We start from the raw sequence: 115,343 nt of genomic DNA, 5'->3' as shown, positions 1-115,343 counted from the left end.
ACCGACGACATGGGCGTGCTGGAACTGCGCGTCTACGGCCGCGACGGCACCGATTGCAACGTCAGGGAACGGGAGCTGGAGACCGGCGCAAGCGACGGTGTCGCGCTCACCGTCAGCAGCACCTTCGAGGGGGCGGCCGCGACGCCGTCCGGCGGCAGCTCGGACAAGTGCAAGGGCGCAGGCCGGTACTACTACGAGCTCAACTGGGACATCGCACCGCAGGGCGCACCCGCACGATTGCCGGTGGAGATCCTCGTCGGCATCGAACCCGGTGTCACCGATCCGGGGACGACCACGCTCGGCGAGCCCACGACGTTCACCGCCCCGGCGGGGACCGCGCGGCCGGTCAGCGGTGGCGGGTCGTTCACCGTCGCATCGACGCTCGACGGCAGCGGCAAGTACACCGACACCGTGCGATCCGGCGAGTACGTCTTCTACAAGGTGCGGCTGGACTGGGGCCAGGGCCTGGCCTACCGGGTGCGCTTCGCCGAGACGGGCGGGGCGGGGTACACCTCGGCCGCGAATGTAGAGACCACGCTGTACTCGCCGCTCGGCCGCCGGGTCGACTCCGACACCAACGCCTACACCGGCCGGACGGCCGCCGAGCTGGAACTCGCGTCGGTGCCGATCCGCTACGCCAACCGGGACGCCAACGACTCGGAGGTCCAGCGTCAGTCGGTGGCCGGGTGGTACTACATCGCGGTCAAGGTTGGTCTGCCGTCCGGCGCGACGGCGATGCCGCCGACTCCGGTCGAGCTCGATCTGACTGTCGCCGGTACGCCGGAAGCGGGACCGACTTACGTGACCGGCAGCGCCGACGTCCTCGGTGAGGAGTCCGGGCCCCGCGCCGATCGGCCGGTGGCAGTGAGCGGTTCGAGCTCGGATACGCCGTGGGCTGTGGTCGGCATCGGTGTCGGCGTGGCCGCGTTGGTCGGCATCGGGGTGGCGATCTGGTTCGTCGCCCGGCGTCGCGCTTGATCCGTCCCGAACCCGCTGGCGCCCGAATTGCCCTGGGTGCCAGCGGGTTCGGTGTTTCGGGCGTCAGGCCGAGATCGTCCCACTCCAGGACGTGAACGACCGTCCCTTCGACTGGCAGGTGAAGCTCCCGTGGAACCCGCTCTCACAGCGGGCGCCCGCGTACTCGATGTAGGGGCCCCACTGGCCGTTCCCCGTCTTCACGTCGTTCAGCGACGGATTGCCGCCGGGCAGCGTGTACGTCGCCCCGGCATCGAACATCGGGTGCGCGGGCAGCCACGGCTGGTCGATCACGATCTCGTTCACCGTCAGCAGGAAGGGCAGGAAGCTGTACTGCAACCGCGTCGGCGACCCGAGATCGCAACCGACAGTGCCGTTGTCGTAGATCGCGCAGTTCGTACTGCCCGCGCTGAAGTACACCGGCCCCGGATCGGCTTGGGCGGTCGCCGCCATCACCACCGGCGCCACAGCGGCGGCCGCCGCGACCCCGGCGATCTTCCTCACGATGCGTTTCATAGGTAGATGCTCCTCGGACTGGATGTGGCCGAACAGGTCGTCGGGTCTGTCGAACCCGGAAAGGTATTCGTTTCAGTCGGCAGGATCGGACCGGCGTCGTCGGAAGCGGGCGGACTCCGGAACGTGCGACGGGCGTGTCTCGCCGACATGCCGACCTTGTCGGCCCTCGTGTCGCCAATCCCCTGTTCTTGCAGTGCCTTTCGATTCGCCGTCGGGCGCGGCGACGAATAACGTTGAACCGTCGATTGGTCTGGGACGCGATGGAGGTGGCCGCCGATGTTGGTCATCGACGAACGAACGGCGATACCGGGAGCCGAGCATCGGGTGCTCGAGTGGATCCGGACATGGACGGGTCAGTACGTCATTGTGGGACTGGCCATCTCGGGCTGCCCCCTCGGGCATCGAGACGAGGGAGCGCTGGAAGCGGACCTGGTGGTGATCACGCCCCGCGCGGTGGTGGTCCTGGAGACCGTGGACATGGTTCCCGAGGCGAGTTCCGGAACGCTCACCGTCGAGGCCGACGGCCGCTGGCGACTGCCGGGGTTCGACGGAGATCCGATCCGTGCTCGAGACGCGAGCCCGTTCGACCGCGTTACGAACAACGTCGCGAGCCTGAAGGCGGTGGTAGACCTTCGCCATCCCGAAGCGTTGGTCGACGGCTTGATCGTCGTCGTGCCGCCGCGGGAATCCACCGTGGTCTTGGACGTCGAATCGCGGCAGGGATGCGGTGTCGTGCTCGGCTCCACACCGAGCGAACTGCGCGCCTGGTTTCACCGCACCGCGGGTAGGCGGTTCGTGTGGACCGCCGAGGATGTTCACGCTCTGCTGACAGAGCTGAATGTCGGTGAGTGGGTGCTGGTGGAAGACCTTGTGGCCGAGGGCTTTCCTCGTGAGCGAAAGCGACTCGCCGATGCCGTACCGGATCGGCGGCCGAGGGAACAGCAAACGCCTTGGATCGAGCCCGATCCCGACGTCGAACCGCTCCGGCCGCCACGGAGGTCCGGCGGCGGCACCGGACACGCGCCCTTGATCGAACCGGAGGACGTGCCCCCGATCGAACCGGAGGATGTGGAGTCGGCGGGAGACGAATTCGGCGAAGACGCGCCCGATCTCCCGTACGCGACACACTCCGCGGTCGACCGGGATACCCAACGGACGTCGCGTTCCGACGGGGCCGAGATGCCATCCTCGTCGGCGACCGCGGTCCTGGTCGAGGACGCCCCCAACCCGGTGAGCGTCGACGTTCCCGCTCCCACGCCGCCGGAAAGCCCTGCGGAACCGCAGTTCACCGACCGTTGGTCGTCCTGGATACTGCCGGAAACCGAAAGCCCTGTCCTTCCGCGTGCCGCCGCCCCATCCCTCCCCAGTCGGATCTGGGACACGCCCGAGATCGAGCCGAAACCGTTGCGCCGCGTCTCGACAGTCACTCCGGAAACGCGGCGGAGCGCGATGGTCCTCGGACGGGCGATTTCTCCTTCGAGAACTTTCGAGTCCCTCAGGGGTTCGATAGCGCTCGACGGGCATCGTTTCCAGCAGTTGGCCGCCTGCGCGGTTATCGCCGCGACTCTCTGCGCGGTCTGGCTGATGGCCTCTACATGCTCCGCACGGACCGGAAACGCGGTCGAATCACCGCAGCCCGTTCCGCAGTCGGAAGTCGTCCCGCCGCCCGCGCAAGTCGCCGAGCAGACGGGCGCGATGCCTTTGCCGCCTTTGTGTTTGCCGTTCCCGCCGGACTGCTGACGGCGACGCGTAGGCGTTCGAGCACGGTCTGGCACTGCGCTGCCTGGTGGAGCGACTCTGAACCCTGCGCGAAGTCGACCGCGCCGGAAACAATCCGACATTCGCCGACGAGTGCCTCTCAACCTTCCGCGGCCAACAGCACCACGCGGTCGACGGCGGGATCGAACCCGAGAATCGGACACTCGCGAAACCCTTCCGCCGTCATGATCACCGGCTTGCCCAGCCGCCGCCCGACCGCACTCAGGAAGCCGCACAGGATATCCAGCCGATCCTGCCCCTGAAGTTCCCTCAGATCGACATCGAAGTCGATCTCCTCCGCCGAATACGCACGAAAAATCGCCAACATATCCGGCACAGGCCTGACATACACCTCTACGCACTCACCCTCGGCCGAACGCGAGAACACCTCGGCCGCCGAAGGAAACGGCAAGCGCGCGAACCCTTCCCGATATTCACACCCCCACCCACTCTCCCGAACCAGATCGAACAACGACTGCCAATCCTCGACAGACGTGCCCGGAACGTGAACATCCGGAAGAACACCACCGTCACGCGGGTCGAAATGGGTTGCCACCTCCTCCCACGACAAACTCGTCACACCCGCACAACCCCGCACCGACCTCATCGCCGTCCCCCTCGGAACCGAGGAAGCCCCCCGCCCCCTCCTCCTCTCTTGACCCGACACCCCACCTGCCTCCCCTTCCGCTGCCCCTCCCGCCGCTGCCCGCCACCAGCGGGAATATCCTCACCCGCGTTGTCCCTGTCATTCCTCATGCTCAGGTTGGACGCACCAACTCCGCGCTCGGTTCCATCACATCGACCGCACTGCCTGGGGACTCGGCGTCCCGCCTCGACCGCACCGGCTCCTTCCGCCCGTTGAAGGGATGCGTGTTTCAGGGTCGTTCGCGATATGTGTTCTGGCAGACTTGTGCGGTGCTCGTCACGAGGGGGACCACACCATGGTGTTGACCGCGCGATTTCAGCCGGGAGCTTCCAGCCGTCCGTTCGTCGACCGTGTACCGGTCCTGACCCGATTCGACGAGCTGCTGGCCGAAGCCGCCGAACATCCCCGGGTCATGCTGCTCAGCGGTGTCGGGGGAATCGGTAAGTCACGATTGATCACCGAGTTGCGCAGACGGGTCGACAAGAAACATCCCGCGGCGGTGCTCGATCTGCAGGTGCCGAGTCACCGTCAGGCCGCCGAAGGGCTCGCCGTCCTGCGCGTTCAGCTCGGCGCGCAGAAGATCAAGTTCCACCGGTTCGACATAGCGTGCGCGGTGTTGTGGCAGCGCATGCATCCGCATCTGCGCCTCACTGCCGATTCGCTCGCACTCACCGAACACAGCGAGATCCTGACCGAAATCCTCAACGACGCCACGGGAATTCCGGTCTTCGGCACCGCGACCCGGCTGCTCGACCTCGGCGCCCGGCGGGCTGTCCGTACACACCGGATTCGTCATGATCCGGTCCTCCAAGAGCTCGACCAACTGAGTCTCGCGAGCCTGGAGCAAGCCGTTTCGTACCTGTTCGCCGAGGACCTGAAGGCCGGCACCCAAGGCAAGGAACCCTACGTCATCTTCCTGGACGCCTACGAGGCGTTGATGGGTGGCACCGATCGTGAGGGCCGCGCCGCGGCGTCCGACGCCTGGTTGCGCGATGTCGTCGCGCAGCTGGACACCGGCCTGGTCGTGATCGCCAGCCGCGAGCCGTTGGGTTGGGAGCGTCACGACCCCGAGTGGACAGCCCGCGTGCGGACCGTGCGGGTCGACGATCTGCCCACCGACGCCCGATTCGAACTACTCGACTCCTCGGGAATCGAGGGCTCCGCCGAGCGCGCGGCCATCGCGAGATCGAGTGCGGGCGTGCCGTTCTACCTGCACCTGGCCATCGACGCCTGGAATCGAGCAGGATGGGTGGCGCCCGCCGAACTGGTCTCCCCGGAGGTGATTCTCGAACGCTTCCTCCAGCACGTGCGCCCAGAGGAGGTGCGGACGCTGGAATTGCTCGGTCTGCCAAGAACTTTCGATCAAGAGATATTCACCACCGTGACACGGCGATTCGAGTTGCCCGGTCACGTCGCGGCGTGGAAGTCGTTGATCGCGTACTCGTTCGTGTATGCCGCCGATGAGAGTGATGGCGGCGAGCGCTACCAACTACACCAGCTGATGGTGGCGGCGCTGCGGCGGCGCTTGGACGCCGAGGTTGCGCGAACTCTGCACGCGGTTCTGCACGAGCACTGGCTCGCGCGCGCGGAACGACCGACCGGACGAGTCTTGGCATTACGCGAGGCGGGATACCACGGTGTTCGGGCGGGAACTCTGTCCGCGGTGGCGCTGCTCGAGTACACCGATCGGATCGTCGCGGTAGGCGGAAGTCAGGGCATCGGCGGCGTTATCAGCGATCTACACCGCTATCTGAGCGACTCGCGTGAGAACCTGGCACGTATGGCGGAGCTCTCGGAACTCGAGCGGTGCTTGGAAGCGGAAGCGGCGCTGTTGATCGGTGACGCCAAGCAAGCCGAGCGGCTTACCCACGATGTCCCCTTGGACGGGAGCGGACCGATCGCGGAGCGGCTCGCCGTCGCCGCGGCGAACGCGCGCCGCATTCTCGGCGACACCGACGACGCCTTGGCGATCTACCAGGAAGTGTGGTCGCGGGGAACCGGGCGGGCCCGACTCGACGCCGGACTGTGGGCGGCGGACCTGCACATGTGCCAGGGGCGATTCGGCCAAGCTCTTGCCATGTGCGAGGAACTCGTGTCCATGGCCGACCCCGACGACCACGCGTTCCTGGGAGATGTGGCGCGGTTGCGTCATCTCACCTATCGGCTGTCGTTCGATACCGACAGGGCCGCACAGTATTTGGCCGAGGCCGACGCACACTATCGAGCCGCAGGCAGCGTCGTCGGCCAAGCCAACGTCGCGACCAACGTCGCCGAACTCCAAGCCCTCACCGACCCGTCACTGGCGATAGAAGCCGCCGCGACCGCCATAGCCCGGCAACGCGAGCTCGGCGCACTGCACGAGCTCGGAAAGGCATACACTGCAATGGGTTTGGCGCGGTTGGCACTCGGCGAACTGGACGCCGCCGAGCAGGCGCTCGCCGACGCGTGCGAGATCCTCGAGCGTGCCGGCTACCGATCGGGCCGTGCAAGGGCCGAACTGTTCCGCGCCGGGGTCTTCCCGCGTCGCGGTCAGCGCGAGGAAGCTCTGCGCAGCGCGCGCTGGGCGATATCCGAGTTCGAGGGCGCGAACGTCTACCCGGGACTGGTGCTCGTGGCACGAGCGGTACTGGCGCTGCTCGGCTGGACGGAACCCGACGTCTCACAAGCGGCCGCCGCCGCCCGATTGCTCATCCAGCCACCGACACCTGGGTTGAGGATGGATCAAGGTGCCGCACAGCTGATCTCGCGTGTCCTGGGCATCGATGCCGACGAGATGTACACCCGAGCGCTCGCGCAGACGCAGTCCGCTGCGGGGTACTACAACCACAACGTCCGACTCGACAGCCCGATCGGCGCGGTGAACGTGCGGATCGCCGTCGACGGCGCCGACATGATGGATCTGCGGCAGTGGCCCGAACCCGCCGTCCTGATGGCGATCGAGCCGTTCGTCGTGTCGGCGCCGCGATTGCGCTGGGAATCGGTCCAGCCCGCCTACCAGATCCACGACCACATCGACGGCGACCTGCTCGATCGAATCGCGCCGCGCGGCACGGCTGTTCCGACCCATGTGCCGGGCGACGTGGCGATGCTGTTCGCCGAGCTGCGGCGAATTCCGCGGGAAATGCTGCCGCCGGTCGAGGACGGGTGGGGCGATGATCCGGCGGCGTTCGGTCGGCGGTTGTCCGCCGTCACCGCGCGGGTTTATCGCGAGAGCAGTCCGGCCTTCGGCGAGCTGTACCGGCGACTGGGTGTGCCCGAACGGCCACTCGATGGCGTCATCGACGCATGGAACTCCCTCGAGCCCAGGCCTTTTCGAATGGTGCACGCCGACGTGCATCGGAAGAACATGATCCTGCGGGACGGGCGCGTCGTATTCCTCGACTGGGAGCTCGCGGTGTACGGCGACCCGCTGTACGACGTGGCGACCCACCTCCACAAGATGGGCTACCTTCCGGAGGAGCAGGAAGCGTTCCTCACCGCGTGGACCGCCGCCGAACCCGAGGCCGCCAGCGGCGAGTGGTCGCGTGATCTGCGGATCTATCTCGAACACGAGCGGGTGAAGTCCGTCATCGTCGACGCGGTTCGGTACAGCAAGGTGATCGCGCAGGGGAGCGCGGGTGTGGAGAGGGAAGCGGCGTTGGTGGCGAGCATGGTGGGGAAGTTGCGGCTGGCTCGGGAGGTATGGGGGCAGAGCGAGCCGGTCGACGCGGACATGGTGGAAGAGGCTTTGCGCGAACGGTATTGAGCGCCGCGAGGTGCCCGGCATCGAACCGCCTCCGTTCGGGATAGTGGCAAGCCCGCTGCTGTCGAGAAGCTGTACGCCCGCAGGTCCGTTCGGCGCCGATGGAACCCACCAGCGTCGACCAGCGCCTATCCTGACAGAACCACTGCGCGCGGAGAGGGCGGGGCATGAGCGCATTTCATGAGATTTTCGTGCGAGCTGGCAAGAGTGACGCGGAAGTCATTCGGGATATTGGACTCGTAGCTGGCGTCGAGCTGCATCTCGATCATACTTCGGGCGACGCACCGATTCACCGTGCTGTTGTCGAACACTGGGTCGTCGAAGTAGAAACCGCCCATGATTACGAGGATGACTTCGGTATTCCTTTCTCGAAATACCCGATTGTAGTAACGATTCGCGACCTCGAGGGAAACAAGCAGCGAGAAGAATCGGTGGCGCGCTCGATATTCGACAGTTTTGCGAGCGTCGGCGAATACAGCGAGTTACTGGTATTCGACCTGCATAAGCTCTTGGCTACGACGGACAAGCGTTAGAGTTTCCGGATTCATCTACCTCAAAGCCGCCGCATCGGTTCGGAAGGTGGCGCGGTGGTATGTCCCGTTGGCCGGGTACTGTGGCACGGTGGGGGAGGAATTCAGGGAACGTTCATACGAGGTGCACGGATGGCCGACCGACCGGTCGGCGTGTACTGCGTCGCAGGAATACATTCGGATCCGTACCGCTGCGGGTGACGGCCCCCGCGGTGCACTCGGCGGTGCTGGTTTGGACTTCCAGGCGCAGATCTCCGCGATCTCGACCTCTCGGATGCCTATCTCGCGGTGGCTGATCTCGACGGCGTCAACCTCGCTGGAGCCGACCTCGACCGGGCCACGCTGCTCGGTACGAAGCTGAAAAACGCGGACCTGTCCGGTGCCTACCTCCATAAGGCCGAAGCGGACGGGTCTGAAGCAGAAGGCGTCAACCTGTCCGGCGCGAACCTCTTCCGGTCCAGCTTCGTGAAATCCGATCTGCGCCAGGCGAATCTGCGCGGATCTGAACTGAGTTCCACCAACTTCCGGGGGGCCGATCTTCGCGGTGCGGATCTCCGAGGATGCCACTTCGGCCCAACGCCTACCCGCTTGAGTGAAGCGCAGCTGTCGGGTGCCAAGGTCGCCGATAGCCGCGGTGAGGTGCGCGGCCCGGTGCTGGTCGACGATCAACTCCTCGCGGGGCGGCAATTGGAGGAATGGTTTGCCGCCAGGGGCGCCCCCGAATTACGTGTGGTGGAGTGACACCCGGGCTGAACGCGCACCTGGGTCATATCCCAACTGTGCATGGCAGACCATGGATATTCAGCGGCGATCTCGCGGTGCGGGGAGGCGGCGTGCCCGCTGGGTTACGGCGGTCGTCAAGTCGGTGTAGCCGTCGACCAGTTCCGCGAGTCGATACCAGGCCGCGTGCACGATCGGATCGGCCGGATCGACTGTCATCAGCAGGTGGTAGGCGCGCACTTGGGCTTCGGCGAGCCGGTCGATCACCGCGCCGAGCGTTTCGGTGTGCAGGGTCGCGGTGGGATGCGGGTCCGGTGAGTGGTTGGCGACCCACAAGTCCACCGCGAAGATGAGTTCGACACTGCTGCTCCGACACTCATCGACTGGCCCGGTGAGTCGGACCTCATACAGCAGCCCGAGCTGGTGGGCGAGCTGCGTAAGCGGGTGGACGCCGACGTGATGACCACGGATCGCCGACAACATCGCCTCACCGGCGGGGAACAGCACCGCAACGGCCCGTTCGGTGCCAGACAGCTCTCCCGCGATTGCGACTGGATTTGATAGGGCGCGCATCGGTCATCACCACGCGATCGCGGGGTTGGGGCGGGCAATGAACTGGCAGGCCACGGCAATCACCGAAGTCCGCGACGGCAGCGACTGGGCGTCCACCGGTTGCGAGACCCAAAACTGCCCTGTGGGGTGATCGGTCATCGGAAGCCACACCCGCTGCCCGGATTCGAGAATCCGAACCCCGTGTTCCTTGAGCTGGGCCGGCGACCCCAACTCGCGATACACGTACGCCACCTCGTGAGCGGAGTAGCAACGCTCGACCATCACCGTTCCTTCCGGTGACGCCCACTCGGCGCCGGCACAGTCGGCACGCGCATCTTGTAACCGCGTCGTTCCGACTCTGGCAGTTGGGCGTCGGCCCGGCCGGCTTTCGCCGCTGCGCTGAACGCAATGATGGCCGTCAGCCATCCAGCTGCTTGCGGCTGAACTGTGAGATGGCCGTCCTCTCGGTAGCGGACAACGGTCGTGGTCATTCGTGCTCCTGGACTATTCGATATTGGAATACGGACGGCGCGAGTAGTGGCGTACGGTCGGCGCGCGCCAGTCGGCGCGCACTGGATCGGGAGGAGAACGCTGTGAGCGCGACAGTGACCAAGCGGCACAAGCTGATCGGGGACGTACACTTGGTGTTGGTCGACGATCAGGGGCGGTACCTGTTCGGGCGGCGAGCAAATACGGGATACGAGGACGGAGCCTGGCACTTGCCGTCCGGTCACCTCGAGTCCGACGAGTCGGTCGTCGACGCGCTCGTTCGCGAGGCCGCCGAGGAGATCGGGGTGGTGATCGCCCCCGAGGACGTGCACTTCGCGCACGTAATGCACAACTCCAGCTCCGGCGGCCGGGCCGCGTTCTTCTTCATGGTTCGCGCCTGGGCTGGAACTCCGATCAATCGGGAACCGGAGAAGTGCAACGCGCTGGGATGGTTTGCCCCCGGCGAGCTGCCCGATCGGATGATCGGGTATTGCCGGGCGGCGCTGGGTTCGATCGCTGTCGGCGAACCGTTCTCGGTCTATGGCTGGTAGGCATGTCGGTCGGGTGCCGACCGCGGCACCCGACACGAGCCTGGTCCTGGCCTAGAGGACCATCCAGTCGATGAGCTGGTCGATCACCTCTCTCATCCGTTCGCGCGACATTCGCTTCTTTCGCGAATCCTCCTCCGATTCCTGTGCGGCCCCGTACTGCCACCAGGCCGCGCCGGTGGCTGCGTCCATCACCAGGAACCGTTCGGCGACTGCGGGCCCGCGCACGACCAGCGACACCGTGCCGGGTTCGGCCACGACGGCGTGGATTGCCTTGTGGCTCAGGGTGTACGACGTGCCGACGACTTCCTCGCGGACTTGCACCGCGTCCAGTGTTCCGGGGTGAAGCGAGGAGTCGAGCTCGGCGTCTCCGTAGAGTCGGTGCAGGTACCGGCCTCGAAGGATGCGACTGGAATATGTCCAGCGGTGGTTGTGCGGCCGGTCGAAGTAGCCGGGCTGGAAGACATGCAGCCGCAACCGGATTCCGCTCGGATCGCTGAACAGCACGAGCTTGTCGAGGATGTCGTAGTGCTCGCACAGAGACAGCAACTTCTGGTCGTCGAGGGCAGCGAGAGCCGACGTTCGAAGCAGCTGGCGATCGGTGGCGAGTTCGTCGAGTACGGGCCGTACCGAGGTGTGGACGGCTTCGGTGTTGTTCCAGTCGATGTCGCGCAGTGGCTTGATGATCTGTTCGACAGTGTTCACTTCGGTTGTCTCCTAGACGGATTCGGGCTTCGCGCTGGACTTCCACAACCGGCAGACGGGCACGATGTCGGGGTAGGTGGCGCAAGAGGATGCGCCCATGACGAGCTCCTCTGCCGGGCAGCCGCCCAGGCAGGCGGATTCCTTGCAGCCGCCGCATGAGCTGCCGACCAGCGGCAGAGTGAACAGGTCGAACTCGTTGTTCGGGGTCTCACGGTTGAGCACTACTTGGTCGCCCTTCATCTGGGCGAAGTACATGTCGGTGTCGAACAGGTACGAGCAGACGTAGGCGCGGCCGTCGGGGAAGATGCTGATCCGGTCCAGGGTCCGGCCGATGCAACCCTGATAGCCCTCGCCCGCATACCGTTCCATCTGGTCGCGGCGCGCGTAGGTCGGTTGGAACCAGACCCTTGTCTCGTACTCAGGCGCGGCGTCTTCGAGGGTGTCGCAGAAAGCGACCCATTCCGGCGGTGTCATCGCCATGTCCGGGTTCCCGTGGCCGGTGCCGATCGTGCTGAACACGTGGTATTTCACGAGTGAGGCGCCGATGTCGTCGGCGATGTCGAGCAGGTTCAGCACGTCCTGCTCGTTGGCCTTGTTGACCGTGCAGATGATGCGTGTGTCGAAGCCGCGGTCGCAGAGTTCGGCGGTGGTTTCCATCGCGATGTCGAAGGTGCCCTGCCCGCGCACGGCGTCATGGGTTTCGGCGCTACCACCGTCCAGGCTGACCTGCACGTAGGCGAAGTCGGACGGCTCGAGTTTGGCGAACTTCTTGCGTGCGGGCTGTTGAGCGTTGGTGGTGGTGATGACGTGGCCGTAGCCGATCTTGCTTGCCGCGCGGATGGAGTCGACGTAGAACGGGTGCAGCGTCGGCTCGCCGCCGAGGATGGTCAGCTTGTCCCCGCCCATCTTTCGCCACACAGTGAGGGTGTCGACGATCTGTTGCGGCTGCATTTTCAGTGCCCGCTCCAGCCGCTCGCCCATGTAGCAGTGCTCGCACCGAAGTTGGCAGGCTTCGGTGATGTAGAGGTAGACGTTTCGGAATCTGCCGTAAGCGATTTTGTCGACGCGCTGGGGTTCGGGTCCGGTGAAGTTGCGCGGCATCCGGGCGTGACCGTAGCGGTCGGTACGGACAGTGGGTGTCGACAATGGAATCGAGGTCATGAGATTGCGCTCCCAGAGTTCAGCATCGGTTCGACCAGATGGATCGCGTTGTCGGTGGGCAGAGCGGCGTCGAGGATCGTGATGTCGATGCCGTTGGCGGTGAACGCTGCTCGGATCTCGTTGATGGAACTGTCGAATCGTTTGGTCCGGGCGGCGAGCAGCCGTGGTGCATCGCCGCGACGGAAGTGCAGAAGCGTGCCACATTTGCCGCAGAGCCAGTCATCTAGCACTGATGACCTGGCCGGTATGCGGGGGTCGGCGACTGGATCCTTCTCGCAGCGCTGGCACACGCGGCGACGGCGTGCGCGATTGCGGAGAACCTTGCTGTCCGCGCGCATCTCGATCGGCTCCACCCTGGCCGTCGGCGCGGAGTGCGTGAGGGCGTCCAACAGCAGCGATACCTGCTCGGCGGAGCCTGGAAAGTTGTCCATCAGCACGACATCGACGTCGCGATGAACGATGGAATCCAAGTAGGAACGCAGCGTCTGGTCGACGATGTGGGTGCCGATCCAGCCGAGACGTTCGGCTGTTCCGGCGGTTGCGGCGAGAACCTCCGCCGGGACCTGGTCGCGCAATCTGAAAGTGTGCCTGCGAGCGTCGCTGCTGAGAGCGAGCGTGAGCGTAGTCTTTCCAACTGCCGGTGGGCCTAGGATTGGCACCACGAGCGTGAGCGTCATGGCGACTCCTTCGTGAGAGGTCTTGTTGGACATCTCGACGATGGCGCTGGACAGTCAAAACTGGTAGCACGCAAGCGAATACGGCTATTCGGCATTGGAATACCGCCCTCGCGGCAGAATGGTAGCGTCGAAAAGACCTGTCTCGAGCCTCTACCTCACCAGCCGGAGCGGCAGATAATGGCGCGTTCGACCACGAGTTCACGGAACTGTTCGCGATGCGGAAGCCCGCTGAGCGGGTACAACACCGGAGCGCTGTGCCGATCCTGCGAAACGAGCCGCTCGGTCCTAGAAGCTCCTGATCTACCGCTGGAATTCTGGCAGTCGGCCCATATGCTCGACGCCCTGGAATCCTGGCATATGGGTCGAGTCATCTATGCCTATCGCACGCACCCCTTGCACGGGACACCGATTCCGCAGGATAGCGTCTCAGGTTGGCTGAACATCTCCCAGAGCGCGCTGTCGAAACTCGAGAAAGGCCCTGCCCCGGAACGACTCGGCCAATTGATCAGTTTTGCCACCGCGTTGAAGATTCCGCCCGAGTTGCTGTGGTTCAAACTTCCAGGCCGGTCTAGCCTCGACGACGTGGACCGACACAGCTTCCTTCGGGCCGCCGCAGCTGTCACCGCCACGGCCGCCATCTCACCCTCCGGCCTCCTGCGGATGCTCAACGATATTCGCGTATCCGAGGCTCCAACCAGGGTCGGTCTCGTCGAGATCCGCCAGCTGCGCGCAGCGGCCGACCTGTTCGCGGACTGGGACGCCACCTACGGCAGCGGCCTGGTTCGCGATGTCGTCGCCGCCCAGGTCCGCACCGCGGTCACCTATCTCAACGCCGAGTGCGCGCCGAAGTACCGCCCGGACCTGCTCCTAGCGGTCGGCGCGCTCAGCCATACCGCCGCGTTCATGGCCTTCGACGCTTGCGAACATGCCGATGCCACAACGATGTTCGATGTCGCGCTCGCCTGCGCCGAAGAGGCCGACGCGTGGCACCTACGAGCCAAAGTGCTCAGCTCGATGGGCCGCCACATGATCTGGACCGGCAACATCGAACAAGGCTTGAGCCATATCGACCGCGCGTTCCAGCACTCGGACCGGCTGACGCCCACCGAGCGAGCCATGCTGTTCACCGCACAAGCACGCGGATACGCCAAACTCGGGCGCATTCAGGAGACCCTCACCTCGGTCGGGCATGCCGACGAGAACTTCGCCAACTCTCAACCGCGCAACGACCCCAGCTGGATGGCGTACTACGACTCCGCGCAGCACGCCGGCGATACCGGCCACGCGTTGTTCGACCTGGCAGTTCGCGGCAGCTTCGCTGGTGAAGCCCGGTCGCGGCTCGCCACGGCGGTGGAAGGTCACGGTGATGAGGCAGTTCGGTCGCGAACAATATCGACAATCAAGTTGGCGTCGTTGGTGATGGCGACCGGCGACAGGGACGAGGCGATATCCATCGGTGCCACGGCGATCGAGCGGGCTGGAGCGGTGAAAAGTAAACGGGCCGCGCAAGATATACAGGAACTGCGAATGTTCGCGGGTCGTGCTGGTGTTCAGATCCCCGCGGTGGCCAAGCAGTGAGCGGTACGCCTCGGACGCTCGAAGCCACCGTCCGGGCCGCGTGCGCCTTGGTCGGGGTTTCGACGACCGGCCTGACGCCCATCAAGGTGGCCGAGAACGCAACCTACCGGCTACCCAGCGAACAGATCGTCATCAGAGTCGCCAAGCCCGGCCAGCAGGCTGCCGCACAACGAGAGCTGAAGGTGGCGATATGGCTCGAGGCTGCCGGAGTACCAGCAGTCCGGCCTGCGCATACGACAAGCGATCTCGTCATGATCGGCGACCGGCCAGTGACGTTCTGGAAGGAGCTACCCGAGCACAGGGGCGGGACTGAGCGGGAGATCGCTCTAGCGCTGCGCAAACTGCATTCACTGCAGCCACCTCCGTTCCTCACCGGGGTCGCGCCGTTCGTGCGGCTGGCTGAACGGATCGACGCCGCGAACACACTGCCGGACCGAGATCGGCAGTGGATGTGCGAACACCTCGAAAACCTGCGTTCAGGATGGGAGAACTTGCCGAAAGGGTTGACTTGGGGGCCAATTCACGGCGATGCGTGGGAGGGCAACGTAGTCACAACGGTCGAAGGATTGACGCTGTTCATCGACCTCGAGCGCGCTTCCGTGGGTCCGCCTGAATGGGATCTCACTTCCACAGCGATCAAGCACAGTTCATTCGGCTGGATCACCGGCGAGCGGTACGCCGCTTTCTGCGACGCGTACGGCCACGATGTCACCAGCTGGCCGGGATTCGCGCTGCTCCGCGACATTCGCGAGATGCGAATGACATGCATGGCCGCACAAGCCGCTGGGATGCGCGGTGATCACGCACCCCAAGCGCAGCACCGCGTTGATTGTCTCCGCGGACGGTTGGGCCCCCGGCCTTGGTCGGGATGGGAGCCAATCGCCTAGTACCGCAACTACACTCGCGTGGTTCCGTACTGGTAGACCCGCCGTGTTGGCCCGACGGATTGTCGCCAGATCGCGGGGTAAGCAACTGGCGACATCGCTTGCGCCTACCGTCCTTCCTCCGGCAACCAAAGATCGTCTCCAATAAACCGAAGCCGCTCCCGAAAGCCTCGGTGACCGGGCAGCGCTTGTTCAACGATGCGCCAGAACTCAGCACTGTGGTCTGGACGTTTGATGTGCGCCAGCTCATGCACGAGCACGTAGTCCACCAGGCTCGGAGGGAGCTGCATGGTTGCCCAGTGAATATTGACTTGGCCATCACTTGAGCACGAGCCCCAGCGATAGCCAAGCGGACGCACGCGTAGCTCGGTGACCTCCACTCCCATCCTGGCCGTCCAGGGCTGGATTCGGCGGGTGAGCCATGGGCAGCCAACCCGGCGGTACCAGTTCACTAACTCCCTGGCTCCCCTGCCTTCGGGCAGCTCTAACCGGCCGCGGATCAAGCGGACTTCACCCGCTGGCACGATTCGAAGCCGGTAGGAACGGCCCAGATAGTGGAAGCCTTCGCCGGTAACGAGCGCCCTCTCTGTCGGGGCCTGACCAAGCTCTCGCTTCTCGGCAAGCTTGCGGTACAGCCAGGATCGTTTGGCCTCGACGAGTTTGGCCAGCTCAGCGGTAGAGATCTGTGATGGAATGACCGCGCTGACCGAGGCGTCTCGTTCGACGGTGAGGCGAACGCTCTTTCGCTGGTCACTCACCGAGACGGTGACCTCCAGGTCGCCTACGCGCAAGAGTCCGGGAAAGTCGCTCACGGTCATCATGCCAGATCAGTCCTTCGGGATCGCCATATGATTGTTCTTGACCACGTCGCGCACTTTGTCCGCAACGAGTTCCAGGTTCTGGAGGTCACCGAGATCGCTCATCACCAAGATTTCAAAGATCTCGCTGCGGAAGTCGGCGACGTCTGGGCGCTTACTCCAGAAGTCGCGGCGATGGATGGTGCGTCTCGCCAACGCCACGATTTCACGGCTGGCATCCGCGAAACGCTCGTCTTGAATGTCGTCAGCCGAGGTGGCCAGTTCCTGGACGAGCAAACCGTAGATGGCGAACTCAGCCGGGCTAAAGTTGTGCGGATTGTCCCGCCGATCATCCATCACGTCGGCTATCAGGTTCTTGAAGGCCGAAAGCTGGGCGTTCCAGTCGTCTTTGAGCTCGGTCAGGATCTGCTCCAGGCGCTCACTGAGAAGCTTGTAGCGAGCCGGATCCTGGCTGGCATGGACGGTGATGTGGTGCCGGAGCGCATGCTCCATCTCTGAGGCTTTGGCTCGTGAGCCCCCAGTCATCGCCTCTACTTTGTCAGCGAAGTTGTCTGCGGTCAGCGCGATCGGTGGAAGCTGCTGCTCGATGCCGAGCGATGTGACGTGCTCATCGATGAGGAGTTTGATCTTTTGGCCGTAGACACCGGGATCGAACTCGCCGCCGTCCACCCGGTAGCGCCGGTTCGCGGTCAGCTTGATTACCGAGAACCGCTTGGCATCCTCTAGGTACGGCGTCGCCGCCGGATCCGGGAGGATGGTGTTCACGGTTCGGGCGAAGCGGGCGAGCTCCACGTTGAAGCGGTCTCGCAGCTGCGAGTCGGCCAGCTCCCGGACGCATTCTTCGATACTGGTGTGGTCCCGGAACATCATCCGCAATCGCTGCCGCTGCGGATCCAGTTTGGTGATCTCCGTCTCGAGGTTGCGGAGTGCGCTGGCTATGTCGTCGCTCTCTTCGAGCTCGAATTCTTCGTCGGCATAGATTTTGAGCGCGTCAACGAGACTCTGCGCCACGCCGCGATAGTCGACCACATAACCGTACGGCTTGCCGTCGGCGGTCCGGTTCACTCGCGCGACCGCCTGGAGGAGATCATGCATCTCCATCCTGCGGTCGAGGTACATCACCTGCTCGATCGGCGCATCGAAACCGGTGAGCAGCATCGACTTGACGATGACGAAGGCGATGTCGTTCTCGCCGAAGGGGCGGGTGAAGCCTTCGATCCGGAGCTTCTGCTTGGCCTCATCAGTCCATTCGGTGTAGCGGCCCTCCTGCTCGGAGTCGCCCTTGGAGATCACCGGAACGAAGTCCATTCGCTTGATGAGGTCGAGCTGCTTATGGGCTTTGACGAGCTGCGCATGCCGCGGCCTGAGCTCGTCCAGGCTCCGGGTAAGAAGGTGTGGCGGCAACTTGTCGATATCCCGCACCAGCTCGTCCCGAGCTTGCATGAGTGCTTCCCGGTATCGGACGGTTGTCTCGCGGTCGTGCGCGACAACCTGTGCCTTGAAACCCTCGGGCAGAACCATGTCCACGTAATGCCGGAACATGTGTTTGGCCTTGATGTCGAGCAGCTTCTGTGCCACCGAGACCTGCCCCTTGGTCGCCCACCGTGTCTGAAGCTGCTGCCGCTCCCCTTCGGTCAGGTCCTCGAACTCCTCCTCGAAGAGCTCGTCCATGTCTTGCCCGTTCTGGAGTGCGCCCTTGACCTTGAAACCTTGGTAGAGGATCGGCACGATTACGCCGTCCGTTTCTGCGTCGCGTAGGCGATAGGTGTCGATGAAGGGGCCGAACAGTTCAACACTTGTCTTCCGCTGGCCCCGCTTCGTCATGATCGGCGTACCGGTGAAGCCGATTCTGGCCGCGTTCGGCAATGCGCGTCGAAGGTTGGCGCCCAGCGCTGCGGTGTGCGAACGGTGCACCTCATCGATCAGCACCACTATGGAATCGTCGGTGTTGACCTCACCCATGTCGTACTTATCTATCGGCGCGCCGGTCTGATTCTTCTGGATCATCACGAAGACCAGGCCCGGACCTATGCGGCTTAGCAGAGTCTTGGCCCGGGCGCTGCTCTTAGCAATGTCCAGCTTCTCGTTGCTGAGCTGCATCGTCTCGCTGAGTTGGTCTTGAAGCTGAGTCCGATCGGTGACCACAACGACCTTGTAGTGCGCCAGCTCCGAGATCGAACGCAGCCGTCGGACCAGGAAGGTCATGGTCAAGCTCTTGCCGGAGCCTTGCGTGTGCCAAATGATCCCGCCCTTGGCGCCAGGCTCGCCGGTCAGCAGCCGGTGCACGGTCCGCTCCACTGCGCGGAATTGCTGGTAGCGCGGTGCCACCTTGACCGTGACCCCCTCGTCGGTGGTCATGAAGGTGACGAAGTTGTGGAGGATGTTGAGCAGGCGGGCTGGCGCCAGCGCGCCCGCGGCTAGGATCTCCTGCCTGCTCACCTGCTTTGCGTCCTTGCCGAGTCTCTCGGCAAGCTGTGCCTTCGTCAACGGGTAGGGATCACGCCAGGGCACGTAGTGCTCCATCTTGGCGGTAAGGGTGCCGAGCTTGGCGTCCTCGCCGCTGGTGACCGCGGTGAGCTGTACAAACTGGAACAGCTTCGGGTTTCCGGTACTGCTGTCGCAGTATCTGCGGATTTGATTGACCGCGACGTTCAGGCTGCTCTCGGTGGTCTTTTTGCATTCAATGACTACCAGCGGAATACCATTAACGAAGAGCACAATATCGGGAACGATCTGCTGGCGACCGCTGGTACCGGGGATGTCGACACGGAACTGGTTTATTGCCGTGTACTCGTTGTTGCCGGGGTTCTGCCAGTCGATGTAGTGGACGATCCGCGTCTTGCCGCTCATGGGATCCTCGATCGGGATGCCATTAAACAGAAGTTCGGTGATCTGCTGGTTGGCTTCCAGCAAACTGGTCGCTGGCACGCGCGTCAGAGCGTTGAACGCCTGGCCGACTTTCAGATCGTCCAGCCAAGACCCGTTGATCCGCTCGATCGCGCCTCGGAGCTTGCCTTCAAGGATCACCTCATCGAAAGTCCGCCGCGCCGACATCCCGGGGAACCTTGGGACCACGTCCCCGTTTTGAGCGCCCGCGAGGTGCTCCCATCCCATGCCCTTGAGCTGCTCGATCAACGGCCGCTCGACCAGCGTGTACTCATAGTCGGTCACCAGCCGACCCCCTCAGATGAAATTGTGAACGGTATCATTTGTGCAGGTCGTTCTCGTCGCGGAATAGCGGGGCGCGATTCCGCTGAGGATTATAACTGCTTCGGAGCGCGATGCGCTTCCGAAACTCGGAATCTTCCTGAAAGCAAATCCTCAGTTAGTCCCTGTCGTAGTAGGAATAGCTTCTCCCGCTCGTTCTTTTCGTATTCAATTTCGGCTCGGGATGCCGCAAGAATGTTGAGTATGCGATCTTGCTCGGCAAGTGTTGGAATGGTCACCTTAAGCTGCTGGACGAAAGGCCCGCTGATTTTTACCATGCTTTCAGAAGTGCCCTGTGCAACTGCTTGGATTTGCCGCCTGACCTGGCCGCTTCGGAGCAGAAGTTCCAAATACTCGGGACGGCAATTCGTCGTAGGAATCAGTCGCATCATGAGGTCCGGATAGATGCAAGGGCTTCCGATATCTCGGTAGATACCGGCTAGTCCAACCAAGTCTCGAGTGTTCGCGCGACTCATAAGAAGATCGCCGTCATTCAGGAGTGCTGCTTTGTTTCGCGCTTCGCCCGCTGATACGTACTTTAGCTGCCGAGGCATGAATCCGCTAGATGTCAAGCAGCCCAGGCCTAGCGAGTAGACGCCGGTCCATTCATCTGCTTCCTTCGGAGAGAAGCCGTTCTTGGGTGTACTGGCCAAGTAGGATCCCAGCGGCGCATCGTTTGGCGCGATACTGCCTAGAAGATTCTCGGTCAAACCGTATTGAATGTCGTTGATCTTGTCGATTATTCGGTCTCGGGCAGAGATTGAAGTATCGACGGTGTCGAGGATTTCCGCAATCCTCCGCTGCTCATCTTCCGGTGGAAGTTTGATCTCGATCTTACCGAAGTCGCGATATCTCACAGCCCCGCGCCGATCGACCGACGCTTGCTCGTGCACGCGATATGCCGCTAGTAGGCCTGGTGACTTCAGTACCCGAAAGAGATATCGAGCGTCAACACCTCTTCTGCAAGAAAAGACTGTGTAAATGGGGCTCACGCATGAGAAGTCGAAAGCTTCTTGTAGACCGATTGACCCCTCGGCGAGATGATTTGTTGCATAGGCGAACCAGTCTCGTTCTACCACCTTGTAATTGGCCAGATCGTCACTGTAGATTGTCCGGCCTTTGAAGTATTCGTCTGACGGGACTAGGCCGTGGTGCTTGGTAGACGAGAGTACGGTGATTTGCTGGTGGGCGCCGACCTTCTTCGCGTGCTCTTGTGTGATGGCTTGGAGAGTCACCTGGCTCCAGCCGCTCGGCAGGTCACGCATAGCCCAGCTCCTTGAAATAGGTGTCCAGCCGCGAGGTAGCAGCTTCTCGCTGGGCTTCGAGGTCGCGTAAGGTTACCGCGTACTTGTCGGCCCATGTGCGAAAGGCTGACTCAGCCATGCGGCGGGTGGCAGCGGTACGAGAGTTTAGACGCGACTGAAGCTGCCAGAAAAGTACGCTTAGCACCAAGTCCCGGCGCGATGAGTTGTCGAGTGCGGCTGTCGCCCTGCGAAGACGAGGGAGGAACTCGCCCTGCAATTCGCCGACTCTACGTTTGGCGGCAGTCATGCGAGTCTTGAGCGCCTTGAGTTCTGCCTCCGGCAACTGAGGCTCGGCGGGGCTTTCCTCCTCGTCGTCCTCTTCTGAAGGTTTGCTGGTTACGACTTTGTACTGGGCAGTCAGCTCGGCATAGGCAGCTTCAGCCTCCGCCAGGTTAGCGAGGTAGTCGGGGATCAGCGCGGGAACGAGTCGATGGTCGCGTGCTTTTCGTTGTTCGGCGGCCACCCTTTGCTTGTCCCAGTACTCAAGCTCTTCTTCGTCCAGCTCGAATGCCGATTCGATTGTGGTCAGCCAGCCTTCGACCACTCCGTCGAATCCATTGAGCCCAAGGGTTTTAATGTCGTATTGCGCCTCGTCCCACCAAGCGGCAACTATGCCAGCCAGCTCGAATCGGTCGAGCAAACCGATCGGCTGCAACTCAGTGACAAAGGAGTCGAGAAGATCGGCGCGGACTTCCATGACCTTATGAGTGTCAGGCAACTCGATCAGTCGCTTGCTGTGTCGTGTCCACCATTCCAAGAAAGCCTCGTGCAAGCGTTCGACCGTATTGGCGGCAAGCGATGGAATACGATTGGCGGTGGCATTCCAGCCTTCGGGGAGAAAATCGTAATAATCAGTATCCCGATCGACGAAGAGGGTCGAAGGGTCGATACCCAATGCGCGAAAGAGTCGGCGCTTCCCCTCTACCTCGGATTTGGGGATGCCACCGTGTATGTGGGCGCGGACGTCCTGTGGCTCCGGAGGGGGTGTATTGTCGACATACCGCCGAATGGTGAGGTTGAAATCGTTCTGGCGGAGCTCCTCGAAATCCACGACGCGAGAGAAACCGGGAATGCCAGGGTGCGCGCCACCGGTCTCGCGGTATTTCTCGTAGGCGGCGATGATTTTCTCGGCGTGCTCCGGATGGAGCTGGTTCTGCGCGCGACCGGCCGTGAATTCACGATCTGCATTAATGAATAGAACCTCGCCTCGTCGAGCCAATGGGCGCCGAGTGGCGCCCCGAAGGACAAGGATGCAAGCGGGGATGGGGGTGCCGTAGAAGAGATTGGGTGCCAGGCCAATCACCGCTTCCAGACGGTCATCCTCGATGAGATTTTTCCGGATCTCCTTTTCTTTGCCTCCGCGGAAGAGCACGCCGTGCGGCATGACTGTGGCTCCGATTCCGTCAGGAGTGAGTACGGCAAGTACATGCTGGGCGAACATGAGGTCCGCCTTCTTGCCGGTCGCGGGCGCGAAGCCGTACTTGAAGCGCTCCTTGTGCTTCATCTCGGCGAAGGAGTAGTTCTGCGAGAATGGTGGATTGGTGAGGACCCTGTCGAACCGTTCAAGCTCGCCGTCTTCGATGTGCTTCGGCTCCGCTAGAGTGTCGTCGTTCTCCAGCTTGGCGTTTAGTACGCCGTGGAGGATCATGTTCATCTTCGACACTGCCCAGGTACCGCCGTTGTTCTCCTGTCCCGCCAAGGTCAGGTCACTGGAGTCCAGGCCATGCTCGTCGATGTACTCCTTCGCGTGGATGAGCATGCCGCCTGACCCCGAGCATGGGTCGTAGACGGCGTGGCCGGGCTGCGGTTTCACGAGCCGGACCATCATCCGTACCACACCTCGCGGGGTATAGAACTCGCCCCCCTTCTTGCCAGCCGAGTCTGCGAACTGAGCGATCAGGTACTCGTAGGCAGCGCCGAGCAGGTCGGGGAATTCGAAGTCCTCATTGCGCAACCGCACCCGGGAGAAGTGGTCAATTAGCTGCTGCAACCGCTTGTCCGGGATGATCGACTGACCTACCTTCCGGGTGAAGTCGATGTGCTCAAGGACACCTTCCAGCGCGTCGACGTTCTCCTGCTCCAGCGCAGCCAGCGCCTTATTGAGCATGCTGCCGACGTTCTTTTCGCGAGAGTGGTCCTTGATGTACCGCCAGCGGGCTTCCGGTGGCATGTAGAACTTGTCGCCGCGGTAGAAGCCGCGCGCTTCCGCCATCTGCTCAGCTTCCTTGCGACTTTTGCCCTGTGCCACCCACTTCTTGATGAACTCCTCGCGAACCGCGTCGAACTGATCGGAGGCCCGCTTCAGGAAGAGCATCCCGAAGATGTACTCCTTGAACTCCGAGGCATCCATCTTGCCGCGGAGGATGTCGGCGGCCCCGAACAGGTGCCGTTCGAGTTGCGGCAAGGTCAGTTTCGCCACGCGGTAGCCTTTCTCTTTCGATCAATCAGTGTCGGCCCTGGTTGGCCTCTAAAGTCCTTTATACGGCTGAGTTCTGGCTTCGGTGGGTGATGCTACGCGGTGGCACGGACAGCATTCGGCGGGGTCGGCGGCCTACCCGGGGGTGAGGCTGCTGGTTGTCGTCGGATGGTTCGAACAGGCTGTGGCGCCGGACTTGCGGCTGGCGTCGCTCTGCGCGGGGTGGTAGCGAGTCTGCGTCAGCGGACAGACGCGGTCGAGCGCTGCTCAGACGAGACTGATGAAGCAAATCTCGCCGGGAAGCGCCCGATAGCCTTGCGCTGCGGTGGATTACACCGAACGTCCGTTCGCTGGAGATGGAATACAGACTTCGGTGATGGTGGACGGTGGATCCGCAGATGGGTCGTCAGATGGTCCCGGGGCAGCCGGATTTCATTGCCGCTGGGGCGGGGTAGCCAGTGGCGAAACAGTCACTTTGCGGTAGACGTGGCCGACCCGACCCATCCAGCTGACAGAGAACGAAGCCTACACCTGAATCACCGAGGATCAGGATCCCGGTGAGCGCGGTCGTAAAGGAGGTCCTCGCTCACTGCCATCAGCAGCACGTGCACCAGTACTGGAACGTTGTCCTGTGATCTCCTCCCTGGACGTGCGTCACGCCGATGTAGCCGCCGGCGTGGCGGTTACGCCGACTGCCATGCAAGCTACAGCTGGCGGCGGTCAGTCGGATTCCTCGAGGTCATCGAGAACTCGCCATGCCAGGTCCGCTAGCGTGTCGCCGGAGCTGGTCACCCACCGCTTGGTCCCCTGGTTGGCAACCGGCCGCTTCTCCCACTCCGCCAGCTCCCACATGTGGGAGATCAATCCGGAAGGGGAGTACTGCTTGCCGTCGACGGTCCACAGGAGCGGCTTGAGCCGATGCGGAACCCACGTCGCTCGAGCGCGCTGTGGATCTTCCGCGAGCCAGTCCTTCATGGCCTCCATCTCGGCCGGGTAGCGCGTGGAGAGCGTGAGCGCGTCGCCCTCAGCGAGCACGTTCCTGTCGATCAAAATGGAAACCGCATTCGGTCGTCGGCGTTTTTGCCCCGCGACAGTTCGTCGGTATTTGTCCTCCATAGGGGGCGTGACCTCAGGGGATCCCTCACTGAGGACATGCGCTGCGACTTCACGGCAGCGTTCGATATCGGCGCACACAGCGCGGACCTGGGACCGGTCGCCGTAGAGGTCATCGATCGCAGCCGCTGCCGCGGGGAGGAGTTTTTCGATCAAAGCCGGAATCTCGCTGCTGGCGTTCTTCAACCATTCCAAGTCTTGGTCCGGCTCGTCGAGTGCTTCGGTATCGAGGCTCCGGAAGGTGAGATGGGCGAGCAGATACACACCGTGGTCGGCCAAAGCAACCGCGCGGCCTTCGTAACGCGAGCGCAAGTCATGGAGATTCCGCCTTACCTCTCGCAGGACGTTCACCGCGTTCCACAGGAGATAGGCGCTCGGTTGCGGACGGAACAGCACGTCGTGAATCCCCTGCGCGCCGCGCTCCCACAGCACATCGAGAGTCGTAGCGATGCGCGCCGCGTACTGGCTGTCCGGATGCGCGCAAGCGAGTGCGCACGCGGCTTCAACCACCGAGCAACCGGTGTCCGGATGCGGTTCGAGTTCGCCGCGACGAACGCTGTACTCCAAGCCGAGTTCGGCTCGCAGGTCCTCCATGATCGCTGCTTGAACAGATTCCAGTGCGATAAAGTCGCGGGGTTCGACCTTGTTCTGGCGATTGGTCGCCTGGGTAGTCTTCTTGGCGAACTCCTTCTCCTTGCCCGTCACGATGATGCGGATGCCGACCTGGGCCGAGGCGGCGTTGCCATTGGCGACGATCGCCTCGGCTATCGAGCGTACTGTTTGGGCACCGTTGACCACGCTCGCATTGTGGAGAGTGACACCGAGCGGGCGTGAGTGCGGATTCAACATCGATTGAGGCGTTTTGTCGACTGAATCGCAGAGCACGGTAACGCCGTTGTTGAAATACCAGAAATAGCCGGGCTCGGTGGTCAAGGTTTCGATCAGGTCATTGTTGATTGCTGTGCGGCCGAGGGGATTGCGGATGTTCAGGTTGAACAGGTTGGCCCCTTCCTGGACCCAGGCGGCGACCTGTGCGGCTTCCACAACGCCTTGATACGACTCATACGGCGTGGTGATGGCGAACCATGGGAACAGATCGGCAGATAGGACGACAGGATTGGGCGCGAGATCCCTTCGCACCGATGCCCACACCTCGTCGGCGAGGATGATGCGGTGGCGCAGCATCTCCCCGTGCTGGTTGAACTCCTTCTCGCCGTTGACGATCGCGTCGCGGAAACCGGGCGTCACATTGTCGGCCCGCATCAATACAATCACCTGGGTGACGGGCACTGGGCCTGCGTCCATTAGGTTTTTGGCGAGCTCGGCGAGTTGCCGGCCACGGGGATTGAACGGTGTGAAGTCTTCTCTGTCTATGAGGCGCAATCCGGCCAGCAATTCCATCACCGCCCCACGATCACTCTGAGCCCGTCCGTTTTTACTCCACTTGGCCTGGACGAGGTAGATGTGTGGGTCGGAGCCGTCGACGACCGCAAGGGCATCGATTCCTTGGTCCGCCACGCCATCGATCACCGTGCGCGCGGCCTCCGCATGGCTGAAGCCTGTCACGATACGGACGGCCTGAGCGGCCAGCGCCCGAGACAACGCACGGGGAGTGCGTTCTTCTTCTGCTTTGCCCTCGAGATCGCTGATATCCAGGAGTCCGGAATCCACGTAGGTCTTCTGAAGGGAGCTGGCCACTTGGCGCACTTGGCGAGGGACGGCGTCCTTGTCGCCATGGGTGCTGGTGCTCACGCACATCCTTCCTGCTCGGTCCGGGACGACGTATCTGCTGCCCGAGGTGCCTGGCCGACACAAACTCTGTCAGACTACCTGCGCCGCAGCCTATTTGGCCTAAAAGTCCGGTTCGGGTGAGGACGATTATTCGCAGGGCTCGAGTCGGTCGAGGCCTTGCCGTGGTCGGGCCCCTTGTAAATGACGCGTCAGCCGCTGGCGTTGAGGATCAAGGTGAAATCTCGATCGGTTTGCCTGCCACGAGCGAAGGTTGAGTCTCCACTTGCAGATCACGAGTTGCGGCTCGGCTCGTCCGAATAGCTGATGACGATGTAGTGCAGAGTGATGAGGATCGAGCCCAGGATGGGATGCCTGGATGGATTGCCCAGTCGACGATCATCGGCCGAGATGGATGGTATGCGGCGGTAGTCTGGGGGCGAGCAGGAGTGATTCGACTTCCGTAACGAGTCAGCTCCCGAAGCGGGCGAGGACTGAGGAGGCTTCCTGAGAAGCGGTGCCTTCCTCGGCGAGATGGGCCATGGCCGAAGGGATTTCGCGGCCGTGGTGGGTCATTGCCTGGGCGTAGAGGCGGCCTGCTCGGTAGGAGGAGCGGACGAGGGGGCCTGCCATGACGCCTGCGAAGCCGATTTCTTCGGCGACCTTGGAGTGTTCGACGAATTCCTCGGGCTTGACCCAGCGGTCCACGGGGTGGTGGCGGGGGGAGGGGCGGAGGTATTGGGTGATGGTGAGGATGTCGCAGCCCGCCTCGTGCAGGTCGCGCATAGCCTGGGTGACTTCCTCAGGCGTTTCGCCCATGCCGAGGATGAGGTTGGACTTGGTGACGAGCCCGGCTTCGCGAGCCGCGGTGAGCACCGTGAGGGAGCGCTCGTAGCGGAAGGCCGGGCGGATGCGCTTGAAGATGCGCGGAACCGTTTCGAGGTTGTGCGCCAAGACCTCCGGGCGGGAGGAGAACACCTCGGCGAGTTGGTCGGGGTCGGCGTTGAAGTCGGGGATGAGGAGTTCGACGCCGGTGTTGGGGTTCAAAGACTTGATGGCGCGGACGGTTTCGGCGTAGAGCCAGGCGCCGCCGTCGTCGAGGTCGTCGCGGGCGACGCCGGTGATGGTGGAGTAGCGCAGGCCCATGGCCTGGACGCTTTCGGCGACGCGGCGGGGTTCGTCGCGGTCGAGGGCTGCGGGTTTGCCGGTGTCGATTTGGCAGAAGTCGCAGCGGCGGGTGCATTGTTCGCCGCCGATGAGGAAGGTGGCCTCGCGGTCTTCCCAGCATTCGAAGATGTTGGGGCAGCCCGCTTCTTCGCACACGGTGTGCAGGCCCTCGCGCTTCACCAGGCCCTTGAGTTCGGTGTACTCGGGGCCCATGGTGGCGCGGGTGCGGATCCACTTGGGTTTGCGCTCGATGGGGGTTTCCGCGTTGCGGGCTTCGATGCGCAGGAGTTTGCGGCCGTTGGGTGCGGACGCGTTGTGCGGTGTCGGGGTGTCGACTGAGGTCACTTCATCGACCTTACGCCTCGGGTGTCGGCCGCTGCCGGGGTGGAGGGGGCCGTGCGGTGGGGTGCGTTGGTGGCGCTGTCCGCCGCGCGTGCCGGGTCGGTGCGCGCGGCACCGTCGGGGATCGTGGACATGCCTGCGGGTTCGGTGCCGTTGTCGGCGACCTTCACGTCGGCGGTCGAACCTTTGGGTGTCGCGGAGTCAGCCTCGGGCACACCTGCGCCGTCGGCGGCTTTGGCGTCGGCCGTGGTGCGGTGGGCCGGGACGGCCGCGGTCCGGTTGATGTCGTGGTCGCTGACGGGGAGATCGCCGTTCAGCGCGCGCACGATCGCGTCGGCGACCATCGGCTTGATCTCGGCGACCGTGACTTCGCGGCCGAGTTCGCGGGTCAATGTGGTGACGCCCGCGTCGCGGATGCCGCAGGGGACGATGGCGCCGAAGCCGTCCATGGAGTTGCAGTTGAACGAAAGGCCGTGCAGGGCAACGCCGCGCTGGACGCGCACGCCGATGGCGGCGATCTTGCGTTCGGGGGACCAATCGTTGGCGGGCAGCCAGACGCCGGAGCGGCCCTCGACGCGGCCGACGGTGAGGCCGAGTTCGGTGCACACCGAGATCAGCGCCTCCTCGAGGCGGCGCACGTACTGGACGACGTCGACGGGCTCGGCCAGCCGGATGATCGGGTAGCCGACCAGTTGACCGGGGCCGTGCCAGGTGATCTTTCCGCCGCGGTCGACCTGCACCACGGGGCTTCCGTCGATCGGCAGGTCCGCTTCCTCGGTGCGGCGGCCTGCCGTGTACACGGAGGGGTGTTCGAGCAGCAGCAGGCGGTCGGAGCCGAGGCCTTCGGCGCGTTCGGCGGCGATGGATCGCTGCAGGTCCCAGGCGGAGTGGTAGTCGATGAGCCCGAGGTCCTCGACGACGATCGGGGTGCGATCGAAGCGGGCGGACCAGGTGGTGCGCGTGTCGTTCACGCCGTTGACGGTACGCCCTGCGGTTGCGCGCTCGTCAGGGACTCGGTGTGCGGTATGCCACAGGCTTGCGGGCCGCCGCCGTGCGTCCGGTCGGCCGCAGAGGGTCGGGCTCACCCGCCGGAGAGAATATGGTGGGGCGGTACGGCATCTCCGGCGCAACGGGGACGTGCGCAACGTTGCGGGGCCGCGGGGGTGATCCGCGGAACTGAGGCTCGGCCGAACTCGGGAATTCTCGATCACAGCGGGCTTTCGGGAACAGCCCATTCCAGCTGGTGAACCGAGCCGGGCAGACGAGCGGCGGTGTGGTCTGTGTGCGAGATAGCCGGTGCTACGCCACCCTGCGAGGGGCCGTCGAACGTATCCGCTGGGAACGATGCGGTCAGTCCGCCACCTTCGGCGAGCCGCGGCGCTTGGTCTGCGGTCCGTCACCGGAACCCGCGGACCGGCATGCACCCTGTGACGGGAGTTTGCCGCGATCCGGGGACGCGATGGATTCAATCCACCTCGACCGGCAGCGTCAGCTGCATCAACGTCAGATCCATCCAGCGGCCGAATTTGTGGCCCACCTCGGGCAATTGGCCGACCACCACGAAACCGAATCGCTCGTGCAGTGCGATCGACCCGGTGTTGCTCGACTCGATCGCGGCGATCATCGCGTGCACTCGCCCGGATGTCGCGGCGCGGTCGATCAATTCGGTGAGCAGGGCGCTGGCGAGGCCACGGCGTTGGAAGCGGTCGGCGATGTAGACCGAGTTCTCCACGGAGTAGCGGTATCCCACTTTCGGCCGCCACTGGCCGTAGCTGGCGTATCCGGCGACCTCGCCGTCGACCTCGGCGACGAGGACGGGCATGCCCGCCTCGACCCGGGAGCGGAACCAGGACTGGCGCTCGTCGATGCCGACTTCGTCGATGTCCCAGATGGCGGTGGAGGTGGCGATGTTGGCGTTGTGGATGTCGAGGATCGCGGACAGGTCACCTTCGCGCGCGTCGCGGATGATGGTGGCGTTGCGGGTGTCCATGGCGGTCAACGGCGTTCTCCGTAGTTCGGCGAAGGAGGTAGGCGGCGCCCGGCATGCGCGGTGTGTGCTGGCCTACGGTGTTCGAATCCGATCATCGCGCGTCAGGGAACCTGCGGCAATGCGGGCTGGATCACCTGTCGTCGGCGTCGGGTGCGGTCGCGACTTCGCACTTGCGCGATGCCGTGGACGCGCGGGGAGCGGCTGCCGGTCACTGAGCGAGTCCGAGTGAGGGCGACATCCCGCCACGTGTGGCAACGCGGCCGCAGATCGTCTTGACCGCGTAATGCTGATGGCCGTGGTTCGTGGGATGCCCGATAGCCGGACTACAACGGCCGCGTCTTGGTCATGGCTGCGGCAACACGACGCGCGGTAGAAGGACTCACCGGTCGTCGGCGTCGCGGCCGATGGTCGCCGCCAACGCCGCGCCGATCGTGGGATGACGGAAGGGGTAGCCCGCCTCTTCGAGCGCCGTGGGGATCGCCCGCGGTCCACGCAGGATGGCTTCGTCCGCGAATTCCCCGATCAGCCCGCGCAGCGCGAACGCGGGCAGCACCAGCGGGGTCGGCCGGTGTAGTGCGCGCCCGAGCGCGCGGTTGAATTCGGCATTGGTGACCGGGGCCGGGCCGACCGTGTTGATCGGTCCGGACAGGCTGTCGTTGGTGAGCGCGAAGACGATCGCGCCGATCTCGTCGTCCAGCGAGATCCACGGCGTGTACTGGCGCCCGTTGCCGAGCCGTCCGCCGAGACCGAGCCAGTACAACGGATGCAGCATGCCGAGCATCCCGCCGTGCTTGGACAGCACGACGGCGCTGCGCAACAGCACCGTGCGCACGCCCGCGGCGCTGGCGGGACCGGTCGCGGCTTCCCAGTCACGGCACAGCGTGGCGAGGAAACCCGAACCGGCGGGGGAGGATTCGTCCACGACGCGGTCGCCGGTGGCGCCGCCGTAGTAGTGCACGCCGCTGGCGTTGACCAGCACCGGCACGCCCGCGGCGGCCACCTTGTTGGCGAGGACGTCGGTCGGGGTGATGCGGCTGTCGCGCAGCTCCTGTTTGTAGCTGCCGTTCCAGCGGCGCCGCCCGAGGCTCGCCCCGCACAGGTTGACCACCGCGTCCGCTCCGCGCAACGCCCGCTCGTCGAGCTCGGCGCGGGCGGGATTCCAGACGAACTCGTCCGGGGCGGCAGCGGGACGGCGCACCAGACGGGCCACCTCGTGCCCGTCGCGGCGCAGTGCCGCGACGAGCGCCGTCCCGATCAGCCCGGACGAACCGGCGATCACGACCTTCATGCGGGTCGAACCTTCCCGGGTTACAGGCCCAGATCGGCCTCGAACGCGGCCTCTTCGAGGCGGTGGCGGATCGTGGTCAGGAAGCGACCGGCGTCCGCGCCGTCGATGAGGCGGTGATCGTAGGTGAGCGGCAGGTAGCACATGGAGCGCACGCCGATCGACTCGTTGCCGGTCTCGTCGGTCACCACCACCGGGCGCTTGACGATCGCGCCGGTGCCGAGCATGGCCGCCTGCGGCGGAACCAGGATCGGGGTGTCGAACAGCGCGCCCTGGCTGCCGATGTTGGTGATGGTGAAGGTGCCGCCCGCCAGCTCGTCCGGCTTCAGGCCGCCGTTGCGCGCCCGGTCGGCGATGTCGGCGATGGCGCGGGCCAGACCGGCGAGCGACAGGTCGCTGGCGTTGTGGATGACCGGGGAGAGCAGGCCCTGCTCGGTGTCGACGGCGATGCCGAGGTGCACCGAGGCGTGGTAGGTGATCTCCTTGGTGCCCTCGTCGTAGGAGGCGTTGACGTTCGGGTGCACGCCGAGCGCCTCGACGACCGCCTTCGCGAAGAACGGCAGGAACGTCAGGTTGACGCCCTCGCGGTCCTTGAACGCGGCCTTGGCCTGCGCCCGCAGCGCCGCGATCTTGGTGACGTCGGCCTCGTGGACCTGGGTCAGCTGCGCGGTGGTCTGCAGCGATTCGCGGGTCTTGGTGGCGGTGATCTGCCGGATCCGGTTGGCCTTCTGGACGGTTCCGCGCAAGTGCGCCAGCTGGGCGGCGGCCGGAGCCGACGGAGTCTTGGCGGCGGGCGCGGCGGCGGCCGGAGCGGGCGCTGCGGCGGGAGCCGGGGCCTTCTTGGCCTCGGCCGCGGCGAGCACGTCCTGCTTGCGGATGCGGCCGCCGACGCCGGAGCCCTGCACGGAGGCCAGGTCGACGCCGTTCTCCTCGGCGAGCTTGCGCACCAGCGGGGTGACGTACGGGGTCGCGCCGTTGCCGTCGGCGGCCGGGGCCTTGGCCGCGGCGGGTGCCGGGGCGGGCTTCGGAGCCGGAGCAGGAGCCGGAGCGGGCTTGGGAGCCGCGGCGGCGGGGGCCGGTTCGGGCTTGGGCTCGGGCTTCGGAGCGGGAGCCGGTTCCGGCTTGGCTTCGGGCGCGGGGGCCGGAGCGGGAGCCGGGGCGGAGGCGGCGGGGGCACCGCTGCCGATCACGCCGAGCTGTCCGCCGACGGAGACCACGTCGTCTTCCTGCGCCGTGATCTCCAGCAGGGTGCCCGCGACGGGCGAGGGGATCTCGGTGTCGACCTTGTCGGTGGAGACCTCGAGCAGCGGCTCGTCGACCTCGATCTTGTCGCCGACCGACTTCAGCCAGCGGGTGACGGTGCCCTCGGTGACCGACTCGCCCAGCTCGGGCATCTTCACCGGGGTGCCCTCGGCGGCGCCTGCCGACGCGGCGGGCTGCTCTGCGGGGGCCTGCTCGGCGGGAGCCGGTGCGGCGGGCTCGGGTTCGGCTTCGACCGACTCTTCGGCGGCGGCCGGTGCGGCGGCTTCTGGCGCGGGCGCGGTCTCGGCGGCGGGCGCCTCACCTGCGTCGCTGATCACGCCGAGCTCGCCGCCGACCTCGACCACGTCGTCTTCCTGGGCGACGATCTTCGACAGCACACCCGCCGCCGGGGACGGGATCTCGGTGTCGACCTTGTCGGTGGAGACCTCGAGCAGCGGCTCGTCGACCTCGACCGTGTCTCCTTCCTGCTTCAGCCACCTGGTCACCGTTCCCTCGGTGACGCTCTCACCAAGAGCCGGCATCTGGACGGAGAAGGCCATGTCCGTTGACTCCTCTGACTGCTCGACGGGTTCTACAACAGTTGATCTCTGGCGGGTCGCCCACCGCTGGTCGCGGTGAAAACCCGGAAGCCACCATCATTCTGAGTGGCACCGGAGATCTGTGCGGTTCTTGTACCGCGGTCCATCCTTGCACTCGTCCGCGTGGCGTGTAGCACAGGGCATGTCTCTACCGGGAAGCTGGCAGTATGGGAGGACCGGGTGTGAGGATTTGTCCGGTGTACGAAGGAGGTCGGCGTCGATGGGTTTGCTGGATCGTTTCCGTGGCGCTCTGAACCGGGGCGGTCCCGCCGGACGTGCATCGACCTCGGGCAACGAGGACGCCCGCTACCTCGCCGACTGGGTGCGCACACACATCGGCGTGGAGGGGTACCTGGAGCCGAAGACGACTATGACGGATGTCACGGTGGTGTTGGTCGCCGCCGACGGGGAATGGACGCGCCGGATCGTCGGGGAGCGCGGGGCTCAGCGGTTGGCGAGTGATCTGAGCATTCCGGTGTACGAGGTTCGCAAGACCGGGTATCCGCAGCGGATGCGGGATTACGACGCGCGGAAGAGGATCGAGCGGCAGCGGGCGTTCGAGGAGGAGTTGCGGGATCTGTAGGGGGCGGGTTCGGTTGCGAGCCCGAGTGTTCGGTGGGGGTGTGCGGTCCGGTGCTTGTCGCTGGGGCGGAGGCAGGGTGCGAGCTCGGTCAGGTCGACGCGGTTGTCCAGTTTCGCGCGGCGGTGCTGGGGGCGGGGGATCGGTGAGTTCGGTTCGGGCCGGGTGGGCGACGTGCCCCGGGGGTCCTTGTCCGTTTCTGGTTCCTACCCAGGTTTGCCTCGGAGCGGTGCTGGGCACGTCATGTGTCGTACCCGGCTTACCTTCCGCAGTCAGTGAGCGTGGGTGCGGCTTCCGGCCGGGTCGACCGGCTCTGGTTGCGTTCAGCGAGTGCACACCCGAAGAGCGGGCGCGGTCTGTCAAGCCCGCAACCGCCATTTGACTACGGTCGATAGAGAAATGGCTTCGACGGTAGTCATATGGTGGCAATCGAAGATCGAATAGCAACCATTTGACTACCGTCGATTCAGCACAAACCCGACGCCCGACCCACCCCGAAGAAACGCGACCACAGCCGGTCGACCACGCCGGAAGCCGCACCCGCGCAGACCAACCGCGGGAGGTAAGCCGGGTACGGCTCCCAACGCGCCCAGCACTGTTCGAGGAAAACCCTGGGGCGTAGTCGATCTGAAAGGCATACACCGGGCGACGTGGCGAACAGCACCGCGCCGGAACTACCCGTTCCGCCCGCACCGCGCCAAGACTTTTCGCTGCGCCCCGCACGGCGCTGGGCTTTTCGTTCTGCCTCGCACGGCGCTGGGCTTTTCGTTCTGCCTCGCACGGCGCTGGGCTTTTCGTTCTGCCTCGCACGGCGCTGGGCTTTTCGTTCCGCCCCGGCCCGCGCCGAAACCACTCGTTCCGCCGCACCGCGCCGGGACTTCTTGTTCCCTGCGGCATTGCGCCGGATACGACGCGTTCAGCCGTGAAGTCACCCACTCCCAGCCGCTAGCGAGCCACCAGTCCACCTGCGCTCTGCCGACCACGCATGGCGATCGAGTCCGGCGGCGCTTTCACACAGCACCCGGCTGAGAGAAGTCGACGTCGGACTCGAGACGAAGCGCAACCGCGACAGCAGCGTCACGATGCGCCGCCCGCCACCGTCGACAGCGAGTGCCGCGCCGTCAGCCGGAACAGAACGCGAAAGGCGAAAAGTGTGCCGCCCACCGTCGATCGCGAAACAAGACCGAAGAGTGCGCCGCTCGATCCAAATCGCACGGCGCACTCCCGAACTCACTCCCCGGCGATGTCCTCGATCACCGCGATCAACGTCCGCACCGGCACACCGGTGCCACCCTTGCCGATGTACCCGAACGGCCCACCCGTGTTGTACGCGGGCCCCGCGACATCCAGGTGCGCCCATTCCACGCCCTCCGGCACGAACTCCTTGAGGAACAGCGCCGCGGAGAGCATGCCGCCCCAGCGGTGCTGGGCGACGTTGGCGAGGTCGGCGATCTTGGAGTTCAGGTCGGCGCGGAGTTCGGCGGGAAGGGGCATGGCCCAACCGTTTTCGCCGACCTCGCGGGAGAGGCGGGCGACGCGGTCGCGGAAGTCGTCGGTGCCCATCACGCCCGGGGTGCGGGTGCCGAGGGCGACCATCTGGGCGCCGGTGAGGGTGGCGACGTCGATGAGGTAGTCGGGGGAGTCCTCACCGGCGCGGACGATGGCGTCGGCGAGGATCAGGCGGCCCTCGGCGTCGGTGTTGAGCACCTCGACGGTGGTGCCGCCGTACTGGGTGAGCACGTCACCGGGGCGCTGCGCGGTGGCCGACGGCATGTTCTCGGCCATCGGGACCGTGGCGGTCACGGTCACCGGCAAGCTCAGTCGCGCGGCGAGCAGGGTGGTGGCGATGACCGCGGCGGCGCCCGCCATGTCCGAGGTCATGTTCTCCATGTTCTGCGCGGGCTTGATGGAGATGCCGCCGGTGTCGAAGGTGATGCCCTTGCCGACCAGCGCGATCTTCCTGGGTCCGCCGGAGTAGCTGAGCCGCACCAGCCGCGGCGGGCGCGCGGAGCCCTTGCCCACGCCGAGCACGCCGCCGTAACCGCCCGCTTCCAAAGCCTTTTCGTCGAGAACCTCGACCTCGAGACCGGCGGCCTCGGCCAATACCTGGGCGCGCGAGGCGAATTCGGCCGGGTACAGGTGGCTGGGCGGGGTGTTCACGAAATCGCGTGCGGTGGCGACGGCTTCGGCGATCAGCTGGGCGCGGAACAACGCCTCCTCGCCGAAATCCGCCTCGGGGACCAGGAATTCGATGCGGGCGACGGGCTGTTCGTCCGGCTTCGGCGCGGACTTCTCGGACCGGAACGGGTTGAACGAGTAGGCGCCGAGGTAGAAGCCCTCCGCGGCGGCGCCGAGATCCAGGCCCGACAGCGTGGTCGCCACCAGTTCGGTGCCGTTGAGCGAGCGGCCCGCGACACCGGCGGATCGGCGGATCTGCTCCGCGTCCACCTTGTCGGCGGCGCCGAGTCCGACGGCGAGCACGCTGGTGACGTTGTCCAGCGCGGCCGGTGCGGGCACCCTGGTCAGCTCTTCGGCCTTGCCCTTGGCGCCGACCGCGCCCAGCTGGTCGAGCAGCTCCGCGCGGATGTCGTCGGTGAGCACATCGCCGAACAGGTCGTCGGGCGCGATCGACGGACCGTTCTCCGAGGACGTCAATCCGATCACCAGCACGTCGGTGTCCGGCCCGATGGTCAGGGTGCGCGCCAATTCCGGTCCGAGTGAGCGATCTGCAACAGCGGTCATTTGCACAGGCTATTCGGTCTGCTTCGACAGCCGCATGGCGACGCCGTCCAGTAGCAGCTCGACGCCGGTGGCGACCAGCTCGTCGAGGTCCAGCTCGGGGCCGGGCGGTCCGGCGGCAAACAGTTTGCGCATGGTCGGCCTGGTGTCGACCAGTTCGGCGAATTCGGCGCGCACCGACTCCGGCAGCGTCTCGAACTGCTCCCCGCGGTCGGAACGCAGCAGCGCCAAGCCCTGGACCAGGCCGGAGTAGGCGAGATAGACCGTGATCACCTCGTCGCGGGTGAGGCCGCTGGCGTCCAGCGCGGTGAACGCGCGCTCGAGGACGTCGAACAGGGCGGGACCGATCGGCGGCTTGGTCCGCGCCAGCACCGGCAACACCCACGGATGGCGCTGGTAGAGCAGCCACTCCTGTTCGGCCTCGTGGGTGAGCGCGGCGCGCCAGTCGGCCGGGGGGACCGGGGGCGGCGGGCTTTCGGCGAGGACGAGTTCGGTCATCGCGGTCAGCAGCGCCTCCCGGTCGGGGAAGTAGCGGTAGAGAGCGGCCGTCGCGACGCCGAGTTCGCTGGCGAGGCGGCGCATGGTGAGACCGTCGATGCCCTCGCGGTCGGTCAGCTCGACCGCGGTCCTGGCGATTCCGACCGCGGTGAGCCGGGCGGGGCGCGGACGGGCGGCGGGCACGCGCCGATCGCGGCGGGCGCGGTAGGCGCGGGCCTGGCAGGAGCGCGAGCAGTAGCGGCGTGATCGGCCGCGGCTCGGTTGGGTCAGCGCCTTCCGACAGGTGGCGCAGGCCGGTGATTTCGACACACCAACAAGTGTGACGAAATGGTGGCTGTACCGCACTATGCTTCATAAATTGGCGAACGTTGACATCGTTCACCACGGAGGTTCACCATGCAGCCCACAGTTCGCCGCGCGGGGATTCAGGAGATGGACGCCGTCGCGGCCGCCTTCGCGCGGGGGTCCGCCGACGAGGCGGTGACGGCCTGGGTGGTCGCCGACCATCCCGAGGTCGCGGAGGCCTTTCGCACCGAACACGCGCCGCGCCTCGTCGAACGCGCGCTCCGCGAGGACGAGATCTGGCTGGCCGGAACCGACGACGAGATCTGGGCGGTCTCGCTCTGGCAGAAGGTGACCTCGGCCGATCGGGTCCGCGCCGAGGCGGCCGAAGCGCGCGCCATGGCCGCGGCGGTCCCGAACGTGCGCCCGCTGGAGCGGCTGGTGGCGGTGACCGCGCTGCTCGCCGAACACCATCCGCGCGAGTTCCCGCACCGCTACCTCCAGGCGATTGTCACGGTGCCCGAACACCGCGGCAAAGGGGCGGGCGGAGCGATCCTCGCCGACCGGATCAAGGCGTACTCCGACGCGTCCGAGACCGCGTTCCTAGAGGCGAGCACCGAACGCTCGTCGCGGCTCTATGCGCGCAACGGGTTCGTCCGCACCGGCGTCACGCATACGTTGCCCGACGACGGGCCGACGCTGATTCCGATGTGGTTCCGGGGCTGACCAGCAGTGGAGGCGGCTCCGGTGTGGGCGGGTCGCCTCCGGTTCGTCCTGATCACGCTGTGGTTCCGGGGCTGACGTGTGGAGGAGCGGTGCCGGTCGCACGGCACGCTCATCGTGGTGCGCCGCGTAGTCCCCATTCGTCGAGACCGCCATCACGGATGACTGACGAAACCACCGTTGTAGACGCGGGCGACCCGCAACCTTGGTTGGTCGAAGCCTACGGCCTCTCCGGTATGGATCGCGATCAGCGAATCCGGCCCTCGCCACCATGTATCGGCAAGGCCTCGAACCTCGGGCACGGGTTCGAAATCGCGGGGCGGCAGCTCATCGATCGCGTCACCGCGAATTGTGGTGATCTGTCGAGCCCGAGTGGACGCGTGGTGAGCCAGCGCGACCGATTCGATCCAGCCTTCGATGCTCGCGTGCAGGGGCACCCACTGATCTGCGTCGATGCCGAATTCACCTGCGGGACCGATCATGAACGCGTAGCCCATCGACACACGCTGCGCACCCGCGTCGAACCACCCGACACGCTCGGGCTTCCCCGCGGGCAGGTCGCCCCACAGCATTTTCGGCCCGCCGTCGTAGTCCACCGACGGCGGCAGGACGAGTCCACCCCAGCGCTTCTGAAAATCCAGAATGCGATCGACCTGTGTTGCGGGAATACCGAACTCGAGCCACTGGTCCCCCAGCTTCTCGAAACTGGGCGATTCGACGCGAACACACTGCGTCGAAACAAACCACTCACCCCGACGCGTCAGAGGCTCAGCCGAATCGATGACGGGCCGCGTATCCACGCGACCGACGGTAACCGACTCGCGCGAACACGCGCTCCTGCCGCCTCCCCCGCGAACTTGAACGGTTTCCGTTCGTTGCCGCTGGCGCACCCTGAGGTGCGATGAGTTCCCCGGTCGACCCACACCCGGCTGTTCGGGTCGCCGTGGCGCGCCCGCCGAGCGGTTAAGCTCGCCGGGTGACCGAGACGAACCTGCTGCAAGGGCCGATCCATCAAGTCCACGTCGAGTTGGGTGCGACGTTCGCGCCGTTCGGCGGGTGGGAGATGCCGGTCTCGTACGCGGGGACAGTCGGGGAGCATCAGGCGGTGCGGACGGCCGTCGGGCTGTTCGATGTGAGTCATCTCGGCAAGGCGTCGGTCGCGGGTCCGGGCGCGGCGGCGTTCGTGAATTCGGCGCTGACCAACGATCTCGGCCGGATTCGGCCCGGCAAGGCGCAGTACACGCTGTGCTGCACGCCCGAGGGCGGCGTGATCGACGACCTGATCGCCTATTACGTCAGTGACGACGAGATCTTCCTCGTGCCGAACGCGGCCAACACCGCGGCGGTGGTCGCGGCGCTGCGCGCGGCGGCGCCCGAGGGGATCACCGTCACCGACGAGCACCGCGAGTACGCGGTGTTCGCGGTGCAGGGTCCGCGCTCGGCCGAGGTACTCGATGCGCTCGGCCTGCCCACCGACATGGAGTACATGGCTTACGCCGACGCCGAGTGGGACGGGCGCCCGGTCCGCGTCTGCCGCACCGGCTACACCGGCGAGCACGGCTACGAGCTGCTGCCGCGCTGGGCCGACGCCGAGGCGGTGTTCCGCGCGCTCGCAGCACAGGTGAAGGCCGCGGACGGCCAGCCGGCCGGTCTCGGCGCGCGCGACACCCTGCGCACCGAGATGGGCTACCCGCTGCACGGACACGAACTGTCCCTGGACATTTCGCCGGTGCAGGCGCGGGCAGGCTGGGCGGTCGGCTGGAAGAAGCCGGAGTTCTGGGGCAAGTCCGCACTGGAACAGGAGAAGTCGGCGGGACCGCGGCGAACCCTGTTGGGGCTCAAGGCACTCGACCGCGGCGTGCTGCGTCAAGGCCAGTCGGTGCTGCGCGACGGCGAACCCGTCGGCGAGACCACCTCGGGCACCTTCTCGCCCACGCTCAAGGTCGGCATCGCGCTCGCGCTGCTGGACACCGATGCCGATCTCCAGCCGGGTGAAGAGGTCGAGGTGGACGTGCGCGGCCGCCGGTTGCGCTGCGAGGTCGTCAAGCCGCCGTTCGTTCAGGCGCGCACCGCCTGAACGGATTCGGCCGCGCCTGGTATGGGCTGTAGCCCTTACCGGCGGCGTGGCCGCGCACGCGGGCTGGTCGCTCTTGCGATTGGCGCCGCCGCAACGCAGGGCGCGGTGGTCGCTGTCTCGCCACGCGACAGGGGTGTCGATCCGTCGCCGGGCGACCGCGTTGAGGCCGGGGTGTGCGCTGCGGGCGGCCACCCGGTTCGAGCCGATTCGCATGCTGATCGCGTTTCCGTGACCGGCGTCGAGACGTCGCGGGTAACTACCTGGCCGCCCGGACATTCTCGTCGAGGTCGAGGTCGAGGGCGAGGGCGAGGGCGAGGTGGACGTGCGCGGCCGCCGGTTTCGCTGCGAGGTCGTCGAGCCGCCGTTCGTGCAGGCGCGCATCGCCCGAGAGGGATTCAGCCGCGCCCGGTCTGGGCTGTTGCTCGCACCGGTGGTCGGCGGCGTGGCCGCATACGCCGGCTGGTTGTTCTGTCGTGAGGCGGGTTGCTGCTCTCGCGGAAAGCGGCGTGGCCGCATGTGGCGCGGACTGTCGCCCGTCGGAGGCAGCGTGGCTGTACGTGGCGGGGATTGTTGCTCGCAGGAGGCGGCCAGGCCGCACTACATCGCGCGGGCTGCGCTCGCCGGTGAAGCTGCGTCGCGCACGTAGCGCGGGCTGCTGTCGTTGCGAGAGACGCTGCCGCGACGCATGGCATAGCGCGGGTGGTTGCCGGACTCGCCAAGCGATAGCGGTGTCGATCCGTCGTGTGACCACCAGTGGTCAGCTGTCCTGCGCCGCCGCCTATTCAAGCCGAGCCGAGGCGGCCGCGTGCGGGAGCGGCGGCCCGACGGGTCGAGCCGATTCGTCTGCCGATCGCGCGGGCGCCGAGCCGATTCCCGACAGGTGGACACGCCGGAATCGGGCACCGATAGGATCACCTGCATGACCGTTGCCGCACAGTTCGCCCATGTTCCGCATCCTGCGCCCGCTCCGGCGCAGCGGGTACAGGAGATTCTGGCGGCGCCGGGGTTCGGCCGGTTCTTCACCGATCACATGGTGTCGATCGACTACACCGCGGGCGAGGGCTGGAGCAACGCGCGGGTCGAGCCGTACGGTCCGCTGCCGCTGGACCCGGCCACCATGGTGTTCCACTACGGCCAGGCCATCTTCGAGGGTCTCAAGGCGTACCGGCAGAGCGACGGCAGCGTCTCCTGCTTCCGTATCGACGCCAACGCGGCTCGCTTCCGCAAGTCCGCGCGCCGCATGGCGATGGCCGAGCTGCCGGAGGAACTGTTCATCGAGTCGGTGCGCCAATTGCTCGCGGTGGACGAGCGCTGGGTGCCCGCGGCGGGCGGCGAGGACTCGCTCTACTTGCGGCCCTTCATGTTCGCCACCGAAGCGGGGCTCGGCGTGAAGCCCGCCGCCGCCTACAAGTACCTGCTGCTGGGATCGCCCGCGGGCGCGTACTTCCCGCGCGGTGTGAAGCCGGTGCGGGTGTGGCTGTCGACGGAGTACGTGCGCGCCGCGCCGGGCGGAACCGGCGAGGCCAAGGTGGCGGGCAACTACGCCGCCTCGCTGCTCGCCCAGGCGCAGGCCTCCGAGAAGGGCTGCGACCAGGTGGTGTGGCTGGACGCGTGCGAGCGCCGCTACGTCGAGGAGATGGGCACCAACAACCTGTTCTTCGTCTTCGGCTCCGGTTCCGAAGCGCGGCTGGTGACTCCCGAACTGTCCGGCTCGCTGCTGCCCGGCATCACCCGCGACTCGCTGCTGACTCTCGCCGCCGACGCGGGTTATGTCGTGGAGGAGCGCAAGATCTCGGTGGAGGAGTGGCGTAAGGGCGCCGAATCCGGCGCGATCACCGAGGTTTTCGCCTGCGGCACCGCCGCTGTGATCACCCCCGTCGGCTGGGTGCGTTCCACCGAGGGCGAATTCACCATCGGCGGTGGCGAACCGGGTGAGGTCACCATGGCGCTGCGCGACACGTTGACCGGAATCCAGCGCGGTACCTTCGCGGACATCCACGGCTGGATGCGCGGTATGTGAACAGGGCCCGCCTTGGGGCGGGTCGTGGGCTCCGGCGGGACAGCCGGGATCGGGGAGGGACGTCGTGCGTCGATCGGTAGTTGCCGGAATCGCGTTGGTGAGTCTGGGTGTTTCGGCCTGCGGGGGTGGAGCGTCGGCGCCGGACAACGCGCTCAGCAGCACCACCGCTATTGTCGCGCCGACCAGCACCGGGCGTCCCGCCAATCCTGAACCGGTGTGGTCGAAAGCCGCTCTGGAAATCGACAATTCACCACTCTCGTGGATCTCGACGGCCGGTGACGCGGTGCTGGTCCCGACGAAGGAAGCGCTGGTCGCGGTGGATCGATCGACCGGTCGTGAGCTGTGGCGGAGGGAGCCCAGGCGGCCCGAGCAATACTCCTACCGGGTGAGCGGCGACGCCGTCGTCTTCCTGGAGGACCAGGGCAAACCCGGCGACCCGGCATTGGTGGAGGTGGTCGAGGCCGGCGACGGCCGGACCCTCTGGCAGACAAGCGCCGATGACGTGGTGGTCTTCGACAAAGCGATCTACACGGCCGACTGCGCGCGCGGCCGCGCGGACTGCACCTCCATGCGCCACGACCTCCGATCAGGGGAACCCACGTGGCCCGGCCCGGCTCAGGGATCGGTCGACGGCGATACCGTCGGCAGCTGGCACAGTCGCGCTCCCATCGAACCGGAGCTGGTGGCCATCGCGGTCGAGGACCCGGTCTCCACGGCGAAGCGCCCCTGGGCGGTCGTGGAGGCGTCGACGGGGACCGTTCTTCCGGGCCGGGCGGAGCATCATGCCTGGCATCAGCTCGGTGCGGGCGACCTCCTCGTGGTCACCGATCACCACGCGCCCGGCGACTGCCGCGTCGCCATCAGCGCGACGGCCGCGCGCGACGGCGTCGAGCGCTACGACGCCGAGGTCTACAGCGGCCGCAAGAAGAACGGCGAGTGTCAGAACATGCTCGGCCCCGTCTTCGGCGACCAGTTCATCGGCGCGGGCACCCGCATAGCGGCGGTCACCGATTCCGGCGCGCCGCAACTGTTCGACCTCGCCACCGGCACGACGGTGTGGGCCGGATCGGGCGTCGGCAGTCCGCTGGACGGCGACGACCGGTCACTGTTGTTCAGCGAGTTCGCCGACCAAGGCGCGCTGTCGTTGCTGGACATCGCGACCGGCGCGACGAAATGGACGTTGCCGGATCCTGGCTTCTCGACAGCGGCGACGCAGCAACGCACGATCGTCGCCGGTGACCGGGTGGTGATCGGGGGCTTCTCCGCGTCAGAGACCGACCGCGGCTACCTCACCCTCGTCTACGACCGGGAATCGGGCCGCGAACTTCAGCGATACCGCGGCTACCTGTGTGGCGCGGGACCGGACTGGGTGACCGTCTCGGCCGAGCGGGATGGGAAGCCGGTGCTGGAGTTCCATCGCTGAGGGAAGCGGATCACGGTGGATGTGGCCGGGTCCCTCGTGCAGTTCGGGCGCCCGGCCGCTAGGTCGCAGGGCGGGCGTGACAGCTCGGCGGTGCCCAGAGCCGAGGCCGTCGCCGGCGCAGGGCACCTCACCCATGTGATGCTGGGCGGCCGAACGCTCGAGGCCGGCGGCCGGGCGCGGATGTCGCCGGGCCGCGGACTGCCACCTCACCCGTACAGACCGGACCGTCGGTCGTCAGCCAGCACGAAGGCGACGGTGGTCGGGCAGCGGATGTGGCCGAGCCCGGCGGACAGCGCGGGCGGTCGGGCGGCGGGGCCGTGGAGAGCGGTCGGCCGAGATGCCGGACGCTCAGCCCGGCATCAGCATCTGCCACTGCTCCAGGGTCTGCGGGCGCATGACGTAGTTGTTGTCGCGGATGGTCGACAGGGCGGCGCTGGGCTCGTGGGAGTACCAGTGGCCCGGGTAGACGACCGGGTCGCCGGGTAGGCCGGCGAGGTAGCGCAGGCTGCGGAACATCTCGTCGGAGTCGCCGCCGGGGAAGTCGGTGCGGCCGCAGCCGTCGACGAAGAGGGTGTCGCCCGCGATGAGGCGGTTGTCGAACAGGAAACACTGGCTGCCTGGCGTATGGCCAGGGGTGTGTAATAGCTCGATCTCGAACGCGCCGACCTCGACCTTGTCGCCGTGCTCGTGGCCGGTGAGTTCGCTGGGCGCGATGCCGGTGACGTTGGCGACCCAGGCCAGTTCCTTGTTGTTCACGTGCACCGGGACGCTGGTCTTCTCGAGCAGTTCGCGCACGCCGCGCAGGGTGAAGCCGAGCATGGTTCCGCCGACGTGGTCGGGGTGGTGGTGGGTGGCGAGGACGCCGGTGAGGCGCAGGCCGTCGGCCTCGGCGATGGACACCAGATCGCCCGCGGCGTACGCCGGATCCACCACAACGCATTCGCCCGTCTCCCGATCACCGATCAAGTAGGCGAAATTTCGCATCTGCGTCGCGATCGGATCACCGACGGCGTAGTCCCGCCCGGACAGCAGTTGCCGGAAATAGAGGCGCTCGGAAGACATACCGCCCACATTAGATCCTGGCCCAGACGGTTCGTGCGCCAAGTGCGTGAAAGATTCCGATAGGTCGGATCACGGCGTGCGCAAACAGGTGGCGAGTGGGTAGTGTTCCCGCCTTCGGGTGCGCGACGGATGTCTTGATCGTCGGTGCGCAAAGCCACCGACGCCGAGCCCTCGCCGACTTCGATTGTCTGCCAAAGGTTTTCCCGGCTTGCGCGCTCGGCGCACGAACCTGGCCGAACATCGCCGCGCGACGCGACTCCGCCAGAGCCTCCCCGAAAACAGTGGTCAGCGAACCGCTCCGCAACGCGATGCGTCCATTCTCGCCGGGCGGGAGAGAGACGAAGTTCATACACCGTCCAACGCGATATGAATTCGCGTGATACCGACGGTTACGTGAATTTGCGAATTATCCGGCGAGCGAGAGTCCGGCCGCCGCGATGGTGACCGAAATCTCGATTGCCGCGCCGAGCACGTCGCCGGACAAACCGCCGAATCGGCGCAGCATGTGCCGCACCACCACCGCGGCGACGCCCACCGCCACCCCGATGGCGACCGGCCCGAGCCAGGGATGCTCCGGCACCGCTAGGACGCCGCAAGCCAGCGCGACGATCACCCACACCGCCCCGGTCAGCGGAGACTGGCTGTCCGCCACGAGCGCGCCGAAGGCGGTGCCCGGCGCGGGAGGAATCCCGCGGCGACACGCCAGGACGACAACGACCCGCCCGACCGCGACGGCCAGCGCCACCGCGAACCACCGTCCCGCGTCGGCCAGCGCGGCGAAGGCGAACGCCTGCACCCCGATGGCGAACACCAGCGCGGCCACTCCGAACGGCCCGACCCCGCCGCTCTTCATGATGTGCCGGGCCCGCTCCGGCGGCCCGTAACTGCCGAGACCGTCCATCGAGTCGGACAAGCCGTCGAGGTGCATGCCTCGCGTGAGCAGCGCCAGCGCCGCCACCGTCACGAGTCCGGCCAGCGGTGCACTCGCCCCGGCGGAGGTCAGCGCCCACAACAGGCCCGCCGCGATCGCGCCGAGCAGCGCACCGACCAGCGGGGCCAGCGCGATCGCGCGACCCGCCGCGGCGCGATCGACGTCGTCCGGGCCACGTACTGGGAGCACGGTCAGCCACGAGACCGCCAGGCGAATCCCGCCGCCCGGTGTCATTTGGTCAGGTTGGGTGCGGCCGGGGTCTCGGCATCGGAAGTGCTGACGCCCGCTTCGCCGAAGGTGGCCATCTCGGCGAGCGCGGCGACCGCGGCGCGCAGGATCGGCAAGACCGTGAGCGCGCCGGAGCCTTCGCCGAGTCGCATGCTCAGATCGACCAGCGGTTCCATGCGCAGCTGCTTCAGCGCGAGGTTGTGCGCGGGTTCGGTGGAGCGGTGCCCGGCCAGCCACCAGTCGCTCGCGCCCGCGGCCAGATCCTCGGCGACCAAGGCCGCCGCGGTGACCACGACGCCGTCCAGGATCACCGGCGTGCGCCGGGTCGCGGCCTGCGCGAGGAATCCGGCGATGGCGGCGATGTCGGCACCCGCGGCGACACGCAGCAGATCCGCCGGATCCTTGAGGACGGGCCGAGCGCGGCGCATCGCATCGCGGATCGCCGCGACCTTGCGCGACCAGCCCGCGTCGTCCACGCCGGTGCCGCGCCCGACCGCGACCACCGGCTCGGTGTCGGTGAGCGAGGCGATGAGAACGGTTGCGGGCGTGGTGTTTCCGATGCCCATGTCGCCCGCGACGAGCAGGTCGGCGCCGCCGTCGATCTCCTCGTCGGCGATGGCGCGGCCCGCGGCGATGGCGGCCTCGACCTCCGCTTGACTGAGCGCGTCCTCGCGGTCGATGGAACCGCTCGACCTGCGCACCTTGTGCTTGCCGACGACCGGATCGGTCTCTGCGTCGACCGAGATGTCGGCGACTCGCACGGTCGCGCCCGCGACGGCGGCGAGCGCGTTGACCGCCGCGCCGCCCGCGAGGAAGTTGGCGACCATCTGCGCCGTCACCTCGCTCGGATACGCCGAAACACCGTGGCGCGCGACGCCGTGATCACCGGCGAAGACGACGACCCTGGCGCGCTCGAACTGCTTCGGCGGGCACACGCCCTGGCACGCGGCCACCCAATTGCCCAGCGTCTCGAGGCGGCCCAGCGCGCCTGCGGGTTTGGTCAGCTGCGTCTGCCGCTGTTCGGCGGCCGCGCGAATCCGCGCGTTGGGGGGCGCAACCGGTCCGAATCCGTGTGTCACTGTCGAGCCTCTCCGGTCGGGCGGCGTCGGCCGCACGTACTTCCGACGCCCAATCTTGCCCGGAACGCGCCGCCCGCACCGCACCCGCCTCCGCCACCGACCGCCATTTCGCTATCGGGCGGAGTCATACGGATTCGACGGGAGTCGAATGGCGGTTCGACACGCCCGCCGAGCCACCATTTCGCTGCAGGGCATTTCTACTTCAGGCGGACGGGCAGCCCGGCGACGACGAGGAAGGCTTCGTCGCAGACCGCGGCGAGGCGCTGGTTCAGGAAGCCGATCTCGTCGCGGAACAGACGGCCGGAGCGAGTCGCGGGGATGACGCCCATGCCGACCTCCGGGCTCACGATGATCAGCCGGTCGCGGTAGTCGGCGACGGCGGAGACGAGGGCCTCGACGTCCAGGGTGACGGTGCCGCGCGGGGAATCCCAGGCGTTCAGCGCGTCGATGCGCGCGGTCAACCAGGTGCCGATGTCGTCGACCAGCGTCGCGGCTCCGGGGGCGGGATCGGCGAGAACCGCTGCGGCGTCGACGCTTTCGACCACCGACCAGTCGCCGGGCCTGCGCTCCCGATGACGGGCGATGCGTTCGGCGAAGTCGTGGTCGTCGGGATCGGGGACCGAGGTCGCCAGGTATCGGACCGCCCCGGCGTCCGCGGCGAGCTGCTCCGCGAACGCGGACTTCCCCGAGCGAGCCCCGCCGAGCACAAGCGTCCGCGGCGGACGCGCGATTCCGGAATCCTGCGACACCCCCGCACGCTATCAACCGCCCGCCCAAGCCCTCCCCGCGTCTGGGCCGTCTTTGCAGTGACCGGCGGCGAGCCTCGGCGTAGGTGCATGTCTTCGCAGAATGTCGACGTTTCGGAACTCGAGCCGAGCACCTTCGAGTTCGGCACGCCGCAGGTGGCCCCGCCGTGGGGCGACGCCCGGTTGGACGGATCGTCCGCCCACGCCGAAGCGGTGGGGCGGGTCGCTCAGCTCGTCGGCGACGTAGCCCCGAAGCGGCGGCGGTATTCGGTCGGGGAGATGCCGACCAGGCGTTGGAAGTGGTGGCGGAGGAGGGCGCCGGAGCCGAAGCCCGCGCGGGCGGCGACCTGCTCGAGACCCTGCTCGGTGTCTTCCAGCAGGTGCTTGGCGTAGAGGACGCGCTGGTTGGTGAGCCATTTCACCGGTGTCGTCCCGGTCTCGGCGGCGAAGCGGCGGGCGAAGGTGCGCGTCGACATCATCGAGCGCGCGGCCAGGTCGTCGATGGTGTGCGGCAGATCCAGGTTCTCGCTCATCCATTGCAAGGTGGCGGCGAGGCTGTCGGACGTGCACGCGGGGACCGGGCGTTCGATGAACTGGCGTTGCCCGCCGTCGCGCTGCGGCGGCACGACCATGCGGCGGGCGATGCCATTGGCGGCGGCGCTGCCGATCTCCCTGCGCACCAGGTGCAGGCAGGCGTCGATGCCCGCGGCGGTGCCCGCGCTGGTGATGAGGTTGCCCTCGTCGACGAAGAGCACGTCGGGGTCGACGGTGGCCGACGGGTAGCGCGCGGCCAGCTGATCGACGTAGCGCCAGTGCGTGGTGCATTTGCGTCCGTCGAGCAAACCGGCCGCACCCGCGACGAACGCGCCCGAGCAGACGGTCAGGATGATGGCGCCCGCGTCGGACGCAGCACGCACGGCGTCGACGATCCGGGGGTCGAGTCCGGCCGAGAGCGCGGTGGCGGGCGCGGCGGGAATGGCGACCAGATCCGCCTTCGGGAGTTCGTCCAGCGTGAACTCCGGTGTGATCGTCACGCCTGGCGTGGTGGAGCGGAGCGGGCGGCCGGGTTCGGCGCCGCAGACCTTGAAGTCGAAGCCGGGCAGTCCGTCGGCGGTGCGGTCGAGCCCGAAGACCTCGCAGACCACGCCGAACTCGAACATGGCCAGCTTCTCGAACAGCACGACGGCGACCTTCGACAGCATGATCCGAGGGTACCTGGCCGGATTTTTGCGAACAATGACTTTGCTGCCACTTTCGGCGGAAAATCGGTCAGCGCAAAATTACTGCCATGCTGACTTTCTTTCTCCTCGCGACAGTCATCGTGGCCGCGTCCCTGTTCCTCGCTCGCGGTCGCGGACTCACCGGTTCCACGCACGTGACCGACCGCGACGCGCAGCGACTGCGGTCCGAACTCGACGCCATCCGCTTCTCGCACCACCGCTGAAACACGCCGTTGCCAACGCGCCGTGCGACCGCTGTCGTCGGTCAGCGCCGTTGGCGGCGGCGATCAGCGGCGAATCCGCTTGGCCGAGCCGCCGCGGTCGGTGCGGTCGGTGCGAAACGCCGAACGGCCGTTCGCGGCACCCGCCACGAACGGCCGAACTCGAGTCAGACGCAGCCGGTGCCGCGACCAGAATGGTCGGTGCGGTAACCGACCGAAGGCCGCCTTCATCCCGCCAGACAGACTGGAAGTCACCTTCATTCACCCGACCTGCGTGCACCGGTGAACCGACCGAGGGTGACCTTTAGTGCGGGGGGCCGATGAATGGTGACCTTTGGTCGGCGTTGGTTGGCCAACCTTTGTGGACGGCGCACTAGAGGTGTTGCTGGATGAAGTCCGTCTACAGCCCGGTGGTCGGAGCGAATGCGGAGGTATGCCTCACACCGCGTCGCCGGGCGAGACCCGCGGCTTCGGCGCCCGCATCTTGCGGATCTGCGAGGCGCGGACGAAGGCGTACCAGCCGAGGCGGAAGCCGGTGTCGGTGTTGTCGGGGAACCGCTCGCGGACCCGGTTGTTCACGATCCGGCCGAGGATGACGCCCTCGATGATCATGAACAGCATCATCACCAGCATGGCCAACGTCACGATCGTCTGCAGGCCGGGCGCGGCGAACATCGACATGATCAGCACCAGCGCCATCGGCATGAACAGGCCGACGAGGTTGCGCCTGGCGTCGACGAGGTCGCGCACGTAGGCGCGAACCGGACCCTGGTCGCGCGGCAGCAGGTACTTGTCCTCGCCCGCGAGCATGCGTGCGCGGCGCTCCTGGGCCGCCTGCCTGCGCTCGGCGCTCGCGGCCTTGCGCTCTTCCTTGGTGCCGCGGGTCGCCTTGCGGCGAGCCCTGGCTTCCTTGGCGGTCAGCGGCGCAGGCGCGACGGGCCCGCGCCGCTTGCCTTCGGCCTCACGGCGTTTCGGGGTCGGACGGCCCTTGCCCGGGGTGAGCGTGGGCGTCGTCTTGGTGGTGATGGCGGTCGAGCCGCCGTCCGCGTCCGCCATGGTGTCGGCGGTCGCGTCGGTGGTGCTGGACTCGCCGCGACGGAACAATTTCACAGCAACCAGGCTATTCGATGCGTCAGCCAGCCGGAAATGCGGTCGTGCGATACACCACTGAACACCGAGGTTGTGTCATCGCGCGAGTGGCCGAGTGGCAAGATGGGGAATAGCAGCCCGCTGAGTGGTGTTGACTCCACGAGCCGTGCGCTGTTCACGGGTTGACCACAGCTGTCCTTAGGAGAGTTCATGACTGTGCCGAACGAGACGACCACCCACGGTGTGACGCTGACCGATGCCGCCGCCTCGAAGGCCAAGGCGCTGCTGGATCAGGAGGGCCGCGACGACTTGGCGCTGCGCATCGCGGTGCAGCCCGGTGGTTGTGCGGGTCTGCGCTACCAGCTCTTCTTCGACGACCGCTCGCTCGACGGCGACCTGACCGTCGACTTCGGCGGCGTCACCCTGGCCGTCGACCGGATGAGCGCCCCCTACGTGCAGGGCGCCTCGATCGACTTCGTCGACACCATCGAGAAGCAGGGTTTCACCATCGACAACCCGAACGCCACGGGCTCCTGCGCCTGCGGCGACTCCTTCAACTGACCCGCGAAAAGAGCGCATTCGCTCGAAGTGTGCGCGGCTGTCGACCACTCGCGTCCAGCCGCGCCACCTGACGCCAGTGCCTCTGTAGCGCATCGCGGATCGGCTACGGTGGGAGCGGGATCACGATCTTCGCTCCCACCGCCTGCCGCCTACCGTTGAAGGGCTCAGCCTCGTGTCTATCGCCGTGTCCGCGTCCATCGCGACCGACCACCTCATGCGTTTCCCCGGACGGTTCGCCGATGTGCTCCTGGCCGATCAGCTCGACCATGTCTCGCTGAGCTTCCTCGTCGACGACCTGCAGATCCGCCGCGGCGGCGTGGCGGGCAACATCGCCTACGCCATGGGCGTGCTGAACCGCGAGCCGCTGCTGGTCGGCGCGGTCGGCGCCGATTTCGCCGACTACCGCGCCTGGCTCGAGCGGCACGGCGTCGACTGCTCGACCGTGCACGTCTCCGATCGCGCGCACACCGCCCGCTTCGTCTGCACCACCGACGACGACATGGCCCAGATCGCGTCCTTCTACCCCGGCGCGATGAGCGAGGCACGCGACATCTCCCTCGCCGAACTCGCCGAGACCAAGCAGCTGGATCTCGTGCTCGTCGGCGCCAACGACCCCGAGGCGATGCTGCGCCACACCGAGGAATGCCGCGAGCTCGGCATCCCGTTCGCGGCCGACCCCTCCCAGCAGCTCGCCCGCCTCGACGGCGATCAGGCGGTGCGCCTGATCGACGGCGCCGCTTACCTTTTCACCAACAAGTACGAGTGGGCGCTGCTGCTGCAGAAGACCGGCCTGAGCGAGGACGAGGTCGCCAAGCGGGTCGGGATCCGGGTCACCACGCTCAGCGCCGACGGCGTGCAGATCATCGACAACGACGGCACCGAGATCCACGTCGGCGTGGTCCCCGAGCGCACCAAGGTCGAGCCGACCGGCGTCGGCGACGCCTTCCGCGCGGGCTTCCTCACCGGCCACACCGCCGGCCTGAGCCTGGAGCGCTCCGCCCAGCTCGGTTCGCTGGTCGCGGTCCTGGTGCTGGAGACCATGGGCACCCAGGAGTGGACGCTCAACAAGGACGACGCGCTCGAGCGCCTCACCGAGGCGTACGGCGCCGAGGCCGCCGCCGACATCAAGCCGCTGCTCTGAGCATCGGATAGCGGCCGCCCGTCGACGGCGGCCGCATCGGACCCGGCCGGAGCGACACGGACGAACGCCGGAGCAGCGAGACGACAGCACAGCGCCCCTCGGTCCACCGACCGAGGGGCGCTGTTGTCTTCGAGGCCTACGGCGCTTGTCTATTGGGCCTACGGCCTGTCTTCGGGGCTTGACGACGCGCGCGTTTGCGGGCCGCTACAGCGACACCGGGTACACCGGCTCCTGGATCTCCGGCTTGATCCGATCCTCGACGAAGATGCCGTGCCACACCATGAACACCAGCAGCGTCCACAGCCGCCTGCTGTGATCGGAACGTCCCGCGCGGTGGTCGTCGAGCATGGTCTTGATCGCGGCCTTGTCCAGCAGGTGGTCGGTCTGCGAGTCGGCGATCTGCGCCTGCGCCCAGTCGTAGAGCTCGGTGCCGCGCAACCAATGCCGCAGCGGGACCGGGAAGCCCAGCTTGGCGCGGTGCAGCACGTGCGGGGGCACGATGCCCTCCAGCGCCTGACGCAGCGCGTACTTGGTGGTCTCCTTGGTGATCTTCTGCTCGAAGGGCAGTTGCTCGGCGACCTTCAGCACCTCGGCGTCGAGGAACGGCACGCGCAGCTCGAGCGAGTTGGCCATGGTCATCTTGTCGGCCTTGACCAGGATGTCGCCGCGCAACCAGGTGAACAGGTCCAGGTGCTGCATCCGCGCCACCGGGTCCCAGCCGCGCGACTGGGCGTAGATCGGGGCGGTGACGTCCTGGTGGGTCCACTCCGGGCGGAACTCGCGCAGCACGGCGCGCAGCTGAGCGTCGTTGAAGCTGCGGGCGTTGCCGTAGTAGCGCTCCTCCAGCGTCAGCGAGCCGCGGTGCAGCAGGCTCTTGCCGCGGGTGCCGTCCGGGATGCGGTCGGACAGCTTGCCCGCCAGCCTGCGCACACCCTTCGGCAGATACTCGAAAGGCTTGAGCGACAACGGTTCCCGGTAGATGGTGTAGCCGCCGAACAGCTCGTCGGCGCCCTCGCCGGAGAGAACGACCTTGACGTGCTTGCGCGCCTCTTTGGCGACGAAGTACAGCGGAACGAGCGCCGGGTCGGCCACCGGGTCGTCCAGGTACCAGACGATCTCGGGGATGGCGGCGGCGAATTCGGCGGGGGAGACCACCTTCACGATGTGGCGGGCGCCGATCGCCTCGGCGCTCTCGGCGGCCACGTCCACCTCGGAGTAGCCCTCGCGCTCGAACCCGGTGGTGAACGTGATCAGCTTCGGGTTGTGCCGCATGGCCAGCGCCGCGACCGCGGTGGAGTCGATGCCGCCGGACAAGAACGACCCGACGGTCACGTCGGCGCGCATGTGCTTGGCGACCGAGTCCTCGAGCGCCGCCGCGATCTCGCGGTAGCGAGCGGCTTCCGAACCCGCCGCGAACGGACGCACCTGGAAAGTCGGCCGGAAGTAGCGGGTGAACTTCGGCTCTTCGCCGGGACGGACGGTCGCGTAGGTGCCCGACTCCAGCCGCCGGATGCCCTTGTGCAGGGTCTCGGGCTCCGGCACGTACTGCAACACCGTGTAGTGCTCCAGCGCGCGCGGGTCCAGCTCGTCGGAGGACCGCAGCGCGGGCAGCAGGTCGAGCAGGCTCTTCTTCTCGCTGCCGAAGGCCGTGCCGCCCGGGCCGGTGGCCAGGAACAGCGGCTTGATGCCGAACGGATCGCGGGCAAGGAACAGCTCGCTGGTCTCGGTGTCCCAGATCGCGAAGGCGAACATGCCGCGCAGCCGCCGCACGGCCTCCGCGCCCCAGTAGTGGAAGGCCGCGACGATCGCCTCGCTGTCGCCCTCGGTGGCGAACATCTTCCCGTCCGGGAACTCGGCGCCGTGCGCCGCCGCCAGCTCCTCGCGCAGCTCGATGTAGTTGTAGATCTCGCCGTTGAAGGTCAGCGCGTAGCGCTGCGGGTTCTCGGCGGGTCCCCAGCGCAGCGGCTGGTGCGAGTGCTCGATATCGATGATCGACAGACGGTTGAAGCCGAAGACCAAGTGGTCGTCGTGCCAGGTGCCGCGCTCGTCGGGGCCGCGGTGGCGCATGCAGTGCAGCGCGTTGTAGACCTGGTCGACCACGTCGGATGTCGCCGCGTCAGATGTCAGGAATCCGAGCAGTCCGCACACGGTGTCGGCAACCTCGTTTCTCCGGTGGGGACGCCACGCGTTCGGGCGTCCGGAATGGCTGGGGGTGCTGCGGCGCGCGCCACGCACACCGCGGGCCGAAATGTTGTGTCCGAGTATGCCGCACGCGGGGGATCCGCGCGGCGCGCGCGTCCTGTCCTGCGCGGATGCGCTGGTGACCGCCCTCGCCCCCGCCCCGGCGGAGTGTCGAACGCGACCCGACGACAAGGAGGACGCCGGTTTGGTCTACGCTGCGTAGTACTCAGGCCATTCTCAGGCGACGCGTGCGCGGAGTCGGATGCCCGCCGGGACGGCCTGACATGTGCTTGGAATGTGTCGTCAGGGCGGATCGCGGCCCCGGCGGCGCACTGTCGGAATGTGTGGCGACCAGGAAGGCGTGAGCGTGGCGCACAAGGCGAGCGAAGAGATCGGGGCACGACCCGCCAGGGGTCGGCAGGGCCGCGTCCTTCGGCGGGCCGGGCTGGCGGTGTCCTTGGGGATCACCGCGATGCTCGTCTCGGGCTGCTCGATCGACAATGTTTGGCTGCGGTTCGGCTGGCCCTCGGGTGTCACGCCGCAGGCCACCCGGATGCGGGAGCTGTGGACCTGGTCGGTCGTCGCCGCGCTGGCGATGGGTGTGCTGGTCTGGGGTCTGACCTTCTGGACGATCGCGTTCCACCGCAAGAAGAAGGACTCCCCGGAGTTCCCGCGGCAGACCGGTTACAACGTGCCGCTCGAGCTGACCTACACGGCGATCCCGTTCGTCATCATCGCCGTGCTGTTCTACTTCACCGTGGTCGTGCAGAACTACGTCCACGAGAAGGTCGAGAACCCGGACGTGACGGTCGACGTCACCGCCTTCCAGTGGAACTGGAAGTTCGGCTACCGCGAGGTCGACTTCAAGGACGGCTACCAGTTCAACGGCATCGACTCCGTCCGCGAGGACGCCGCGCAGGCGCAGCTGCGGGAGTACGAGGAGCGGACCAAGGACGGTCACCCGCAGCCGGGCCCGGTGCACGGCAAGCCGGAGAACGACATCCTCTCCTACCTGCACTACGACACCGTCGAGACCGTCGGCTCCAGCAGCGAGATCCCGGTCCTGGTGCTGCCGACCGGCAAGATCATCGAGTTCCAGCTCGCCGCCGCCGACGTCATCCACTCCTTCTGGGTGCCGGAGTTCCTGTTCAAGCGCGACGTGATGCCGAACCCGAAGGAAAACCAGTCGGACAACGTCTTCCAGATCACCAAGATCGAGAAGGAAGGCGCGTTCGTCGGCCGTTGCGCCGAGATGTGCGGTACTTTCCACTCGATGATGAACTTCGAGGTCCGCGCCGTTTCGCCGGAGAAGTTCACCCGGTACCTTGACGAGCGTCGCGCGGGCAAGACCAACGCCCAGGCGCTCGAGGCCATCGGTGAGTCCCCCGTCGCCACCTCTACCCGGCCGTTCAACACCGACCGCTCGGTCAAGAGCGCGGCCGCGCCCGAGACCAAGTGAGGACTGATCTGACATGAAGATCGAAGCGCGCATTTTCGAACTGCTGACGGTGTTCTTCGTCATCGTCGGCATCGTGTACGGCTTCTTCACCGCCCAGTCGCGCACCGGCATCGAGTGGGCGGGCACCACCGCGATCGTGCTGACCGCGGGCCTGTCGCTGATCATCGGCACCTACTTCCGGTTCGTCGCCCGTCGTCTGGACCTGCGTCCTGAGGATTACGAGGACGCCGAGATCGTGGACGGCGCAGGCGACCTCGGCTTCTTCTCGCCGGGCAGCTTCTGGCCCATCACCCTGGCGGCCGCCGGTTCGGTCACCGCCCTCGGCCTGGCCTTCTTCGAGCCGTGGCTGATCGCGGTCGGCGTGCTGTGCGTGCTCGCCGCGGCGGCGGGCCTGGTGTTCGAGTACCACCTCGGTCCCGAGAAGCACTGAGCGTAAGCACGAAGCGCCCCACCGGATTTCCGGTGGGGCGCTTTGCTGTTCCGGGACGGGCTCAGAGGCCGAAAGCGTGGCGCAGGCGAGTGGTGGAGCGGGGCGCGACGCCGACGAGGCCGCGCAGGGTTCGGGCGAGGCGCGAGTGTTCCGCGTCGCGGGTGGTGATGGCGGCCTCGACGGCACGGGCGACTTCGGCGGGGCCGCGGTCGTACTCGTCGGCGAATGCCACCTCTGTTCCGGGCGCGGCGGGATCGGCGTGCACGGCCGGATAGTCGATCGCGGTGACCTGGATGCCGCGCGAGCCGAGTTCGGCCTCGGCGCACTCGGCGAAGGTGGTCCACGCGGCCTGTGAACTCGCGTAGGAGGCGAAACTGGCCGCCGCCGCGGCATTGTGGTGCGCGGGGCCGACATTCACGACGTGGCCGGAACCGGAATTGAGCATCGCGGGCAGCAAGCCGAGCGTCAGCCGCAGCGGGCCGAAGTAGTTGACCGCCATCATGCGCTGATAGTCGCGGAAGCGGTCCAAGGATTCCGCGACCGGGCGGTGGAGCGGGCGTCCGGCGTTGTTCACCAGGACGTCGACCGAGCCGAATTCCGCGAGCACCCAGGTGACGAGCTGATCGACATCGCCGAGGGCGGAGATGTCGCACCGGAACCAGTGCGCCCGGCCCCCGGCGGACGTGATCTGCTCGCAGGTGGTGATCAGCTGGTCACCGCGCCGGGCGACCAGGAGCAGTTGAGCGCCGCGATCCGCCAGGAGCGCGGCGGTTGCGCGGCCGACTTCGGAGCATGCGTCGGTGAGCAGGACGCGCTTGCCCGCCAGGGAATCGGCTGCGGACTGGTCTGCGCCTTGATGATTCGCGCCAGCTCGATCCGCGCCGTTTCGATTCGCGCGGGATCGATCTGCGCTGGGTCGGTTCGCGTGGGGTTGATCTGCGCTGGGTCGGTTCGCGCGAGATTGGTCTGCGCTGGGTCGGTTCGCACGGGGTTGGTCTGCGCTGGGTCGATCGGGTTCGTGCCGGTCTGCGCCGGGCCGATCCGCACCGGGATCCGCACCGCCTCGGCGGCTTCCGGATTGTCCGGCGCGCGGTGCTGACGCGCGGAGCTTGCGCTCGACGAAACGGGCCGGGGCGGGGCGGAATTCGAGCATCGACACAGCTACCTTCGCATTGGAGACACGCTGAACGAACCCATCGGCACCCCGCCGACAATGCCGAGTCGACCGCAGTCGCCGAGTGGCTAGGGAGCTACCACTCGGCGACTCGTACGGTGCGGCACAGTCTAATCGGCCGATTCGTAGCGCATGGCGTGTTCGGACGCGCAGATCTCATCGATTCCGGCGACGATGTCGCGCAGCAGTTCCGAGGGCAGCGCGGACGGACGCAACCGGCAGGTGAAGGTGATCAGGCCGTGGTCCTCGGCGGGCAGGTTGCGCGCGGCGGCCTCGGACCGCAGGTAGGTCGAGCGCACGCCGTAGGTCATCGCGGAGATGACGGTGAAGCAGCCGGTGCGTTCCCGGTGGCCGGAGAACAGGTCGTGCAGCCGGTAGAACACCGACGCGTAGGTCGACAGCGGCGCGAAAACGCCGACGCGGTAGGCGGGTCCGCGCTCCGAGGAGCTGATCACCGTGTCGGCGAGGTACTCCGCGTCGCGCAGCGTGAGCACCTTGGGGGCGAACATCAGCGCGCCCGCCGCGGCGTTGCGCACCGGCATGCCCGCCTTGCCGCCCGCGTGCGAGGCGATGGCGCCCAACGACTTCCGGGTGCGCGTGCCGACCTCGCGGCGGGCACGCAGCGAACGGGTCGGTGTGGTCGGGTACAGGCTGGACCACTGGCCGAAGCGCACGGTGCCGAGCTGCACGTGGCCGGTGCCGACCGGCCTGGCCACCTTCAGCGGCGCGGTGTCGACCCAGCGGCCGACCTGCAACGCCGCGTTGCCCGGGCGCGCGATCTCCGAATGCGCGTGCTCGACGAAGGAATCGAAATCGAGGAACCGGTCGGCGTCGGTGGTGAGCCAGGTGTGGTCCTTGTCGATGTCGACCGCGTCCAGGGTGAGCGCGGTGATGATGCCCGCGCGCCCGCCCGCGCCGAGGATGCGGTGGAAGCGCTCGGTGTGGTGGTTGCGTCCGCAGGTGCCGATGCGCCCGTCCGGGTCGACGTATTCCAGATCCACGATCTGGTCGATGAACAGCCCGTACCGGTGCGAGGCGCTGCTCACGCCGCCGACCGAGGCGAATCCGCCCGCGGTGATGTCGCGATGGTCGCCGACGATGGGCAGGCCGAGTCCGTGCGCGCCGAGGCGGCGGTCGATGTCGGAGAGCTTGGCGCCCGCCTGCACGCGGACGGTGCGACGACCCAGGTTGATGTCGAGCACCGAATTCATCCGGCGCAGCGAGACGACGGTGCGCTGATCGGGCAGCGTCAGGTTGTCGTCGATCGGCTCGCCGCCGCGGACCGTCAGACGTTCCGCGCGACCGCGTGAATCCCGCACCGTGCGAACGACATCCGCGGTGTCACGGGGTAGGTATTCTTCGGCGGAGACAGTCTGCGGCGTGCTCATGGCACGACAGCTAACCACAGTCTGGCGCTCGGTGCGCACCCGAAGTCGGAGGCTCTTTCCCCGCACCCGAACAACCCCTTTCGACCTGCGGTTATGCGGATTTCGCACGCCTCGGGAATCGGCCCTTCGGACACTCGAATCGGCACGGCGCGCATCGGCTCTCGATCGTGGCTCAGCGGCCGGGCGCCGGCAGGCGCTGAGCGAACAACACCGCACCCGTCGCGTCGCACAGATTCACCGTCAGCTCGGCGGTGCGGCCGTCGATGTGGACCTCGCCGAAATGCTGATAGGCGGCGTCCAGCGGCGAGGTGTTCGGCGCGGGCGGCGCGTGCACGAACACCGCCTCGGGACCGAACGTGGCGTCGAGTTGGTTGGGGCCGAAGGCGCCCGCGTTGAGCGGTCCGGAGACGAACTCCCAGAACTCGTCGAAATCGGTGAACGCCGCGCGTTCGGGGGAGTAGCGGTGGGCCGCCGTGTAATGGACGTCGGCGGTCAGCCACACCACGCCGGTGACCCGGTTCGCTTTGATCGCCGAAAGCACCTGCGCGATCTCGGTTTCCCGGCCCGATGGTGCGCCGGGTGCGCCGTTGGCCGGCCCCTCGAACGCGGTCTTGCCGTCCGGCACGATCACTCCGAGCGGCAGGTCGGCGGCGACGATCTTCCAGGTGGCTCGGGAGTCGCGCAGGCCATCGATCAGCCACTTCGTCTGTGCCGCACCGAAGACCCTGCCCACGGGCGCGGTGTTGGCGCCGTTGGCGTCCTTGTAGGCGCGCATGTCCAGGACGAATACGTCCAGCAGCGGGCCGTAGGCGATCTTGCGGTACAGCCTGCCGTCGACGGCTTCCCTCGGATCCAGCGGCATCCACTCGTGGAACGCTTGCCAGGCGCGGGTGGCCAGGGTGTCCATGCTTCGCTCGGTGTAGCCCTTGTCCGCGGCGACGGTGCCGCCGGGGGACCAGTTGTTGACCGTCTCGTGGTCGTCCCACTGGACCAGTTGGGCGACCGAGGCATTGAACCTTCGATAGTTCTGATCGGTCAGGTTGTAGGCGTATTGGCCGCGGAACTGGTCGAGGGTCTGCGCGACCGCGCTCTTGGCCTCGGTGACGGTGTTGCGCCAGATTCGGCCGTCGGGCAGGGTGACCGACTCCTGGAGCGGGACGTCGGCGTAGACCACGTCGCCGGAATGCAGGAACAGGTGCGGGTCGCGCGCGGCCATGGTGGCGAAGATCGTCATCCCGCCGAGGTCCGGGTTGATGCCGTATCCCTGACCCGCGACGTCGCCGGACCACTGAATCCTGATGTCGGACTGGGTGGTCGGCGCGGTGCGGAACACGCCCTGCAGCGGCTCGGAGGTCGCGCCGTCCTCGGCTTCGAGGGTGACGCGGTAGTGCACCAGCGAGCCGGCGGGCAGGCCTGCGACGCGGACCCGTCCGGTGCCGTTGGTGTCGGGGGTGAGCAGCGGGCCGGTGAAACGGCGTGCGTCGGTGAAGGATTCGGTGGCGGCCGTCTCCACGATCAGCGTGGCGGGCCGGTCCGAGCGGCCCCAGATCAGCGCGCCGTCCGCGCGCGGATCGCCGACCGCGACCCCGTGCGTCAGATTCGGACGCTGGCGGACCAGCCCCGGACCGTCGTCGCCGCAGGCGGCCAGCGCGGGCGCGGCCACCAGGCCGAGCGCGGAGGTGCGCAGCAGGGTGCGCCGGGAGAGTGCCGAATGACCGGGAGCCATGGATTTCAGCCTCACGCAGGGAATTCAACGTGGGGTGAACGGGCGTGGTCCGCGGGGCCAACAGGCGGTCGGCGGACGCATGAATCTGTGCAGGCTCGCCGACGTACGGGCGTGGTCATTCGCCGTGCTGACTCGCGCTCGGTGGCCATCGGTGCCGCGGCGGGTCGCGTGGGGTTCGGCGGCCTTCGTTCAGGACTCGAGTCGAATGTTCGCCGTGCGAGGCCTTCGCTGTGGCCGCTCGTCGCCCGCGGCGAGTGCAGCGGTGGCTGTTCAGCGTTCGGGTGCTCGCTGGGCGGTCGGTCGCACCAGCCTCGCGCGTCGGGGAGGCGTGGGTATGGCGTCCGGGCGCAGGTGTTGGCCGGGTCGTCAGGTCGCGACCCGCGGTCGTGCTCGGGCTGCGGGCGTTCATGGCTCGCGGGCGAGTCTCCGCCCCCGAGGTCGTCCGTGGCGGCAGCCGGTCGCGTGGCGAGTTCGACTGCGGCTGTTCAGCGTTCGGGCGGTCGCTTGGTTGCCGGAACGTCCGTGGTACCAGCACTTCGCGCGTCGAGGGCGGTGCGCGTCCCGGGCGTTGGCTGGGTGGGGTCCGGGGTCGGGGCGATCGCCAGTCGGACGGGGTTCAGGCGGCGCAGTGGTTCGGTGGGGCGGTCGGGCATCCATGGTGAATTCGCGTCGTCCAGGCCGAGGGCCGCGATGACGTCCGGGAACCAGCGGGTGCATTCGGTGCGCAGTGGGAGTTCGGGCTGGAGTTGCGACATCACGCTGACGCCCGCGAGAAAGGTACGCAGCATGGGGGTGTGTTCGGCGGGCATGGTGAGCTGGCGGATGACGTTGGACAGGCTCAGATCCACCGTCGCCGAGACTCGCTTGCGCAACCAGTCGGTGGTCAGGCGGAAGGTCGGGTCGAGCATGGCGTCGCGCATCGGCGCCAGCTGCTCGAGCACGGTGTGGCTGTCCAGCGCGCGGTCCGGTTCGACGTAACCGCGGCGGCGGATCGCGGCCTCCAGGTCGGTCGGGTCGCCGGAGAGGATCGCGCGGGCGATATCGGTGAGCGCGTCCAGGTAGCCGGGCGGGAACGGCGCGCACGCGCCGAAGTCGACGACACCGAGTCGGCCGTCGGGCATGATGCGGAAATTGCCCGGATGCGGATCGCCGTACAGCAGACCGGCTTTCGTGGGACCGGACAGCAGGAAGCGCAGCACGAGCAACCCGATCCGGTCGCGGTCGAACGGCGCGCCCTGCGCGACCATCCGCGACAGCGAGACGCCGTCCAGCCATTCGGTGATCAGCACGTCGCCCTGTTGCGCGACCACGTCGGGCACCACGAAATCGGGGTCGTCGGCGTAGGCCGCGGCGAAACTGCGCTGGTGCGCGGCCTCGATCTCGTAGTCGAGCTCCTCGCCGATGTACGCGCACAGCGCCTCGATCACCGCGCGCGAATCCGCGCCGGGCAACAGCGCGGTGAACAGTGGCGCGATCTGGCGCAGCGCTTGCAGATCGCTGAGCACCGCCTCGCGCGCGCCGGGATACATCACCTTCACGGCCACCCGGCGGCCGTCGTGCCACACCGCGCGGTGCACCTGCCCGACCGACGCCGCCGCCGCGTGCCGGTCCTCGAACTCCAGGAACAGCTCGCGCCAGTCCGGACCCAACTGGGCCGCCAGCGCCGCGTGCACCATCGGGGGCAGCATGGCGGGCGCCGAATCCTGTAGTTGGTTCAGCGCGTCGCGGTACGGCGCGGCGAAATCGGCGGGCAGCGCCAGCTCGTACAGCGACATCAGCTGTCCGAGCTTCGCCACGCAGCCTTTGAGCTCGCCGAGCACGTCGAACAGGTGCTGGGCGGTCCGCGCTTGGATCTCGCGATTCACCTCGTCGGCGGGACGGCCGAGCATGCGTTTGCCCGCGCCCGCGACCCGCCTGCCCGCGAACGCGACCGGTAGCCCGGCGAGCTTCGTGGTGCGGGCGAGCCGGCCCGTCGGCGGATCACCGGCGGGCTCGGCGTCGACACGCCTGGGCAGCTTCAGAATTCGACCACCGGTGTCGCGGCGGACCATGCTCACCTCACTCGCACGCCGAGCAGACCACCCCTACCCGTGGTCCCGCGTCGACGTTGTGCGTGACAAGGCTACCAACGCGGCCTCAGCCCGCGAGCCGCGCCAGGCGGTGGTGCAGTTCGCCCGCCCAATCGACGCCCTCGAGCCGCTGGTAGTCGACCCACAGCGCGTCGAAGACGTCGCGGCCCTCGGAGATCCAACCGCCGCGCTTGTCCGCCTCCAGCACGACGCTCATGCCGGTCTCGGTGGCGATGAAGGTGACCTCCAGCTGGTTGAGCCGCGGGTAGTGCGGCGAACCGGCGAACTCGATCTCCTGGTAGAACGGCAACGTCTGCGGGGTGTTGTGCACCCGGCCCGACTCCACGTCGGCGCTGCGCAGGTGAAAACCCAAGCGCTCCACGGCCGCGAGCAGCACGTGCTGGGCGGGCAGCGCGCCGACGCCGATCGGGTCGGTGTCGGCGGCGTCCACCGCGCCGTGGATCTCCACGATCGTGCGCAGCGAGACCACCGTGCCCGGCAGGTGCCTGCCGTTGTAGAACGTGATCGGTGTTTCCATCGGTGCGCGCGCCGCGAAACGGAAATCCAGCACCGCGCCGGGTGGCAGGTGCAGCGGACCGTGCACGCCGGTGCGCCCGAACGCGATGTCGCGCAGGCCCTCGTGGTCCTCGTACTCCTGCTCGGCCCTGGTCACGAGTTCCACCGCGACCTGCGCGATGTCCTGCCCGACCTTCCCGCCGCGCAGCCGAACCACGCCTTCGACCACCCCGCCCGGCTGCACCCCCGGCGTGAACAACTCGGTCTCGACCTCGGCCCCGCCGACCCCTGCCGCCGCCAACAACTTCTTGAACATGCCCCGAAGTCTCCCCGCCCCGCCTTACCGACACCTTGTCGTTGCCTTGCGCTGTGACCAACGTCATCCGCGGCCTCGCGCAGCGCCTTCGTACGCCTGATCGAGTTGCCGCGTGTGCGAGGCGAGTGTTCAGGCCGCCCGCCAGGATGACGGGGCGGCCGAGCGCGCGCAAGTCGTCGACGATCGCCGCGCTCACGGACCAGTCGTGGGTGCGGCCGGTGCCGCCCAGGCGGTCGGTCGTGCGCGAATCCAGCAGGACCGCATCGCAATTCGCCGCAGCCGCGCGGGCGATATCGACGGCCTCGGGGCCGGTGACGTGCACGGCCGGATTCCGCACAGCTTGGCACGCACCGGCATCGGGCCACGATACCGCCGTGGAAAAGCAACGGCCCCGGGGCCTTTGGGGGCTCCGGGGCCGGTGGGGGAGGTCAGCTGGCGGCGGTGTCGGGGATGCGGGGGGCTTCGGGTTTCGAGCCGGAGGGGACGCCCTTGAGGCTGTGGGCGTAGACGTCGACGTATTCCTGGCCGCTGAGGCGCATGAGCTCGTACATGACCTCGTCGGTGACGGCGCGTTCGACGAAGCGGTTGCCGCTCATGCCCTCGTAGCGGGAGAAGTCGATGGGGGCGCCGTACTTGATGGTGACCTTGCGGCGGCGCCACTTGAAGGGGCCGGGCGGGGAGACCTCGTTGGTGCCGATGACGGCAACGGGGATGACGGGCACGCCGGTCTCGAGCGCGAGCCGGGCCAGCCCGGTCTTGCCCTTGTAGAGGCGGCCGTCGGGGGAGCGGGTGCCTTCGGGGTAGAGGCCGACCAGGCGGCCCTCGTCGAGCAGCTTGCGCGCGGCGTTCAGCGCGTCCTCGGCGGCGGAAGCGCCGCTGCGGTCGATCGGGTACTGGCCGGTGCCGCTGAAGAAGAACTTCTGCAGACGCCCCTTGAGACCGGGGGTGTTGAAGTACTCGGCCTTGGCCAGGTAGTTGATCCGTCGCGGGCTGGTCAGCGGAGCGAACAGCCAGTCGGCGAAGGATAGGTGATTACCCGCCATGATGGCCGGTCCGTCCGCCGGGATGTTCTCCACGCCTTCGACGGTCGGCCGATTGTAGAAGCGAATGAAGGGTCCCACGAGCACGAACTTCAGCAGCCAGTAGAACATGACGTCCTTCCCCCGGGACCGGGATAGTAGCGGGCAACCTGCGTCAGTTGCCGACTTTACCGCTGGCTGGAGATCACATCCAATCGCAGCGGTGTATCTCACCACAATCGGGGAGAAGCGGCTCCCGAAGGTCCCTCCGCCGCCGACTGATTCGAACGCGTGTGCCCTTGCGCACCGAAGTCAGCGCCCGCTGCGCGCGACTCGCGACGGGCGCCGACCCGGCTCGTCGAGCACCGCGCGGGCCAGTTCGGCGGCGCCGATCATGCCCGCCGCTTCGCCGAGCTGGGTGGTGCGGATGCGAGCCAGCGGGCGGTGTCCCGCGCCGGTGAGGGCACGGGCGTACTCCTCGCGCGCCTCGTCGAGGAACAGCGGCGCCGAACTGCTCACCCCGCCCGCGATGACGATGAGATCGGGATCGAAGATGTCGCTGACGAACGCGAGCCCGAGACCGAGCCAGCGCGCGAAATCGGCCATCGCGGCGAGCGCGACCGGATCGCCGTCCTGGGCCGCGCCCGCCACCCGGCGGCCCGTGAGCGAACCGGGATCGCGGTACACCTCCCTGGCAAGCACCGTCGAGCGCCCCGGGTCGGTGGCCAGCAGCTCGACCGCGGTGTCGGCGAGCGCCGTTCCGCTGCAATACCTTTCCCAGCAGCCGTGTTTGCCGCACGGGCAGACCCGCCCCTGCGGCACCACCTGCAGATGGCCGAGTTCCGGCGCGACGCCGTGCGAGCCGCGATAGAGCTTGCCCTCGATGAGCAGCGCCGCCCCGATGCCGGTGCCGATCGCGACGAGTACCACGTTGTGCCCGCCCGCCGCCGCGCCGAACCGGTACTCGGCCCATGCCGCGGCGTTGGCGTCGTGCTCGAGGATGACCGGCAGCTCGAGACGCTCGCCGAGCCGCGCCGCGACGGGCGCGTCCTGCCAGGGCAGGTGCGGTGCGAACCGCACGGAGGAGCGATCACCGTTGATGAAACCGGCGACGGCCAGACCGACCGCGCCGATCGGGTGGCGGCGGCACAGCTCGCGCACGGCGCGGTCGAGCGCGTCCTCCAGCGCGCGTGCGCTGTGCGGTGTCGGCGACTGCACGGTGTCGAGCACCTCGCCGTCGCCGTCCACCACCGAGGCGCGAATGTTGGTGCCGCCGACGTCGATTCCGACGGTCAGCGGGAGCGCGGCTGCCACCTGGTGCGTCATGCCTTGATCGTCACGGGGATACCGACGTATCCGGACCGCTTGCTCCCGGCGGGGCGCTTGGCCGAGTGCGCGTCGGACGAGAGGGGCGCGGTGGTGCGCTGGTCCGGCGATGCGTCGGTGGAGGGGGAGCTGTCGCCGCGCTCGTTGTCGGCGCGGGAAGCTTCGGCGCGCACGTCGCCTTCCGTGTTGTCTCGCCTACCCGGAGGGACCTGCGTGCCGCTCGACCGCGCCGCGTTGCCGTGCCCGTCACCGTCCCGGCGCGAGTCCGTGCCCCGCCCACCCGAGACAGACCCAACCTCGTGCCGATCGGCCGAGCTCATGCGTTGGTGACCAAGCCGCTGCCCCGCACCCCGACCGCCCTCGGCCCCGTGCCGGTCGCCAGCCCGTGACGTATCCGTGTCCGGTCCGCTGGAGCGCGCCCCGGCGTCGTACCGCTCACCGTCCTGGGACGCGTCTGTACCCCGTGCGCCCGAATGGTGTCCGGCGGCGCGCTGGTCGCCGTCGCCGGACGCGCCCATGCCCTGTCCGCCGGAACGGTGTCCGGCGGCGTGCTGGTCGCTGTCTCCGGACGCGCCCGTGCCCCGTCCTCCCGGACGGTGCCCGGCAGCATGCTGGTCGCGGTCCCCAGACGCGCCCCGTCCGCCCGAATGGTGTCCGGCAGCGTGCCGGTCGCTGTCTCCGGACGCGCCCGTGCCCCGCCCGCCGGAACGGTGTCCGGCAGCATGCTGGTCGCTGTCTCCGGACGCGCCCGTGCCCCGTCCTCCCGAACGGTGTCCGGCAGCGCGCCGGTCGGCCCGGGATGCATCCGTACCCCGTCCGCCCGCGCGGTCCTCGGCGTCGTACCGGTCGCCCGGACCCGTGCGCCGGTCACCAGGCTGCCGCGCGGCACCCGCCCGACTCGAACCGTCCCCGGCGCCATGTCGAGCGGCCGATCGCGGCCCCGCACCCGGATGACGATGCCGCACACCGCTTTCCGAGTCCTCGTCGTCGGGCAGCAGCGGATCCACCGGCACCCCGGCCAGCGCCTCGCGCAGCACCGTGACGATGGCGGTGCCGTGATCGGCGATCGCCGCGACCACGTCGTGGTGTTCCCCGCGCACCAGCGCCGCGGCCGCGCAGACCGGGCACCAGCTGCACGCCGACCAGTCCGGCTGTCCCTGCGTCGCGCTGCGCCGCAGCACCGGTTCGACGCGTTCGAGCACCGCTTCCGCCAGCAGCTTCAGTTCCTCGGCGAATTCGCTGAACCCGTCGCCGTGCGGGTCCGACATCTCGCGCTCCATCTCAGCGGCCCTCGGGCGTCAGCGGCCACACGTCCGGATCCGGGCGGAATCGGACGACCAGGTATCCGCTGTCGAGTTCGGCGTCGTCGACTGTGCACCGCCGCAACACCGGCGCCAGACGCAACCGGCGCCGCACCCCGTCCGCTCCCACGATCAAATCGTCCTCCACTCGTCCCAGTCGCAGCGTCGCCGGATCGACGACGGGCAGGTGCATCCGCATCGCGTACACCGAATGCAGACCCGTGCCCGATTCCAATCGAACCACCGGTTCACCGGAACGTGTGCGAACCTCCGCCGGATTGTCGCCCAGCATAGGTCCAGTTTCGGCGTCCGACGCGGCGGAATCGACACCGAAGGACAGCGCCTGCAGCGACCCGAGACCCACCGGTTCCGCGCCGGTGTGCTGGGCGATCAGCACCGGGATGTCGCGCATGGCCTTGCCGAGCGCCTCGATCACGTCGAACTGTTCGGCCCTGCGGTTGTGGTACCAGTGCACCGCGGGGTGCGCCTCCTCGGCGGGGCCGGACGGTTCGGGCATCGGCGGCAGCACCTTGTTGACGATGACCGCGTCCAGTCGCAGCCCGAGCAACGCGGCCGCCGAACGCACCCGCCCCGACTCGGCGAGCGCGACCCGCTCGGCGACGGTGACCAGTCGCGCGCCCGTGCGGTCGTGGTCGGCGAGCAGGTCGCGCACCTCGCCGACGGCCTTGACGATCCGGTCGACGGTGGCGGCGAGCACCGCCCGACGCAGGTCGGTGCCGATGGTGCTCATCGCCCGCGCGTGCGGGGGCCAGACCCGTTCCAGATAACCGAGCAGCGTGTCGGGCGCGGTGACGATGCGCAGCATGTCCGCCGAGGGCGGGCAGTCCACGACGACGACGTCCCATTCGTTCTCGTCGGCGAACTGGGCGATCTCCACCAGCATCAGCAGTTCCTGCACGCCGGGCAGACCTGTCAGCTCGGCGGGGTCCAGCGCGGCCAGGTCGATGCCGTGGTCGTGCGCGTGCGCGCCGCCCGCCGACAGCATTCGGGTCACGTCGCGAAACCGATCCTCCAGCAGCGCCAGGGAATCCACCTCGATGACGTCGAGTCCCGGCAGCACCCTGGTGATTCCGGTGACCGTGCCCGGGTCGTGCGGGAAGCGGAAACCGAGCGCGTCGCCGAGCGAATGCGCCTGATCGAGAGAGGCCAGCAGCACGGTCTGCCCGGCGCGGGCGTAGGACATGGCGGTGGCGCAGGCCAGGGTGGTCTTGCCGACGCCGCCCTTGCCGACGAACAGTTCGAGCCGGGTCCGCTCGCCGGGCTCGCGCTGCCCGGTCAGCCTTCGACCCGTTTCTTCAGTTCCTTCAGCGCCGTATCGGTGATGACCTTCTCGGCCTTGCGCTTGAACATGCCGATCATCGGGATGTTGAGATCCACGGTGAGCTCGTAGATCACCTGGGTGCTTCCGTCGGGCTGGTCGACGAGTTCGTAGGTCCCGTCCTGCGCCTTCTGCAGCTCACCGCTGATCAGCTTCCAGCTGACCGCCTTGTCGTCGGCGCGCCAGGTGTAGGTCAGCACGTAAGTGTCCTTGACGACGCCCGCGTCGAGAACGAAGCGGGCGGTGCGCGCCCGGCCCGCCGCGTCCTTCTCCAGCACCTCGACGGACTTCGCCGCCGAGACCCACTCCGGGTAGGACTCCAGATCGGCGATGACGGCCATCACCCGCTGCGAGGGGGCCTCGATGAGGATCGACCTCTGGGTCCGGTCGGCCATTGTGGTCAACGGTTCCTTTCGGTGTTGATTGGCCGCGCGGGCGCGGCGGGTTCGCGGCCCTTGGTGTCTCGCGTCCGAGCGGTCGAGACTTGCGCCTGCGGCGCGTGCGCTTCGACCGCTCGGACGCGAGACGGCCGCGAACGGGTCGCTCGTAAGACTCGCTCCGTGCGGGTCGGGTGGGGTATGAGCCTCGTCGTCGGATCCTCTCTACCCTGCGCCGCAGCCGTCAGGCCGCCGCGGTCCTCAGGCTGCGGGTGTCACCCCGGCCGGGCGGCCGGCTTCGAGCCTCGCCTTGATCTCGAAAGACATGTTCTTGCCCGCGACGCGGCGAGCCCGGTTGGCGGCGAGCAGCTCGCGCGGCGACATCCGTTCGGCGCCCTGCGGTTCGCAGTGCAGGAAGTAATGCAGGATGACCCCGTCCAGCGAGGATTCCAGCCACACCTCCATGCTGCCCGTCAGCGCTCCGGAGACCGACCAGCGAATTCCCTTGTCGCCGCGGTTCTCCCGCACCTCGAGGGTGAGATCCGGCCACCACTGGCGCCATTTGTTCGGACCCTCGAGCACTTCGGCGACCGCCGCGCCCGAGGCGGCGACGAACGTCTGGTCCGCGACCTGAATACTGCTCACACCGCTGAGCGTAGTTGATCGGGGTTCCCTCAGCGGAGGAGGTGGCGCAGGCGCGCGCCGAGGGTGTCCCAGCGCCAGTTCTGCTCCACCCAGGCGCGTCCCGCGGCGCCCATGGCCGCGGCGGCGTCGCGGTCGGCGAGGATGTCGACGAGCGCGTCGGCGATCTCGGTGACCTTGCGTCCGTCCACCACTCGGCCGGTCTTGTCCTCCAGCACGGTTTCCGGCGCGCCGCCGGAGCGGCCCGCGACGACCGGAACGCCGGTGGCCGAGGCTTCCAGGTAGACGATGCCCAGACCTTCGACGTCGAGTCCGGCCCCTCGGGTGCGGCACGGCATGGCGAAGACGTCGGCGATGGTGTGGTGCGCGGCGAGTTCGGCCGAGGGCACCCGGCCGGTGAAGACCACGCTGTCGCTCACCTCGAGCGCGGCCGCGAGACCGCGCAACTTGTCCTCGTAGGGTCCGCCGCCCGCGATGACGAGCACCGCGCCGTCGACGCGCTCGCGGATCTCGCGCATCGCCGCGATCAGCACGTCCTGGCCCTTGCGCGGGACGAGCCGGGAGAGGCACAGGATGGTCGGGCGATCGCCGAGCCCGTAGCGCTCGCGCAGTTCGGCGCGGGCCGCGGGATCGGGGCGGAACACTTCGGTGTCGACGCCCGGCGGCAGGTATTCCAGCGCGGCGTCGGCGCCGAAGGCGGAGGCGAACCGGCCGCGGGTGTACTTGCTGACGTAGGTGACGACGTCGGTGTGCTCGCCGATCGCACGCAGCGCCTGTCGCGCGCCGGGCAGCATCGACCAGCCGACCTCGTGGCCGTGCGTGCTGGCCAGGATGCGTTCGGCGCCCGCCCGGCGCAGCCGAGGCGAGAGCAGGGCGAGCGGCGCCGCCGCGCCGAACCAGACGGTGTCGCACTTCTCGTCGCGCAGCAGCCGCGCGGCCCTGCGCAAGACCAGCGGCGTCGGCAGCATAAGGGTGGTGGGATGGCGGACCACCTGGAACTTCTGCTTGGCATCGAACTTCAGGTGCGAGTCACCGCGCCAGCGCGGCGCGTAGACCACCAGATCGTCGGGCGGCAGCTCTCCGGCGAGCGCCTGCAGATACGACTGGATACCGCCCGGCCGCGGCGGGAAATCATTGGTAACCAGCAGAGTTCGGGCCATGGGGACAACCTACTTGGTGCGATCGGCTCGCCGCCGATCCGGTCGGGCTGCGCGGTGACCTGCTCACATGGCCTGAGCGGAGAGCCAAGCGCGCCAGTCGGCGACGAAATCGGCGCGCCCGACGCCAAGCACCTCGCGCAGGACGCGATCCTCGCCAGCGGCGTCGAGACGGTCCGCGGCGATGCGCCGGTAGAGCTCGACGAGTCGGAGCTCGTCGTACTTCTCGGCGACGAACGCGCTGACCGTCCACGCCTCCTCGTAGGCGGCGACGGCGGTGCCACCGGTGAACGCGGTGTCGCGCGGCAGATCGGCGGGCAGCGTTCCGGCGCGCAGCGCGGCGTCCACCGTCGGCGCGATGTCGGCGAAGGCATGGCCCTCGCCGCGGTGGGCGGCGTACTCGGCGAAGCCTTCGAGCATCCACTGCGCAGCGCCGTCGACCGTCACGGCGCGGGCCGCGATATGCGTCAGTTCGTGGCGCAGCAGCGTACGCAACCCGTCGGGGGACAGGCGCCGGCCCGCGTCGGGGCTGAAAACCACGCGCTGACCGGTCGGTTGACTGCCGCGCACGAACGGATCGGCCACCGAAGCCGCGGCGACCTCTCGGGGCATCTCGGCGCCCGCGCGCACCAGCGCGGCGAACTCCGACGGATTGGCGGCGACCACGACGAGCGCCGACTGCGCCCAGTCCGGTCCCCACAGCTCGGTGATCGCGGCCGTGGCGGCGGGCAGCTCGCGCGCGAGCACCTCGAGCTCGGCGCGGTGGCCGGGGTGACCGACCACCAGCGACTCCGTGCCGTCACCGCCGGGGACGCGCAGCGTTTCGATCGGCCCGAACGGCTCGAGGGTGCGGCGCACCGCGGCAAGGCGCGGGTCGTCGGCGGGCGCTTGCCCCAAGTTCTCGGTGGAGACGTGTTGGGCGGCGCGGATTTTCGGCAGCGCCCACTTGGGCGCCATGGCCAGTGCGCAGCAGAGGCCCGTCAACAGGGTGACCATCGCGACGGTGAGCACGAACTGACACCGCCCCTTGGCCATGCACCAGCCGCGTGCCCGTCGCCATCGCTCCATAGCGGATCAGTATCGCCTAGCGGAGTGGAACGGTGTCGTCCCCATGGGTGCTACGGCCACCGGAACGCCGAAAGTGGAGGCGTGCAACATGAGTCCGTTGCCCGCGTAGATGCCGACATGCGAGATGTCGGAGTAGAAGAACACCACGTCGCCGGGCTGCATGTTCTCTTTCGACACGGGCGTGCCGTAGGACGCTTGCGCGGAACTGGTGCGCGGCACGTTCTTGCCGACCTGTTTGAACGCCCACTGCACCAGACCCGAGCAGTCGAACTTGTCCGGTCCGGTCGCGCCCCAGACGTACGGGTCGCCGACGCGGGTGAGCCCGGCGGCCAGCGCGCTGGTTCCGCTGCCGGGAACCAGTCCTTGCAGCAGCGTGTCCCGATCGAAGCCGGGCGGGAACGGCGATCCGGCCAGTGCGGACCTGTCCTTGCTGGACAGCGAGCTCCACGCCTCGATCACCTGGGCGATCGCGCCGCCCAGCTCGCTGCGCTTGCGTTCCAGATCGGCGCGCACCTGGTCGGCCTTCTCGGCGGCGCCGCGGGCCGCGTCGGCGGCGGCGCGCGCGGCGGACTCGGCGGTCTCGGCCGCGTCGGTCGCCTTCTTGAACTCTTTGAGCTGATCGGCGGTCTGCGCGCTGAGGACGTCCAGCGTGGACATCTGATCGAGCAGCTGCTGCGGGGAATCGCTGACCAGCACGGCGTACATGCGGTTGGTACGCGCGCCCTGGTAGGTGGCGATCGCGGTGCGGTCGATGACCGGCTGGAACTTGCGGACCTCGGCGCGCGCGGCGTCGGCCACCTCGGTGGTCGCGGCCAGCTTCGCGTCGGCCTCCTGCTGCACGGCGAGTTTGGCGTCGAGCTCGTCCTGGGCGCTGAGCGCCTGCTGATTGAGCTGCTCGGACTGACGCGAGAGATCGATCATGCGCTGCACCGCTTCGCTCGCGGTGCTCGGCAGTGCGACCGGGTCGGCGACCGCGGGACCGCTCGCGTACAGGGCAGTGGCCAGCACTCCGGCCACCAGTACTCCACTCACCAGACGATTCGTGCGCAGTCTTCGGTGACCAGCTGTCACTGGCGTGCCCCGTTCTCTCGTAATGCCGACTCGTGAAATCGAAAGCGACGCAGCCGCCCACACACGGTTCGCGGAGACGGGTTTCGCAGCTCTGCGACCCGTGTAGGTCTCATTTAGATTACGAAACGGCAGCGGTCGGTGTCCAGTGGGGAACGAACCGATCACGGCCGTGGGGAGATCGAGCCGGGCCGCGCGGCGGCCCGGCTCGACCGGATCAGAAGCGGCGCGCGCCCGCGATCGGCATCGAGTCCATCGAGGCGATCATGACCGGGGTGCCGGAGGTGGAGGCGTGGATGACGTTGCCGTCGCCCGCGTACAGGCCCGAGTGGCCGCCGCCGTAGAACGACACCAGGTCGCCCGGCTGCAGGTCGTCCACCGAGACCGGGGTGCCGGAGGCCAGCTGGGCGCCGCTGGTGCGCGGCAGCTCCATGCCCGCCTGGCGATAGGACCACTGCACCAGGCCGGAGCAGTCGAAGGCGTTCGGGCCCGCGGCGCCGTACACGTACGGGGAGCCGAGCTTGGACATGGCCGCGTCCAGCGCGACCTCGCCGAGGGTCTTCTGCGGCGCGACGAACGGAAGGGGAGCGCCGCCGGGCGGCGTGCCCAGCTGCACGCCGGGGATGTCGGCCGGGATCGGGATCTCGTTCGGAACCTCGAACGTTCCCACGCCGGGGATGGTCACCGGCTGAGCCGACGCGGGGGCGGCGGGAAGGAGGAACGCGCCGATGGTGGCAGCGCCGACGGCTCCGGCGGCAACGGCACGCTGCGCCTGTCGCTTGACGGTGTTGGTCGCCATGATGCGGGTTACTTCCAATCTGCCCCACGACGCCACACCCGGTGGTGCGGCGGACTGCGTGCTGCCGCTCCGTTCGGTGCGGCGGACTCCGTGAGGTCTCGAAAAGGTTACGAACACATCACGGTCATTTGTAAAGCCCCGGGCATCCGAAATGGCGATGATCAACAATTTCCGCCACACATATCTGCGAGGTATCTCACAGCAATCACGAAACGATAACGAGGCCCGGTTATCGGCGGGCGTCCGCCTCGCTACCCCCAGCTGTCCCAGGTGGTGGCGTGGTCCATACCCAGCGTGCATGACCGCTGTTTTCGCAGGTGGATGCGCTCGAGGCGGTGCTTGACGCATCCTTGATCAGGGCGGTTGACCAAGGTGGCTCCGGCAGTGCGGCAGCACGCCCGGCGGGGGTGGTCGGCTGTACCGGACACGCCCGGGCGCTGATTCATTCGCGACGGAAATGTGATCTGGGTCGCTTTCTGGTGTTCTAGATCATTTCACGGGTATCGCAACGAGAACCTCGCGCGACAAATCGGACGAATGGTGCGCGATTTCGCGCGCCCGGAGGTTGTCGTACCGGGGCCCTACGCTGCTCGCCGTGCCCGACCCCGCGCCGCGCCAGGCCGCCGCCAAGCAGCTGGCCTTCGACGAACTCGATACGCCGCTCTACGACACCACTTTCGTGGTCGTCGACCTGGAAACCACCGGGACGCGCGCGGACGGCGACGCGATCACCGAGATCGGCGCGGTCAAGGTGCGCGGCGGCGAGGTGCTCGGCGAGTTCGCGACGCTGGTGAACCCCGGCAGGGAGATACCGCCCGCGGTCGTGCACGTCACCGGGATCACCACGGCCATGGTCTACGCCGCGCCGCGCATCGAATCGGTGCTGCCGGGATTCCTCGAGTTCGCGGCGGGCGCGGTGCTCGTCGCGCACAACGCTCGATTCGACATGGCCTTCCTGCGCGCGGCCGCGGCGCGCTGCGAGACGGAGTGGCCCAAGGCGCCGGTGCTGTGCACGGTGAAGCTGGCGCGGCGGGTGCTCGGCAGGGACGAGGCGCCCTCGGTCCGGCTCGCGTCGCTGGCCCGGCTGCTCGGCGCGAGCACCCAGCCGACGCACCGCGCGCTGGACGACGCGCGCGCCACCGTCGACGTGTTGCACGCGCTCATCGCCCGGGTGGGAAACCAAGGCGTGCACAGCCTCACCGAGCTGATGGACTACCTGCCGGACGTGAGCTCCGGGCAGCGCGCCAAGCGGGTGCTCGCCACCGACCTGCCCGCCGCGCCTGGCGTCTACCTCTTCCGCGGCCCGACCGACGAGGTCCTCTATATCGGCACCGCGGTGAATCTGCGCCGCCGCGTGCGCAATTACTTCACCGGCTCGGAGACGAGGGGCCGGATGAAGGAGATGGTCGCGCTTGCCACCCGCGTCGATCACGTGGTGTGCGCGCACGCGCTGGAGGCCGGGGTTCGCGAGCTGCGGCTGCTCGTCGCGCACGCGCCGCCCTACAACCGGCGCTCGAAATTCCCCAAGCGCGGATGGTGGATCGCGTTGACCGACGAGCCGTTCCCGCGTTTCGCGATCGTCCGCACGCCGACTCGGGATGCGCTGGGCCCCTTCACTTCTCGCCTGGACGCCGCCGACGTCGCGGCGACCGTCGCCGAGCACGCCGGTCTGCGCACCTGCACGGCCCGGCTGCCCCGAGGCGGGCGCCACGACTGCCCGCCCGCGGCGGTCGGCGGGTGCCCCGCGGCGACCCCTTCCGGAATCCCTATAGATACAAAGGAATACGCGACCGCTCCGGCCGCGGTGCGCGCGCTGTTCCGCGGCGATTCCGACGCCACCGTGCGGGCGATGCTCGACCGCATCGAAACGCATTCCGCCGCCGAGCATTTCGAGGCCGCCGCGCGCCTGCGCGATCGCACCGTCGCGGTGATCAGGGCGCTGCGGCGCACCCAGCGGCTCGCGGCCGTCGCCCGGATCGCCGAACTGATCGCCGCGCACCCGGACGGCGATGGCGGCTGGGAGTTCGCCGTCATTCGCTACGGCCGCCTCGCGGGGTCGGGGGTGGCATGGCGCGGCACGCCGCCGATGGCGATCGTGGAACAGATAGTCGCGGCCGCCGAGACGGTCGTTCCGGAGGGCGGCGAGACCGGTGTTCCGGCCGACGGTCGCGTATCCCCGGCGCTCGAATTCGCGGGCGACGCTTCGGCGGAAGTCGGGACGGCCGAGGGCGACGCGGCCTTCGATGCTCCGCCGCTGCGTGGCGCGTCGCCGGAGGAGGTGGGTTTGGTCGCGCGCTGGTTGGCGCGGCCGGGCGTGCGGATCGTACGCAGCACGCAGGGGTACTGCGAGCCGCGCTACGGTGCGGGCCGCTGGCTGGGCTGGGCCGAGGTGGCCGACGCGGCGGCCAGAGCCCGATCGGCCGAATCGGACTACGCCGAGCATTAGGCATACCGCCGCATCGGCTTCGGCTGTGCACGGTCTGCGTCCGGCAGCGCCGGTTCGACGGACCCGTTCAGGTGGCGATCGGTCGGCCAGACCCGACCGAAGGTGACATTCGGTCTGTCCGACCGGGTGGCGGACGCCTTCGGTCGGGCTGGACGCGACCGGTCAGGTCGAGCAAACGGTGGGGCCGGGTGCGGGCTGAGGGCCGACTCGGCCCGGCCGTGCGCGGTCTGAGGACGGACTGCGTCCGGCGGCGCCCACTAGGCTGACCGCATGATTAACGCGATCGTGCTGATCCACGCCGACAACGGCCGTATCCCGGAGACCGCGCAGGCGGTCGCCGACACCGAGGGCGTCACCGAGGTGTACTCGTGCGCGGGCGATGTGGACCTGATCGCGATCGTGCGGGTGCGCGATCACGAGCAGGTCGCCGAGGTGGTGACGCACCGGATCGACAAGACGCCCGGCGTGCTGCGCACCACCACCCACATCGCGTTCAAGTCCTACTCCCGCGCCGACGTGGAGGCCGGTTTCTCCCTGGGGGAGTAGCCGGTCAGAGCGCCGAGACGGCCGAGCCGGTGATCGAGCGGGATTCACCCGGCTGGAGTTCGGCGACCGTGTCACCCTGGCATTGGCTGTCGACATAAACGCCGACGACGCGGTCGGTGTTGTTCTCCACCATGAGCTCGTCGGGATTGTCGGCCACCTGGACGCAGCCCACCGGGTCCGCGATCACCTCTCCGTTCACGAGCAAGTCGCCCTCTTGGGCGCTGGCGACCGGCGCGGCGAACAGCAGGCCCGCGGTCGTGATTCCGAGTAGTGCGCGCTTCATAGTCAGCTCCTCACGTGTCGGACCGGACGGCGCGCCGACGCACGTCGGGGCCGTGCCGGTGGGTGCCACGGCGGTCGGGTGACCGCCGGGATCGTGATATGCAGACTTGTTGCCACGGGCGCATCGCTGCGGTCGATCCGTCCCGCGATGGGTCAGTCTAATCGTCCGTTACCTGCGCGGAAGTGATTCGGCCGCACTCTGATCGAGCGTTCGCCCGATGTTCACCGATCGCCGAGCGTGTTCGAAAGCTTGGCCCAGCTGTCCAGCAGCGCCGCCGCCTGACCACTGTCGATCGCGGCGGCCGCGCGCTCGATGCCCGCGGCGAGCGCCTCGTGTACGTCCGCCTCGGGATCGCCGACCCCGCGCGACAGGTCGTAGGCGACGATGGCGGCCGCGGAGTTCACCAGCACCGCGTCCCGCACCGCGCCCGGCGCGCCCGCGAACACCGATCGCGCCACACCGGCGTTGGTCTCGGCGTCGCCGCCGCGCAGCGCGTCCAGTTCGACGCGCGGAATGCCGAGGCGGGTCGGGTCGATGGTGGTCTGCCGCTTCCTGCCGCCCGAAACCACCCAGGCGTCGGTGGTGTCGGAGGTGGTGATCTCGTCGAGCCCGTCGTTGCCGCGCACCACAAGGGCGCTGGCCCCGCGCTCGGCGAACACGCCCGCGACCACCGGAAGCAGGTCGGGGAAGGCGCAACCCACCAAGCCCGCGCGCGGCTGCGCCGGGTTGGTCAGCGGTCCGAGCACATTGAAGACGGTGGGAATCCCGATCTCCTTGCGCGCCGGGCCCGCGAAGCGCAGCGCGGGATGGAACAGCGGCGCGAAACAGAAGCCGATCCCGACCTCGCGCACGCACTGCGCCACCGCGTCCGGGCCGAGGGTGAGCCGCACGCCGAGCGCCTCGAGCACGTCGGCGCCGCCGCTCTTGGACGAGGCCGCCCGATTGCCGTGCTTGACCACCGGCACCCCGGCCGAGGCCACCACGACCGAGGACATGGTGGAGATGTTCACCGAACCGGAGCGGTCGCCGCCGGTGCCGACGATGTCGACCGCGTCGCCGTCGATGTGCACGAGACGGGCGTGCGAGAGCATGCCGGAGGCCATGCCGGAGAGCTCGGCGGGCGTCGGGCCCTTGATCTTCATCGCGACGCCGAACGCGGCGATCTGGGCCTGCGTCGCGTTGTCGGTGAAGATCTCGTTGATGACCCACGCCGTATCGTCCGCGGCCAGGTCGCCGCCGTCGGCGAGGGTACCGAGCACCTGGGGCCAGCTGCGCACGATCATCTCCACTTCTCCCGTCACACTGGTTCGCCAACCAGTTTCGTTGGGAGCAGCCTAGTGCGCCCAGGTCCGCCCGGCGGAAGAGGTTTTCAGCGCGCGGTGCCCGCGGGCCCCGGCTGCAGGACGTCCCAGCCGTCGGCGAATCCGTCGTGCCGCTGGGCCAGCCCCGCCATCCTGGACCGCTCCTGCGCGCAGTGCAGCGCATCGATCAGCTGCACCCGCTGGAGTATCAGCGTCTCCAGCTCGCCCGCGGCGTCGGCGCGCGGGGCGGGCGCGTACCCGTCCTGCGCGGCGATCTCACAGACCCGCGCGACCTGCTCCGCCGGAACCCGCAGGTGATGGCGCAGCACCGCGGGCGCGTCCTCGGTCAGCCCTTCGGCCCTGGCCAGCGCGGCCGAGCAGGCCTCGGCGTCGTCGAAACTCGCCGCGACAACGACCAGGTCCGTGCGGGCCGGGTCCAGTGGGGCAGGGCCGCCGCGCCCGAACAACCGCCGCCAGATACGCGGTGCCACATCCGCCTCCTCGTCTCAGCTTCTACTTACTCTCGCCTGTCATCATGACCGCGTCCGCGCAGGTCGGCGCGTTCGGTGCGGCGGCTTCCCTCGGAACGGACACGGACATGCCAGTCCCGGTCCGTCCGTGCGTTTTCCGACACGGACGGCCAAGTTTCGTACCCGCCTACTGCTGTCGTACTACGACGAGTCATACTTACCCCCGTGACGACCGCAGTAGGGACCCCAGGATCGGCCATTACCCAGCGTGTGCACTCGCTGAACCGGCCCAACATGGTCAGCGTCGGTACCATCATCTGGCTGTCGAGCGAGCTGATGTTCTTCGCCGGCCTCTTCGCCATGTACTTCGTCGCGCGCGCCCAGGCCCACGGCAACTGGCCGCCGGAACCGACCGAGCTGAACCTGAAGCTCGCCGTGCCGGTCACGGCCGTGCTGGTCGCGTCGTCGTTCACCTGCCAGATGGGTGTGTTCGCCGCGGAGAAGGGCGACGTGTTCGGCCTGCGCCGCTGGTACGTCATCACCTTCCTGATGGGCGCGTTCTTCGTCGGCGGCCAGGCCTACGAGTACTACCACCTGGTCCACGAGGGCACCTCGATCTCGAGCAGCGCCTACGGCTCGGTGTTCTACATCACCACCGGCTTCCACGGTCTGCACGTCATCGGCGGTCTGATCGCCTTCGTGTTCCTGCTGATCCGCACCAAGATCAGTAAGTTCACGCCCGCGCAGGCCACCGCCGCGATCGTCGTCTCGTACTACTGGCACTTCGTCGACATCGTGTGGATCGGGCTGTTCGCCACGATCTACTTCGTCCGCTGAGCCAGCCCGAATCTTTTGCACAAGTCGGTTCCGTCTACTCCAAAGGGACACAGATGAGTTCATCTCCCCCGTCAGCGCCTGAGCCCGCCAGCCCCGGGAACGGCGAGGCCAGCAAGACCCGCAAGCAGCGTCGCCTTCGCAGGCGCATCGCGGGCGGTCTCGCGCTCCTGGTGGGTCTGGTCGGAGCCGGCTTCCTCGCGACGGCTCTCACGCCCGAGCCCCAGGTGGCGACGGCCCACCAAGACCAGTCCGCGCTGATCCGCGAGGGCAAGCAGCTCTACGACACGTCCTGCATCACCTGCCACGGCGCGAACCTGCAGGGTGTGCCGGACCGCGGTCCCAGCCTGATCGGTGTCGGCGAGGCCGCCGTCTACTTCCAGGTGTCCTCCGGGCGCATGCCGCTGGCCGCCAACCAGGCGCAGGCCACGCGCAAGCCCGCGAAGTTCGACGCCCAGCAGATCGACGCCCTCGGCGCCTTCGTCGCCGCGAACGGCGGCGGCCCGTCCGTGGTGCGCGACGCCAACGGCGAGATCGCCCAGGAATCGCTGCGCGGCGACGACATCGCCCGCGGTTCCGAGCTGTTCCGCATGAACTGCGCGTCCTGCCACAACTTCACCGGCAAGGGCGGCGCGCTGTCCTCCGGCAAGTACGCGCCGCCGCTGGAGCCCGCCAGCGAGCAGCAGATCTACGCGGCCATGCTGACCGGCCCGGAGAACATGCCGAAGTTCTCCGACCGCCAGCTCACGCCCGAAGAGAAGCGCGACATCATCGCGTACATCAAGAACGCCGCCGAAGAGAAGACCCCGGGTGGCTACGGCCTCGGCGGCTTCGGCCCCGCGACCGAGGGCTTGGCGATCTGGGTGGTCGGCATCGTGCTCACCGTCGGTGCGGCAATGTGGATCGGATCCCGCTCATGACCGGTCAGCCTTGCACGGCCACGGAGAGCGTCCGGGCATGGGCGAAAGGACTGCCCATGACCGGTCAGCGCCCGGAGGCGGTAGCTTGCGTGGCCACGGAGGGCGTCCGGGCATGGGCGAAAGGACAGAGCCATGAGTGAACAGGAGCGAGACGACGTGAGTCGCCCGGATGAGGGGACCGAGCTGTCGAAAAGGCCGGTGAACACCCCCGCCGACCCGACCGAAGACGAACTGGACGCGATGTCGCGCGACGAGCTGGTCAAGCTCGGCACCGAGCGCGACGGCGTCGACGTCGCCTACCGGCGCGAGCGCTTCCCGATCCCGGGCACCCGGGCCGAGAAGCGCGCCGAGCGCGAGGTCACCTTCTGGTTCGCCATCTCCGGTCTCGCGGCGGCCGCGCTGGTCGGTGTCTTCCTGTTCTGGCCATGGGAGTTCAAGGGCACGAACGAGGAAGGCCACAACGCCTACTCGTTGTTCACGCCGCTGGTCGGCCTGACCTTCGGCATCTCGGTGCTGGTCATCGGCATCGCCGTGGTGTTGATCCGCAAGAAGTTCATCCCGGCCGAGATCTCCATCCAGGACCGTCACGACGGTCCGTCGCCAGAGGTCGAGCGGCGCACCCTGGTTGCCGAGCTGTCGGACGCGCTCGACACCTCCACGCTTGGTCGTCGCAAGATGATCACCCGCACCGCGGGCGCCGGCGTCGGCATCCTCGGCATCGGCACGCTGCTGGTCTTCGTCGGCGGCATGATCAAGAACCCGTGGGCCAAGGGCGACAAGTCGCCGCTGTGGGTCTCGGGCTGGACGCCGGACTTCCCCGGCGAGACCATCTACCTGCGCCGCGACACCGGCCGTCCGGAGGACATCGTGCTCGTCCGTCCGGAGGACCTGGACGCGGGCAGCATGGAGACGGTCTTCCCGTGGAAGGAGAAGTGGCGCGGCGACTCGCACGAGATGCTGCAGTCGCTGCGCGGCATCCGCAACGCGGTCATGCTGATCCGTCTGCGCACCGAGGACGCCGAGAGCGCCATCAAGCGCAAGGGCCAGGAGAGCTTCAACTTCGGCGACTACTTCGCCTACTCGAAGATCTGCACCCACCTCGGCTGCCCGACCTCGCTGTTCGAGCAGCAGACCAACCGAATCCTCTGCCCCTGCCACCAGTCGCAGTTCTCGGCGACCGAATGGGGTAAGCCGATCTTCGGTCCCGCCGCTCGCGCACTGCCGCAGCTGCCGATCACCGTCAACTCCGAGGGCTTCCTCGTCGCCAACGGCGACTTCATCGAACCGCTCGGACCGGCCTACTGGGAGCGTCGTTCATGAGCGAACGGAGTGAGCGAATCATGAATCAGGGCGTCTTTGGGCGCATGCCGGAACCGAGCGCTAGCGAGGTGGAGGCATGAGTCCCTCTGTGGCAGCACAAGCCAATGAAATGGACGAGCGGTATCGCGCCGCCGCGTTCGTGAAGCGGTCGATCAACAAGGTCTTCCCGACCCACTGGTCGTTCCTGCTCGGTGAGATCGCCCTCTACAGCTTCATCATCCTGCTGCTGTCGGGCATCTATCTGACCCTGTACTTCGACCCGTCGATGGCGCACGTCACCTACGACGGCGCCTACCAGCCGCTGCGCGGCGTCGGCATGTCGCGGGCGTACGAGACCGCGCTCAACATCTCCTTCGAGGTGCGCGGCGGTCTGTTCGTGCGCCAGGTGCACCACTGGGCGGCGCTGCTGTTCGCGGCCTCGATCATCGTGCACCTGTTCCGCATCTTCTTCACCGGCGCCTTCCGCAAGCCGCGCGAGGCGAACTGGGTGATCGGCTCGCTGCTGCTGATCCTGGCGATGTTCGAGGGCTTCTTCGGCTACTCGCTGCCCGACGACCTGCTGTCCGGCACCGGCCTGCGCGCCGCGTTCTCCGGCATCACCATCTCCATTCCGGTCATCGGCACCTGGATGCACTGGCTGATGTTCGGCGGCGACTTCCCCGGCGACATCATCATCCCGCGCCTCTACATCGCCCACGTGCTGCTCTTCCCCGGCATCATCCTGGCGCTGATCGCGGCGCACGTCGCGCTGGTGTGGTACCAGAAGCACACCCAGTTCCCCGGCCCCGGCCGTACCGAGAACAACGTGGTGGGCGCGCGCATCGTCCCGGTGTTCGCCGCGGACCAGGGCGCGTTCTTCGCCTTCACCCTCGGCATCGTCGGCATCATGGGCGGCGTCCTGCAGATCAACCCGATCTGGAACCTCGGCCCGTACAACCCGGCCCAGGTCTCGGCGGGTTCGCAGCCGGACTTCTACATGATGTGGACCGACGGCATGGCACGTCTGATGCCGCCGTGGGAGCTCTACATCGGCAACTACACGGTTCCTGCCGTGTTCTGGGTCGCGCTGATCATGGGTCTGGTGTTCACGCTGCTGATCGCCTACCCGTGGATCGAGAAGCGCCTCACCGGCGACGACGCGCACCACAACCTGCTGCAGCGTCCGCGCGACGTGCCGGTCCGTACCGCGATCGGCGCCATGGCGATCGCCTTCTACGTGGTGCTGACGCTGTCCTGTGTCAACGACATCATCGCGCTGAAGTTCGACATCTCGCTGAACGCGACCACCTGGATCGGTCGTATCGGTCTGCTCGTGGCCCCGCCGTTGGCGTACTTCCTCACCTACCGGTTCTGCATCGGCCTGCAGCGCAGCGACCGGGCGGTGCTGGAGCACGGCATCGAGACCGGTGTGATCAAGCGTCTGCCGCACGGTGAGTACATCGAGGTGCACCAGCCGCTCGGCCCGGTCGACGACCACGGCCACCCGATCCCGCTGGAGTACCAGGGCGCCCCGGTGCCCAAGAAGATGAACAAGCTCGGTTCGGCGGGCAAGCCGGGCACCGGTAGCTTCCTGCGCCCCGACCCCCGCGAGGAGTCGGAGCGGAACTTCGAACTCGAGCACGCCGAGGAACACCGGCAGCTCGCGGTGCTGCAGAAGGCACAGGAGAAGGCCAAGGGCGGCGGCAAACACAGCCACTGACCCCGGTCGGCGCGAAGGCCCCGAGTCGAGTACGACTCGGGGCCTTCGCCTTTTCCGCGCCGAGGCGTCGACCCGCTGGTCATAGCAATCGCGAATATTCCGGTGTGCGGGACGCGTAGTGTTGGTCGGATGGGCGTGGATTCGTTCCGGAGAATCCGCGCACGCCGACGAACACCCAGGAGGGACGCATGTCGATCATCGACAAGCTCAAGGAGTTGGTAGGCAAGAACCCGGATCACGTCAAGGGCGGCGTCGACAAGGCCGGCGACATGTTCGACCAGCGCACCGGCGGCAAGTACACCGACAAGGTCGATCAGGGTCAGCAGAAGGCCAAGGACTACATCGACAAGTCCAAGCCCCAGTAGCTTTTAACACGAAGGCCCCGAGTCCACCCGGACTCGGGGCCTTCGCGTCGAACTGGAACGTACCTATGCGGTGTCGGGACCTCAGCGCAGCATTTCGGCGACCAGGAACGCCAACTCCAGCGACTGCTGGGTGTTCAGTCGCGGGTCGCACGCCGTCTCGTAGCGGCCGGACAGGTCCAGATCGGAGATGTCCTGCGCGCCGCCGAGGCATTCGGTGACGTCCTCACCGGTCAGCTCGATGTGCATGCCGCCGGGGTGGGTACCGAGCGCGCGGTGCACCTCGAAGAAGCCCTGCACCTCGTCGACGATGCGGTCGAAGTGGCGGGTCTTGAAGCCGGTGGAGGCCTCGTGGGTGTTGCCGTGCATCGGGTCGCACTGCCAGATCACCTGGTGGCCGGTCGCCTGCACCTTCTCGATGATGGGCGGCAGCACGTCGCGGACCTTGGTGTTGCCCATCCGGGAGACGATGGTGAGGCGGCCCGGCTCGTTGTTCGGGTCCAGCCGCTCGACGTACTCCACGGCCTGGTCCGGTGTGGTGCTCGGGCCGATCTTGAGGCCGATCGGGTTGGCGAGCAGTTCCGCGAGCGCGATGTGCGCGCCGTCGAGCTGACGGGTGCGCTCGCCGATCCACAGGAAGTGCGCCGACAGGTCGTACAGCACCGGCTCACCCGAGACCGGGTGCTCGCTCAGACGCAGCATGGCGCGCTCGTAGTCGAGCACGAGCGCCTCGTGGCTGGCGTAGATGCGGGCCGACTGCAAGCTGGGGTCGGTCACCCGGCAGGCGGTCATGAACGCGAGGCCGCGGTCGATCTCCTCGGCCAGCGCCTCGTACCGCGCGCCCGCGGGCGACTGCGCGACGAAGTCGCGGTTCCAGTCGTGCACCTTGTGCAGGTCGGCCATGCCCGCGCTGGTCAGCGCCCGGACCAGGTTCATCGCCGCGCTGGCGTTGGCGTAGGCGCGCACCAGCCGGGACGGGTCGTGCTCGCGCATCTTCTCGTCGGCGACCAGCGAGTTGACCATGTCGCCGCGGTAGGACTTCAGGCCGAGCGCGTCGGTGTCGGAGGAGCGCGGCTTCGCGTACTGGCCCGCGATGCGCGCCACCTTCACCACCGGAAGGCTGGCGCCGTAGGTCAGCACCACGGCCATCTGCAACAGCGTGCGGATGTTGCCGCGGATGTGCGGTTCGGTGTTGTCGGCGAACGTCTCCGCGCAGTCACCGCCCTGCATCAGGAACGCCTCGCCCCGCGCGACCTCGGCGAGCTGACCGCGCAGTTCCTCCACCTCGGCGGGCACGCAGATCGGCGGCACGCTCTCCAGTACCGTGCGCATCATCGCCGCCTGTTCGGGGTCCCACGACGGCTGCTGTAGCGCGGGTCGACCCAGCGCCTCGTCGAGTCTGCGGCGCAGCTCGGCGGGCAGCGGTGGCAGTTCCGGCAGGCGATCGATGGGTACGTCGACGGTCCAGTTCACGAGTTCAGAATACGGACCGCGCGGTCGTGCAGACAGCGTAGGTGGGGGTGGATATCGCTCACCGGAGGTGTGAGCGATCCCCACCCGGAGTAGCCCCTCGCAGACGCCGCCCACATCGCCGCATAGGGTGACATCGACCGGCACATGCCACCGCCGCCCGATCGAGGAGAGGTCGATCTCGCTGAGGTACTTCTATGATTGCGAGTTCATCGAGGACGGGGTCGTCATCGACCTGGTGTCCATCGGTGTCGTCTGCGAGGACGGCCGCGAATACTACGCGGTGTCCACCGAATTCGACGCCGAGCGCGCGGGGCCGTGGGTGCGCAAGTACGTGCTGCCGCAGCTGCCGCCGCCCGCCTCACCGCGCTGGCGCAGCCGCGAACAGATCCGCGACGACCTCTACAAGTTCCTGATTCCGCGTCCTTCCGTCCAGCCCGAGCTGTGGGCCTGGGTCGGCGCCTACGACCACGTGGCGCTGTGCCAGCTCTGGGGATCGATGGTGGACCTGCCCACCGCCCTCCCCCGCTACACCAACGAACTGCGCCAGCACTGGGAGGCACACGGCCGCCCCGCGTTGCCGCCGGTCCCGCCGGACGCGCACGACGCCCTCGCCGACGCCCGCCACAACTTCGCCAAGTTCGAGGCCATCGAGGCGGCGCGCAGGCGGTAGCCGCGTGCGCTGCCGGTCACACCTCAGTAAAGTCGTGTGGCAGTCACGACGACAGGGGAGCCTCAACCACCGATGGACGACATCCGCGCCTACCACGTCGAGCCGGATCATCCTGCCGTCCATCGAGCACTCGACGGCAACGGTTATGTCGTGGACATAGAGCAGGAAGACCTGGGGGGTCCGATCGACCAGCCATACGATCCGGAACGGATCGACGTCGCCACACGTACACCCACGATCAATTTCATGCTGTCCCGGATCCGCCGTGGCACCATCGACCTGCAACCCGACTTCCAGCGCAACGCTGGGATCTGGAACGATGAAAATCAGAGTCGGCTGATCGAGTCGATGCTCGTGTAAAACGGGTCTCGATGCGTCGTACTGGCATGCGGAACTCCTCGTTCGGCAAGCTGTTTCGACGCTTTCGAACCAAATCGCCTGAAGCACGGCGACTTTCAGCCCCGCGTCGCGTCGAACCGCCCGCGCAACTGCTCCGAATCGTTCAACTCGCCGAGGATCTCGTGGAGCAGTTCGCGCCGCTCCGTGGGCAGGTCGGCGAACATCTCCTGGTCCACCTCGCGCAGGGCGGTCTGGATGCCCGCGAGCGTCTCGGCGCCCTTGTCGGTGAGGATGACCAGGTAGCGCCTGCGGTCGCCGGGATCGCGTTGCCGTTCGGCGTAGCCGTGCCGCTCGAGGTCGTCGAGGGTGGACACCATGGTGGCCGCGTCGATGCGCAGATAGCTGCCGAGTTCGGCCTGCGCCATGCCGCCGCGGTCGGCGAGCGCTTGGAGCACGCTGTAGTGCCGCACCCGCAGGCCGAGACCGAGCAGACGTTCCTCGGCCAGCCGGAAGGCGACTTGTCCCATCTTCTGTAGCAGGCACACCGTGTGCGCCGCGATGGTCCCAGGAACCAGCGCCGAATCTTCGGACATCGTTCACCTCCCGTCACATCATGCCCAGCGTGCCGGGCGCTTGACAAACCGTTGCGCCTATAAAAGGGTAGTAGTGCAAACGATTTGTTGAGCCAATTATATGCTGCGCTCAACAACCAGGCGTCGGGCGCACCGACCGGCCCTGCGAAGGGCGGCCGCCGCCGAAACCGAAAGGCACCTCATGACTGCACAGACACTGTCCGGCCGCACCCTGGTGATGTCCGGCGGCAGCCGGGGCATCGGCCTGGCCATCGCCCTCGCGGCCGCTCGGCGCGGCGCGAATATCGTGCTGCTGGCCAAAACCGATGTCCCGCATCCGAAGTTGGACGGCACCGTGCACACCGCGGCGGCGGAGATCGAGGCCGCGGGCGGATCGGCGTTGGCCGTGGTCGGCGACGTGCGCGACGAAGACTCGGTGCAGGCCGCCGTCGACCAGGCGATCGACCGCTTCGGCGGCATCGACATCGTGGTCAACAACGCCAGCGCCATCGACCTGCAAGGCACCGAGACGTTGCCGGCGAAGAAGTTCGACTTGATGCAGCAGATCCAGCTGCGCGGCACGTTCCTGCTCACCCGAGCCGCGCTGCCGCACCTGCGCAAGTCGGCGAACCCGCACGTGCTGTCGCTCTCGCCGCCGCTGAACCTGGACCCGAAGTGGCTCGGCGCCCACCCGCCCTACATGCTGGCCAAGTACGGCATGACCCTGCTGACGCTCGGCGTGGCCGCCGAACACCGCGAGTCGGGCATCGCCGCGAACTGCCTGTGGCCGGAGACCCTCATCGCCACCGCCGCGGTGCGCAACCTGCTCGGCGGCGAGGAGGCGGCCGCCACCGCGCGCACCCCGGAGATCGTCGCCGACGCCGCGGTGCTGATCCTGGAGAGCCCGGCCGCGACCACCACCGGCAACACCTACCTGGACGTGGAAGTCCTTGCCGCGCACGGCATCACGGATCTGTCCGGCTACGGCCCGAGCGGCGAGCTCGGCTACGACATCTTCGTCGACCCGCCCGCCTGACCCGAAACACGCCGGGCCACCCTCCAGCGGCGGCCCGGCGGATGCCTCAGGGCAGCGCGGTCAGCGTGACCGTGCTGCCCGGCTGGACCTTGGCCGACGCGCCGGGGCTCTGGCCGATGACCACGGAGTTGTCCGACGGGGTCAGCTGCTGGACCTGGACACGCAGGCCGAGGGCCTCCAGCTTCTGGCGGGCCTCGCCGACGCTGTCGCCGACCAGCAGGGGCAGTTTGACCGCGTTGGAGACGATCAGCGCGACGCCCTCGCCCGAGTTCACCGTGCTGCCCGCGGCCGGGTCGGTGCCGATGACCTCGTCGGCCGCGATGGCCTTGTCGTATTCGGTGCGGGTTTCGCGGACCTGGATGCCCGCCGCGCTGAGCGCCGCGACGGCTTCCTCGGTGGTCTTGCCGCGCACGTCCGGCACCTTCACCGGCTGCGCGCCGTTGCTGCGGAAGACCTTGACCTGCCCGCCCATCGGCAGCACCGTGCCCGGCGCGGGCTCGACCTTCGCCAGGGAGCCCTTGGGTGCCTGACTGCCGACCTCGCCCGCATCGACGGGCTGGAGTCCGGCGTCCTTGATGAGCTGGTTCACCTTGCGCACGTCGTCGCCGGGCTCGAGGTCGGGCACCCGTGGCTTGCCGCTGGAGACCAGCACCGACACCGTGGAGCCCTTGGTGATCTTGGATCCGGCCGACGGATCGCTGCCGACCACGCCGCCCACCGGGATGGTGTCCGAGGCTTTCTGCCTGATCTCGGTCTCGAAGCCCGCCTCCTGGAGCTTCGCGGTGGCCTGCTCGCTGCTCAGCCCCGCGATCGGCGGGACCGGCTCGTAGCGGCCCGCGCCGAACCACCAGCCGCCGATACCGACGACCAGCGTGAGGATCGCGACGATCGCCACCCACAGCAGCGTGGTCCGTCGCGACTTGAGCCGATCCGCGTCGTACGGCTGATACGGCGGCTGACGCAGGCCGGTTGTCTGCGGGTCGTAGTCCGAAGGCGGCCCGTAGTCCCCGGACGGTCCGTAGTCGGGAACCCGCGGTCGCGCCGCGGTGACCACCTTGGTGTGCTGCGGTGTGTGCGGGTCCGGCGCGGGTGCGGGACGCGACGGCGCGGGTCGGCCGCCGTGATCGGGCGTCGCGCGGAAGCTCGCGCTCAGGTGCTCGGCCGACTCGCGCGGCGCGGGCACCCGGTACGGCGGCAGGCTCAGTTCAGCGGCGATCGAGCGCAGCTGCGCGGCCATCTCGTTGGCGTCGGCGAAGCGGTGCGCGGGCTCCCGGTTGGTCGCGCGGGCGACCAGCTCGTCGAACTCCGGCGGGACGCCCGAAATGAACTGGCTCGGGCTCGGCACGTCGTTCTCGATCCGCTGATACGCCACCGACAGCGAGGTGTCGCCGGTGAACGGGACGCGGCCGGTGAGCATCTCGAAGATCAATATGCCGAACGAGTACACGTCGCTGCGCGAGTCGGCGGTGCCGCTGGTCACCTGCTCGGGGGAGAGGTAGGCGGCGGTGCCGAGGATGACGCTCGCCGAGGTGGTCGTCGCGGCGGCCACCGCGCGCACCAGACCGAAGTCGGCGATCTTCACCTCGCCGGAATCGGAGATGAGCACGTTCTCCGGCTTGACGTCGCGGTGCACCAAGCCCGCGGAGTGCGCGACGCCGATGGCGGCGAGCACCGGTTCGGCGACGGCGCGCACGGCGTGCGGCGGCATCGGTCCCCGTTCGCGCAGCAGCTCGCGCAGGGTGCCGCCCTCGACCAGTTCCATGATCAGGAACGGGTGGTCGCCGTCGACGCCCTGGTCGTACACGGCCACCAGCGAGGGATGCTTGAGCTTGGCGACGGCGCGGGCCTCGAACTCGAACCGGGCGAGGAACTGCGGGTCAGCGGCGAACTTGGGGTCCATCACCTTGATCGCGACGGGTCGATCCAGGCGAGTGTCCTCGCCGCGGAAGACCATCGACATCCCGCCCCGAGCGATCGGCGCGTCAATCCGGTAGCGCCCTTCCAGCATCTGGCCGATCAAGTGATGTCCTCCGACTTTCACAAAAGTGCTCACCCCTCGCTCGTCACGCGAACAGCGACAGACCGCCCCGTGCGGCCCCCACGATCGTAACCGTGCCGAGCGGCCGAACCGGACTGTCGCCCGGGTGTCACACGACGCGCGCCGCCATACCGTCTACCGTTGTGCGGGTGAGTGCATTTCCCTGCAGCGAGGATGTCCTTCCGGAGTCCGTGGCCGTGCTGCCGCTGCCCGAGGTGGCCGACCGCCTCGGGATCGTGGTGACGCGGGTGCACCAGATGCTGCGTGACCATCAGCTCCTCGCCTTGCGACGCAATGGAGTGGCGAGCGTTCCGGAGGTCTTCTTCGACGACACCGGCGCGGTCGTCAAGCCCCTACCCGGGCTGATCACCGTCATGAAGGACGCCAAGTACACCGACGAGGAGATCCTCGAGTGGATCTTCACCGACGACGCGAGCCTCCCGGGCAAGCCCATCGACGCACTGCACGGCCCGCTCGCCCGCGAGGTGCTCCGCCGCGCAGCCGCCGACCCCTTCTGAACCTCGCAGGGCGCTCGCACGCTTCGCAGGGGTTGGAGACGCTCCGAAGCGTGTGGAAGGGGTGCGAGGGGCCCACGACCAGTGGGTGATCGCCGGTCAACGTCGGGTGAGTAGGCCCGCTACCAGTTCGGTGCTCGCGACAAGCAGGCGTCGGCGGGTCGGCACCACGGCACGAGCCTGGAATACCGCGTACCCGGAATCCTCGATGCGGTCCAGGATCCCGGCGTACAGCGCGCTCGCCGCGCGGATGGCGGGCCGGACCCGCGGGTTCAGCAGGTCGATACCCGGATCGGCGGTGCGGTAGACGTCGCGGTTGATCGCGATCAGATGGGCCAGCGCGCGGCGGACCCGCGGATCGGTGCGGCCGGTACGGCGGCACTGGACCAGCAGGTCGTCGTCCACGCCGAAGGCGGCCAGGTGGTCGGCGGGCAGGTAGACGCGTCCGCGGTCCAGGTCCTCGCCGATATCGCGCAGGAAGTTGGTGAGCTGGAACGCCTCGCCGAGCGCGGCGGCCGCGGGTTCGGCCTCGGCCACCGGCGCGACGGTGCCAAGCACCGGAAGCAGCTGCAAGCCGATGGCGGCCGCCGAACCGCGCATGTACTCGCGCAGCTCGGCCATCGTGGCGTAGCGGTCACGGAAGTGTGGCGTGCCGGGGACGTCCATGCGCATGGAGTCCAGGAAGGTCCAGAAGTGCGCGGGATCGATGGCGTAGCGGTCGACGGTGTCGGCGAGCGCGGCGAGTAACTGGGCGCGCTGCGGCGGGACCGGTTCGGTGAACGTGCTCTTCTCGAGGGCGACGCGCAGCTGTTTCTCGATCAGGTCGAGTTCGTCGGCGGGACCGTGGTCGGGAGTGTGCTGCTGGGCGTCGGCTCGGCTCCGCTGCGGTGTCCACTCCCAACTCGACGATCCCGCGGAGTTCGGCAGGTGTCCGGGATTCGCGTCCACGTGGTCGACGATGTCGTCCACCATCCGCGCGAACGCGTAGAGCGCGTGCACGGCGGGTCTTCGCGGAGCCGACAGCAGCCTGGTCGCGAGGAAATACGTGCGACCGTGCTCGGCGGCGATCGCCCGGCACGCGCGGTAGGCGTCGGCCAGGCGCGCATCCGACTCCGCGTCGGAGACTCCGGCCGGATCGCCGAGGGGCCTTACGGCTCGGGTCGCGCGCGGCGCATCGAGCGGACCGCGGCCGACACCGGCTAGGTCCCAGTCCTCCCCACCAGATCCAACGGCTCTCATGGTCGCGAAGCGGTGGCCGCGACTTCACTCCGCGCGGTCTCCGCCTGCGGCGTTGAGCGCAGCCGCAGCGGGTCCACCGTGCGCAGCGAGAGCGCGGCGACGACCGCGGCGAACGTCGCCGCGGCCACGTGCCAGAAGTTGTACAGACCGATCGATCCGTCCGGCTGGAACACCAGCATCAGCCAGGTGCACAGGCCGACGAGCACCATGAGCGTCGTGGTGGACAGCGCGAACGCGGCGGCCAGCGCCAGCGGCCACGAGTAGTACCAGGGCAGCGCGGCGGGGGAGAGGATGACGATGCCGACGAACGCGATGAGGATGCCGAACACCGCCTCGCGCTCGCTGTGCCGGAACCGCCACCAGGTCCACACCAGCACCGCGACCAACGCGAGCGCGCACAGCGCGCGGGTCACGGTGAGCACCGATTCCATGCGCAGCGGGGTGATCCAGGTGGTGGTGTGCGCCATGATCGTCGGCAGCGACAGCCAGTTGATGATCTTCTTCGAGCCCGACAGCGCGGTCAGCCAGCCGATGCCGACGCCCGCGATGGCCGAGGCCGCGACGAAGACCGCCGCGAACACGCTGAGTCCAAGGCCCGCGATCTTGGCGAACGTCATGGCCGGGTGCGGCATGTCCGGTCCGGCCTTCGCGGCGTCCGGGGCGCCGTTGGCCGACGTGGAGTTCGGATCGGCCGGTGCGTTCGGGTCGGCGGCCGCGCGTTCGGCGGCGCGGCGCTCCCGCTCGTGCAACATCCAGATCCACACGAGGAACGGCAGCGCGATGCCGGCGGTTGCCTTGATCGCCACGCCGATCGCGACGACGACGATGCCGGCCACGTGGTGGCGCTCCAGCACCAGCGCGATGCCCGCGCACATCAGGCCGACCATCAGCATCTCGTTGTGCACGCCGCCGATGAGGTGGATGAGCACCAGCGGGTTGAGCACCGCGAGCCACAGCGCCACCGTCGGCTTGCCGCCGAGATGTTTGGTCAGATACGGGACCGCCCACATCATCAGCGCGAGGCCGGGCAGCATCACGAAGCGCAGCGCGATGGTGCCCGCGACCACGTTGTCGCCGGTGATCGCGGTAATCGCGCGGCCGAGCAGCAGGAACACCGGGCCGTACGGCGCGGTGGTGGTGGTCCAGACGGGGCTCACATTGTCCAGCAGCACACCGGGATTCGCGACGGGACCCACCTGGTAGGGGTCGAAACCGTCGCGCAGCAGCGCGCCCTGGGCCAGGTAGGAGTAGGCGTCGCGGCTGAACATCGGCACCGCGAAGAGCAGCGGGAAGATCCAGATGCCGACGATCGCGCGCAGCTCGTTCAGCGTGACCGCCGCGCCCGCCCGGTTGCCGAGCCCGAGCGTGGTGCGGCCCAACCGAACCCACGCGGTGATCATCAGCAGCACGCCGATCCAGATGAGCATGCTCGACAGCGCGTAACCGTGCCCGAACCGCAGCCAGGACAGGTTCATCGCCTCGAGCAGCGGATCGCGCTGGCGCACGCTGCCCGCGCCGAGCCCGCCGAAGGTGATCAGCACGGCGCCGAAGAAGCCGAGCAGCGCGGCGTGGCCCTCGGGGCTGCGCGCGAAATCGGCGTAGGTCTGCATCCGGTCCCGGAAGCTGTTCCGGTCGGCGCCGTCGCCGAGGGATCGCGGTGTGCTGGATCCGGTAGTGCTCGAGGTGCCGCGACTCGACGCGCGGTGCGCGGTGTCGGTCGGCGTTGCGGCTGCGGCGCTCGTCTCGGGGGGATGCATGTCGTGTCGGTCCCCCCGGCAAGGTCGGCGGTCGCAACCGCGAGTGAATAGGTCGGCGATCAGTTTAATGGTTCGCGCGGAACACTATCCCGCTGGTACGCGCGGTTCATCCCGGGTATCGGCCGCGGCGCCGGTGATCCGGTTTGCCGCCAGTTTCCCGGAGAGCAGCGCGGTCGGCACTCCGACGCCCGGCGTGGTGCCGCAACCGGCGATAACCACGTTGTCGCTGAAACTCGGGAAATTCCGCGGCCGGAACGGACCGGTCTGCCGGAACAGGTGCGCGACGGAGAACGGCGTGCCCGCGATCATGCCCTGCGCCAGCCACGTCTTCGGGGTGTCCAGGTGATCGACGGTGAAGTGTTCGGCGATTCCGCGGTAGCCGCGCGTCTCCAGCACCTCGAGCAGTTCGCGCAGGTACGGCCTTGCCAGCCGGTCCCAGTCGAGCGGTGCGCTCGCCAGGTTGGGGCAGGGTGCGAGCAGCGAGAACGGCTCGTGCCTGCCGTCGGGACGGTCGATGTAGAGCCCGGGATCGGTCAGCGCGGGGCGGGTCAGCAGCAGCGACGGGTCGCGCATCAGTCGTCCGCGCGCGGTGAGCCTGCCGCCGCGGCGCGGCGCGACGGCGATCTCGTCGAAGGTGGTGTCCCACGCCGCGCCGAAATCGATGGTGTGGTGCGCCTGCACCGGCCAGCTCGCGGCGACGTCGGCCGGAATCGTGCCGTGCGCGACCACCGCCGACGGCGCGGCCCGCAGTCCGCGTCTGCGGGGCACGCCGAAGCGTTCGATCGAGCCGAGGTCGGCCGTGAGGATCACCGCGTCGCAGTCGATCGCGCGTCCGTCGGCGGTGCGTACCCGGCGGGCGCGTCGTCCTTCGTACTCGATCCCGTCGACCTCGGTGTTGAGGTGCAGCGTCCCGCCCGCGACGGTGAACGCCTCGGCCATGGTGGCGGCGATGGCGCGCATCCCGCCCTCGGGGAAGTAGACGCCGAGCGAGGTGTCCATGTGCGGGATCGCGCCGTAGACGGCGAGCGCGTCGGCGGGCGCCATGCCCGCGTAGAGCGCCTGGAAGGTGAACAGCCGGGCGAGTCGCCGGTCGGTGAGTATCCGGCCGACGCGCGGTCCGAGCCTGCCGAACCCGCCTAGCCGCACCAGCTCGAGCAGGGCGGCGCGTTTGCGCGGGGAGCGCACCATGTCCAGCGGCGAGTCGAAATTGGTGTCCATGAACTCGGTGAACTCGGCGCGGTAGATGCGCGCCAGCCAGTCCCGGAGCTGTCGATAGCGGCGCGCCTCGTCCTGGCCGCAGGTGCGGGCGACCTCCTCGGCCATGGCCTCCGGGTCCGCGAACACCCGGATGGTGGAGTCGTCGGCGAAGCGCGCGTGATAACTCGGCGCGAGCCGGTGGATGCGCAGGGGTGTCGAGCCGGACTCGGGTGTCCGGCCGACCGCGGCGAGCGCGTCGGTGATCAGTTCCGGCAGCGTGAGCACCGTCGCGCCGTTGTCGATCTCGTAGTCCGGCCCTCGGTACCTGCCGACCCGGCCGCCGGGATGATCGGCCCTTTCCAGCAGCGTGACCGAACGCCCCGCCCCGGTGAGATACAGCGCGGCGGCGAGCCCGGACAGGCCGGCGCCCACAACGACCACCCGATCGGTCGGTCCCGCAACGGTTTTCATCTGACTTCTCCTCGACCGCCGGACACGGCGGTACTGCGCACGACACTTTGCACGACACTTTGCCTCGGCCCGCGCCGCGTGCGCTCCGGCGGAACGCGGCGGTTCGCACGCCGCGGCGGACCGGTGCGACGTGCGTTTCGCGCGCCGCTGCGACTCTCGTGCCTGCCGGTCGGTAGGCGGATCGCCACGTGGTGCGCTGCGCCGGTCGCCTCGCGACATCCGGCGCCGAAGGTGTGGGGACTCAGTCCTCGGCCGACTCGGTGTCCCGCGGCGCCGAGCACGCCCGGGGGACACGGACACCGCGCCGGGTCGGCAGGGCGGCGCCGAGAATCAGTCTGCGTTCGGTCAGCGCTGCGGTGGACTTTCCGCGGCGCTTTCCGGTGCTGCGCGGGGCCGGTCCTGCGCCGACGGCGATGACGCGATCGGCTGGTCCCACAACGGCTTTCATGCGGTCCTCCTGGTTGCGGCCAGAGCCATGCCGCGTAGTTGCTCTTTGGCGGCGGGGGTGGCCGAGCTGGAATCGATGGCGGCGAGGCCGCGGTCGGTGAGGTCGGCGATGCGCTGTTCCACATCGTCGACGGCGCCGAGCTCGGTGAGCACGGCGCGCAGGCGCGTGACGTCCTCGGCGCCGAGATCGGTGCCGATGCTGGTGCGCAGCAGGTGCGCGGCGGACGGATCGGTGGCGTCGGCGCGGCGCAGCGCCTCGGCGAGCAGTACGGTGCGCTTGCCCTCGCGCAGGTCGTCGCCGGAGGGTTTGCCGGTGACCTCCGGATCGCCGAACACGCCGAGCAGGTCGTCGCGCAGCTGGAAGGCGATCCCGATGTCGGTGCCGAAGGTGCGGTAGGCGGCGATCAGGGCCGGGTCGGCGTCGGCGATCGCGGCGCCGAGGTGCAGCGGACGCTCCACGGTGTAGGCGGCGGTCTTGTAGCGGTTGATGCGCAACGCTGCCTCCACCGACTCGTCGCCGACCGCTTCGCCGTTGATGTCGAGCAGCTGTCCGCCGAGCACCTCGGTGCGCATCATCGCCCAGACCGCCGCGAACCGCGCGAGCGCCGCGGAATCGAGCCCCGCGGCGTGCACCAGGTCGTCGGCCCAGGCCAGAGCGAGATCGCCGATCAGGATCGCGACGCTGGCGCCGAAGTGCGCGGAGTCGCCCGGCAAGCCGCGCTCGCGGTGGCGCTGCTCGAAATCGACGTGCACCGTGGGGAAACGGCGGCGGGTGCGGGAGGAGTCGATGATGTCGTCGTGGATCAGCGCGCACGCCTGCACCAGTTCGAGCGCCGAGCAGGCGGCGAGCACCGCGTCCGCGTCCGCGCCGTCCGGGTCGCCACCCGCGCCGAGCCAGCCGGTCCAGGCGAACGCGGGCCTGGTGCGCTTGCCGCCGCGAAGCACGAACATCTCCAGCGCGTCGGCGGCGTCGACGAAGACCGGTCCGAGCGGCTCGACGATCGGCCGCCGGGTGGCGAAGAACTCGCTGAGCCGGTCCTGCACGGCGGCGACGAAATCGGACGTGCCGGTGCTCGGCGTCCGTGGCGCGTCGGCCGCGGGCGTTGCCGGGGTTCTTGTCGGAGTACCGGGTCCGGCGGACAGAGGAACCTCCAGGGTCACGGGTGTGGTCGCGCCGGTCGAGCGCGACTGTTCGTTGTGTGGGCGAGCGCGCGTCACCGCCGCCCGGGTCGGCGCGATCGCGGCGCACGTCCGGTCCGGCCGCAGCGATAGTGGTGCCGTATCAGAGAATACGCGGCCATCCGACCGCGGCGTCGACCAACCTCCGCCCCGGGAAATCCCGTGCCGACACGGCCGTACGGCCGTCCCACTACACTGAACCGGTGACTTTCGATTCCGTGCGGGGACGTTCGACCCCAGGACGCCCGTCCCCGACGCCACCGATCGTCTCGGGAACACCTTCGGTCGTGCAGAGCTTGCAGGTGCATTCCGGCCGGATGGTGCCGTTCTCCGTCGAGTTCAACCCGCCGCGCGACGCAGCGGGCGAGGCGCGGCTCTGGCGCGCGGTCCGCGAGTTCGAGCGCATGCATCCGGCGTTCGTATCGATGACCTACGGTGCGGGCGGTTCCACGAAGGATCGCACCGTGCGGGTGACCGGTGAACTCGCGCAGGAGACCACCCTGCTGCCGGTGGCGCACCTGACCGCCGTCGGGCACAGCGTGGCCGAGCTGCGCTCGCTGGTCGGCGCGTACGCCGATTCCGGTATCCGCAACATCCTGGTGCTGCGCGGCGACCCGCCCGGCGACCCGCTCGGCGAGTGGCACAAGCACCCCGACGGCGTGGAGTACGCCGAGGAACTCGTCCGCATCGTGCGCGATCTCGGCGATTTCCACGTCGGCGTCGCCTCGTTCCCGCAGGGCCACCACCGCTCGCCGGACCTGGAGACCGACACCGCCTTCCTCGCCGCGAAACTGCGTGCGGGCGCGGAGTATTCGATCACCCAGATGTTCTTCGAAGTCGACCACTACCTGCGCCTGCGGGATCGGGTCGTCGCGATGGATCCGGTCGAGGGCGCCAAGCCGATCATCCCGGAGCTGATGCCGATCACCTCGCTGCGCACCGTGACGAGGGCCGAGGAGCTGTGCGGTCGCGAGCTGCCCGCCTCGGTGCTGGAGCGGCTGCGCAAGGCGGCGGGCGACGGTCCGGAGGAGGATCGCGCCGCGGTGCGTGAGGTCGGCATCGAGATCGCCACCGAGATGGCGCAGCGGCTGATCGACGAGGGCGCGCCGTGCCTGCACTTCATCACGCTGAACTTCGCCAAGGCGACGAGCGAGGTGTTGACGAATCTCGGCTACGGGGTAACCGCAGCCCCCATGAGCGCCTGAAGATCGCGCCGATGAGCGCCGGACACAGCGCTTCGCGCCCGAAGCCGTAACACCGGCGGAGGTCGCAGTGCCGCGACGGCGTGATGTTCTGACAACCGAGTGCCCCGCCGGTCGCCGACCAGCGGGGCACTCGCCCATCAAGCCGCCCGCGCCGCCCGCGATCCCCACGCCTCGGCCAGCAGCCGATGGGACTCCAGCCGGTCCGCGTGATCATGCGTGACGCTGGTGACCAGCAGTTCGTCCGCGCCGGTCACCCGTTGTAGCGCGGCGAGCCGTTGCACCACCGTGTCCGGCGACCCGACGAACTGGGTGGCCAGCCGATCGTCGACCAGCCGCAGCTGGTCGGGGGTGAGCGGACCCGCCGCCTCCGGCGCGAGGAACTCGGTCGCCCCCGTCCCGGCGCGGATGCCGTACACCCAGTGCCCGTAGCCCGCGGCCAGCCGCTTGGCTTTCGCGTCGTCGGCGGCGACCACTACGTCGGCCGAGACCACCACGTACGGCTCGGCCAGGTACTCGGACGGACGGAACGCCGCGCGGTAGGCGGCGACGGCGTCCAGCGCGGTTCCCGGCGCCACGTGGTAGGCCGCGGCGAACGGCAGACCGAGGCGACCGGCGAGCTCGGCGCTCTCGCCGCCGGAGCTGCCGAACAACCACAGCTGCACCCGCGCGTTCTCGCCGGGCACCGCGTGCAGCGGGATACCGTCCGCGCTGGTGTAGGTGCCCGCGAGCAGGGCGCGGACCTCATCGATCTGGTCGGCGAAGTCCGGCGCCTGCGCGCCGGGCTGCTGCAACGCCCGCAGCCCTGCCAGGTAGCGGGAGCGGTCGACGATGCGACCGGGATCGAACGGCGGCGGGACCACCACACCGTCCCGGATCTCGGTGCGTCCGGTCGCGGTGTCGACGCGCGGGTGTCCGCCCTTGGGATGTTCCGGCTCCGAACCGAATTGGGCCCGCCGATGCCCCGAACGCCCGAGCCCGAGGTCAAGCCGTCCGGGGTGGAGGGCGTCGATGGTGCCGAACGCCTCCACGATCGACGCCGAGGTGTGATGGCCGACCTGCACCGCCGCCGAACCCACCCGAATCCGCGAGGTGTTGGCCGCGACCAGCCCGATCAGGGTGATCGAGCTGGAACTGGCCACCGCGACGAAGTGATGTTCGGCCAGCCAATACCGGTGGTAGCCCCACTGTTCGGCGCGCTTGGCCAGTTCGACGGTGTTGCGCAGCGCCTGCTGCGCGGTGGAACCGGCGCTGATCGGGGCCAGGTCGAGGATGGAGAGGGGGACCGTCACGCCGGCCCCCTTCCGACCCGCGGATCCTGCTCGCCCGCCTCGATGGCCACCCGCAGCCGGTTCTGCGCGGGCGCCACCGGGCAGGTCGCGAAATCGGTGAAGGCGCAGGGCAGATTGGCCGCCCGGTTGAAGTCGAGCAGCACCGCGCCGTCGACGTCGGGCGCGGCGATGCTCAGCGACCTGGCCGCGGGGTACGTGGTGATGCCGCTGGTGGCGTCGGTGAACAGGATGCGCAGTCCGGCACCGGCCTGGAACGCGACGACGCGCTCGGTGACCGCGCCGAGGGTGAATTCGATGGTGCCCGTTGCGGTGTGGTGATGTTCGAGCCCGTCGACCACGGCCGCCGTGACGACGTCCCTCGGTTCGGCGAACGCCTCGAAGCGGCCGGGCACGATCCAGCGCGGGTCCGGCTGGTACGCGGGAATCCCGGCGAACGCGGCCAGCGACGGGGCGGCGGGGTCGTGGACCCGCACCGCGTGGCGCCCGGTGCGCCGGATGACCTCGAGCACGCGCTGTTCGTGGCGCACCTCCAGGCCCGGCGCGCCTTCGGCGGGGGTGAGGATCTGCACGCCCGCGATGCCGGTGCCGTCGAAGACGAGGCGGTCGGCCGGTCGCGCGGTGATGAACACCTTGTCGTCGGTGACCCACCAGGTGCCGGGCAGGTCGGGCAGCCGCTCGGGCTGGTCGGTGAGCCAGTGCAGTGCGGTCAGGCTCAGGAAGCCGAGCCGGTCGCGCAGCTGGTCCTCCCTCGCGCCGTGCCAGGCGGCCCACTCGGAGTCGAAACTTGTTGCGGTGGTCGCGGTCATGACGCTCTTGCTCCTTCGTGGACGGATGTGCGGTGCTGCGGGTGGCGCAGGCCGAGGTGGTCGCGCAGGGTGTCGCCGGTGTACTCGGTGCGGAAGCTGCCGCGCTCCTGGAGTTCCGGGACGACGCGGTCGACGAACTCGTCGAGCCCGCCGGGGGTGAGATGGGGGACGAGAATGAAACCGTCGGCCGCGTCGGTCTGCACGTATTCGTCGATGCGCTCGGCGACCTCGACCGGTGTGCCGACGAACTGCTGGCGCGCGGTGACCTCGATGATCAGCTCGCGGATGCTGAGGTTCTCGGCCTCGGCCTTGGCGCGCCACGCCTCGGCGACCGCGCGCGGATCCTTCGCGTGACGCACCCGTCCCCTGGTGATGTTCACGTCGCCGGAGGGGTCGACGTCGGGCAGCGGTCCGTCCGGGTCGTAGCCGGAAAGGTCGCGGCCCCAGACCTGTTCGAGGAACGCGATGGCCGTCTGCGGACCCACCTGCTGGTAGCGGATGTGCCTGGCCCGGTCCTCGGCCTCGGCGGCGGTGTCGCCGAGCACGAAGGTGGCGGCGGGCAGGATCTTCAGTTCGTCGTGCCCGCGGCCGTATTTGGCCAGCCGGCCCTTCATGTCGGCGTAGAACGCGCGTCCGGCCTCGAGGGTGCCGTGGCCGGTGAAGATGGCATCGGCGGTTGCGGCGCCGAATTCGCGGCCGTCGTCGGAATCGCCCGCCTGCAACAGCACCGGATGTCCCTGCGGGCTCGGCGGCAGCACGAAGCGCGCGGCGATGTCGAATTGTGCGCCGCGGTGGCGGGTTTCGGGAATGTTCCTGGCGAAGACGCCCGCGTCGCGATCGACCACCAGCGCGTCGGCGGGCCAGCTGTCCCACAGTGCGCGCGCCACCTCGACCGTCTCGGCCGCGCGGCGGTATCGATCCGCGTGCTCCAGATAGCCACCGCGGCGGAAGTTCTCGCCCGTGAAAGCGTCGGAGGAGGTGACGACGTTCCACGCCGCGCGTCCGCCGGACAGGTGATCCAGCGACGCGAACTGCTTGGCCAGCTCGAACGGTTCGCCGCAAGGAGTTCGGTGAGCGATTCGCCCGTGCCGATGTGACGAAGTACCGAGCCGGTGGTCCTCGTGGCGACACGCGGTGCTGTGTTGTCCCGCTGATCTCCCAGCTGCGCGCCAGCCAGGGTTTGATCGCGCTGGTGTTCGTGGTCGTGAATCTGGCGGTGGACCTGCTGTATCCGCTGCTCGATTCGCTGGATCAGCGCGGACAGCCGGCCGGGGTTCGGCGGCGGGTCTCGGCGCGGCGTCGGGTTCGGCGGGCGCGGCCGCGTGGGCAGATCATTCGGTCCTCCATCGTTCCTGGCGGAAGCACCCGCACCCGGTGGTCGGGGGGTTGCTGCGACGTCGGCGAGCCAGGTCTCTCGGTCGCTCTGGATGGTGTTGCGGACCCCGGTCCGCACCGGGCGCGGCAGGGTCGAGCCGAATCATCATGCGGAGCAGGGCATGTGGTGGACAAGGTTAGGAATCAGGGTGAGCGCAGCCCTGGCGTCGGGTGGTGCGGCGGACGATCATTGCGCGGGTCGGCGGGTCGGCGGGTCGGCGGGTCGGCAGGTCGGCAGGTCGGCAGGTCGGCAGGTCGGCAGGTCGGTTCCTGCATCCAGGCCCTCGAGGTAGACGCGTCCGCTCGTGATGGCGCTCTGAGATGCGGGTGCAAGCCGACGCGCCGAAAACTTGCCGATTGCCGAAACGGCTGCTGAGCGGGTTTGCCGGAGTACCGTGTCCTCACCGTGCCGACGATGAGGAGCACCGCTGTGACCCTGTTGCGCCGCTTCACCACTCTCACCGCCGCCGCGACCGGATCGGTCGCGCTGGCATTCGGCGTCTGCGCCCCCGCCGTGGCGGCGCCCGCGCCCGTCCCCGCCGCACCTTCGGCCGCCACCGAACTGGCGGGCAAACAGCAGGCCGCCGCACCCGGCGATCTGCTCGGCGCCTACCAGTCCACCGTGGAGGCGCTGCGCGGATTCGGGATGGACCCGTTCCTGTACCCGACCGCCGCGGCGTTCTGCGGCAACGGCAGCACCTTCGGTCTGGTGCCCGGCGTCGCGGGCGCCATGCCGGGACCGTGGCCCAAGACGACGGTGTCCATTCCCGGTCTGGATCTGACGGCCGTGAAGTCCGGGCAGACCATGTTCACCTTCGTGCCCTACGGCGTCAGCCAGGACAGCCGCAACACCGCGGGTATGCAAGTGGCCTGGCTGAATGTCAGCAACGGCCGCAGCGGCATCACCAAAATGGGCCCGCTCGCCGATATCTTCCGCGCCATGATCCCCGCCGAGGTACCGGCCGACCTGCGCCCGCACGCCGAACGCGCCGTCCAGGACTTCTTCTTCGCCGCCCTCCCCGTCGGCGGCATCCGCGCCGTCCCCGTCGACACCGGCAAGGGCACCGTCCTCGCCGCCGTCTTCGGCACCGTCGAGAACGGCAACCAGTCCTGCTTCTTCCTCCCGACCATCGGCATCACCTCGGTCCCGTAAAACCCACGAGTACGGACACCGGCTCGGTCCTCGGACCGGGCCGGTTTCGTACGTTGCCCGAATAGGGATGCGGTGCAGGCGCATTCGAGCACTGTTCACCGGGAGGACGTTCGAATGGGTGCAGGCCTGGCTTCCACACGCACCGCACACGCCCCGTACCGGGTGCCGAGAATCGACGGTAGTCATATGGCGGTTGCATCGTCGGTGACAGCGACCATTCGACTCCCGTCGAATCCATTTCTCTATCGACGGGAGAGAAATGGTGGTTGCGGGGTTGACGGTGCGGTGCGCAACACACCCGATCAGTCCATGGCGGGCAGCTCGCGACCCTTCCAGCGCAGTGCCCCACGGCTTTTCGCGCGGTGGGAGCGGAAGACCAGGCGCTGGTAGGCGGCGATCGAAAGCGGGTGCGCCAGTGCCGTTACCGCGTCGGTGCGGCGGAGGGGGCCGCCGGATTCGAGGGAGCGGGCGAGGAGGCGGCCGGTGACGGCGGCGGCGTAGCCGAGCGCGCCGGTGCGGCGGTTCGCTCCGCTGCCGAACAGGGCGGCCAGCGGCGGGAGCCAATAGCCGAGTGCCAGCACGGTTCCCACGGCGGCGGCCGCCGGACGTGAGCCTCCGTAGGCGGACCAGAGCCAGCGGGTGTACCCGGCTTCGATCTCGGTCGCGTCGCGGTACATGCGGGTGCGGGCGAGTCGACCGGCGGCGACGAGGTGGGTGGTGTGTCCGGCGCGACGCAGGGCACGGGCGATGCCGAGGTCCTCGGTGGGGCTGTCCGCTACCGAGGCGTGCCCGCCGATGGCGCGGTAGGCGGCGGTGTCGAAGGCGAGGAACTGGCCGCAGGCGACCGCCGTAGACGGGCGGTGGCCGCGGTTGCCCAGCACGATGGGCAGCGTCGACGCCCACGACCAGCAGAGCAGCGGCTGCACCAGCGCCTCGGCGAAGGTCTCGGCCACCTGCGTCGGCCACGGCGAGATCATGGCCGCGCCGTGATCGCGCACCGCGCGCGCCGCCGCGGCGATGGCTCGCGGAGCCAGCCGCACGTCGGCGTCCAGGAAAACGATGATCGGCGTCTGGACGAGTTCGGCGAGGCGGGCGCAAGCTGCGGCCTTGCCGGTCCAGCCCGGCGGCGGCTGGGCATCCGATCGGATCACCTCGAAGCGGGGGTCGCCCGCGATCGCCTCCCGCGCGGCCGCCGCGGTGCCATCGGTGGAACCGTCGTCGAGGATCAGCACCCGCAGGGCGGGCACGCCGGTCTGAGCACGCAGATCGGCGATCAACGCGGGGAGCCGCTCCGCTTCGTCACGGGCCGGTACGCATACGGTAACTGCCTCGGCCACTTCAGCATTCGCGTCCAAACGCGGCATCGAGAGCCGATTGATCAGCGAGATACCGCAACTCGCGAGTGCGATGGCCGCGCCGATCCGGACGGGCGCGGCGGAACCGCGGGCGGTACTGCTCCATGCGCGGTGGGTCTCTCCGATCCGATCGGGCAGCGCAGCACCGCGGCTCTCGAGGGCTACGGTCGCGCCGATCTGCGCGGGCGCGGCGGAACCGCGGGCGATACTGCCCCACGCGAGGGTGAGTTCTGCGAGCCGACCGGCCAGCGCAACACCGTGGCTCACGACTGTGACAGCCGCGCCGATCCGCGTCGGCGCGGCGACGCTGTGGTCGAGCGAGGGATCATCCGTCGCCGAGGTTGTATCTCCCAGCGTCCTCGGAACGCCCGGGAGTCCTCGTGGCACTGTCACCACCCATCCTGTGGGAGTCCGCGGCTCGCCCTACTGTCGGCACTCCTTCGCTCGGGCGATGTGGTACCGGCGTGCGCGACAGGTACACACGGCCCGAACGGCCCGCGGGTGACCGAGGGCCGGATCAACGGAACTGCTTGACCGTCCGCCACCAACGCCGCCAGGAGAATTGGTGCTCGGGGACTTCCGGCGCGGCGGGGTTGCGATCCATGTACGCCATGGCCGCGACGATGGCGGCGACCGCGAGCGTGATGCCGCCGACTATGCCTGCCCAGCCCGCGAAGGAGCGGGTGTTCGGGTCGGCGTAGTGGACCTCGGCGAGCACCCTGGACACCTCGCCGGGCGGCAGCTTCCAGGAGACGGTGGAATCGCCCTCGCGGTTGCCGTTGGTCTTGGCCACCCTGGCCGGGAACGCGATGGTGAACTGCACGTCGGAGCCGTGCGGCGGCACCGACTTCAGGTCGACTCGCCCCTCCAGGCTGACCAGATCGCCGGTGCGCTTGAAGTTCAGCTGGAACATCCCCTGCGTCTGCTCGGACAGCGTGCTGAGCTGCTGCACCTCACCGAAGGAAAGATCCTCGAAGAACACCTTGCTGCCCAGGTAACCGTCCTGGTTGTAGGGCTCCACCCGCACCTTCGCCGCCAGCGTTTCGGGCGCCTTCAGCTGCGGACCCTTGTCGTCGGGACTCGCGGGCACCACCGCCGCGATGACCCGCCCGGACACCCGATCGTTGGACGAAACGCCCATCGACACCTGCACCCGCAGGCACCCCGCCAGCACCGGCGCGAACAGCACGGCGAGCAGCACGCCCGCGACTACCCGCACCCTGGTACGTGGTGCGCGCGGCGACGGTCGGACCGGGACATCGGGCATCGTGGTGGCGGGACTCGGTTGCACGGCTCACATCGTGCCAGGCCGAACGCCCGAATCGCCACGCGGCGGGCGCGACACGACGACACACCCCGCCCCGCCTTGCCTTATATACCGTCGTCCCTTTGCTCGATGTCGCACGCGCACATCATCGAGCACACCCCGCCGATCGACGCCGAACCGATCCCACAGCCGCCCGCAACGTCTCACCCATCGATGCGCCGATGCCGCCGGAACGCTGGCGTTTTCGCCAGAACAGACGCGCGCACTCCCCGCCGCGTTGCGCTCGACCGCCGCCCTCGCCTCGAAACCGAGCAACAACTCATCGCGGCGGACGTGACACGCCGACACCCTGCCTTATATACCGTGGCCCCTCGGCTCGATGTCGCACGCGCGCCACCGAGCCCCGCGGCCGATCGAGTCGAACTCGATGCCGACCGCCCGCACCGCCTCGCCCTGCGCGCCGGGCGACTCGCCGATGCCGCTGGATCGCCAGCGGCTTCTTCAGAAAGACCGCGCGCCCTCCACGCCCATCGCGCCCGACCGCCCCCGATCGCCTCGTGAACCGAGCAGCTCATGGCGGTGATCGCACGGTCACCCCGCGCCGTTCCGGAGCCCGGTGGCCGAGTGCGCAGCGGCGTCAACCAGCAGGGCGCCTAGGGCGGAGCAGCGGTGGGCAAAGCGCGCGCGGCTGTCGACCGCTGCGGGGCATCTCTGGCGGAGCGTTGGCGGGCGAACCCGCGGTGGGGTCGAAGGGGCGTGGGGCGCCTCGGCGGAGCAGCGCCGGGACGGGGCACCCTGCGCGCCGGTCCGGAGCCGTGTCGCGCCGAGTGCGCGGCGGCGTCAACCGGCGGGGCGCCTGGGGCGGAGAGCAGCGGTGGGTGAAGTGCGCTCGAGATCATCGACCAGCGTGCGGCGCTTCGCCGGAGCGGTGGGCAAAGCGCGCGCTGCTGTGTCGACCGGTGCGGGGCATCTCTGGGGAAGCGTTTGCGGTGGGGTCGAACCGGTGTGGGGGCACCTCGGCGGAGCAGCGCTGGGCGAACGGGTCATCCCGCGCGTCGTTCCGGAGCCCGGTGGCCGAGTGCGCAGCGGCGTCAACCGGCAGGGCGTAGGGGCAGCGGTGGGTGTAGTGCGCTCGGCGTCATCGACCGGCGTGCGGCGCTTCGGCGCGGTGGATGAAGTGCGCGCGCGTGCGTCGACCGGTGCGGGCATCTCTGGCGAGGGTTGGCGGGCGAAGGCCCGCGGTGGGGTCGAACCGGCGTGGGGCGCCTCGGCGGAGCAGCGCCGGGACGGGGCACCCTGCGCGTCGTTCCGGAGCCTTGTCGCGCCGAGTGGGCGGCGGCGTCAACCGGCGGGGCGCCGAGGGCGGAGGGCAGCGGTGGGTGAAGTGCGCTCGGCGTCATCGAGCGGCGTGCGGCGCTTCGCGGAGTGGTGGTGGGCGCAGTGCGCGCAATGGCGTCGACCGGAGCGAGCTCCTGTGGCGGAGCGGCACCGGGCCGAGGGCGCACAGCCGCGTCAATCGGCGCGGCGCACCTCGGCGGAGCGGTGTCGCGCCAAGTGGATCAGCAGGGGTACGCCGAGTGGCGCCATCCCGACAGCCCCGTACAAGGCCGAGTAGGGGAGATCGAGGAAGGCGGCGTGGGCGAGGGTGGAGCCGAGCCAGGTCCAGAGGAAGACCGCGATGGGCACCGCAAACGAGGCGCCGGCGCGGGGTTGGGTGGGGCTGGGCGCGGCGCGGTCCCAGACCGCGAGCAGCAGCGCCATCAGCAGGCCGACGCAGAACCAGCCGAGGTAGTTGGTGAGCGGGATGTGGTCCAGTCCGGGCAACCCGGAATCGGTGTCGCACCAAGTCCATTGACCGTCGGCCACCATCTGCGGATCGAGGAAGAGGTCCCACCCGACCGCACCGATCGTGGTCAGAACGACTCGCCCCGCGGTCCCGCGGGTGACGATCCCGGCCACGATCCACACCGGATACATCCCGCCCGTCCAGGCCAGCGGCACCAGCAGTGGCACGCCCGCGAGCGACGGCCCGATTCGATCCTGCGCGTACTCGTAACAGCCGAACGGGATTCCGGTCGCCACCCCGAGCATCTCGGCGAGCAGACCGACCCCCGAGACGATCACCAGAAACCCCAGCGCGTACCGAGTTCCCCGGGTGGCGGCGGCATGCGCGAGGGCTGTGCCCGCGGAAAGCAGCACGACAACCACGGTGATCCGGTCCCGCGCCGCACCCTCGGTGAGCGGATAGCAGATCTGGGCGAGCACGAGCAGGACCGCGAGCAACACAGGCACCGGGTGCCGCACCGACCGCAGGCTCTCGCGACCCGGCATACGCATCACCGGGTCCGTCATCGCTTGCGCGGGAAGGGAAATCGCCTGCGCCGGGCGTCGCGCAGGGCGAGCCGCGCCGCCGTCCGTCCGCTGGCGCCGGAGACGCCACCGCCGGGATGGGTGGACGCCCCCGTCAGATACAGTCCGGGCGCACCGGGCACCCGCTGACCCGAGAGTTCAGGCAGCGGCCGCCACAACATCATCTGATCCAGCGACATCTCCACGTGCATCACATTGCCGCCGCGCAGCCCCATCTCCCGTTCCAGGTCGACCGGCGTCTGCACGAACCGCTCGCGCACAGTCGAGGCGAAACCCGGTGCGTACGAGTCGACCTCGGCGATGATCCGATCGCCCTCGCGATCCGCGTGCGCGGCCCAGTCGCTGCCGTCGGCCAGCCGATAGGGATGCCACTGCGCCCACAGCGAGAGCTGGTGCTTGCCCGGCGGCGCGATGCTCGGGTCGAGCGCGCTGAAACTCATCGCGAGCACCACCGGCCGCGGCGGCAGGTCGCCCGCCAGCGCCGCCCCGTGCGCGCGCCGCAGCTGTGCGCGATCCGAGACGAGAAATTGCAGGCCGCGCGCGGATTCCGCGGTGGCGGCACCCGGGTACTCGGGCAGCGCGGTCGTCGCCACCCGCACCACCATGCCGATGCCGGGCCCGACCCGGATGCGGCGCTGCCAGTCGTCCAGCGTCGCGCCGTCGAATCCGCCGGCGCGCAGCAGGTCCAGTGTGGTGAGGACGTGCGCGCCCGCGATCACCGCGTCGGCGCGCAGCTCCCGCCCGGACGCCGTACGCACCACCCAGCCCTCGCCGACGCGCCCGATCGAGGTGACCGCGTCACCCGCCGCCACCGCCGCACCGTCGGCGCGCAGCCGCGCGACCAGCGCCGCGCTCAACACGCCACTGCCGCCGACCGCCCGCCCCGGCGGCAGCGTGTGCATCAGCGCCGCGAAGCCGACCATCGGCGCCGTGCCGGGTTCCGACATCGGCGGACCGGACTGCGCACCGAACCAGGCCAGCGACGCCTTGAGCCGTTCGTCGCGAAACAAGCTGTCCAGCAACGCGTCCCCGGACTGCAAGAACTCCCTGGACAGCGCGCTGCCACCGGCCTTCGCGTCAAGCCCCCAGAACGAACGAAGCAGATGACCGGGCCCCGGCGCGCCGCCGAACGCGCGCATCACCCGCGCGCTGCGCGGACCCCACACCGCGACGAACCGCCGGTACGCCTCGGCGTCGGCCGTCCCGCACGCCGCGGCGATGGACGCGCACGTCGCGTCGACGTCGCGGTGGAAGACGATCGGCGGCCTGCCCTCGGCATCGGCAGGGGTGAATCCCCAAGGATCGCAATCGATGTAACGCAGTCCGAAGCGCTCCAGCTCGAGCTCCTCGACGATCCCCGTGTGCCGGATCATGATGTGCGCCGACGAGCCGCGGTCCACCAGGTGCCCGGGGAAACGCTCGACCGTGGACACCGCGCCGCCGAGCACCTCGTCGCGCTCCAACACCTCGACCCGGTGACCCTCGCGCGCCAGATAACAGGCCGCCACCAGGGCGTTGTGGCCGGAACCGACGACCACCACGTTCACAGCGGCAGCCGCCTGCCCAGGATCGCGAAGGGCCGGTTGTCGCCCGCGAACACGAAATGCCGGATGACGTCGGCGAATCCCTCCCTGCGATAGAGCCGCCACGCGCGGTTCTCCTCGCCTGCCACCTCCGGCGTGGACAGCAGCACCGCGCTCTCCGTCCGGTCCTGCAGCAGCCTGCGCAGCAGGGTGGCGCCGATGCCGCGGCCCTGCGCGCTCGGGTGCACGTGCAACTCGGTCAGCTCGAAATAGTCCGAAAGCAGTTCGCGCGCAGAGTGTTCCGGCCAGCCGGAGCGGCGCATACCGCTGTGCACCTGCTGGTGCCACCACTGGTGCGGCGCGCCGCGGTAGCCGTAGGCGATGGCGACGATGGGCGACGTGCGCAGGTCGACGCGGCCGTCGTCGCCGGGGAGCAGCGCGGCGACCGCCTGCCAGCCCGCGCGGGTGGTGTGCTCGGTCCACATCGGCGCGCGATGGTTCTCGGTGCCGCGCGGATAGTCCATCGCGGCGACATAGACCGCTAGCGCGTCGTGCAGCCGGTAACGCAGGTCCGCGACCGAGAGGTCGACGACGACGGGTGCGGGTGCGGGTGAGTGATGTGGCTTGACGGCTGTCATGGCTCTCGTCGGACCGCGCGGACGCGGAAAGTTGTCGGTGGGCGTCTCTATATTCAAGCTCAATTCAAACGTTCGAATACCTGTTCGGTCCGCGCGGTGCACGGGGACCGGAGGTGTGCGAGTGCGGAGGGACGAGCCGATGAGTCGGATCGAGCAGCCGGGCCAGCCCGGCAAGGCGGGGAAACTGCTGAAGAAGGCCGACGGACTGCTGATGCAGGCGGCGGGGGAGACCGATCCGCGGGAACGCTTCCGTACCGCGTACCTCGCCGCGCTGCGCGGCGCGGGTGCGGTGCTCGCGTTCACCGGCGCCGACGCCGCGCCGCGGGCCCGCTCGCGCAACGCATGGGTGCTGTTGCAGCGCGCCGCGCCCGAGTTCGTCATGTGGGCCGATTACTTCAGCGCGCGCTCGGAGCTGCGCGCCGCGCTGGAGGCCGGATTGGACCGCGAAGTGGACGAGCGGCAGGCCGACGAGTTCTCTTCGCGGGTGGGGGCATTCCTGCACGACGTGGAAGATCTGCTGAAGTCGGCCGCGCGGTTGCGGCCCGCGCCGGGATGGAGCGGAGGCATGACCGCTTAGTTATCACCGAGAAGGTGGTACGGCCCTGATCGAACTCGTATCATTGGTGACAGATAGCCGCCAAGGTCGGCTATCTGTCGCCTACCCGGAGGCGACAAGCCACGTCCTAGTGCCGGGGGAGGTACCGTGCCACTCTCCGAGCACGAGCAGCGCATGCTCGAACAGATCGAGAGCGCGCTCTATGCTGAGGATCCGAAGTTCGCCTCGTCCGTCCGCGGCGGACGCCTTCGCTCGACCTCGAGTCGTCGCAGACTCCAGGCCGCGGCCTTGTTCGTCCTCGGTCTGTTTCTACTGGTCGCCGGTATCGCCGCTCCGGTGAAGCCCGGTGGCTTTCCGATCATCAGCCTGATCGGATTCATCGTCATGTTCGGCGCCGGCGTGCTGCTGCTGCTCGGCAACTCCAAGGGCGCCGCCCGTGGCGCGCGTTCCGGCGAGGCGCCTTCCAGCGGGCCGGGCGGTGGCGGATCGAGCGGACCTGGGCGTCAGCGCAAGTCCGGTGGTTTCTCCGAACGCATGGAGGATCGCTTCCGGAGACGGTTCGAGCAGGAGTAGCTCGGCTGTAACCCGACATCTTCATCGCGACAGGCGACGCCGCACCACACGATGGTGCGGCGTCGCCTGCTCGCGTTTCGGCCACTCTCCGCGAACCGCTCCCGCGGGGTAGTGGATAGGCGCACCTCCACCTTCGCTCCGGTTGCGCGCGGTATCCGGAGGACTTCGTCCCATGGCCTCCCGAGGCGGTTCCCACTTCTCCCCACGACGTTCCCCACCTTCCCCCAGAACCACCCCGGATCGGCTGCAGGACCTTGCCTACCAGGGCGGTTTGCTGGATGTTTCCGGGCTGTCTCAGGCCGACGCCCGCGTGTCGGCACAACATGCAAAAAGTTCCCCACCCCGGTGATAGCTGGGATGACCTGCGAAATCGTCTCGGCGGGGAGCCAGATCACCTCCACTTTCGATTGAAAGTGGGGGAAAGTGGGGTAATGTGGAGCGCGCACTACAGGAGAGGCCATCCAGAGAGGTGATCCAGTAGGGAGGTATCGAGATGTTTCTCGGTACCTACACACCTCGGCTGGATGACAAAGGGCGACTCACGTTGCCTGCGAAGTTTCGAGACGATCTGGCGGGAGGGTTGATGGTCACGAAGGGTCAGGACCACAGCCTTGCCGTGTACCCCAAGGAAGAGTTCACCGCGCTCGCTCGCCGAGCCGCGGCCGCGTCTCGCAGCAACCCGCAGGCCCGCGCGTTCGTCAGGGCACTCGCGGCCGGAACCGATGAACAGCGTCCGGACGCGCAGGGCCGCATCACGTTGTCGGCGGATCATCGGCGCTACGCGAACCTGGACCGGGATTGCGTGGTGATCGGCTCGGTCGACTTCCTCGAGATTTGGGACAAGCAGGCGTGGGAGTCCTACCTCGCCGAGCACGAGGAGGATTACGCGCAAGCGAGAGACGAGTCGCTGGGCGGAATCTTCTAGCCCGAGCGAACGAGTGCCGCGCGGCCTCTGCCCGGACGCGGACCCTGGCGTACTTCCCCGACGCCAGGTGCCGTTGTTCGGTCAGAGACCACGGGGCATTCGTTCTCGACAGCAGCTTCTTAATCAAAAGCACTGTGGAACAAGGCGACCCGTGTGCGATGGTCGAACGTTCGGCCACCGGCGCTCGCCATCCGGTGCACAGCGACGACGCGAGGCAGGATCCGGGAGGTCTGGGTGAACCGTGAACAGGACGGCCCCCGGCATGTTCCGGTTCTCCTGGGCCGAGCCGATGAACTGCTCGGTCCCGCGCTCACCGAACCCGGCGCCGTCTACGTCGACGCCACCCTTGGTCTCGGCGGTCACGCCGAACATTTCCTGCGCACCTATCCCGGGCTACGACTGGTCGGGCTGGACAGGGACACGAACGCGTTGCGCTTGGCCGAGGACCGGCTGCGCCCGTTCGCGGACCGAATCACTTTGGTGCACACCACCTATGACGGCATCGCCGACGCGCTGACCCAGGCCGGACTCGATCCGGTCGGTTCGGTGAGCGGCATCCTGATGGACCTCGGCGTCTCGTCGATGCAGCTGGACGAGGCCGAGCGCGGCTTCGCCTACTCCGTCGACGCGCCGCTGGACATGCGGATGGATCCGACGAGGGGCATCACCGCCGCCGACGTGCTCAACACCTACAGCCACGGCGATCTCGCCAGGGTGCTGAAGACCTACGGCGAGGAGCGTTTCGCGGGCAAGATCGCCTCGGAGGTGGTGCGCCGCCGCCAGCAGCGGCCGTTCACCACGAGCGCCGAGCTCGTCGAACTGCTCTACGCGACCATCCCGGCCGCGGCGAGGCGGACCGGCGGCCATCCCGCCAAGCGCACCTTCCAGGCGCTGCGGGTGGAGGTGAACGGCGAGCTCGACTCGCTACGCGCCGCGCTACCCGCCGCGCTGGACGCGCTCCGGCTCGGCGGGCGGATCGTGATCATGTCCTACCAGTCGCTGGAGGACAAGCTCGTCAAGCAGGAGCTGGCGCCGCGGATCGTCTCACGCACGCCGGTGGACCTGCCGGTCGAATTGCCCGGCATGGGACCGGAATTCCGGATGCTCACCCGCGGCGCCGAGAAGGCGACCGAGCGGGAAATAGACGAGAACCCGCGGGCCGCGCCCGTGCGCATGCGGGCGGCCGAACGGATTCAGGAAAGGGGATGAACGTGACGACATCGAGCCCGAGCTCGGCCGCCGTCGCGCTCATCGGACGTCGGTTCGCGACCGGAGGCGCACCGCGCGCGCCGATCGTCGCGGGCCGCACGACGTCGACGGGGTGGGGGTGTTCTTGCGGAACAGAGGAGGCGACGACACCATGAGTATCCGGACGCGCACGGTCGAGTCGCCGGGCCGGGTCGCCCGTCGCGTGCAGGCCGCCGAGCGGGTCAAATCCGGTGCGGCGCAACGCGCTTACGCCAAGCGCAAGATGCGTGCCGAGCAGCGCGCCGACGCGGGGCCGCGGCTGCCGACCGGCAGGTCGGTGATGGCCGCGCGGATACCGTTCGTCGCGGCGATCATCGCGATGCTCGGCTGCGGTCTCGCGCTCACCCTGCTGCTCACCACCAGGGCGGCCGAGGACAGCTACCAGCTCAGCGACGCGAGGGAGCTCAACAGGAAGCTCTCCGAGGAGCGCGCCGCCCTGCAGCGCGAGGTCGAGGCCGCCGACTCCGCGCCCGAACTCGCCGCCCGCGCTCGCGAACTCGGCATGATCCCGGCGAAGGATCCGGCCAGGCTGGTGATCGGCCCGGACGGCACGGTGACGGTGATCGGCAAGGAGACCCCGGCGCAGGGCGCGCCCGCGCCGCCGTTGAACGTCACGCCGTCCGCGCGCCCGTCCGCCCAGCCAGGCCACGCGCAGGCGCAGGGTGAGCGCGTCGTGCCGGTGTCGACCACGCCGGCCAGGCCGAGCGCCGCGCAGGCCAACGGCAACACCCCGAGCCCGACACCCGCCGCGCCACCGGTTCCCGGGGCGGTCGCGGGTCAGCCGTCGCCGCTACCGCCGCCGCCCGCCGAGGTGCCGCAGCCCGCTGCGCAGAATCCGGCAGCGGCACAAGACCCGGCGGCGCCGCAGCCCGCGGCCCAGGATCCCGCCGTGGCACCGGATCCCGCCGCATCGCAGCCAGTGGCGCAAGCCCCGGCCGACCAGTCCGCACCGCCCGGCGCACAGGTCGCGCCGCAAGATCAGCCGGGAGGCACTCGATGACCCAGACCAGACCCGCGCCGCGCAAGCGGCGCGGGTCGGTGGCATCGAGGCCGTCGAGATCGCGCGCCGCCGCCGATCGACCCGTGCGGCTTCGGCTGGGGGTCGGCCGGATCGTCATGCTGGTCGCGCTGGCCGTCGTCGCGCTCCAATTGCTCTGGATCCAGAGCATTTCCGCTCCCGGCCTCTCGGCGCAGGCGGCCAGCCAGCGCACCGTGCGACTGACCGACCAGGCCACCCGCGGCCCGATCACCGACCGCAACGGCAAGTCGCTCGCCTTCACCACCGCCGCGGTGGAATTGCACTTCCAACCGGTGCGGGTGCGCAAGGATCTGGAGGACGCGAAGGCCAAGAGCGACAAGGCGCCCGACCCGGACGAGCGTCTGCAAGCCATCGCCAAGACGATCCACGAGAAGCTCGGCAAGAACGCGCCGTCGGAATCGGCGTTGCTCGACAAACTGCGCAGTGACGAGACGTTCGTCTATCTCGCCCGCAATGTCGATCCGCGGGTCGCGACGGACATCACCGTGCAGTTCCCTGAGGTGGGCGCGGACTCGCAGCCGCGGCGCGAATACCCGGGCGGATCGCTTGCCGCCAACATCCTCGGCGCCACCGGGTGGGACGGGCACGGCCTGATCGGCCTGGAATCCTCGCTGGACTCGGTGCTCGCGGGCACCGACGGCTCCCACACCTACGACCGCGGTTCGGACGGCGCCGTCATTCCCGGCAGCTGGCGCGACAAGCAGCCCGCTGTCAACGGCAACGGGGTCGAACTCACCCTCGACTCCGACCTGCAGTACTACGTGCAGCAGCAGGTGCAGCAGGCCAGGGAGATGTCCGGCGCGCAGGGCGCCTCGGCGGTGGTCCTCGACGCCAAGACGGGCCAAGTGCTCGCCATGGCCAACGACAACACCTTCAATCCGACGCTGGGCCCGCAGAACTGGAGCTCGGCCAAGACGAGCAACCCGTCGGTGAGCGACCCGTTCGAACCCGGCTCGGTGAACAAGATCGTCACGGCGGCCGCGGCCATCGAGTACGGGTTGAGCCATCCCGACGAGGTCCATCAGGTCCCCGGCTCGATCCGGATGGCGGGCGTCACCGTCGGCGACGCCTGGGGCCACGGCGTCGCGCCGTACACGACCACCGGCATCTTCGCGAAGTCGTCCAACGTCGGCACCCTGATGCTGGCCCAGCGCGTGGGCGAGGACCGCTACGCGGACATGCTGTACCGCTTCGGTCTCGGCCAGCGCACCGGCGTCGGCCTGCCGGGCGAGACCGGGGGCCAGGTGCCGTCGCGGGATCAGTGGTCCGGCGGCACCTTCGCCAATCTGCCCATCGGACAAGGCCTTTCGATGTCCACGCTGCAGATGACGGGAATGTACCAGGCCATCGCGAACGATGGTATGCGCATCCCGCCGCGCATCGTGAAGGCAAAGATCGCGCCGGACGGCGCTCGCACCGAGGAGCCGCAGCCGGAGGGCGTGCGGGTGGTGAGTCCGCAGACCGCGCAGACGCTGCGGCACATGTTCCAGGCCGTGGTGCAGCGCGATCCGATGAACGCCGACCAGAACGGCACCGGGTGGCCCGCCGCGATCGAGGGCTACCGGATCGCGGGCAAGACCGGCACCGCGCAGAAGATCGATCCCGGCTGCAAGTGCTACTCGAGCTCCAGCTACTGGATCACCTTCGCGGGCATGGCCCCCGCCGACAACCCGCGGTACGTGATCGGCATGATGCTGGACAACCCTGTGCGCAGCTCCGACGGCAGCGGCGGTCAGTCGGCGGCGCCGCTGTTCCACAACATCGCGTCGTGGGCGCTGCAGCGCGACCGGATCCCGCCGTCGACCGCGCCGGCGGAGAAGTTCGTCCTGCAGGCCGGTGTGTGATTCCGGCTTTGTCGAACGTGGTATTTCCCTGTCCAGGCGCGCGCTCGGCGCGGCAACACCGAGGCGCGTTGTTCACCGATGAGTCCGCGTCGGTAACCTGACTCGTCACCAGAGATCCGTGCCGTCTACAGATGCCCTGTCAGAGAGGAGCGAGGTGCCCGCGCAGTCCAGCCAGCCCGTGCTGCGGCCGGTCGACCCGCCGTCGACACCGCTGACCACCGTGCTGGAGCTGACCGGCGCCCGCCCGTCGGCGACGGTCCCCGGCGATCTCGTCGTCACCGGGATCGAGCAGCGTTCGAACGCGGTACAACCCGGCGATCTGTTCGCCGCGCTGCCCGGCTCGCAGTCGCACGGCGCGCGCTTCGCCGCCGACGCCGTCGCGCGCGGCGCTGTGGCC

The 115,343-nt window shown here is 68.4% G+C and carries 97 protein-coding genes, 3 pseudogenes and 1 riboswitch (2 of these 101 cut by a window edge); of the genes and pseudogenes, 38 read left to right on the top strand and 62 right to left on the bottom strand.

Going from position 1 to position 115,343, the window contains the following annotated elements; genetic code table 11:
• On the top strand, positions 1-978 hold the 3' portion of the coding sequence (locus NAM01S_RS16050) for a vWA domain-containing protein (protein ID WP_067785933.1). Its footprint begins 873 nt before the window's first position; 978 of the gene's 1,851 nt are visible here — the last part of the coding sequence; the start codon falls outside the window, past its left edge; the stop codon is at positions 976-978.
• A 63-nt stretch (positions 979-1,041) separates the two neighbouring features.
• On the opposite strand, the gene NAM01S_RS16045 is transcribed toward NAM01S_RS16050, so the two are convergent.
• Positions 1,042-1,491: a hypothetical protein gene (locus tag NAM01S_RS16045; protein ID WP_084482989.1), complete on the bottom strand. Its 450-nt coding sequence runs from the start codon at positions 1,489-1,491 to the stop codon at positions 1,042-1,044.
• A 276-nt stretch (positions 1,492-1,767) separates the two neighbouring features.
• Here NAM01S_RS16045 and NAM01S_RS16040 point away from each other — a divergent pair, with 276 nt between their 5' ends.
• Entirely contained in the window at positions 1,768-3,231 is a 1,464-nt protein-coding gene (locus NAM01S_RS16040; RefSeq protein ID WP_067785931.1) for a nuclease-related domain-containing protein, read from the top strand.
• A 118-nt stretch (positions 3,232-3,349) separates the two neighbouring features.
• Here NAM01S_RS16040 and NAM01S_RS16035 read toward each other — a convergent pair whose 3' ends face one another.
• The gene (locus tag NAM01S_RS16035) at positions 3,350-3,805 is read right to left on the bottom strand and encodes a hypothetical protein (protein WP_255284314.1); all 456 of its coding nucleotides are present in this window, start codon (positions 3,803-3,805) and stop codon (positions 3,350-3,352) included.
• 385 nt (positions 3,806-4,190) lie between these two features.
• Here NAM01S_RS16035 and NAM01S_RS16030 point away from each other — a divergent pair, with 385 nt between their 5' ends.
• The 3 genes and pseudogenes from NAM01S_RS16030 to NAM01S_RS37305 all read left to right on the top strand — a co-directional run.
• Positions 4,191-7,640: a phosphotransferase gene (locus NAM01S_RS16030; RefSeq protein WP_067785927.1), complete on the top strand. Its 3,450-nt coding sequence runs from the start codon at positions 4,191-4,193 to the stop codon at positions 7,638-7,640.
• Between the two features lie 164 nt (positions 7,641-7,804).
• The gene (locus NAM01S_RS16025) at positions 7,805-8,170 is read left to right on the top strand and encodes a hypothetical protein (protein ID WP_067785925.1); all 366 of its coding nucleotides are present in this window, start codon (positions 7,805-7,807) and stop codon (positions 8,168-8,170) included.
• Positions 8,171-8,422: 252 nt separating this feature from the next.
• A pseudogene (locus NAM01S_RS37305) lies at positions 8,423-8,908 on the top strand (pentapeptide repeat-containing protein); the annotation flags it as partial.
• 60 nt (positions 8,909-8,968) lie between these two features.
• Here the strand turns inward: NAM01S_RS37305 and NAM01S_RS16015 are convergent.
• Positions 8,969-9,370, bottom strand: coding sequence for a DUF4254 domain-containing protein (locus tag NAM01S_RS16015; protein ID WP_084483003.1), 402 nt, complete (start codon positions 9,368-9,370; stop codon positions 8,969-8,971).
• Between the two features lie 96 nt (positions 9,371-9,466).
• Positions 9,467-9,682, bottom strand: a complete 216-nt coding sequence (locus tag NAM01S_RS16010; protein WP_157107756.1) for a hypothetical protein — start codon at positions 9,680-9,682, stop codon at positions 9,467-9,469.
• Between the two features lie 350 nt (positions 9,683-10,032).
• Here NAM01S_RS16010 and NAM01S_RS16005 point away from each other — a divergent pair, with 350 nt between their 5' ends.
• Positions 10,033-10,479: an NUDIX hydrolase gene (locus tag NAM01S_RS16005; RefSeq protein WP_253798861.1), complete on the top strand. Its 447-nt coding sequence runs from the start codon at positions 10,033-10,035 to the stop codon at positions 10,477-10,479.
• A gap of 51 nt (positions 10,480-10,530) precedes the next feature.
• On the opposite strand, the gene NAM01S_RS16000 is transcribed toward NAM01S_RS16005, so the two are convergent.
• Genes NAM01S_RS16000 through NAM01S_RS15990 form a run of 3 tightly spaced genes read right to left on the bottom strand, consistent with a single transcriptional unit; the run spans position 10,531 to position 13,019 of the window.
• Positions 10,531-11,181: a hypothetical protein gene (locus tag NAM01S_RS16000; RefSeq protein ID WP_253798858.1), complete on the bottom strand. Its 651-nt coding sequence runs from the start codon at positions 11,179-11,181 to the stop codon at positions 10,531-10,533.
• Between the two features lie 12 nt (positions 11,182-11,193).
• Entirely contained in the window at positions 11,194-12,342 is a 1,149-nt protein-coding gene (locus NAM01S_RS15995) for a radical SAM protein (RefSeq protein WP_067785919.1), read from the bottom strand.
• Entirely contained in the window at positions 12,339-13,019 is a 681-nt protein-coding gene (locus tag NAM01S_RS15990; protein ID WP_067786192.1) for a hypothetical protein, read from the bottom strand. The genes NAM01S_RS15995 and NAM01S_RS15990 overlap by 4 nt, the downstream gene beginning before the upstream one ends.
• 330 nt (positions 13,020-13,349) lie before the next feature.
• On the opposite strand from NAM01S_RS15990, the gene NAM01S_RS15985 reads away from it, so the two are divergent.
• Complete coding sequence (locus NAM01S_RS15985; RefSeq protein ID WP_067785917.1) at positions 13,350-14,597, top strand: NsdA family TPR-like regulatory protein; 1,248 nt, start codon at positions 13,350-13,352, stop codon at positions 14,595-14,597.
• Positions 14,594-15,484 carry a phosphotransferase enzyme family protein gene (locus NAM01S_RS15980; protein ID WP_067785915.1) on the top strand — a complete coding sequence of 297 codons (891 nt, stop codon included), beginning with the start codon at positions 14,594-14,596 and terminating at the stop codon, positions 15,482-15,484. Before NAM01S_RS15985 ends, NAM01S_RS15980 begins: the two co-directional genes overlap by 4 nt.
• Positions 15,485-15,588: 104 nt before the next feature.
• Here the strand turns inward: NAM01S_RS15980 and NAM01S_RS15975 are convergent, their stop codons facing one another.
• The 10 genes and pseudogenes from NAM01S_RS15975 to sucB all read right to left on the bottom strand — a co-directional run bounded on the left by NAM01S_RS15975 (position 15,589) and on the right by sucB (position 32,653).
• A complete protein-coding gene (locus NAM01S_RS15975) occupies positions 15,589-16,302 on the bottom strand; it encodes a M48 family metallopeptidase (protein ID WP_218018406.1) in 714 nt (237 codons plus the stop codon).
• Positions 16,303-16,308: 6 nt separating this feature from the next.
• Positions 16,309-19,470, bottom strand: a complete 3,162-nt coding sequence (locus NAM01S_RS15970; RefSeq protein WP_067785913.1) for a type I restriction endonuclease subunit R — start codon at positions 19,468-19,470, stop codon at positions 16,309-16,311.
• An 89-nt stretch (positions 19,471-19,559) separates the two neighbouring features.
• Positions 19,560-20,771: a restriction endonuclease subunit S gene (locus NAM01S_RS34065; protein WP_084482985.1), complete on the bottom strand. Its 1,212-nt coding sequence runs from the start codon at positions 20,769-20,771 to the stop codon at positions 19,560-19,562.
• On the bottom strand, positions 20,764-23,229 hold the full coding sequence (locus tag NAM01S_RS15965) for a type I restriction-modification system subunit M (RefSeq protein ID WP_067785911.1): 2,466 nt from the start codon (positions 23,227-23,229) through the stop codon (positions 20,764-20,766). The genes NAM01S_RS34065 and NAM01S_RS15965 overlap by 8 nt, the downstream gene beginning before the upstream one ends.
• 717 nt (positions 23,230-23,946) lie before the next feature.
• Complete coding sequence (locus tag NAM01S_RS15960) at positions 23,947-26,091, bottom strand: AIPR family protein (RefSeq protein ID WP_218018405.1); 2,145 nt, start codon at positions 26,089-26,091, stop codon at positions 23,947-23,949.
• 447 nt (positions 26,092-26,538) lie between these two features.
• The gene (gene lipA, locus NAM01S_RS15955; RefSeq protein WP_067785907.1) at positions 26,539-27,579 is read right to left on the bottom strand and encodes a lipoyl synthase; all 1,041 of its coding nucleotides are present in this window, start codon (positions 27,577-27,579) and stop codon (positions 26,539-26,541) included.
• 233 nt (positions 27,580-27,812) lie between these two features.
• A pseudogene (lipB, locus tag NAM01S_RS15950) lies at positions 27,813-28,547 on the bottom strand (lipoyl(octanoyl) transferase LipB); the annotation flags it as partial.
• 494 nt (positions 28,548-29,041) lie between these two features.
• Positions 29,042-29,566 (bottom strand): GNAT family N-acetyltransferase, encoded by a 525-nt coding sequence (locus NAM01S_RS15945; RefSeq protein ID WP_067785905.1) that lies wholly within the window; start codon positions 29,564-29,566, stop codon positions 29,042-29,044.
• 379 nt (positions 29,567-29,945) lie between these two features.
• Positions 29,946-30,854, bottom strand: a complete 909-nt coding sequence (locus NAM01S_RS15940) for a TIGR01777 family oxidoreductase (protein WP_067785904.1) — start codon at positions 30,852-30,854, stop codon at positions 29,946-29,948.
• 20 nt (positions 30,855-30,874) lie between these two features.
• On the bottom strand, positions 30,875-32,653 hold the full coding sequence (gene sucB, locus NAM01S_RS15935; RefSeq protein ID WP_067785902.1) for a 2-oxoglutarate dehydrogenase, E2 component, dihydrolipoamide succinyltransferase: 1,779 nt from the start codon (positions 32,651-32,653) through the stop codon (positions 30,875-30,877).
• Between the two features lie 259 nt (positions 32,654-32,912).
• Here sucB and NAM01S_RS15930 point away from each other — a divergent pair, with 259 nt between their 5' ends.
• Positions 32,913-33,275: an oxidoreductase gene (locus NAM01S_RS15930; protein WP_067785900.1), complete on the top strand. Its 363-nt coding sequence runs from the start codon at positions 32,913-32,915 to the stop codon at positions 33,273-33,275.
• Between the two features lie 1,227 nt (positions 33,276-34,502).
• On the opposite strand, the gene NAM01S_RS15925 is transcribed toward NAM01S_RS15930, so the two are convergent.
• Both NAM01S_RS15925 and NAM01S_RS15920 read right to left on the bottom strand, forming a co-directional pair.
• Complete coding sequence (locus tag NAM01S_RS15925; RefSeq protein WP_067785898.1) at positions 34,503-36,014, bottom strand: leucyl aminopeptidase; 1,512 nt, start codon at positions 36,012-36,014, stop codon at positions 34,503-34,505.
• A 9-nt stretch (positions 36,015-36,023) separates the two neighbouring features.
• On the bottom strand, positions 36,024-36,818 hold the full coding sequence (locus NAM01S_RS15920) for a TetR family transcriptional regulator (RefSeq protein WP_067785896.1): 795 nt from the start codon (positions 36,816-36,818) through the stop codon (positions 36,024-36,026).
• Positions 36,819-36,905: 87 nt separating this feature from the next.
• On the opposite strand from NAM01S_RS15920, the gene NAM01S_RS15915 reads away from it, so the two are divergent.
• Positions 36,906-37,517, top strand: coding sequence for a GNAT family N-acetyltransferase (locus NAM01S_RS15915; RefSeq protein ID WP_067785894.1), 612 nt, complete (start codon positions 36,906-36,908; stop codon positions 37,515-37,517).
• Positions 37,518-37,669: 152 nt separating this feature from the next.
• On the opposite strand, the gene NAM01S_RS15910 is transcribed toward NAM01S_RS15915, so the two are convergent.
• Positions 37,670-38,314, bottom strand: a complete 645-nt coding sequence (locus tag NAM01S_RS15910; RefSeq protein ID WP_067785892.1) for a hypothetical protein — start codon at positions 38,312-38,314, stop codon at positions 37,670-37,672.
• Between the two features lie 176 nt (positions 38,315-38,490).
• On the opposite strand from NAM01S_RS15910, the gene gcvT reads away from it, so the two are divergent.
• From gcvT to NAM01S_RS15895, 3 genes are all read left to right on the top strand, one after another.
• Positions 38,491-39,591, top strand: a complete 1,101-nt coding sequence (gene gcvT, locus NAM01S_RS15905; protein WP_067785889.1) for a glycine cleavage system aminomethyltransferase GcvT — start codon at positions 38,491-38,493, stop codon at positions 39,589-39,591.
• A gap of 919 nt (positions 39,592-40,510) precedes the next feature.
• Entirely contained in the window at positions 40,511-41,611 is a 1,101-nt protein-coding gene (locus NAM01S_RS15900; protein WP_067786188.1) for a branched-chain amino acid aminotransferase, read from the top strand.
• A gap of 97 nt (positions 41,612-41,708) precedes the next feature.
• Positions 41,709-43,034, top strand: a complete 1,326-nt coding sequence (locus tag NAM01S_RS15895) for an outer membrane protein assembly factor BamB family protein (protein WP_067785887.1) — start codon at positions 41,709-41,711, stop codon at positions 43,032-43,034.
• 348 nt (positions 43,035-43,382) lie between these two features.
• Here NAM01S_RS15895 and NAM01S_RS15890 read toward each other — a convergent pair whose 3' ends face one another.
• The 5 genes from NAM01S_RS15890 to NAM01S_RS15870 all read right to left on the bottom strand — a co-directional run bounded on the left by NAM01S_RS15890 (position 43,383) and on the right by NAM01S_RS15870 (position 48,282).
• Positions 43,383-44,096: an MBL fold metallo-hydrolase gene (locus NAM01S_RS15890; RefSeq protein WP_067785885.1), complete on the bottom strand. Its 714-nt coding sequence runs from the start codon at positions 44,094-44,096 to the stop codon at positions 43,383-43,385.
• Positions 44,097-44,502: 406 nt separating this feature from the next.
• Positions 44,503-45,261 (bottom strand): adenosylcobinamide-GDP ribazoletransferase, encoded by a 759-nt coding sequence (locus tag NAM01S_RS15885; protein WP_067785883.1) that lies wholly within the window; start codon positions 45,259-45,261, stop codon positions 44,503-44,505.
• Positions 45,258-46,334: a nicotinate-nucleotide--dimethylbenzimidazole phosphoribosyltransferase gene (cobT, locus tag NAM01S_RS15880; RefSeq protein ID WP_084482982.1), complete on the bottom strand. Its 1,077-nt coding sequence runs from the start codon at positions 46,332-46,334 to the stop codon at positions 45,258-45,260. The genes NAM01S_RS15885 and cobT overlap by 4 nt, the downstream gene beginning before the upstream one ends.
• A 197-nt stretch (positions 46,335-46,531) precedes the next feature.
• Positions 46,532-47,083, bottom strand: coding sequence for a bifunctional adenosylcobinamide kinase/adenosylcobinamide-phosphate guanylyltransferase (gene cobU / locus NAM01S_RS15875; protein ID WP_067785879.1), 552 nt, complete (start codon positions 47,081-47,083; stop codon positions 46,532-46,534).
• 224 nt (positions 47,084-47,307) lie between these two features.
• Positions 47,308-48,282, bottom strand: coding sequence for a helix-turn-helix domain-containing protein (locus NAM01S_RS15870; RefSeq protein WP_067785878.1), 975 nt, complete (start codon positions 48,280-48,282; stop codon positions 47,308-47,310).
• Between the two features lie 86 nt (positions 48,283-48,368).
• Here NAM01S_RS15870 and NAM01S_RS35045 point away from each other — a divergent pair, with 86 nt between their 5' ends.
• Complete coding sequence (locus NAM01S_RS35045; RefSeq protein WP_157107755.1) at positions 48,369-48,524, top strand: hypothetical protein; 156 nt, start codon at positions 48,369-48,371, stop codon at positions 48,522-48,524.
• A gap of 435 nt (positions 48,525-48,959) precedes the next feature.
• Here NAM01S_RS35045 and NAM01S_RS15865 read toward each other — a convergent pair whose 3' ends face one another.
• A complete protein-coding gene (locus NAM01S_RS15865; RefSeq protein ID WP_067785875.1) occupies positions 48,960-49,631 on the bottom strand; it encodes a DUF3043 domain-containing protein in 672 nt (223 codons plus the stop codon).
• A 189-nt stretch (positions 49,632-49,820) separates the two neighbouring features.
• Between NAM01S_RS15865 and NAM01S_RS15860 the strand changes: the two genes are divergently transcribed.
• A complete protein-coding gene (locus NAM01S_RS15860) occupies positions 49,821-50,171 on the top strand; it encodes a HesB/IscA family protein (protein ID WP_067785873.1) in 351 nt (116 codons plus the stop codon).
• Between the two features lie 172 nt (positions 50,172-50,343).
• On the top strand, positions 50,344-51,312 hold the full coding sequence (locus tag NAM01S_RS15855; protein ID WP_067785871.1) for a carbohydrate kinase family protein: 969 nt from the start codon (positions 50,344-50,346) through the stop codon (positions 51,310-51,312).
• A gap of 204 nt (positions 51,313-51,516) precedes the next feature.
• Here NAM01S_RS15855 and asnB read toward each other — a convergent pair whose 3' ends face one another.
• Positions 51,517-53,460, bottom strand: a complete 1,944-nt coding sequence (gene asnB / locus NAM01S_RS15850; protein ID WP_067785868.1) for an asparagine synthase (glutamine-hydrolyzing) — start codon at positions 53,458-53,460, stop codon at positions 51,517-51,519.
• Positions 53,461-53,965: 505 nt separating this feature from the next.
• On the opposite strand from asnB, the gene ctaC reads away from it, so the two are divergent.
• Both ctaC and NAM01S_RS15840 read left to right on the top strand, forming a co-directional pair.
• Positions 53,966-54,952 carry an aa3-type cytochrome oxidase subunit II gene (ctaC, locus tag NAM01S_RS15845; RefSeq protein WP_253798887.1) on the top strand — a complete coding sequence of 329 codons (987 nt, stop codon included), beginning with the start codon at positions 53,966-53,968 and terminating at the stop codon, positions 54,950-54,952.
• A gap of 13 nt (positions 54,953-54,965) precedes the next feature.
• Positions 54,966-55,382 (top strand): cytochrome c oxidase subunit 4, encoded by a 417-nt coding sequence (locus NAM01S_RS15840; RefSeq protein WP_067785865.1) that lies wholly within the window; start codon positions 54,966-54,968, stop codon positions 55,380-55,382.
• Between the two features lie 61 nt (positions 55,383-55,443).
• Here NAM01S_RS15840 and NAM01S_RS36595 read toward each other — a convergent pair whose 3' ends face one another.
• The 16 genes from NAM01S_RS36595 to NAM01S_RS15760 form a co-directional block, all read right to left on the bottom strand.
• On the bottom strand, positions 55,444-56,142 hold the full coding sequence (locus tag NAM01S_RS36595; RefSeq protein ID WP_253798885.1) for an SDR family NAD(P)-dependent oxidoreductase: 699 nt from the start codon (positions 56,140-56,142) through the stop codon (positions 55,444-55,446).
• Positions 56,088-56,369 carry a hypothetical protein gene (locus tag NAM01S_RS36590; RefSeq protein WP_253798893.1) on the bottom strand — a complete coding sequence of 94 codons (282 nt, stop codon included), beginning with the start codon at positions 56,367-56,369 and terminating at the stop codon, positions 56,088-56,090. The genes NAM01S_RS36595 and NAM01S_RS36590 overlap by 55 nt, the downstream gene beginning before the upstream one ends.
• A gap of 297 nt (positions 56,370-56,666) precedes the next feature.
• Positions 56,667-57,944: an FAD-binding oxidoreductase gene (locus NAM01S_RS15825; RefSeq protein WP_067785856.1), complete on the bottom strand. Its 1,278-nt coding sequence runs from the start codon at positions 57,942-57,944 to the stop codon at positions 56,667-56,669.
• A 172-nt stretch (positions 57,945-58,116) separates the two neighbouring features.
• Positions 58,117-59,670: an alkaline phosphatase D family protein gene (locus tag NAM01S_RS15820; protein ID WP_067785853.1), complete on the bottom strand. Its 1,554-nt coding sequence runs from the start codon at positions 59,668-59,670 to the stop codon at positions 58,117-58,119.
• A gap of 485 nt (positions 59,671-60,155) precedes the next feature.
• Entirely contained in the window at positions 60,156-61,721 is a 1,566-nt protein-coding gene (locus NAM01S_RS15815; RefSeq protein WP_067785850.1) for an ABC1 kinase family protein, read from the bottom strand.
• Between the two features lie 85 nt (positions 61,722-61,806).
• Entirely contained in the window at positions 61,807-62,571 is a 765-nt protein-coding gene (locus tag NAM01S_RS15810; RefSeq protein WP_067785847.1) for a sporulation protein, read from the bottom strand.
• 428 nt (positions 62,572-62,999) lie between these two features.
• Positions 63,000-63,722: a lysophospholipid acyltransferase family protein gene (locus NAM01S_RS15805; RefSeq protein ID WP_067785844.1), complete on the bottom strand. Its 723-nt coding sequence runs from the start codon at positions 63,720-63,722 to the stop codon at positions 63,000-63,002.
• 180 nt (positions 63,723-63,902) lie between these two features.
• The gene (locus NAM01S_RS15800) at positions 63,903-64,916 is read right to left on the bottom strand and encodes an ROK family protein (protein ID WP_067785841.1); all 1,014 of its coding nucleotides are present in this window, start codon (positions 64,914-64,916) and stop codon (positions 63,903-63,905) included.
• The gene (locus NAM01S_RS36585) at positions 64,913-66,184 is read right to left on the bottom strand and encodes a hypothetical protein (protein ID WP_253798855.1); all 1,272 of its coding nucleotides are present in this window, start codon (positions 66,182-66,184) and stop codon (positions 64,913-64,915) included. Before NAM01S_RS36585 ends, NAM01S_RS15800 begins: the two co-directional genes overlap by 4 nt.
• Positions 66,185-66,197: 13 nt before the next feature.
• Positions 66,198-67,421 carry an ArsA family ATPase gene (locus NAM01S_RS15790; protein WP_067785838.1) on the bottom strand — a complete coding sequence of 408 codons (1,224 nt, stop codon included), beginning with the start codon at positions 67,419-67,421 and terminating at the stop codon, positions 66,198-66,200.
• Positions 67,422-67,513: 92 nt separating this feature from the next.
• Positions 67,514-67,951, bottom strand: a complete 438-nt coding sequence (locus NAM01S_RS15785) for an SRPBCC family protein (RefSeq protein ID WP_067785835.1) — start codon at positions 67,949-67,951, stop codon at positions 67,514-67,516.
• A 243-nt stretch (positions 67,952-68,194) separates the two neighbouring features.
• Positions 68,195-68,578, bottom strand: coding sequence for a polyketide cyclase / dehydrase and lipid transport (locus NAM01S_RS15780; RefSeq protein WP_067785833.1), 384 nt, complete (start codon positions 68,576-68,578; stop codon positions 68,195-68,197).
• 29 nt (positions 68,579-68,607) lie between these two features.
• Positions 68,608-69,735: a glycosyltransferase family 4 protein gene (locus tag NAM01S_RS15775; RefSeq protein ID WP_067785830.1), complete on the bottom strand. Its 1,128-nt coding sequence runs from the start codon at positions 69,733-69,735 to the stop codon at positions 68,608-68,610.
• 63 nt (positions 69,736-69,798) lie between these two features.
• Positions 69,799-70,800 (bottom strand): M48 family metalloprotease, encoded by a 1,002-nt coding sequence (locus NAM01S_RS15770; RefSeq protein ID WP_067785827.1) that lies wholly within the window; start codon positions 70,798-70,800, stop codon positions 69,799-69,801.
• 6 nt (positions 70,801-70,806) lie between these two features.
• Entirely contained in the window at positions 70,807-71,832 is a 1,026-nt protein-coding gene (locus NAM01S_RS15765) for an NlpC/P60 family protein (protein ID WP_067785825.1), read from the bottom strand.
• 253 nt (positions 71,833-72,085) lie between these two features.
• The gene (locus NAM01S_RS15760) at positions 72,086-72,667 is read right to left on the bottom strand and encodes a C40 family peptidase (protein ID WP_067785823.1); all 582 of its coding nucleotides are present in this window, start codon (positions 72,665-72,667) and stop codon (positions 72,086-72,088) included.
• A gap of 595 nt (positions 72,668-73,262) precedes the next feature.
• Between NAM01S_RS15760 and NAM01S_RS15755 the strand changes: the two genes are divergently transcribed.
• Both NAM01S_RS15755 and NAM01S_RS15750 read left to right on the top strand, forming a co-directional pair.
• Positions 73,263-75,113 carry a DEDD exonuclease domain-containing protein gene (locus NAM01S_RS15755; RefSeq protein WP_067786184.1) on the top strand — a complete coding sequence of 617 codons (1,851 nt, stop codon included), beginning with the start codon at positions 73,263-73,265 and terminating at the stop codon, positions 75,111-75,113.
• Between the two features lie 270 nt (positions 75,114-75,383).
• Positions 75,384-75,659 (top strand): Lrp/AsnC family transcriptional regulator, encoded by a 276-nt coding sequence (locus NAM01S_RS15750; protein ID WP_067785820.1) that lies wholly within the window; start codon positions 75,384-75,386, stop codon positions 75,657-75,659.
• A gap of 4 nt (positions 75,660-75,663) precedes the next feature.
• Here NAM01S_RS15750 and NAM01S_RS15745 read toward each other — a convergent pair whose 3' ends face one another.
• From NAM01S_RS15745 to NAM01S_RS15735, 3 genes are all read right to left on the bottom strand, one after another.
• Positions 75,664-75,942 (bottom strand): hypothetical protein, encoded by a 279-nt coding sequence (locus NAM01S_RS15745; RefSeq protein WP_067785818.1) that lies wholly within the window; start codon positions 75,940-75,942, stop codon positions 75,664-75,666.
• Positions 75,943-76,163: 221 nt separating this feature from the next.
• Positions 76,164-77,225, bottom strand: coding sequence for an anthranilate phosphoribosyltransferase (trpD, locus tag NAM01S_RS15740; RefSeq protein WP_067786182.1), 1,062 nt, complete (start codon positions 77,223-77,225; stop codon positions 76,164-76,166).
• Positions 77,226-77,311: 86 nt separating this feature from the next.
• On the bottom strand, positions 77,312-77,734 hold the full coding sequence (locus NAM01S_RS15735; protein WP_067785815.1) for a hypothetical protein: 423 nt from the start codon (positions 77,732-77,734) through the stop codon (positions 77,312-77,314).
• A 204-nt stretch (positions 77,735-77,938) separates the two neighbouring features.
• On the opposite strand from NAM01S_RS15735, the gene ctaE reads away from it, so the two are divergent.
• The 5 genes from ctaE to NAM01S_RS34055 all read left to right on the top strand — a co-directional run bounded on the left by ctaE (position 77,939) and on the right by NAM01S_RS34055 (position 82,851).
• Positions 77,939-78,550: an aa3-type cytochrome oxidase subunit III gene (gene ctaE / locus NAM01S_RS15730; protein ID WP_084482978.1), complete on the top strand. Its 612-nt coding sequence runs from the start codon at positions 77,939-77,941 to the stop codon at positions 78,548-78,550.
• Positions 78,551-78,603: 53 nt separating this feature from the next.
• A complete protein-coding gene (gene qcrC / locus NAM01S_RS15725) occupies positions 78,604-79,467 on the top strand; it encodes a cytochrome bc1 complex diheme cytochrome c subunit (RefSeq protein WP_084482977.1) in 864 nt (287 codons plus the stop codon).
• A gap of 132 nt (positions 79,468-79,599) precedes the next feature.
• Positions 79,600-80,787: a cytochrome bc1 complex Rieske iron-sulfur subunit gene (gene qcrA, locus NAM01S_RS15720; RefSeq protein WP_255284313.1), complete on the top strand. Its 1,188-nt coding sequence runs from the start codon at positions 79,600-79,602 to the stop codon at positions 80,785-80,787.
• Between the two features lie 76 nt (positions 80,788-80,863).
• Positions 80,864-82,486: a cytochrome bc1 complex cytochrome b subunit gene (gene qcrB, locus NAM01S_RS15715; RefSeq protein WP_067785809.1), complete on the top strand. Its 1,623-nt coding sequence runs from the start codon at positions 80,864-80,866 to the stop codon at positions 82,484-82,486.
• A gap of 188 nt (positions 82,487-82,674) precedes the next feature.
• Positions 82,675-82,851 (top strand): antitoxin, encoded by a 177-nt coding sequence (locus tag NAM01S_RS34055; RefSeq protein WP_084482976.1) that lies wholly within the window; start codon positions 82,675-82,677, stop codon positions 82,849-82,851.
• An 81-nt stretch (positions 82,852-82,932) separates the two neighbouring features.
• Here the strand turns inward: NAM01S_RS34055 and NAM01S_RS15710 are convergent, their stop codons facing one another.
• The gene (locus NAM01S_RS15710; protein ID WP_067785806.1) at positions 82,933-84,321 is read right to left on the bottom strand and encodes a class II 3-deoxy-7-phosphoheptulonate synthase; all 1,389 of its coding nucleotides are present in this window, start codon (positions 84,319-84,321) and stop codon (positions 82,933-82,935) included.
• Between the two features lie 181 nt (positions 84,322-84,502).
• On the opposite strand from NAM01S_RS15710, the gene NAM01S_RS15705 reads away from it, so the two are divergent.
• Positions 84,503-84,991: a polyadenylate-specific 3'-exoribonuclease AS gene (locus NAM01S_RS15705; RefSeq protein ID WP_067786176.1), complete on the top strand. Its 489-nt coding sequence runs from the start codon at positions 84,503-84,505 to the stop codon at positions 84,989-84,991.
• Positions 84,992-85,063: 72 nt separating this feature from the next.
• Positions 85,064-85,351, top strand: a complete 288-nt coding sequence (locus NAM01S_RS15700) for a hypothetical protein (RefSeq protein ID WP_067785803.1) — start codon at positions 85,064-85,066, stop codon at positions 85,349-85,351.
• Between the two features lie 95 nt (positions 85,352-85,446).
• Here NAM01S_RS15700 and NAM01S_RS15695 read toward each other — a convergent pair whose 3' ends face one another.
• Positions 85,447-85,923 carry a MarR family winged helix-turn-helix transcriptional regulator gene (locus tag NAM01S_RS15695; RefSeq protein ID WP_084482975.1) on the bottom strand — a complete coding sequence of 159 codons (477 nt, stop codon included), beginning with the start codon at positions 85,921-85,923 and terminating at the stop codon, positions 85,447-85,449.
• Positions 85,924-86,104: 181 nt separating this feature from the next.
• Here NAM01S_RS15695 and NAM01S_RS15690 point away from each other — a divergent pair, with 181 nt between their 5' ends.
• Positions 86,105-86,938, top strand: coding sequence for an SDR family oxidoreductase (locus tag NAM01S_RS15690; protein WP_067785800.1), 834 nt, complete (start codon positions 86,105-86,107; stop codon positions 86,936-86,938).
• 46 nt (positions 86,939-86,984) lie between these two features.
• Here the strand turns inward: NAM01S_RS15690 and pknB are convergent, their stop codons facing one another.
• Positions 86,985-88,946, bottom strand: a complete 1,962-nt coding sequence (gene pknB / locus NAM01S_RS15685) for a Stk1 family PASTA domain-containing Ser/Thr kinase (protein WP_067786172.1) — start codon at positions 88,944-88,946, stop codon at positions 86,985-86,987.
• Between the two features lie 179 nt (positions 88,947-89,125).
• Here pknB and NAM01S_RS15680 point away from each other — a divergent pair, with 179 nt between their 5' ends.
• Positions 89,126-89,494, top strand: a complete 369-nt coding sequence (locus tag NAM01S_RS15680; RefSeq protein WP_067786170.1) for an Rv2175c family DNA-binding protein — start codon at positions 89,126-89,128, stop codon at positions 89,492-89,494.
• A gap of 96 nt (positions 89,495-89,590) precedes the next feature.
• Here NAM01S_RS15680 and NAM01S_RS15675 read toward each other — a convergent pair whose 3' ends face one another.
• From NAM01S_RS15675 to NAM01S_RS15655, 5 genes are all read right to left on the bottom strand, one after another.
• The gene (locus NAM01S_RS15675) at positions 89,591-90,730 is read right to left on the bottom strand and encodes a phytoene/squalene synthase family protein (protein WP_084482974.1); all 1,140 of its coding nucleotides are present in this window, start codon (positions 90,728-90,730) and stop codon (positions 89,591-89,593) included.
• Positions 90,727-92,487, bottom strand: a complete 1,761-nt coding sequence (locus tag NAM01S_RS15670) for an alpha-(1->6)-mannopyranosyltransferase A (protein ID WP_067785797.1) — start codon at positions 92,485-92,487, stop codon at positions 90,727-90,729. Before NAM01S_RS15670 ends, NAM01S_RS15675 begins: the two co-directional genes overlap by 4 nt.
• Positions 92,488-92,571: 84 nt before the next feature.
• Positions 92,572-94,155 carry a phytoene desaturase family protein gene (crtI, locus tag NAM01S_RS15665; RefSeq protein WP_067785794.1) on the bottom strand — a complete coding sequence of 528 codons (1,584 nt, stop codon included), beginning with the start codon at positions 94,153-94,155 and terminating at the stop codon, positions 92,572-92,574.
• 241 nt (positions 94,156-94,396) lie between these two features.
• Entirely contained in the window at positions 94,397-94,603 is a 207-nt protein-coding gene (locus tag NAM01S_RS15660) for a hypothetical protein (protein WP_143861479.1), read from the bottom strand.
• The gene (locus tag NAM01S_RS15655; protein WP_067786166.1) at positions 94,600-95,757 is read right to left on the bottom strand and encodes a polyprenyl synthetase family protein; all 1,158 of its coding nucleotides are present in this window, start codon (positions 95,755-95,757) and stop codon (positions 94,600-94,602) included. Before NAM01S_RS15655 ends, NAM01S_RS15660 begins: the two co-directional genes overlap by 4 nt.
• A gap of 227 nt (positions 95,758-95,984) precedes the next feature.
• Here NAM01S_RS15655 and NAM01S_RS15650 point away from each other — a divergent pair, with 227 nt between their 5' ends.
• Entirely contained in the window at positions 95,985-96,986 is a 1,002-nt protein-coding gene (locus NAM01S_RS15650) for a methylenetetrahydrofolate reductase (protein WP_084482973.1), read from the top strand.
• Between the two features lie 137 nt (positions 96,987-97,123).
• Here the strand turns inward: NAM01S_RS15650 and NAM01S_RS15645 are convergent, their stop codons facing one another.
• From NAM01S_RS15645 to NAM01S_RS15635, 3 genes and pseudogenes are all read right to left on the bottom strand, one after another.
• Positions 97,124-98,275, bottom strand: a complete 1,152-nt coding sequence (locus NAM01S_RS15645; protein WP_067785788.1) for an LLM class flavin-dependent oxidoreductase — start codon at positions 98,273-98,275, stop codon at positions 97,124-97,126.
• A complete protein-coding gene (locus NAM01S_RS15640) occupies positions 98,272-99,081 on the bottom strand; it encodes a DUF1684 domain-containing protein (RefSeq protein WP_067785785.1) in 810 nt (269 codons plus the stop codon). Before NAM01S_RS15640 ends, NAM01S_RS15645 begins: the two co-directional genes overlap by 4 nt.
• Positions 99,078-100,148, bottom strand: a pseudogene (locus tag NAM01S_RS15635) (NtaA/DmoA family FMN-dependent monooxygenase); the annotation flags it as partial. The gene NAM01S_RS15640 and the pseudogene NAM01S_RS15635, both read right to left, overlap by 4 nt.
• 273 nt (positions 100,149-100,421) lie before the next feature.
• A riboswitch (SAM riboswitch) is annotated at positions 100,422-100,515 on the bottom strand.
• A gap of 355 nt (positions 100,516-100,870) precedes the next feature.
• Between NAM01S_RS15635 and NAM01S_RS15630 the strand changes: the two are divergent.
• Positions 100,871-101,608, top strand: a complete 738-nt coding sequence (locus NAM01S_RS15630) for a hypothetical protein (RefSeq protein ID WP_067786162.1) — start codon at positions 100,871-100,873, stop codon at positions 101,606-101,608.
• A 302-nt stretch (positions 101,609-101,910) separates the two neighbouring features.
• Here the strand turns inward: NAM01S_RS15630 and NAM01S_RS15625 are convergent, their stop codons facing one another.
• The 5 genes from NAM01S_RS15625 to NAM01S_RS15605 form a co-directional block, all read right to left on the bottom strand.
• Positions 101,911-103,230: a glycosyltransferase family 2 protein gene (locus tag NAM01S_RS15625; protein ID WP_372511670.1), complete on the bottom strand. Its 1,320-nt coding sequence runs from the start codon at positions 103,228-103,230 to the stop codon at positions 101,911-101,913.
• A 250-nt stretch (positions 103,231-103,480) separates the two neighbouring features.
• Complete coding sequence (locus tag NAM01S_RS15620; protein WP_084482999.1) at positions 103,481-104,230, bottom strand: LppM family (lipo)protein; 750 nt, start codon at positions 104,228-104,230, stop codon at positions 103,481-103,483.
• A gap of 1,512 nt (positions 104,231-105,742) precedes the next feature.
• Positions 105,743-106,567, bottom strand: coding sequence for a carotenoid biosynthesis protein (locus NAM01S_RS15615; RefSeq protein ID WP_253798852.1), 825 nt, complete (start codon positions 106,565-106,567; stop codon positions 105,743-105,745).
• A gap of 11 nt (positions 106,568-106,578) precedes the next feature.
• Entirely contained in the window at positions 106,579-108,147 is a 1,569-nt protein-coding gene (locus tag NAM01S_RS15610) for a phytoene desaturase family protein (protein WP_067785779.1), read from the bottom strand.
• The gene (locus tag NAM01S_RS15605) at positions 108,144-108,761 is read right to left on the bottom strand and encodes a GNAT family N-acetyltransferase (protein ID WP_067785776.1); all 618 of its coding nucleotides are present in this window, start codon (positions 108,759-108,761) and stop codon (positions 108,144-108,146) included. The genes NAM01S_RS15610 and NAM01S_RS15605 overlap by 4 nt, the downstream gene beginning before the upstream one ends.
• Positions 108,762-108,900: 139 nt before the next feature.
• Here NAM01S_RS15605 and NAM01S_RS15600 point away from each other — a divergent pair, with 139 nt between their 5' ends.
• From NAM01S_RS15600 to NAM01S_RS15570, 7 genes are all read left to right on the top strand, one after another.
• Positions 108,901-109,338 carry an SAV_6107 family HEPN domain-containing protein gene (locus tag NAM01S_RS15600; RefSeq protein ID WP_067785773.1) on the top strand — a complete coding sequence of 146 codons (438 nt, stop codon included), beginning with the start codon at positions 108,901-108,903 and terminating at the stop codon, positions 109,336-109,338.
• Positions 109,339-109,464: 126 nt separating this feature from the next.
• Entirely contained in the window at positions 109,465-109,890 is a 426-nt protein-coding gene (locus tag NAM01S_RS15595; RefSeq protein ID WP_067785770.1) for an SCO2097 family morphological protein, read from the top strand.
• Positions 109,891-110,383: 493 nt separating this feature from the next.
• Positions 110,384-110,815 (top strand): division/cell wall cluster transcriptional repressor MraZ, encoded by a 432-nt coding sequence (gene mraZ, locus NAM01S_RS15590; RefSeq protein WP_067785767.1) that lies wholly within the window; start codon positions 110,384-110,386, stop codon positions 110,813-110,815.
• A 219-nt stretch (positions 110,816-111,034) separates the two neighbouring features.
• The gene (gene rsmH / locus NAM01S_RS15585) at positions 111,035-112,024 is read left to right on the top strand and encodes a 16S rRNA (cytosine(1402)-N(4))-methyltransferase RsmH (RefSeq protein ID WP_307188684.1); all 990 of its coding nucleotides are present in this window, start codon (positions 111,035-111,037) and stop codon (positions 112,022-112,024) included.
• Between the two features lie 151 nt (positions 112,025-112,175).
• The gene (gene ftsL, locus NAM01S_RS36580; protein ID WP_253798891.1) at positions 112,176-113,063 is read left to right on the top strand and encodes a cell division protein FtsL; all 888 of its coding nucleotides are present in this window, start codon (positions 112,176-112,178) and stop codon (positions 113,061-113,063) included.
• Positions 113,060-114,946: a peptidoglycan D,D-transpeptidase FtsI family protein gene (locus NAM01S_RS15575; RefSeq protein ID WP_084482972.1), complete on the top strand. Its 1,887-nt coding sequence runs from the start codon at positions 113,060-113,062 to the stop codon at positions 114,944-114,946. The genes ftsL and NAM01S_RS15575 overlap by 4 nt, the downstream gene beginning before the upstream one ends.
• Before the next feature lie 154 nt (positions 114,947-115,100).
• A protein-coding gene (locus NAM01S_RS15570; protein ID WP_084482971.1) for a UDP-N-acetylmuramoyl-L-alanyl-D-glutamate--2,6-diaminopimelate ligase crosses the window boundary here: on the top strand, positions 115,101-115,343 show its start. 1,332 nt of this gene lie beyond the right edge of the window; the window shows 243 of its 1,575 coding nt (coding positions 1-243); its start codon is at positions 115,101-115,103; the stop codon falls past the right edge of the window.

The sequence above is a fragment of the Nocardia amikacinitolerans NBRC 108937 genome, assembly GCF_001612615.1.
Lineage (GTDB): Bacteria > Actinomycetota > Actinomycetes > Mycobacteriales > Mycobacteriaceae > Nocardia > Nocardia amikacinitolerans.
This window is presented reverse-complemented; position numbering and strand designations above follow the sequence as displayed.

Coding starts and splice junctions, on each gene's coding strand:
- NAM01S_RS16045 (WP_084482989.1), bottom strand. CDS start 1,491: ATGAAACGCATCGTGAGGAAGATCGCCGGGGTCGCGGCGGCCGCCGCT.
- NAM01S_RS16040 (WP_067785931.1), top strand. CDS start 1,768: ATGTTGGTCATCGACGAACGAACGGCGATACCGGGAGCCGAGCATCGG.
- NAM01S_RS16030 (WP_067785927.1), top strand. CDS start 4,191: ATGGTGTTGACCGCGCGATTTCAGCCGGGAGCTTCCAGCCGTCCGTTC.
- NAM01S_RS16025 (WP_067785925.1), top strand. CDS start 7,805: ATGAGCGCATTTCATGAGATTTTCGTGCGAGCTGGCAAGAGTGACGCG.
- NAM01S_RS16015 (WP_084483003.1), bottom strand. CDS start 9,370: ATGTTGTCGGCGATCCGTGGTCATCACGTCGGCGTCCACCCGCTTACG.
- NAM01S_RS15995 (WP_067785919.1), bottom strand. CDS start 12,342: ATGACCTCGATTCCATTGTCGACACCCACTGTCCGTACCGACCGCTAC.
- NAM01S_RS15990 (WP_067786192.1), bottom strand. CDS start 13,019: ATGACGCTCACGCTCGTGGTGCCAATCCTAGGCCCACCGGCAGTTGGA.
- NAM01S_RS15985 (WP_067785917.1), top strand. CDS start 13,350: ATGCTCGACGCCCTGGAATCCTGGCATATGGGTCGAGTCATCTATGCC.
- NAM01S_RS15975 (WP_218018406.1), bottom strand. CDS start 16,302: ATGATGACCGTGAGCGACTTTCCCGGACTCTTGCGCGTAGGCGACCTG.
- NAM01S_RS34065 (WP_084482985.1), bottom strand. CDS start 20,771: ATGCGTGACCTGCCGAGCGGCTGGAGCCAGGTGACTCTCCAAGCCATC.
- NAM01S_RS15945 (WP_067785905.1), bottom strand. CDS start 29,566: ATGGACACCCGCAACGCCACCATCATCCGCGACGCGCGCGAAGGTGAC.
- NAM01S_RS15940 (WP_067785904.1), bottom strand. CDS start 30,854: ATGAAGGTCGTGATCGCCGGTTCGTCCGGGCTGATCGGGACGGCGCTC.
- sucB (WP_067785902.1), bottom strand. CDS start 32,653: ATGGCCTTCTCCGTCCAGATGCCGGCTCTTGGTGAGAGCGTCACCGAG.
- NAM01S_RS15930 (WP_067785900.1), top strand. CDS start 32,913: ATGGGTTTGCTGGATCGTTTCCGTGGCGCTCTGAACCGGGGCGGTCCC.
- NAM01S_RS15925 (WP_067785898.1), bottom strand. CDS start 36,014: ATGACCGCTGTTGCAGATCGCTCACTCGGACCGGAATTGGCGCGCACC.
- NAM01S_RS15915 (WP_067785894.1), top strand. CDS start 36,906: ATGCAGCCCACAGTTCGCCGCGCGGGGATTCAGGAGATGGACGCCGTC.
- NAM01S_RS15900 (WP_067786188.1), top strand. CDS start 40,511: ATGACCGTTGCCGCACAGTTCGCCCATGTTCCGCATCCTGCGCCCGCT.
- NAM01S_RS15890 (WP_067785885.1), bottom strand. CDS start 44,096: ATGTCTTCCGAGCGCCTCTATTTCCGGCAACTGCTGTCCGGGCGGGAC.
- NAM01S_RS15885 (WP_067785883.1), bottom strand. CDS start 45,261: ATGACACCGGGCGGCGGGATTCGCCTGGCGGTCTCGTGGCTGACCGTG.
- NAM01S_RS15870 (WP_067785878.1), bottom strand. CDS start 48,282: ATGCTGTCGAAGGTCGCCGTCGTGCTGTTCGAGAAGCTGGCCATGTTC.
- NAM01S_RS35045 (WP_157107755.1), top strand. CDS start 48,369: ATGCTGACTTTCTTTCTCCTCGCGACAGTCATCGTGGCCGCGTCCCTG.
- NAM01S_RS15860 (WP_067785873.1), top strand. CDS start 49,821: ATGACTGTGCCGAACGAGACGACCACCCACGGTGTGACGCTGACCGAT.
- ctaC (WP_253798887.1), top strand. CDS start 53,966: ATGCTCGTCTCGGGCTGCTCGATCGACAATGTTTGGCTGCGGTTCGGC.
- NAM01S_RS15840 (WP_067785865.1), top strand. CDS start 54,966: ATGAAGATCGAAGCGCGCATTTTCGAACTGCTGACGGTGTTCTTCGTC.
- NAM01S_RS15825 (WP_067785856.1), bottom strand. CDS start 57,944: ATGAGCACGCCGCAGACTGTCTCCGCCGAAGAATACCTACCCCGTGAC.
- NAM01S_RS15820 (WP_067785853.1), bottom strand. CDS start 59,670: ATGGCTCCCGGTCATTCGGCACTCTCCCGGCGCACCCTGCTGCGCACC.
- NAM01S_RS15815 (WP_067785850.1), bottom strand. CDS start 61,721: ATGGTCCGCCGCGACACCGGTGGTCGAATTCTGAAGCTGCCCAGGCGT.
- NAM01S_RS15810 (WP_067785847.1), bottom strand. CDS start 62,571: ATGTTCAAGAAGTTGTTGGCGGCGGCAGGGGTCGGCGGGGCCGAGGTC.
- NAM01S_RS15805 (WP_067785844.1), bottom strand. CDS start 63,722: ATGTTCTACTGGCTGCTGAAGTTCGTGCTCGTGGGACCCTTCATTCGC.
- NAM01S_RS15800 (WP_067785841.1), bottom strand. CDS start 64,916: ATGACGCACCAGGTGGCAGCCGCGCTCCCGCTGACCGTCGGAATCGAC.
- NAM01S_RS36585 (WP_253798855.1), bottom strand. CDS start 66,184: ATGTCGGACCCGCACGGCGACGGGTTCAGCGAATTCGCCGAGGAACTG.
- NAM01S_RS15790 (WP_067785838.1), bottom strand. CDS start 67,421: ATGTCCTACGCCCGCGCCGGGCAGACCGTGCTGCTGGCCTCTCTCGAT.
- NAM01S_RS15785 (WP_067785835.1), bottom strand. CDS start 67,951: ATGGCCGACCGGACCCAGAGGTCGATCCTCATCGAGGCCCCCTCGCAG.
- NAM01S_RS15775 (WP_067785830.1), bottom strand. CDS start 69,735: ATGGCCCGAACTCTGCTGGTTACCAATGATTTCCCGCCGCGGCCGGGC.
- NAM01S_RS15770 (WP_067785827.1), bottom strand. CDS start 70,800: ATGGAGCGATGGCGACGGGCACGCGGCTGGTGCATGGCCAAGGGGCGG.
- NAM01S_RS15760 (WP_067785823.1), bottom strand. CDS start 72,667: ATGGCGACCAACACCGTCAAGCGACAGGCGCAGCGTGCCGTTGCCGCC.
- NAM01S_RS15750 (WP_067785820.1), top strand. CDS start 75,384: ATGATTAACGCGATCGTGCTGATCCACGCCGACAACGGCCGTATCCCG.
- NAM01S_RS15745 (WP_067785818.1), bottom strand. CDS start 75,942: ATGAAGCGCGCACTACTCGGAATCACGACCGCGGGCCTGCTGTTCGCC.
- trpD (WP_067786182.1), bottom strand. CDS start 77,225: ATGATCGTGCGCAGCTGGCCCCAGGTGCTCGGTACCCTCGCCGACGGC.
- qcrC (WP_084482977.1), top strand. CDS start 78,604: ATGAGTTCATCTCCCCCGTCAGCGCCTGAGCCCGCCAGCCCCGGGAAC.
- qcrA (WP_255284313.1), top strand. CDS start 79,600: ATGAGTGAACAGGAGCGAGACGACGTGAGTCGCCCGGATGAGGGGACC.
- qcrB (WP_067785809.1), top strand. CDS start 80,864: ATGAGTCCCTCTGTGGCAGCACAAGCCAATGAAATGGACGAGCGGTAT.
- NAM01S_RS34055 (WP_084482976.1), top strand. CDS start 82,675: ATGTCGATCATCGACAAGCTCAAGGAGTTGGTAGGCAAGAACCCGGAT.
- NAM01S_RS15700 (WP_067785803.1), top strand. CDS start 85,064: ATGGACGACATCCGCGCCTACCACGTCGAGCCGGATCATCCTGCCGTC.
- NAM01S_RS15695 (WP_084482975.1), bottom strand. CDS start 85,923: ATGTCCGAAGATTCGGCGCTGGTTCCTGGGACCATCGCGGCGCACACG.
- NAM01S_RS15690 (WP_067785800.1), top strand. CDS start 86,105: ATGACTGCACAGACACTGTCCGGCCGCACCCTGGTGATGTCCGGCGGC.
- pknB (WP_067786172.1), bottom strand. CDS start 88,946: ATGCTGGAAGGGCGCTACCGGATTGACGCGCCGATCGCTCGGGGCGGG.
- NAM01S_RS15675 (WP_084482974.1), bottom strand. CDS start 90,730: ATGAGAGCCGTTGGATCTGGTGGGGAGGACTGGGACCTAGCCGGTGTC.
- NAM01S_RS15670 (WP_067785797.1), bottom strand. CDS start 92,487: ATGCATCCCCCCGAGACGAGCGCCGCAGCCGCAACGCCGACCGACACC.
- crtI (WP_067785794.1), bottom strand. CDS start 94,155: ATGAAAACCGTTGCGGGACCGACCGATCGGGTGGTCGTTGTGGGCGCC.
- NAM01S_RS15660 (WP_143861479.1), bottom strand. CDS start 94,603: ATGAAAGCCGTTGTGGGACCAGCCGATCGCGTCATCGCCGTCGGCGCA.
- NAM01S_RS15640 (WP_067785785.1), bottom strand. CDS start 99,081: ATGACCGCGACCACCGCAACAAGTTTCGACTCCGAGTGGGCCGCCTGG.
- NAM01S_RS15630 (WP_067786162.1), top strand. CDS start 100,871: ATGAGGAGCACCGCTGTGACCCTGTTGCGCCGCTTCACCACTCTCACC.
- NAM01S_RS15620 (WP_084482999.1), bottom strand. CDS start 104,230: ATGCCCGATGTCCCGGTCCGACCGTCGCCGCGCGCACCACGTACCAGG.
- NAM01S_RS15615 (WP_253798852.1), bottom strand. CDS start 106,567: ATGCGTATGCCGGGTCGCGAGAGCCTGCGGTCGGTGCGGCACCCGGTG.
- NAM01S_RS15605 (WP_067785776.1), bottom strand. CDS start 108,761: ATGACAGCCGTCAAGCCACATCACTCACCCGCACCCGCACCCGTCGTC.
- NAM01S_RS15600 (WP_067785773.1), top strand. CDS start 108,901: ATGAGTCGGATCGAGCAGCCGGGCCAGCCCGGCAAGGCGGGGAAACTG.
- mraZ (WP_067785767.1), top strand. CDS start 110,384: ATGTTTCTCGGTACCTACACACCTCGGCTGGATGACAAAGGGCGACTC.
- ftsL (WP_253798891.1), top strand. CDS start 112,176: ATGAGTATCCGGACGCGCACGGTCGAGTCGCCGGGCCGGGTCGCCCGT.
- NAM01S_RS15575 (WP_084482972.1), top strand. CDS start 113,060: ATGACCCAGACCAGACCCGCGCCGCGCAAGCGGCGCGGGTCGGTGGCA.